This window comes from Cupriavidus basilensis OR16 (genome assembly GCF_000243095.1).
Classification (GTDB): domain Bacteria; phylum Pseudomonadota; class Gammaproteobacteria; order Burkholderiales; family Burkholderiaceae; genus Cupriavidus; species Cupriavidus basilensis_D.
Genome location: NZ_AHJE01000027.1, coordinates 1 through 102,427, shown reverse-complemented (window position 1 = coordinate 102,427; position 102,427 = coordinate 1). Strand labels below are relative to the sequence as shown.

General features: G+C 66.8%; 92 protein-coding genes, 1 tRNA gene and 10 pseudogenes. 52 read left to right on the top strand and 51 right to left on the bottom strand.

The features are described 5' to 3' along the window. Positions 1 to 329 (top strand): annotated as a pseudogene (locus OR16_RS11300) (RND transporter); the annotation flags it as partial. Positions 330 to 351: 22 nt separating this feature from the next. Here the strand turns inward: OR16_RS11300 and OR16_RS11295 are convergent. Further along, positions 352 to 1,779 (bottom strand): sensor histidine kinase, encoded by a 1,428-nt coding sequence (locus tag OR16_RS11295; RefSeq protein ID WP_006158097.1) that lies wholly within the window; start codon positions 1,777 to 1,779, stop codon positions 352 to 354. Beyond that, complete coding sequence (locus tag OR16_RS11290) at positions 1,772 to 2,473, bottom strand: response regulator (protein WP_006158096.1); 702 nt, start codon at positions 2,471 to 2,473, stop codon at positions 1,772 to 1,774. The genes OR16_RS11295 and OR16_RS11290 overlap by 8 nt, the downstream gene beginning before the upstream one ends. A gap of 125 nt (positions 2,474 to 2,598) precedes the next feature. On the opposite strand from OR16_RS11290, the pseudogene OR16_RS41150 reads away from it, so the two are divergent. Continuing rightward, a pseudogene (locus OR16_RS41150) lies at positions 2,599 to 3,262 on the top strand (hypothetical protein). A 41-nt stretch (positions 3,263 to 3,303) separates the two neighbouring features. Here the strand turns inward: OR16_RS41150 and OR16_RS11280 are convergent. Beyond that, positions 3,304 to 4,209: a LysR family transcriptional regulator gene (locus OR16_RS11280; protein WP_043419325.1), complete on the bottom strand. Its 906-nt coding sequence runs from the start codon at positions 4,207 to 4,209 to the stop codon at positions 3,304 to 3,306. A 117-nt stretch (positions 4,210 to 4,326) separates the two neighbouring features. Between OR16_RS11280 and OR16_RS11275 the strand changes: the two genes are divergently transcribed. Beyond that, a complete protein-coding gene (locus OR16_RS11275; protein ID WP_006158092.1) occupies positions 4,327 to 4,788 on the top strand; it encodes a PACE efflux transporter in 462 nt (153 codons plus the stop codon). An 85-nt stretch (positions 4,789 to 4,873) separates the two neighbouring features. Here OR16_RS11275 and OR16_RS11270 read toward each other — a convergent pair whose 3' ends face one another. Further along, positions 4,874 to 5,083 (bottom strand): glycine zipper 2TM domain-containing protein, encoded by a 210-nt coding sequence (locus tag OR16_RS11270; RefSeq protein ID WP_006158091.1) that lies wholly within the window; start codon positions 5,081 to 5,083, stop codon positions 4,874 to 4,876. Between the two features lie 343 nt (positions 5,084 to 5,426). Between OR16_RS11270 and OR16_RS11265 the strand changes: the two genes are divergently transcribed. From OR16_RS11265 to dacB, 5 genes are all read left to right on the top strand, one after another. Continuing rightward, positions 5,427 to 6,707: a flavin-dependent oxidoreductase gene (locus OR16_RS11265; protein ID WP_006158090.1), complete on the top strand. Its 1,281-nt coding sequence runs from the start codon at positions 5,427 to 5,429 to the stop codon at positions 6,705 to 6,707. A 93-nt stretch (positions 6,708 to 6,800) separates the two neighbouring features. Beyond that, on the top strand, positions 6,801 to 7,976 hold the full coding sequence (locus OR16_RS11260) for an ABC transporter substrate-binding protein (protein WP_006158089.1): 1,176 nt from the start codon (positions 6,801 to 6,803) through the stop codon (positions 7,974 to 7,976). After that, on the top strand, positions 7,973 to 8,482 hold the full coding sequence (locus OR16_RS11255; protein ID WP_006158088.1) for a DUF3237 domain-containing protein: 510 nt from the start codon (positions 7,973 to 7,975) through the stop codon (positions 8,480 to 8,482). Before OR16_RS11260 ends, OR16_RS11255 begins: the two co-directional genes overlap by 4 nt. 80 nt (positions 8,483 to 8,562) lie before the next feature. Next, complete coding sequence (locus OR16_RS11250; protein WP_006158087.1) at positions 8,563 to 9,150, top strand: MarR family winged helix-turn-helix transcriptional regulator; 588 nt, start codon at positions 8,563 to 8,565, stop codon at positions 9,148 to 9,150. 70 nt (positions 9,151 to 9,220) lie between these two features. Continuing rightward, positions 9,221 to 10,756: a D-alanyl-D-alanine carboxypeptidase/D-alanyl-D-alanine endopeptidase gene (dacB, locus tag OR16_RS11245; protein WP_006158086.1), complete on the top strand. Its 1,536-nt coding sequence runs from the start codon at positions 9,221 to 9,223 to the stop codon at positions 10,754 to 10,756. A 231-nt stretch (positions 10,757 to 10,987) separates the two neighbouring features. On the opposite strand, the gene OR16_RS11240 is transcribed toward dacB, so the two are convergent. The 9 genes and pseudogenes from OR16_RS11240 to OR16_RS11200 form a co-directional block, all read right to left on the bottom strand. Further along, positions 10,988 to 11,974, bottom strand: coding sequence for an L-threonylcarbamoyladenylate synthase (locus tag OR16_RS11240; RefSeq protein WP_006158085.1), 987 nt, complete (start codon positions 11,972 to 11,974; stop codon positions 10,988 to 10,990). A 97-nt stretch (positions 11,975 to 12,071) separates the two neighbouring features. Next, positions 12,072 to 13,316, bottom strand: a complete 1,245-nt coding sequence (locus tag OR16_RS11235) for a 5-(carboxyamino)imidazole ribonucleotide synthase (protein WP_006158084.1) — start codon at positions 13,314 to 13,316, stop codon at positions 12,072 to 12,074. A gap of 59 nt (positions 13,317 to 13,375) precedes the next feature. Continuing rightward, entirely contained in the window at positions 13,376 to 13,873 is a 498-nt protein-coding gene (gene purE / locus OR16_RS11230; RefSeq protein ID WP_006158083.1) for a 5-(carboxyamino)imidazole ribonucleotide mutase, read from the bottom strand. A gap of 155 nt (positions 13,874 to 14,028) precedes the next feature. Then, complete coding sequence (locus OR16_RS11225; protein ID WP_006158082.1) at positions 14,029 to 14,937, bottom strand: phosphoribosylaminoimidazolesuccinocarboxamide synthase; 909 nt, start codon at positions 14,935 to 14,937, stop codon at positions 14,029 to 14,031. 185 nt (positions 14,938 to 15,122) lie between these two features. After that, positions 15,123 to 16,187: a class II fructose-bisphosphate aldolase gene (fba, locus tag OR16_RS11220; RefSeq protein WP_006158081.1), complete on the bottom strand. Its 1,065-nt coding sequence runs from the start codon at positions 16,185 to 16,187 to the stop codon at positions 15,123 to 15,125. A gap of 196 nt (positions 16,188 to 16,383) precedes the next feature. Then, positions 16,384 to 17,822: pseudogene (pyk, locus tag OR16_RS11215) on the bottom strand (pyruvate kinase). A 13-nt stretch (positions 17,823 to 17,835) separates the two neighbouring features. Next, positions 17,836 to 18,363 carry a DUF4349 domain-containing protein gene (locus tag OR16_RS45590; RefSeq protein WP_006158080.1) on the bottom strand — a complete coding sequence of 176 codons (528 nt, stop codon included), beginning with the start codon at positions 18,361 to 18,363 and terminating at the stop codon, positions 17,836 to 17,838. Continuing rightward, complete coding sequence (locus OR16_RS45585; RefSeq protein ID WP_006158079.1) at positions 18,348 to 18,710, bottom strand: hypothetical protein; 363 nt, start codon at positions 18,708 to 18,710, stop codon at positions 18,348 to 18,350. Before OR16_RS45585 ends, OR16_RS45590 begins: the two co-directional genes overlap by 16 nt. Before the next feature lie 32 nt (positions 18,711 to 18,742). Beyond that, positions 18,743 to 19,951, bottom strand: coding sequence for a phosphoglycerate kinase (locus OR16_RS11200; protein ID WP_006158078.1), 1,209 nt, complete (start codon positions 19,949 to 19,951; stop codon positions 18,743 to 18,745). A 361-nt stretch (positions 19,952 to 20,312) separates the two neighbouring features. Between OR16_RS11200 and OR16_RS11195 the strand changes: the two genes are divergently transcribed. Further along, positions 20,313 to 21,389 carry a helix-turn-helix transcriptional regulator gene (locus OR16_RS11195; RefSeq protein WP_006158077.1) on the top strand — a complete coding sequence of 359 codons (1,077 nt, stop codon included), beginning with the start codon at positions 20,313 to 20,315 and terminating at the stop codon, positions 21,387 to 21,389. Between the two features lie 41 nt (positions 21,390 to 21,430). Here OR16_RS11195 and OR16_RS11190 read toward each other — a convergent pair whose 3' ends face one another. From OR16_RS11190 to OR16_RS11175, 4 genes and pseudogenes are all read right to left on the bottom strand, one after another. Next, positions 21,431 to 21,754 (bottom strand): AzlD domain-containing protein, encoded by a 324-nt coding sequence (locus OR16_RS11190; RefSeq protein WP_006158076.1) that lies wholly within the window; start codon positions 21,752 to 21,754, stop codon positions 21,431 to 21,433. After that, positions 21,751 to 22,580, bottom strand: a pseudogene (locus tag OR16_RS11185) (AzlC family ABC transporter permease). The gene OR16_RS11190 and the pseudogene OR16_RS11185 overlap by 4 nt, the downstream one beginning before the upstream one ends. 335 nt (positions 22,581 to 22,915) lie before the next feature. Then, a complete protein-coding gene (locus OR16_RS11180) occupies positions 22,916 to 23,947 on the bottom strand; it encodes a Bug family tripartite tricarboxylate transporter substrate binding protein (protein WP_006158074.1) in 1,032 nt (343 codons plus the stop codon). Between the two features lie 206 nt (positions 23,948 to 24,153). Continuing rightward, positions 24,154 to 27,856, bottom strand: a pseudogene (locus OR16_RS11175) (SNF2-related protein). A 111-nt stretch (positions 27,857 to 27,967) separates the two neighbouring features. Here OR16_RS11175 and OR16_RS11165 point away from each other — a divergent pair. The 6 genes from OR16_RS11165 (at position 27,968) to OR16_RS11140 (ending at position 32,652) form a co-directional block, all read left to right on the top strand. Next, complete coding sequence (locus tag OR16_RS11165) at positions 27,968 to 28,888, top strand: branched-chain amino acid transaminase (RefSeq protein WP_006158073.1); 921 nt, start codon at positions 27,968 to 27,970, stop codon at positions 28,886 to 28,888. A 108-nt stretch (positions 28,889 to 28,996) separates the two neighbouring features. Then, positions 28,997 to 29,191, top strand: coding sequence for a zinc-finger domain-containing protein (locus OR16_RS11160; RefSeq protein ID WP_006158072.1), 195 nt, complete (start codon positions 28,997 to 28,999; stop codon positions 29,189 to 29,191). 121 nt (positions 29,192 to 29,312) lie between these two features. Continuing rightward, entirely contained in the window at positions 29,313 to 30,335 is a 1,023-nt protein-coding gene (gene waaF / locus OR16_RS11155) for a lipopolysaccharide heptosyltransferase II (RefSeq protein WP_006158071.1), read from the top strand. A 57-nt stretch (positions 30,336 to 30,392) separates the two neighbouring features. Next, entirely contained in the window at positions 30,393 to 30,833 is a 441-nt protein-coding gene (locus OR16_RS11150; protein ID WP_006158070.1) for a YybH family protein, read from the top strand. Positions 30,834 to 30,902: 69 nt separating this feature from the next. Continuing rightward, complete coding sequence (locus OR16_RS11145) at positions 30,903 to 31,970, top strand: YheT family hydrolase (protein WP_006158069.1); 1,068 nt, start codon at positions 30,903 to 30,905, stop codon at positions 31,968 to 31,970. Positions 31,971 to 32,061: 91 nt separating this feature from the next. Beyond that, positions 32,062 to 32,652 carry a DUF2946 family protein gene (locus OR16_RS11140; RefSeq protein ID WP_006158068.1) on the top strand — a complete coding sequence of 197 codons (591 nt, stop codon included), beginning with the start codon at positions 32,062 to 32,064 and terminating at the stop codon, positions 32,650 to 32,652. Between the two features lie 34 nt (positions 32,653 to 32,686). On the opposite strand, the gene OR16_RS11135 is transcribed toward OR16_RS11140, so the two are convergent. Beyond that, positions 32,687 to 34,264 (bottom strand): M48 family metalloprotease, encoded by a 1,578-nt coding sequence (locus OR16_RS11135; RefSeq protein WP_006158067.1) that lies wholly within the window; start codon positions 34,262 to 34,264, stop codon positions 32,687 to 32,689. 324 nt (positions 34,265 to 34,588) lie between these two features. On the opposite strand from OR16_RS11135, the pseudogene moaC reads away from it, so the two are divergent. Beyond that, a pseudogene (moaC, locus tag OR16_RS11130) lies at positions 34,589 to 34,973 on the top strand (cyclic pyranopterin monophosphate synthase MoaC); the annotation flags it as partial. A gap of 547 nt (positions 34,974 to 35,520) precedes the next feature. Here the strand turns inward: moaC and OR16_RS11125 are convergent. After that, positions 35,521 to 36,489, bottom strand: coding sequence for an MBL fold metallo-hydrolase (locus OR16_RS11125; RefSeq protein WP_006158065.1), 969 nt, complete (start codon positions 36,487 to 36,489; stop codon positions 35,521 to 35,523). A 116-nt stretch (positions 36,490 to 36,605) separates the two neighbouring features. Here OR16_RS11125 and OR16_RS11120 point away from each other — a divergent pair, with 116 nt between their 5' ends. From OR16_RS11120 to OR16_RS11110, 4 genes are all read left to right on the top strand, one after another. Beyond that, the gene (locus OR16_RS11120; RefSeq protein ID WP_006158064.1) at positions 36,606 to 36,896 is read left to right on the top strand and encodes a topoisomerase DNA-binding C4 zinc finger domain-containing protein; all 291 of its coding nucleotides are present in this window, start codon (positions 36,606 to 36,608) and stop codon (positions 36,894 to 36,896) included. Positions 36,897 to 36,930: 34 nt separating this feature from the next. Beyond that, entirely contained in the window at positions 36,931 to 37,503 is a 573-nt protein-coding gene (locus tag OR16_RS41140) for a cold shock domain-containing protein (RefSeq protein ID WP_006158063.1), read from the top strand. A gap of 304 nt (positions 37,504 to 37,807) precedes the next feature. Then, complete coding sequence (locus OR16_RS11115) at positions 37,808 to 38,221, top strand: hypothetical protein (RefSeq protein WP_050982938.1); 414 nt, start codon at positions 37,808 to 37,810, stop codon at positions 38,219 to 38,221. Positions 38,222 to 38,336: 115 nt separating this feature from the next. Continuing rightward, a complete protein-coding gene (locus OR16_RS11110; protein WP_006158061.1) occupies positions 38,337 to 38,870 on the top strand; it encodes a glycine zipper family protein in 534 nt (177 codons plus the stop codon). 26 nt (positions 38,871 to 38,896) lie between these two features. Here the strand turns inward: OR16_RS11110 and OR16_RS11105 are convergent. From OR16_RS11105 to recA, 8 genes and pseudogenes are all read right to left on the bottom strand, one after another. Further along, a pseudogene (locus OR16_RS11105) lies at positions 38,897 to 40,779 on the bottom strand (Wzy polymerase domain-containing protein). Between the two features lie 104 nt (positions 40,780 to 40,883). Then, positions 40,884 to 41,354 carry a pilin gene (locus OR16_RS11100; protein ID WP_043419318.1) on the bottom strand — a complete coding sequence of 157 codons (471 nt, stop codon included), beginning with the start codon at positions 41,352 to 41,354 and terminating at the stop codon, positions 40,884 to 40,886. A 387-nt stretch (positions 41,355 to 41,741) separates the two neighbouring features. Further along, positions 41,742 to 42,437: a TerC family protein gene (locus OR16_RS11095; RefSeq protein ID WP_006158059.1), complete on the bottom strand. Its 696-nt coding sequence runs from the start codon at positions 42,435 to 42,437 to the stop codon at positions 41,742 to 41,744. A gap of 306 nt (positions 42,438 to 42,743) precedes the next feature. After that, positions 42,744 to 43,625 carry a succinate--CoA ligase subunit alpha gene (sucD, locus tag OR16_RS11090; RefSeq protein WP_006158058.1) on the bottom strand — a complete coding sequence of 294 codons (882 nt, stop codon included), beginning with the start codon at positions 43,623 to 43,625 and terminating at the stop codon, positions 42,744 to 42,746. 81 nt (positions 43,626 to 43,706) lie between these two features. Further along, complete coding sequence (gene sucC, locus OR16_RS11085; protein ID WP_006158057.1) at positions 43,707 to 44,873, bottom strand: ADP-forming succinate--CoA ligase subunit beta; 1,167 nt, start codon at positions 44,871 to 44,873, stop codon at positions 43,707 to 43,709. Between the two features lie 69 nt (positions 44,874 to 44,942). Next, entirely contained in the window at positions 44,943 to 45,617 is a 675-nt protein-coding gene (locus tag OR16_RS11080) for a DUF2889 domain-containing protein (protein ID WP_006158056.1), read from the bottom strand. Positions 45,618 to 45,939: 322 nt separating this feature from the next. Then, on the bottom strand, positions 45,940 to 46,407 hold the full coding sequence (gene recX / locus OR16_RS11075; protein ID WP_043419299.1) for a recombination regulator RecX: 468 nt from the start codon (positions 46,405 to 46,407) through the stop codon (positions 45,940 to 45,942). A 137-nt stretch (positions 46,408 to 46,544) separates the two neighbouring features. Then, positions 46,545 to 47,618, bottom strand: coding sequence for a recombinase RecA (gene recA, locus OR16_RS11070; RefSeq protein WP_006158054.1), 1,074 nt, complete (start codon positions 47,616 to 47,618; stop codon positions 46,545 to 46,547). Positions 47,619 to 47,916: 298 nt separating this feature from the next. Here recA and OR16_RS11065 point away from each other — a divergent pair, with 298 nt between their 5' ends. The 5 genes from OR16_RS11065 (at position 47,917) to OR16_RS11045 (ending at position 52,777) form a co-directional block, all read left to right on the top strand. Continuing rightward, positions 47,917 to 48,603 (top strand): response regulator, encoded by a 687-nt coding sequence (locus OR16_RS11065; RefSeq protein ID WP_006158053.1) that lies wholly within the window; start codon positions 47,917 to 47,919, stop codon positions 48,601 to 48,603. Positions 48,604 to 48,706: 103 nt separating this feature from the next. Then, positions 48,707 to 50,254, top strand: a complete 1,548-nt coding sequence (locus OR16_RS11060) for a sensor histidine kinase (RefSeq protein ID WP_006158052.1) — start codon at positions 48,707 to 48,709, stop codon at positions 50,252 to 50,254. Beyond that, positions 50,251 to 50,568 (top strand): DUF4212 domain-containing protein, encoded by a 318-nt coding sequence (locus OR16_RS11055; RefSeq protein ID WP_006158051.1) that lies wholly within the window; start codon positions 50,251 to 50,253, stop codon positions 50,566 to 50,568. Before OR16_RS11060 ends, OR16_RS11055 begins: the two co-directional genes overlap by 4 nt. Positions 50,569 to 50,832: 264 nt before the next feature. After that, positions 50,833 to 52,533: an MFS transporter gene (locus OR16_RS11050; protein WP_043419297.1), complete on the top strand. Its 1,701-nt coding sequence runs from the start codon at positions 50,833 to 50,835 to the stop codon at positions 52,531 to 52,533. 167 nt (positions 52,534 to 52,700) lie between these two features. After that, positions 52,701 to 52,777: transfer RNA gene (locus OR16_RS11045), tRNA-Met, on the top strand. Between the two features lie 210 nt (positions 52,778 to 52,987). Here the strand turns inward: OR16_RS11045 and OR16_RS11040 are convergent. Continuing rightward, positions 52,988 to 53,553 (bottom strand): annotated as a pseudogene (locus OR16_RS11040) (UbiX family flavin prenyltransferase). Positions 53,554 to 53,555: 2 nt separating this feature from the next. Further along, positions 53,556 to 54,959, bottom strand: a complete 1,404-nt coding sequence (locus OR16_RS11035; protein WP_050982937.1) for a UbiD family decarboxylase — start codon at positions 54,957 to 54,959, stop codon at positions 53,556 to 53,558. A gap of 217 nt (positions 54,960 to 55,176) precedes the next feature. On the opposite strand from OR16_RS11035, the gene OR16_RS11030 reads away from it, so the two are divergent. The 3 genes from OR16_RS11030 (at position 55,177) to OR16_RS11020 (ending at position 59,129) form a co-directional block, all read left to right on the top strand. Next, a complete protein-coding gene (locus tag OR16_RS11030; RefSeq protein WP_006158047.1) occupies positions 55,177 to 56,061 on the top strand; it encodes a LysR family transcriptional regulator in 885 nt (294 codons plus the stop codon). A gap of 474 nt (positions 56,062 to 56,535) precedes the next feature. Further along, positions 56,536 to 57,834, top strand: coding sequence for an MFS transporter (locus OR16_RS11025; RefSeq protein ID WP_006158046.1), 1,299 nt, complete (start codon positions 56,536 to 56,538; stop codon positions 57,832 to 57,834). An 86-nt stretch (positions 57,835 to 57,920) separates the two neighbouring features. Then, positions 57,921 to 59,129, top strand: coding sequence for a porin (locus OR16_RS11020; RefSeq protein WP_006158045.1), 1,209 nt, complete (start codon positions 57,921 to 57,923; stop codon positions 59,127 to 59,129). 85 nt (positions 59,130 to 59,214) lie between these two features. Here OR16_RS11020 and OR16_RS11015 read toward each other — a convergent pair whose 3' ends face one another. The 4 genes from OR16_RS11015 to OR16_RS11000 form a co-directional block, all read right to left on the bottom strand. Continuing rightward, positions 59,215 to 60,480 (bottom strand): Zn-dependent hydrolase, encoded by a 1,266-nt coding sequence (locus tag OR16_RS11015; RefSeq protein WP_006158044.1) that lies wholly within the window; start codon positions 60,478 to 60,480, stop codon positions 59,215 to 59,217. Between the two features lie 35 nt (positions 60,481 to 60,515). Then, on the bottom strand, positions 60,516 to 61,871 hold the full coding sequence (locus OR16_RS11010; protein ID WP_006158043.1) for a dihydroorotase: 1,356 nt from the start codon (positions 61,869 to 61,871) through the stop codon (positions 60,516 to 60,518). Positions 61,872 to 62,064: 193 nt separating this feature from the next. Further along, positions 62,065 to 62,871, bottom strand: coding sequence for a tetratricopeptide repeat protein (locus tag OR16_RS11005; RefSeq protein WP_006158042.1), 807 nt, complete (start codon positions 62,869 to 62,871; stop codon positions 62,065 to 62,067). Between the two features lie 7 nt (positions 62,872 to 62,878). Then, complete coding sequence (locus OR16_RS11000) at positions 62,879 to 63,787, bottom strand: Ku protein (protein ID WP_006158041.1); 909 nt, start codon at positions 63,785 to 63,787, stop codon at positions 62,879 to 62,881. A gap of 333 nt (positions 63,788 to 64,120) precedes the next feature. On the opposite strand from OR16_RS11000, the gene tolA reads away from it, so the two are divergent. Then, positions 64,121 to 64,867: a cell envelope integrity protein TolA gene (gene tolA / locus OR16_RS10995; RefSeq protein ID WP_006158040.1), complete on the top strand. Its 747-nt coding sequence runs from the start codon at positions 64,121 to 64,123 to the stop codon at positions 64,865 to 64,867. A 105-nt stretch (positions 64,868 to 64,972) separates the two neighbouring features. Here tolA and OR16_RS10990 read toward each other — a convergent pair whose 3' ends face one another. The 6 genes and pseudogenes from OR16_RS10990 to OR16_RS10965 all read right to left on the bottom strand — a co-directional run bounded on the left by OR16_RS10990 (position 64,973) and on the right by OR16_RS10965 (position 71,101). Beyond that, positions 64,973 to 65,803 carry a MetQ/NlpA family ABC transporter substrate-binding protein gene (locus tag OR16_RS10990; protein ID WP_043419293.1) on the bottom strand — a complete coding sequence of 277 codons (831 nt, stop codon included), beginning with the start codon at positions 65,801 to 65,803 and terminating at the stop codon, positions 64,973 to 64,975. A gap of 93 nt (positions 65,804 to 65,896) precedes the next feature. Further along, positions 65,897 to 67,360 carry an efflux transporter outer membrane subunit gene (locus tag OR16_RS10985; protein ID WP_006158038.1) on the bottom strand — a complete coding sequence of 488 codons (1,464 nt, stop codon included), beginning with the start codon at positions 67,358 to 67,360 and terminating at the stop codon, positions 65,897 to 65,899. Continuing rightward, positions 67,357 to 68,325 carry an efflux RND transporter periplasmic adaptor subunit gene (locus OR16_RS10980; RefSeq protein WP_006158037.1) on the bottom strand — a complete coding sequence of 323 codons (969 nt, stop codon included), beginning with the start codon at positions 68,323 to 68,325 and terminating at the stop codon, positions 67,357 to 67,359. The genes OR16_RS10985 and OR16_RS10980 overlap by 4 nt, the downstream gene beginning before the upstream one ends. Further along, positions 68,322 to 68,531 carry a DUF1656 domain-containing protein gene (locus OR16_RS10975; protein WP_006158036.1) on the bottom strand — a complete coding sequence of 70 codons (210 nt, stop codon included), beginning with the start codon at positions 68,529 to 68,531 and terminating at the stop codon, positions 68,322 to 68,324. The genes OR16_RS10980 and OR16_RS10975 overlap by 4 nt, the downstream gene beginning before the upstream one ends. Beyond that, positions 68,528 to 70,554 (bottom strand): annotated as a pseudogene (locus OR16_RS10970) (FUSC family protein). Before OR16_RS10970 ends, OR16_RS10975 begins: the two are co-directional and overlap by 4 nt. Before the next feature lie 64 nt (positions 70,555 to 70,618). Continuing rightward, positions 70,619 to 71,101, bottom strand: a complete 483-nt coding sequence (locus OR16_RS10965; RefSeq protein ID WP_006158035.1) for a MarR family winged helix-turn-helix transcriptional regulator — start codon at positions 71,099 to 71,101, stop codon at positions 70,619 to 70,621. Between the two features lie 297 nt (positions 71,102 to 71,398). Between OR16_RS10965 and OR16_RS10960 the strand changes: the two genes are divergently transcribed. The 5 genes from OR16_RS10960 to OR16_RS10940 all read left to right on the top strand — a co-directional run bounded on the left by OR16_RS10960 (position 71,399) and on the right by OR16_RS10940 (position 76,366). Further along, the gene (locus OR16_RS10960; protein ID WP_006158034.1) at positions 71,399 to 72,217 is read left to right on the top strand and encodes a crotonase/enoyl-CoA hydratase family protein; all 819 of its coding nucleotides are present in this window, start codon (positions 71,399 to 71,401) and stop codon (positions 72,215 to 72,217) included. A 45-nt stretch (positions 72,218 to 72,262) separates the two neighbouring features. Continuing rightward, entirely contained in the window at positions 72,263 to 73,441 is a 1,179-nt protein-coding gene (locus OR16_RS10955) for a thiolase family protein (protein WP_006158033.1), read from the top strand. Between the two features lie 59 nt (positions 73,442 to 73,500). After that, positions 73,501 to 74,265 carry an SDR family NAD(P)-dependent oxidoreductase gene (locus OR16_RS10950; protein ID WP_006158032.1) on the top strand — a complete coding sequence of 255 codons (765 nt, stop codon included), beginning with the start codon at positions 73,501 to 73,503 and terminating at the stop codon, positions 74,263 to 74,265. Between the two features lie 91 nt (positions 74,266 to 74,356). Further along, positions 74,357 to 75,364 carry a Bug family tripartite tricarboxylate transporter substrate binding protein gene (locus OR16_RS10945; RefSeq protein WP_006158031.1) on the top strand — a complete coding sequence of 336 codons (1,008 nt, stop codon included), beginning with the start codon at positions 74,357 to 74,359 and terminating at the stop codon, positions 75,362 to 75,364. 81 nt (positions 75,365 to 75,445) lie between these two features. Further along, positions 75,446 to 76,366, top strand: coding sequence for a LysR family transcriptional regulator (locus OR16_RS10940; RefSeq protein WP_006158030.1), 921 nt, complete (start codon positions 75,446 to 75,448; stop codon positions 76,364 to 76,366). Here the strand turns inward: OR16_RS10940 and madM are convergent. Then, entirely contained in the window at positions 76,363 to 77,139 is a 777-nt protein-coding gene (gene madM / locus OR16_RS10935; RefSeq protein ID WP_006158029.1) for a malonate transporter subunit MadM, read from the bottom strand. The two genes, OR16_RS10940 and madM, sit on opposite strands and share 4 nt — an antisense overlap. A 10-nt stretch (positions 77,140 to 77,149) precedes the next feature. Further along, positions 77,150 to 77,560: a malonate transporter subunit MadL gene (madL, locus tag OR16_RS10930; RefSeq protein ID WP_006158028.1), complete on the bottom strand. Its 411-nt coding sequence runs from the start codon at positions 77,558 to 77,560 to the stop codon at positions 77,150 to 77,152. A gap of 347 nt (positions 77,561 to 77,907) precedes the next feature. On the opposite strand from madL, the gene mdcA reads away from it, so the two are divergent. From mdcA to mdcH, 7 genes are read left to right on the top strand one after another with little or no spacing between them, the layout of a single operon-like run. After that, on the top strand, positions 77,908 to 79,443 hold the full coding sequence (mdcA, locus tag OR16_RS10925) for a malonate decarboxylase subunit alpha (RefSeq protein WP_006158027.1): 1,536 nt from the start codon (positions 77,908 to 77,910) through the stop codon (positions 79,441 to 79,443). Further along, positions 79,443 to 80,363: a triphosphoribosyl-dephospho-CoA synthase gene (locus OR16_RS10920; protein WP_006158026.1), complete on the top strand. Its 921-nt coding sequence runs from the start codon at positions 79,443 to 79,445 to the stop codon at positions 80,361 to 80,363. Before mdcA ends, OR16_RS10920 begins: the two co-directional genes overlap by 1 nt. Next, a complete protein-coding gene (locus OR16_RS10915) occupies positions 80,363 to 80,671 on the top strand; it encodes a malonate decarboxylase subunit delta (RefSeq protein ID WP_006158025.1) in 309 nt (102 codons plus the stop codon). The genes OR16_RS10920 and OR16_RS10915 overlap by 1 nt, the downstream gene beginning before the upstream one ends. Continuing rightward, positions 80,668 to 81,537, top strand: coding sequence for a biotin-independent malonate decarboxylase subunit beta (locus tag OR16_RS10910; RefSeq protein ID WP_006158024.1), 870 nt, complete (start codon positions 80,668 to 80,670; stop codon positions 81,535 to 81,537). The genes OR16_RS10915 and OR16_RS10910 overlap by 4 nt, the downstream gene beginning before the upstream one ends. Next, the gene (gene mdcE, locus OR16_RS10905) at positions 81,534 to 82,352 is read left to right on the top strand and encodes a biotin-independent malonate decarboxylase subunit gamma (protein ID WP_006158023.1); all 819 of its coding nucleotides are present in this window, start codon (positions 81,534 to 81,536) and stop codon (positions 82,350 to 82,352) included. Before OR16_RS10910 ends, mdcE begins: the two co-directional genes overlap by 4 nt. 24 nt (positions 82,353 to 82,376) lie before the next feature. After that, on the top strand, positions 82,377 to 83,015 hold the full coding sequence (locus OR16_RS10900; RefSeq protein WP_006158022.1) for a malonate decarboxylase holo-ACP synthase: 639 nt from the start codon (positions 82,377 to 82,379) through the stop codon (positions 83,013 to 83,015). Continuing rightward, entirely contained in the window at positions 83,012 to 83,956 is a 945-nt protein-coding gene (gene mdcH / locus OR16_RS10895; RefSeq protein ID WP_006158021.1) for a malonate decarboxylase subunit epsilon, read from the top strand. The genes OR16_RS10900 and mdcH overlap by 4 nt, the downstream gene beginning before the upstream one ends. A gap of 9 nt (positions 83,957 to 83,965) precedes the next feature. Here mdcH and OR16_RS10890 read toward each other — a convergent pair whose 3' ends face one another. Then, positions 83,966 to 84,436 (bottom strand): Lrp/AsnC family transcriptional regulator, encoded by a 471-nt coding sequence (locus OR16_RS10890; protein WP_006158020.1) that lies wholly within the window; start codon positions 84,434 to 84,436, stop codon positions 83,966 to 83,968. A gap of 162 nt (positions 84,437 to 84,598) precedes the next feature. On the opposite strand from OR16_RS10890, the gene OR16_RS10885 reads away from it, so the two are divergent. Together OR16_RS10885 and OR16_RS10880 are read left to right on the top strand one after the other, a co-directional pair. Then, positions 84,599 to 85,510 carry a DMT family transporter gene (locus tag OR16_RS10885; protein WP_006158019.1) on the top strand — a complete coding sequence of 304 codons (912 nt, stop codon included), beginning with the start codon at positions 84,599 to 84,601 and terminating at the stop codon, positions 85,508 to 85,510. A 142-nt stretch (positions 85,511 to 85,652) separates the two neighbouring features. Then, on the top strand, positions 85,653 to 86,048 hold the full coding sequence (locus tag OR16_RS10880) for a hypothetical protein (RefSeq protein ID WP_006158018.1): 396 nt from the start codon (positions 85,653 to 85,655) through the stop codon (positions 86,046 to 86,048). A gap of 51 nt (positions 86,049 to 86,099) precedes the next feature. On the opposite strand, the gene OR16_RS10875 is transcribed toward OR16_RS10880, so the two are convergent. The 4 genes from OR16_RS10875 to OR16_RS10865 all read right to left on the bottom strand — a co-directional run bounded on the left by OR16_RS10875 (position 86,100) and on the right by OR16_RS10865 (position 89,173). After that, the gene (locus tag OR16_RS10875; protein ID WP_237717022.1) at positions 86,100 to 86,672 is read right to left on the bottom strand and encodes a DUF6352 family protein; all 573 of its coding nucleotides are present in this window, start codon (positions 86,670 to 86,672) and stop codon (positions 86,100 to 86,102) included. Beyond that, on the bottom strand, positions 86,648 to 86,851 hold the full coding sequence (locus OR16_RS45580; RefSeq protein WP_237717021.1) for a DUF6352 family protein: 204 nt from the start codon (positions 86,849 to 86,851) through the stop codon (positions 86,648 to 86,650). The genes OR16_RS10875 and OR16_RS45580 overlap by 25 nt, the downstream gene beginning before the upstream one ends. Positions 86,852 to 86,965: 114 nt before the next feature. Then, the gene (locus OR16_RS10870) at positions 86,966 to 88,207 is read right to left on the bottom strand and encodes a PLP-dependent aminotransferase family protein (protein ID WP_006158017.1); all 1,242 of its coding nucleotides are present in this window, start codon (positions 88,205 to 88,207) and stop codon (positions 86,966 to 86,968) included. Positions 88,208 to 88,222: 15 nt separating this feature from the next. Continuing rightward, positions 88,223 to 89,173 (bottom strand): tripartite tricarboxylate transporter substrate binding protein, encoded by a 951-nt coding sequence (locus tag OR16_RS10865; RefSeq protein ID WP_337459826.1) that lies wholly within the window; start codon positions 89,171 to 89,173, stop codon positions 88,223 to 88,225. A 273-nt stretch (positions 89,174 to 89,446) separates the two neighbouring features. On the opposite strand from OR16_RS10865, the gene OR16_RS10860 reads away from it, so the two are divergent. Together OR16_RS10860 and OR16_RS10855 are read left to right on the top strand one after the other, a co-directional pair. Next, on the top strand, positions 89,447 to 90,388 hold the full coding sequence (locus OR16_RS10860; RefSeq protein ID WP_006158015.1) for a LysR substrate-binding domain-containing protein: 942 nt from the start codon (positions 89,447 to 89,449) through the stop codon (positions 90,386 to 90,388). Between the two features lie 117 nt (positions 90,389 to 90,505). Then, the gene (locus OR16_RS10855) at positions 90,506 to 90,736 is read left to right on the top strand and encodes a hypothetical protein (RefSeq protein ID WP_006158014.1); all 231 of its coding nucleotides are present in this window, start codon (positions 90,506 to 90,508) and stop codon (positions 90,734 to 90,736) included. Between the two features lie 44 nt (positions 90,737 to 90,780). On the opposite strand, the gene OR16_RS42605 is transcribed toward OR16_RS10855, so the two are convergent. The 3 genes from OR16_RS42605 to OR16_RS44010 all read right to left on the bottom strand — a co-directional run bounded on the left by OR16_RS42605 (position 90,781) and on the right by OR16_RS44010 (position 93,161). Beyond that, positions 90,781 to 91,104, bottom strand: a complete 324-nt coding sequence (locus tag OR16_RS42605; RefSeq protein ID WP_006158012.1) for a carboxymuconolactone decarboxylase family protein — start codon at positions 91,102 to 91,104, stop codon at positions 90,781 to 90,783. An 80-nt stretch (positions 91,105 to 91,184) separates the two neighbouring features. After that, on the bottom strand, positions 91,185 to 92,723 hold the full coding sequence (locus tag OR16_RS10850; protein WP_050982939.1) for a M20/M25/M40 family metallo-hydrolase: 1,539 nt from the start codon (positions 92,721 to 92,723) through the stop codon (positions 91,185 to 91,187). Positions 92,724 to 92,999: 276 nt separating this feature from the next. Continuing rightward, positions 93,000 to 93,161 carry a hypothetical protein gene (locus OR16_RS44010; RefSeq protein ID WP_158001345.1) on the bottom strand — a complete coding sequence of 54 codons (162 nt, stop codon included), beginning with the start codon at positions 93,159 to 93,161 and terminating at the stop codon, positions 93,000 to 93,002. 260 nt (positions 93,162 to 93,421) lie between these two features. On the opposite strand from OR16_RS44010, the gene OR16_RS10845 reads away from it, so the two are divergent. Beyond that, a complete protein-coding gene (locus OR16_RS10845; protein WP_006158010.1) occupies positions 93,422 to 93,856 on the top strand; it encodes a universal stress protein in 435 nt (144 codons plus the stop codon). 37 nt (positions 93,857 to 93,893) lie between these two features. On the opposite strand, the gene OR16_RS10840 is transcribed toward OR16_RS10845, so the two are convergent. Together OR16_RS10840 and OR16_RS10835 are read right to left on the bottom strand one after the other, a co-directional pair. Beyond that, on the bottom strand, positions 93,894 to 94,955 hold the full coding sequence (locus tag OR16_RS10840; RefSeq protein ID WP_006158009.1) for a serine/threonine protein kinase: 1,062 nt from the start codon (positions 94,953 to 94,955) through the stop codon (positions 93,894 to 93,896). A gap of 42 nt (positions 94,956 to 94,997) precedes the next feature. Continuing rightward, complete coding sequence (locus OR16_RS10835) at positions 94,998 to 96,701, bottom strand: DEAD/DEAH box helicase (RefSeq protein WP_043419303.1); 1,704 nt, start codon at positions 96,699 to 96,701, stop codon at positions 94,998 to 95,000. Between the two features lie 307 nt (positions 96,702 to 97,008). On the opposite strand from OR16_RS10835, the gene OR16_RS45575 reads away from it, so the two are divergent. The 6 genes and pseudogenes from OR16_RS45575 (at position 97,009) to ybeY (ending at position 102,280) form a co-directional block, all read left to right on the top strand. Next, a complete protein-coding gene (locus tag OR16_RS45575; RefSeq protein ID WP_237717020.1) occupies positions 97,009 to 97,869 on the top strand; it encodes a chloride channel protein in 861 nt (286 codons plus the stop codon). Further along, positions 97,833 to 98,519 (top strand): chloride channel protein, encoded by a 687-nt coding sequence (locus OR16_RS45570; RefSeq protein WP_237717019.1) that lies wholly within the window; start codon positions 97,833 to 97,835, stop codon positions 98,517 to 98,519. Before OR16_RS45575 ends, OR16_RS45570 begins: the two co-directional genes overlap by 37 nt. A 108-nt stretch (positions 98,520 to 98,627) precedes the next feature. Then, positions 98,628 to 99,008 carry a hypothetical protein gene (locus tag OR16_RS10825; protein WP_006158007.1) on the top strand — a complete coding sequence of 127 codons (381 nt, stop codon included), beginning with the start codon at positions 98,628 to 98,630 and terminating at the stop codon, positions 99,006 to 99,008. Positions 99,009 to 99,128: 120 nt separating this feature from the next. Beyond that, positions 99,129 to 100,480 (top strand): annotated as a pseudogene (miaB, locus tag OR16_RS10820) (tRNA (N6-isopentenyl adenosine(37)-C2)-methylthiotransferase MiaB). A 40-nt stretch (positions 100,481 to 100,520) separates the two neighbouring features. Next, on the top strand, positions 100,521 to 101,516 hold the full coding sequence (locus OR16_RS10815) for a PhoH family protein (RefSeq protein ID WP_006158006.1): 996 nt from the start codon (positions 100,521 to 100,523) through the stop codon (positions 101,514 to 101,516). 14 nt (positions 101,517 to 101,530) lie between these two features. Next, positions 101,531 to 102,280: an rRNA maturation RNase YbeY gene (gene ybeY, locus OR16_RS10810; protein WP_006158005.1), complete on the top strand. Its 750-nt coding sequence runs from the start codon at positions 101,531 to 101,533 to the stop codon at positions 102,278 to 102,280. The last annotated feature ends 147 nt before the right edge of the window (positions 102,281 to 102,427 follow it).

Sequence of the window (102,427 nt, the reverse complement as noted above, 5' to 3'; positions counted from 1 at the left end):
CGGCGCGCGATGCGCTGGCCCTGGTCAACAACCGTTACCGCGCTGGCACTGCCAGCCTGCTGGACGTACTGACCGCGCAGACCACCGCCTATACCGCGGAGCGCACCTACCTGACCATCGTGGGCCGCCAGTACACGACCAGCGCGGTGCTGATCAAGGCGCTGGGCGGCGGGTGGCATATCGAGACGGAGAATGCCTCGAACCCGGCGCCGGTGGCACCAGGCAGCGTACCGGACGCACCGGCCGCACCGGCCCCGAGCGCCATGCCGCCGCCCGCCAGGACGCAAGGCGCCGCGCCGGTAGCCGCAAGCGTATCTGCGCAGCGGTAGCCAGCGCGGCCCTCCAGCCGCCCTACGCCGGCGGAAAACTCACCCGCGCCAGGAGGCCTTTGCCACCCGCGCCGTCCAGCAGCGCCAGCGTGGCGTCGTGCGCGGCGGCAATATCGCGCACGATGGTGAGGCCAAGTCCGGAACCGCCCGGGTTGGCCTCACCGGCCGCCCGCAAACCCGCGGCCTTGCCGCGGTAAAACGGCTCCAGCACCTGCGCGCGTTCGCTCGGCGCGATGCCCGGGCCATCGTCTTCCACCTCCAGCACCACGGCAACGCCCGCGCGATGGACGCGCGCCGTGACGACGCCGCCCGATGGCGTGTAGCGCAGCGCGTTTTCGACCAGGTTGGTGACCAGTTCGTGCAGCAGGTCGGTGCCAAGCACCGGCAGCGCGCCCACGCCTTCGAAACCCAGGTCGATGCGCCGCGCGCGGGCGGCGGGCGTGAGCTCGAGGCAGACTTCCTTCGCCAGCGCCGCAAGGTCCAGCACGCGCGGCGCCTCGGCCCCGCCGTGCGCGGCGCGGGCCATCGACAGCAGCCGGTCGGCCAGCGCCGCCATGCGCGCGGTGCTGTCGGCCAGGCCCTGGGCAATGCGCCGCTGCTCCTCGGGATCGTGCTCGCGCGCGGCCAGCTGGGCCTGGGTGTGCAGCACGGCTAGTGGCGTGCGCAGCTGGTGGGCGGCGTCGGCGATAAAGCGGCGCTGTGCGGCGAGCACCTGGTCCAGCCGCGCCATGTAGCCGTTCATGGCCGCCACCAGCGGCGCGGCCTCGCGCGGGGCGCTGTCGAGCGACAGCGGCGTGGTGGCGCCGGGCTGGCGTCGCGCCACTTCTTCGCGCAGCGCATCGAGCGGCGCCAGCGCGCGCCGCGTGAACAGCCAGATCACCAGCACTGCGGCCAGCACCAGCATCAGCTGGCCCCACAGCACATCGAGCAGGATGTTGCGCGTCAGCGCCTGGCGCGAGTCCAGCGTCTCGCCCACCTCGATCAAGGCCATGCCGCCATGCGTGCCGCTGGCGTCCATCACCGGCTGGCGCAGCGCGGCGATGCGGATCGGCTGGCCACGGTAGGTGCGATCGTAGAAACTCACCAGCGCGGGATACAGCTTGGTGCGCGGCTGGCTGGCATCGAACGGCGGCAGGTCGTCGTAGCCCGAAACGAACTCACCATGGACGCCGCTGACGCGATAGAACATGGTGGCATTCATGCCCACCTCGAAGGTATCGAGCGAGATATACGGCACGTCCACGCGCACGCCTTCGGGGGTCAGCGTGATGCGCTCCGAGATATTGCGCGCCGATGCCAGCAAGGTGCGGTCATAAGCCTGGTCGGCGGATTCCAGCGCATTGGAGTAAGCCACCACGCCATACACGGCCTGCAGTGCCAGCATGGGCGGGATCAGCCACCACAGCAGGCGTGCGCGCAGGCTGGCGGCGCGCTTGCGCGGCTCAGCCAACGCTGGGCTCCAGCACGTAGCCCAGCCCGCGCAAGGTCACGATGGCGGCGCCCGAGCCTTCGAGCTTGCGGCGCAGGCGATGCACGTAGACCTCGATCACATCCGGCTGGGTGTCGTCGGCCAGGGTGAAGATGCTGGCGTAGATGCGGTCCTTGCTGACGGTCTTGCCCGGCGGCGTCATCAGGATCTCCAGCACTGCATGCTCGCGCGGCGTCAGCGCCAGCGGCGCGCCGCCCACCTGGAAATGGCGCGATACGGTGTCGAAGCCGAGCCCGCCGCACAGCACCAGCGGCGCTTCGGTCTGGCGCGCGCGGCGCAGCAGCGCCTTCACCCGCGCCTCGAACTCGGCCAGGTCGAAGGGCTTGGCCATATAGTCGTCGGCCCCCAGGTCCAGGCCCTTGACCCGGTCGCCCACCTCGCCGCGCGCGGTCAGGATCATCACCGGCACGCGGCAGCCGCGAGCGCGCAGGCGCGCGAGCAGGTCCAGGCCGTCGCGGTCGGGCAGGGTCAGGTCCAGCAGCACCAGCGCGTAATCGCTGCCGGCCCCGCCCGCGCTGCCGGCGTGCGTGCTGAACAGCAAGGATTCCGCGCTGGCCGCGTCGGCCGCGCGCTCCACGGTGAAATGCAGCGCGCGCAGCGCCTGCATCACCCAGGTGGCCAACTCGTCATGGTCCTCGACCAGCAGTACTCTCATGGAAGGGTCTTCTCCTGCTTCTTGGCGGCGCTTCGTTATGCCTGATTTTCGCACCCGCGGCCAGCGGATTTGTCCGGGATTTCCCGGTAAGCTGTCTGCCGTCCACTCACCCCCGAGGAGAATCGATGCGCCACGTCATGGCCACCCTGCGTTTTGCCTGCGCAGCGCTCGCCCTCGCCCTCGCCGTTACCTGCGCGCGGCCTGCGGCCGCCGCCGCGCCGGAGTGCATCGTGCCCGCCAAGCCCGGCGGTGGCTTCGACCTGACCTGCAAGCTGGCACTGCGCGCCCTGCTCGAAGCCGGGCTGACCGAGCAGCCGATGCGGCTGGCCTACATGGCGGGCGGCATCGGCGCGGTGGCCTACAACAGCGTGGTGGCGCAGCGCCCGGCCGAGCCCGATACCATCGTGGCCTTCTCGGGCGGCTCGCTGCTTGCGCTGGCGCAAGGCAAGTTCGGCAAGTATGGCCCGGCGGACGTGCGCTGGGTTGGCGCGCTCGGCACCGACTACGGTGTGATCGCGGTACGCGCCGATTCGCCCCTCAAGACCCTGAAGGACCTTCGTCTGGCCCATCCTGCGCGGCTTCTACATGGGCCCCAAGGTGCCGCAGGCCGATGTCCAGCGCTGGGCCAAGCGCTTCGAACGGCTGCAGGCCAGCCCGGCGTTCGCCCGCCTGCGCGCGGAGCAAGGCCTGTTCCCCGTCGACCTGGGCGGCGCCGACCTCGATACCTACGTGCAGCAAACGGTGCAGCGCTACCGCACGCTGGCCAGGGAATTCGGGCTGGCGCGATAGCGCCGAAAAGCGCCGATCGCGCTGAAAAGCCGCCGGGATCGCTACGGTCGGGCAGCTGCCTCCGGGCGCGGCAGCGGCTGCTTGCTCACGCGCTCCTTGAGCCAGGTCGCGGCCTTGCCGAGCGGCCGCTGCTTGTGCCACACCAGCTCCATCGCCACCGGCCAGTCCTGGTCGTCGAACTCCAGCGCGGGCGACACCAGTTGCGTGCCAGCGGGCGAGTTGGCCGCCACGTGCCAGGGCACGAAGGCCCAGCCGAGCCGACGCTTGACCAGCTCCACGATGACCCACTGGCTCTCGACCCACCAGACTTCGGCGGCCACGCGCAGGCGCATTTTTTCCTCGCTATCGGTGCGGGTTGCCACCATCAGCTGCCGGTAGCGCTTGAGCTCCTCCCAGCCCACCCGCTGGTCCGCGAGCGGATGATCGGGCGCGCAGATGATCCGCATCGGCACCCAGCCCAATGCGCGGAATCCCAGCTCCGGCGGCAGCACCTCCTGGCGCCACATGATCCCCAGGTCGGCGCAACGCTCCAGCACCAGCCGGCTGACGTCTTCCATCAAGGGAAACAGCAGCTCCAGCTCCACCGCCGGGAAGCGTGCGGAGAACTCCTCCAGCATCACGCCCAGGGTTTCCTCCGGATACAGCTCGTCCACCGCCAGCACCAGGCGGCTCTCCACGCCCTCGCCCAGGCTCTTGGCCACGCCACGGAAATGCTCGCAGCGCTCCAGGATCACGCGCGCCTCGGCCAGCAGCCGTTCGCCCGCGGCGGTCAGGGTGGGATAGCGCCCGCCACGGTCGAACAGCTGGTTGCCCAGGTCGATCTCGAGATTGGACACGGCCGCGCTGACAACCGACTGGGCCTTGCCCAGCCGGCGCGCGGCTGCGGAGAAAGAGCCACATTCGGCGGCCGCGGCAAAGGCTTGTAATTGTTCGAGCGAAAGGCTCATGACGATCCCTTGGGACGGGCCGTTGCCCATCCATCGTTTTAAGCGATAGAACCCAACTTTACCATCCCAGAATACTCGATAGAATGGCCTCTATTCACACGCCAGACAGGAAGTATCATGCGCAGCACCAAGGACAGGATTCGCCACACCATCGGCTTTGAAGTGATCGGCTTGCTGATTGTCGCGCCCGTGGGCAGCTGGGTATTTGGCTTCGCCCTGCACCAGATCGGCATCCTCGCCGTGGTGGCATCGCTGATCGCCGCCGCCTGGAACTACCTCTACAACGTGCTGTTCGACAAGGCGATGCTGCGATTCACCGGACAGTTGCGCAAGCCAGTGGCCGTGCGTGTGTTCCACGCCGTCCTGTTTGAACTGGGCCTGCTGGTGGTGTTCCTGCCGATGGTGGCGTGGTACCTCGACATGAGCCTCATCGATGCGTTCATCATGGACATTGCCTTGGCGGCCTTCTACGTGGTCTATGCGTTCGTCTACAACTGGGCCTACGACACGGTGTTCCCGGTGGCCAACACCGGGCAAGGCGGAAAGACCGCGAAGGCCGTCGTGAAGTCTGCCTGCTGACCCTCAGCGTTCGAAGGCAAAAACAAAAGCGGATGCCGACGGCATCCGCTTTTTTGTATTGTGGCGGGCACCCGCCGCGGTTTGCTTACCGGCGTTCGGGCGTCATCACGTTACCAACCACACCACCCAGCGCCGCGCCACCGACGGTGGCCGCCGGGCCGCCGATCAATGCCGCGCCAGCCACGCCGCCGACACCCGCGCCGATGGCGGTATTGCGCTGCTTGGGCGTCATCTCGGCACAGCCCGCCACGCTCAGCAGGGTGGCAAGCAGGATAGACAGGGTTACGGTACGCATGATGAGGCTCCTTGTTGGATTTGCTCTGCGCCTGGCGATGCACCCAGGCATCGTTATCGCGTTTACCGCAAGGGCCATGCTTTGCGGCAGGTACTTGCAGTATGTGGCCCGGGGCCGCTCTGCGTGACCGGGACTTGGCCGAACATCGTGTCAGCGGATTCCCACAAATCCCGCACTCAGGATGAGTATGCGACGCTTGCTTGCGGGTTTCCCCGCACGCCGCCGTGCTTGAAGCCAGCGCGCATTTAGTTATACTATATAACAATATTGCCGTCGGCCGCAGGCTCCGTATGGAGCACCCGCGCGGCCCGGGCAATCCATAACAAGCCGTGGAGACAACACCATGAAAATCGCGATTGCCGGTGGCGGCATCGGCGGCCTGACGCTGGCACTGCTTTGTCACCGGCACGGCATCGAGGCCGAGGTCTGGGAAGCCAGCGAAACGCTGCGCCCGCTCGGCGTGGGCATCAACCTGCTGCCGCACGCGGTGCGGGAGCTGTCCGAGCTGGGACTGCACGAAGCACTGGCCGAGCTGGCAGTGCAAACCTCGTCCCTCTCCTACTACAACAAGCTTGGCCAGCGCATCTGGCACGAGCCGCGCGGATGCGCGGCGGGCTACGACCAGCCGCAGTTCTCCATCCATCGCGGCGAATTCCAGATGCTGCTCTACCGCACTGTGGTGGAGCGCCTGGGCGCTGAGCGCGTGCATGCCGGCCATGCATTTGAAGCGGTCACAAGCACCGGCGCGCGCGCGGGCGATCCCGTGGAGTTCACGCTGCGCCGGCGCAGCGACAATGCGGAAATCACGGCGCGAGCCGATGTACTGGTGGGCGCCGACGGCATCCACTCGGCCGTGCGCCGCCACTTCTATCCGCAGGGCGACGCGCCGCGCTTCTCGCGCCGCACGCTGTGGCGCGCCGTCACCGAGGCGCCGCCGTACCTGGACGGCAGCTCGATGTTCATGGCGGGCCATCAGGACCAGAAGTTCGTGGCTTACCCGATCTCCGAGCCGCTGCGCCGCGAGGGGCGCTCGCTGGTCAACTGGATCGCCGAGCTGCGCGTGCCCGACAGCGCGCCGGATACCCCGCCGCGCAGCGACTGGAACAAGCAGGTCGACAAGTCCGTGTTCCGCGCGGCCTTTGCGAACTGGCGCTGGGACTGGATCGATATCCCCGCGCTGATCGACGGCGCGCAGGCTATCTACGAATTTCCCATGGTCGACAAGGACACGCTGCCGCGCTGGACCTTCGACCGCGTGACGCTGCTGGGCGACGCCGCCCACCCGATGTACCCGATCGGCTCCAACGGCAGCGCGCAGGCCATCCTCGATGCACGCTACCTGATGGACAGCCTCCTGGCCAACGGCGCGCCGCGCGACATTGGCGGCGCCGGCCATGCGCTGCGCGAGTACGAGGCGGAACGGCTGCCACGCACCGCGGCCATCGTGCTGCGCAACCGCATGAACGGGCCCGAGCAGGTCATGCAGCTGGCCGAGCAGCGCGCGCCGCAGGGCTTCAGCAATATCGAAACCGTGATCCCGCGCACCGAGCTCGAAGCGATCGCGCTGCGCTACAAGCAGCTCGCCGGCTTCGACCGGCAATCGCTGCAGGTGCCGCCGCGCTAAGCGGTCCGCGCGCCTGTGATGGCGCCAGTCCGTCGTATCATGCCCCCCGACCGGCCCTGAGAAGCCGGCGTCATTCGCAGAAAAGGAGACATCGTGCCGCGCCCTAGCCTTACCCGCCTTGCCACGCCCGCCAGCCGCCTTGCGCTCGCCGTCACCGCCAGCCTTGCCGCCGCGCTCGGCGCCGCGCCCGCGCATGCCGAAGTGACGGTCGGCGTCAGCATCGCGTCGACCGGCCCATCGGCCTCGCTCGGCATTACGCAGAAGAACAGCATGCCCTTCCTGCCGGAGACCATCGCCGGCGAGAAAATCCGCTACATCGTGCTGGACGACGGCTCCGATCCCACCCAGGCCACCAAGGTGGCGCGCCGCTTCGTCAGCGAGGACAAGGTCGACATCATCCTCGGCTCGTCGGCGGTAGCGCCGTCGATCGCGATTGCCGAAGTCGCCGACGAGAGCCAGACCGTGCAGTTGGCCTTCTCGCCGATCGAGCTCAAGCCCGGCCGCGGCGAGTGGACCTATCGCCTGGCACAGCCGGTCAAGCTGATGGCCGAGGCCGTGGCGGATGCGGCGCACGCCAGAGGCGTCAAGACCATCGCCTTCATCGGTTTTGCCGACGCCTACGGCGAGACCTGGCTCAAGGAATTCACCACCGCTGCCACTGCGCGCGGCATGCGCCTGGTGGCCACCGAGCGCTATGCGCGCTCGGACACCAGCGTGACCGCGCAAACGCTCAAGCTGATCGCCGCCCGTCCCGACGCGGTGCTGATCGCCGGTGCCGGCACCGGCGCGGCCTTGCCGCACACCACGCTGCGCGAGCGCGGGTTCGCGGGCCCGGTCTACCACACGCACGGCGCGGCCACCAAAGATCTGATCCGCATCGGCGGCAAAGCCGTCAACGGCTCCATCCTGCCCGCCGGGCCGGTGATCGTCGCCGAGCAGCTGCCGGACAGCGCCGTCACCAAGAAGCCGGGACTGGACTACGTGGGCCGCTACGAAAAGCAGTACGGACCCGACAGCCGCACCCAGTTCGGCGCCCACCCCTACGACGCGGGCCTGGTGCTGCAGCGCATCGTGCCGGTGGCGCTCAGGCAAGCCAAGCCGGGCACGCCGGCATTCCGCAAAGCGCTCAAGACCGCGCTGGAGAGCGAACGCAACATCGTGGTGTCGCATGGCGTGCTGAACTACACCGCGCAGGATCACTTCGGCTTTGACACCCGCGGCCGCGTGATGCTGACCATCGACAACGGCAACTGGAAGTTGCTGAAATGACCTCGCCCGCCGCGCCCCTTGCCATCACGGCCCTGCCCACGCCCACGCTGGAGCATGTGGCGGACTTCAGCTTCCGGCTGGCGCCGGTCACCGAGGTGGGCACAAGTGCGCTGGGCAACCGGCGGGTCATCCCCATTCTCGATGGCGTGGTTTGCGGGCCGCGCCTGCAAGGACGCATCCTGCCCGGCGGCGCGGATTTCCAACTGGTGCGCCACGACGCCGGCAACGGCGTCATCGTGGCCGACATCGAGGCCCGCTATGTGCTGGAAACCGACGACGGCGCGCGCATCTACATCGTCAACGCCGGCGTGCGCAGCGGCCCGGCCGAGCTGATCGCGCGCCTGGCCGGCGGCGAGATCGTCGACCCGCGCCTGATCTATTTCCGCACCGCACCCCGCTTCGAGACGGCCTCGCCCGGCTACGACTGGCTCATGCAGCACCTGTTTGTCGCCACCGGCGCCCGCTATCCGGACCGGGTGGAAATGCGGTATTTTCGCGTCGTATAGGCTATAGCTATAGGCTATAGCCGCCCGGACTTTCAGGCCGCCCACCGCCACCCACATCCATCGACTGACGCCAAGGCATCATGACCACAGCAAAGGCGCGAACGCGCCGCAGCCGCGACGCCCTCGCCCCAGATCCCGCCGGCACCGGCCAGCCAGCCGATGCATCCGGCGGCTTCGACCCGCATATCGCCAATATCGACTACGGCGTGCTGGACAGCCTGGTCGGCTACGCCATCCGCCGCGCGCAGATTCGCATCTACGAGGATTTCGTGCAATCGCTGGCGCAGTGGAACATCACGCCGCCGCGTTTTTCCGCGCTCGTGATCATCTCGCGCAATCCACTGCTCAAGCTGACCGAGCTGGCCAGCATCCTGGGCATCGCGCGCTCGGGCGCCGTACTGCTGGTCGACGCGCTGGAAGACATGAAGCTGGTGGCGCGCCGCCCGGCGCCGCACGACCGCCGCGCCTACAGCCTGGTGCTGACCCCCGCGGGACAGCGCACGCTGGAATCCGCCACCGCCGCGGTGTGCGCGCATGATGCGCGGGTCGCCGGGGCGTTGTCGGCGCAGGAACAAGACACGCTGCGCGCGCTGCTCGGCAAGCTTGCGCCGCCTAACGCGATGGGCGCGGCCGAGATAGCGCACGCCACGAACGCCGCGGAGAACTAGGCGGAAATTCTCGGGAAATCCCGCGGAAATCGAAAGGCGGCGTCATCCGCCCTCGGGCCCATGCGTTAACATGGGCACCATGCCGAAACGCCCTTCCCCAATTCTTCGCCGCCTGCTGCCGCTTTGCGCCGCCGGGCTGTTGTGCATCAGCGGCCTGGCCGCCGCCACCGCTAAAACCCCCGTTCACAAGACCAAGGCCGCCCACGCCGCGGCCGCGCCCGCCGAGCCGCGCTCGGGCCTGCCAGGCAGCGTGACAACCGCGCTCAAGCGCGCGCACGTACCCGCCTCGGCCACCAGCTTCTACGTGATCAAGGTCGGCGCGCCGGCGCCCCGCGTAAGCTGGAACGCGCAGACGCCGATGAACCCGGCTTCCACCATGAAGCTGGTCACCACCTTCGCCGGGCTCCAGCTGCTTGGCCCCGGCTACCGCTGGCAGACTGCGCTCTATGCCGACAACCAGCCCGGTGCCGACGGCACCGTCAACGGCAACGTCTACCTGCGCGGCTACGGCGACCCCAAGCTGGTGCCGGAAGAAATGGCCAAGCTGGTCAGCGCCGCCCGCACTGCAGGCGCCACCACCATCAACGGCGACCTGGTGCTGGACCGCAGCTACTTCGACTCCGCCCTCGACAACGGCGCCACCATCGATGGCGAAACCCAGCGCGCCTACAACGTCAGCCCCGACGCGCTGCTCTACGCCTTCAAGACGCTGTCGTTTACCATCACGCCCGACCCGGCCAACCAGTCGGTCGCGGTTTCGGTCACGCCCGCGCTGGCGCAGCTCAAGCTCGACAACCACCTCGCGCTGTCCAATGGCAAATGCGGCGACTGGTCGGCACGCGCCCGCCCCGCCGTCACGCCGCAACCCGACGGCACGGTGCTAGCCTCCTTCGACGGCAGCTACGCCGCCGACTGCGGCGAACATGTGGTCAATATCGCCACGCTCTCGCACAACGAATTCGCCTGGGGCGGATTCGTCGCCGAATGGCAACTGGCCGGCGGCCGCTTCACCCACCAGCCAGCCCTGCGCATGGGCCGCGCACCGCGCAACGCCTTCCTGCTGGCACGCCACTACGGCCAGCCGCTCTCGGAAATCGTGCGCGACATCAACAAGTTCTCGAACAATGTGATGGCCCGCCAGCTTTACCTGACCATCGGCGCGGAAATGGATCGCGGCGGCCCGGCCACCACCACCCGCTCGGCCAAGGTCGTGCAGCGCTGGCTGGCACGCCAGGGACTGGACATGCCCGGCCTGGTGCTGGACAACGGCTCGGGGCTATCGCGCGAAGAACGGATCAGTGCCTACGATATGTCGCGCCTGCTGCAGCAGGCGCTGGCTAGCGAAGTCGGACCGGTGCTGATGGATTCGCTGCCGATCCTCGGCGTGGATGGCACGCTGCGCAACCGCCTGACGCGCGCCGGCGCAGCCGGCAATGCCTACATGAAGACGGGAACGTTGAACGATGTACGAGCGCTTGCCGGCTATGTCGATGCGCTGAACGGCGATCGCTATGTGGTGGTCAGCTACATCAACCACGCCAACGCAGCGCAAGCCCGCGACGCCCACGACGCCCTGTTGCAGTGGGTGTATCAGGGCGCACCCTGAGTGGGAGAGGGGAGCATCGATTCGGTGTAAATCACCCAAGCGCGATGCGAAGCGAGCCGTGAAGGTGTGCCAAGGCCGTAAGGTCGCCGCCCCGCAGGGGTGGTGAAACTGCCGTTGCCCTTGACGTTAAGCAGTTGAAGCTGAAGCTGATTTTGCAGTTGCAGTTGCAGTTGCAGTTGCAGCGGACAGCCCGACAGCCCGATAGCCCCAACAACTCACAACCCCAAACACCTACCCCCCAAACGCAGCAGCCGCCCGCTGCAACCGATCCCGAACCCCATCCCACTCATGCCCGGCCGGCAAGGCCTCAAACACCAGCCGCGCAAACCCATCCCCATCCAGCCGCCGCAACAAGCTATAGAGCGCCCGCGCATAACCCTCGGCATCGGCAGGCGCCTGCACCCACACACACCGCGGATCGGCAGCCGCCTGAACACCAACCCACGCCACTCGCGCGTCGGCGGGCAAATCGACCAGTTGCGCAGGCAAATCCGCAGCAGCACACAAAGCCAGCGGCGTGTGCGGCGCATAGTGCGCCTTCAGCGTGCCTGACGCCCGCGGCGCGGCAGCATCCGGCGGCAGCGGCGTGACGCCCAGCACCTGCGCCATCATGGCCGGCGTGATGGCGCCTGGGCGCAGCAGCACCGGGCCAATGCCCTGCTCCAGCCGCGACAGGTCCACGATGGTCGATTCGATGCCAACCTCGACATCATCGCCCTCCAGCACAAAGACCGAGTCGCCAAACTCATCGCGCACGTGCTGCGCCGTGGTCGGGCTGACCTGGCCAAACTTGTTGGCGGACGGCGCGGCGATGCCGCCACGGCCACGCTTGAAGCGGCCCAGCAACGCCTGCGCCACGGGATGCGACGGACAACGCAAGCCAATGCTGTCCTGGCCGCCGGCGACCGCCGCCGGGATATGCGCGGCGCGCTTGAGGATCAGTGTGAGCGGGCCGGGCCAGAAGGCATCGATCAGGTCTTGCGCGGCCGGCGGCACATCGTCCACCCAGTAGCTGATGTCGCCGCCATCCACCACGTGCACGATGATCGGGTGATTGGACGGGCGCCCCTTGGCCGCGTAGATGCGGGCAATGGCCTCGGGGTTCTCGGCGTCGGCGCCGAGGCCGTAGACCGTCTCGGTCGGGAAGGCGACCAGCTCGCCGGCTTCCAGCAGTTGGACCGCTTGGTCAAGTTCGGCGGACGTGGGCATGCGCGACATCGGGGATCTCTGGGGGTGGCGTTACTATGAAGCGACGGAACTACGAAACGACGAAAGCAGGGAAACGGAAAGCCCGGCGCATGCGCCGGGCAAACCATCAAGGCGCAATGTGCAGCGCCCGCAAGGCCGCGTCGAAGGCGCGCTCGGCGTCAGCTGCCTCGCCGCCCACGCAATTCACGTGGCCCATCTTGCGCGAGGGGCGCGCATCGCTCTTGCCGTACAGGTGCAGCTTGGCGCCGGCTTGCGCCATCACTTCGTCCCAGGCCGGCGTGCGCTCCAGGCCGAACTCGAACCACACATCGCCCAGCAGGTTAAGCATCTTGCCGGCCGAGTGCTGGCGCGTGCTGCCTAGCGGCAGGCGCGCCATGGCGCGGACCTGCTGCTCGAACTGGCTGGTCTCGCATGCGTCCATGGTGATGTGGCCGGAGTTGTGCGGGCGCGGCGCCATCTCATTGGCGACCAGCGAGCCGTCGGTCAGCACGAAGAATTCGATGCACAGCACGCCTACGTAGCCCATCTCGGTGGTGATGGTGGCGGCGGCGGCGCGGGCACGCGCGGCGATCTCGTCGGAGACGCTGGTGGACGGCATCAAGGTGGAGAACAGAATGCCGTCGCGGTGCACGTTTTCGGCGAGCGGCCAGGTGGCGGTGGTGCCGTCCGCGGCGCGCGCGGCCAGTACCGAGACCTCATAGGCCAGCGGCAGCATCTGCTCCAGCACGCACGGCACGTGCTGCATGGCGCGCCATGCGGCGCGCACGTCCTCGCGGGTCTTGACGCGGGCCTGGCCCTTGCCGTCATAGCCCATACGCGCGGTCTTGAGGATGCCGGGCAGCAGGTTCTCGGGCAGCTGGTCGACATCGGCGTCGTGCTGGATCACCCAGTGCGGCGCGGTGGGCACGCCGGTGCGCTCGGCGCAGGAGGCGAAGAACTTTTTCTCGCCGATGCGGTTCTGCGCGATCGACACGCAGTAGCCGCGCGGCGCGACGAAGGCACCGAGCTGCTCGAGCCGGTCGAGCGAGAGCGAAGGCACGTTCTCGAACTCGGTGGTCACCGCCGGGCACAGCTTGGCCATCTCGGCCAGCGCGGCTTCATCCGTATACGCCGCGCAGATATGCTTCTCGGCGATCGTGCCGGCCGGGCTGTCCTGGTCCGGATCGAGCACGCAGACCTTGTAGCCCATCGACTGCGCGGCATGGGTGAACATGCGGCCGAGCTGGCCGCCGCCGAGCATGCCGAGCCAGGCGCCGGGCAGTACCGGCGCGCTGGGATTGTCGATGCCGAACTCGGCACGCGACTCCGGCGTGTGGGCTTCGACCAGGTGGGGATGGATATCGGTTGGCATTGCGCGTCTTTCCGGATTCGGGGGCTTGGGGCTAGTCGGTGTGCGTGCGAACAGGCGTGTTACACCGGCAGCGTCATCGCGCGGGCAGCCTCGGTCTGCTTGGCGCGGAACGCTTCCAGCGCCGCGGCCAGCGCGTCGTCGGTGGTGGCGAGCGTGGCGATGGCGTGCAGCGCGGCATTGGCGGCGCCCGCTTCGCCGATGGCGAAGGTGGCGACCGGCACGCCCTTGGGCATCTGCACGATCGACAGCAGCGAGTCCTCGCCGCGCAGGTAGCGCGACGGCACCGGCACACCGAACACCGGCACGATGGTCTTGGCGGCGATCATGCCGGGCAGGTGCGCGGCACCGCCGGCACCGGCGATGATGGCGCGCAGGCCGCGCTCGCGCGCGGTGGCGGCGTACTCGAACATGTCGTCGGCCATGCGGTGGGCGGAAACCACGCGTGCCTCGAAGGCCACGCCGAAGTCCTTCAGCATGGCGACCGCGTTCTGCATCACGTCCCAGTCGGAACTGCTGCCCATCACAACGCCGACCAGCGGCTTGGCTGTATTGCTCACGTTAAGTCCTTAAAAATCTGTCTGGCGCATGGGGACCGCGCCAACCTTCGTCTTGCGTTGGTTCGCTCCCCTCTCGCCCTGAGGGGAGAGGGAGTAACAGCCGTCGCCATTGCAGACGGCTTTGGCACGCCAGCCGGCCACGGCGCCGGCAAAAATTACTGCAGTTCCTCGCCGGTCAGGCGCGTCAGCGCCTCACGGTACTTGGCGGCGGTCTTCTCGATCACGTCGGCGGGCAGCGCCGGCGCCGGGGCGGTCTTGGGCCAGGGCTTGCCGTCGATGCGCACGGCTTCCAGCCAGTCGCGCACGAACTGCTTGTCGAAGGACGGCGGGTTGGTGCCGACTTCGTACGAATCCGCGGGCCAGAAGCGCGAGGAATCGGCGGTCAGCACTTCGTCCATCAGCGTCAGCGTGCCGTTCTCGTCCAGGCCGAACTCGAACTTGGTGTCGGCGATGATGATGCCGCGGGTGGCGGCGTAGTCGGCCGCTTCCTTGTACAGGCGGATCGAGATGTCGCGCATCTGGCGGGCCAGGTCGGCGCCGATGCGCGCTTCCGTTTCGGCGAAGGAGATGTTCTCGTCGTGCTCGCCCATCTCGGCCTTGGCGGCCGGGGTGAAGATCGGCTCGGGCAGCTTTTGCGCATTCTGCAGGCCGGCGGGCAGTTCGATGCCGCAGACGCTGCCGGTAGCCTGGTAGTCCTTCCAGCCGCTGCCGGCCAGGTAGCCGCGCACCACGGCTTCCACCAGGATCGGCTTGAGGCGCTTGACCACCACGGCGCGGCCTTGCACCTGCTCGACTTCGGCAGGGCTTACCACGGTCTCGGCGGCAATGCCGGTTTCGTGGTTCGGCACGATGTGGGCCAGCTTCTTGAACCAGAAGTTGGCCATCTGGTTGAGCACGCGGCCCTTGGCCGGGATCGGCTCGCCCAGGATGACGTCGAAGGCCGACAGGCGGTCGGTGGTGACGATCAGCAGCTTATCGTCGCCGACTGCGTAGTTGTCGCGGACCTTGCCGTGGCCAAGCAGCGGCAGCGAAGTGATGGAGGACTGATAGAGAGCGTTCGACATGGTGGTTCGGTGGTTCGGTGGTTCCGATGGGAGGCACTAACAGAATGATTCTGGCACCGGGCCAGAACAACTGCTTCGCTTCATTTTGTTAGCGCTTTTCAGCGCCCCGGTGCCGGGGCCTGAAAAGCGTCGTCCCCGCGCCTCCCCGTTTGACGGGATCGGGGCGGGGACGGTACGGGTCCTGCTTATTGCACGACCTGGGCGAGTTCGCCGGACTTGTACTTTTGCGCGATGGCGTCGAGCGAGACCGGCTTGATCTTGGCGGCCTGGCCTTCGCAGCCGAAGGCGATGTAGCGTGCCTTGCAAACCAGCTTGGCGGCTTCGCGGGCCGGCTTGAGGTATTCGCGCGGGTCGAACTTGCTCGGGTTCTCGGCAAAGAAGCGGCGGATGGCGCCGGTCATGGCAAGGCGGATATCGGTGTCGATATTGATCTTGCGCACGCCGTACTTGATGGCCTCCTGGATTTCCTCGACCGGCACGCCATAGGTTTCCTTCATGTCGCCGCCGAACTGGCGGATTTCTGCCAGCAGTTCCTGCGGGACCGACGACGAGCCGTGCATCACCAGGTGGGTGTTGGGGATGCGCGCGTGGATTTCCTTGATGCGGTCGATCGCCAGGATGTCGCCGGTGGGCTTGCGGGTGAATTTGTAGGCGCCGTGCGAGGTGCCGATGGCGATCGCCAGGGCGTCCAGCTGGGTGGCCTTGACGAAGTCGGCGGCCTGCTCGGGGTCGGTCAGCAGCATGGAGTGGTCCAGCTTGCCTTCCGCGCCGATGCCGTCTTCCTCGCCGGCTTCGCCGGTCTCGAGTGAGCCCAGGCAGCCAAGTTCGCCTTCCACGGTCACGCCGATGGCGTGCGAGAGCTGCACCACCTTGCGGGTCACGTCGATGTTGTACTCGTAGTCGGACGGGGTCTTGCCGTCTTCACGCAGCGAGCCGTCCATCATCACCGAGGAGAAGCCCAGGTCGATCGCGGCCTGGCAGATCGCCGGCGACTGGCCGTGATCCTGGTGCATCACCACCGGGATATGCGGATAGGCTTCCACCGCGGCTTCGATCAGGTGGCGTAGGAAGTGCTCGCCGGCGTACTTGCGCGCGCCTGCGGAGGCTTGCATGATCACCGGCGCATTGACTTCGTCGGCGGCCTGCATGATGGCCTGAACCTGTTCCAGGTTGTTCACGTTGAAGGCGGGCAGCGCGTAGCCGTTTTCGGCGGCGTGGTCGAGCAGCTGGCGCATCGATACGAGTGGCATGTCAAACTCCTAAAGAAAGAATGGGGTGTCTCGTTTAATGATCTAGTTGACCTAGTTGACCTAGTTGACCTAGTTGACCTAGTCGTTCAGTCGTTCAGTCGTTCTTTTGCTTTTCGCGTGAGACACCGTCTCGACGCGCTTATCCTGGGGGACCCTGCGTACTCAAGCGCCAGCTGTCTGTCCGGCGCGGCACATATCAGGCGCCTACCCGGACAATCTTCAGCGTGTTCGTGCCACCCGGCTGGCCCATCGGCTCGCCAATGGTCAGCACGATAAAGTCGCCGCGCTGCACCACGCCTTGCGACAGCAGCAGCTCTTCGGCCTGTTCCAGCGCGGTGTCGCGGTCGGCGCTGGCTTCCAGCGGCAGCGGCACCACATTGCGGTACAGCTGCATCTTGCGCTGCGAGGCCAGGTTGGGCGTCATCGCGTAGATCGGCACATGGATGCGATGCCGGCTCATCCACAGCGCGGTGGCGCCGGAATCGGTCAGCGCGGCAATGGCCTTCACCTGCAAATGATAGGCGGTGAACAATGCGCCCATGGCAATCGACTGGTCGATGCGGCCAAAGGTCTGGTTGAGGAAATAGGTATCCGAGCTGGACCACCTCGGACTGTCTCGGCCTCCACGCACACCAGGGCCACGGTTTCCACCGTCTCCACCGGGTAGCTGCCGGCGGCGGTCTCGGCCGACAGCATCACGGCGTCAGTGCCATCCAGCACGGCGTTGGCCACGTCCGACACCTCGGCGCGCGTGGGCACCGGGTTGACGATCATGCTCTCCATCATCTGGGTGGCGGTGATGGTCAGCTTGTTGGCTTCCCGCGCCAGCCGGATCATGCGCTTTTGCAACGCCGGCACGGCCGCGTTGCCCACCTCCACGGCCAGGTCGCCACGGGCCACCATGATGCCGTCGGAGGCTTGCAGGATTTCCTCGAGCACGCCCGGGCGGATGGCCTCGGCGCGCTCGATCTTGGCGATCATGCGGGCCTTGTGCTGGTGCGGCTGGCCGGCCACCGCGGCGAGCTGGCGGGCCATCTCCATATCGGTGGCGTTCTTCGGGAAGCTCACCGCGACATAGTCCGCGCCCAGCGCCATGGCGGTCTTGATGTCTTCCATGTCCTTGGCGGTCAACGCCGGCGCCGACAGCCCGCCGCCCTGGCGGTTGATGCCCTTGTTGTTGGACAGCTCGCCACCGATCTTGACCTTGGTGAAGATCTCATGGCCGATCACCCGTTCCACCACCAGCACGATCAGGCCGTCGTTGAGCAGCAGCAGGTCGCCCGGGCCGACGTCGCGCGGCAGGTCCTCATAGTCGAGGCCGGCGCGATCCTGGTTGCCCAGGGTGCAGGTCGCGTCGAGGATGAACGGCTCGCCCACCTTCAAGGTGATCTTGCCGTGCTCGAACTTGCCGACCCGGATCTTCGGGCCTTGCAGGTCGGCCATGATGGCGACTTCGCGGCCGCAGGCCTTGGCCGCCTCGCGCACCAGGCGGGCGCGCTCGATGTGGTCTTCGGCCTTGCCGTGGGAGAAGTTCAGGCGCACCACGTCGACCCCGGCCGCGATCATGCGCGTCAGGATTTCCAGCGTGCTGGAAGCGGGGCCGATGGTAGCGACGATCTTGGTGGAACGGGTCATGAACTGATTTTCCTTATCGAGGGCCAGCGCCGTCCGGCGACGCCGGCACGGCTTGCTTCCTGCGCGCCACGCGGCGCCGGCGCCAGGCCAGCGCAAACCACAGCAGCGGCACACCAACCAGCAGCCACGGCAGCGCGCCGGCGGCCACGCGGATCAGCATGGCCAGGCTGCCGAGGAACAACTCGGCGATATCGCCCACGGCAGCGCGCAGCGGCGACACCTTGCGTTGGCTGACGAAGGTCTCGCGCGCGACAAAGTCGATGCGAACCTCATTGCGATCGGTTTGCGCCGCCAGCATCTTGCGCAATCCGTTGATCGTGTCCAGCTCACCCTGCACGCGCGCCAGCTCGCGCTCCAGCTCGATCACGTCGCGCAGCGGGCCGCGCGCGTTTTGCAGCATGGCGCGCAGGCGGTCGCGCAGCTCGGTGGTGTTCTTGATGCGGGCTTCGGCATCGATCACCTGATCGGTCTTGTCCTCGCTCGACACCCCGTTGGACACCACCGTGCCGCCCTGCTCGGCCGCCTTCAGCAGATCCGGCAAGGCCTTGGGCGCGATGCGCGCGCGCAGCTCGCCGCGCGGCGGCGCACCGTCGCCAGCAACTCGCAGCCGAGCGCCTGGCAGCGTTGCACAACGCTCTTCCAGCCAGTCTCCAGGGCGTCGGCGGAATTCTCCACCGTCAGCGCGTACTTCAGCGCCAGGTAGCGGCGCTCCGCCTCCTGCTGCTCGCTCTGGCCGCCCCGCGCCAACTCGCCGGCGGCCATCCCGCCGGCCGCGGCGGCTGCCAGGGGACGCCCCTCGGGCGCACCGCCACCCGGGCGGCCACACGCGCTCAGGGCCAGAAGCGAGGCGGCCAGCAGCAACGCCGCCAGTCCGCGCTTGCCGGCCATGCCAGCGCCAAACCCACGCAAACCCGCCACCCTCAGCCCGCGGCGCGCTGTTCCAGCACCTCGAACGCGGGCAGCTTCTTGCCCTCCAGGAATTCCAGGAAGGCGCCGCCGCCGGTGGAGATGTAGCCCACCTGGTCGGCAATGCCGTACTTGGCGATGGCCGCCAGCGTGTCGCCGCCACCGGCGATCGAGAACGCCTTGGACTCGGCGATGGCTTGCGCCAGCACCTTGGTGCCGTTGCTGAACTGGTCGAACTCGAACACGCCGACCGGGCCGTTCCACACGATGGTGCCGGCCAGCTTGAGCTGGTCCGCCAGCATCTGCGCGGTCTTGGGGCCGATGTCGAGGATCATGTCATCGTCGGCCACGTCCTGCGCGTCCTTGACGGTGGCCACCGCGGTGGCGCTGAATGCCTTGGCGCACACCACGTCCACGGGAATCGGCACCGAAGCGCCGCGCGCGGCCATCAGGTCGATGATGGTGCGGGCGTCGGCCACCAGGTCCGGCTCGGCCAGCGACTTGCCGATCTTGAGGCCGGCCGCCAGCATGAACGTATTGGCAATGCCGCCGCCGACGATCAGGTTGTCGACCTTGCTGGCGAGCGTCTTGAGGATGGTCAGCTTGGTGGACACCTTGGAGCCGGCGACGATCGCCACCAGCGGGCGCGCCGGCTGGCCCAGGGCCTTGCCCAGCGCATCGATCTCGGCAGCCAGCAGCGGGCCGGCGCAGGCGATGGGCGCGTACTTGGCGATGCCGTGGGTGGTGGCTTCGGCGCGGTGCGCGGTGCCGAAGGCATCGTTTACGTAGACGTCGCACAGCTTGGCCATCTTCTGCGCCAGTTCGTCGCTGTTCTTCTTTTCGCCCTTGTTGACGCGGCAGTTTTCCAGCAGCACCACTTCACCGGGCTTGACCGTGCTCACGTCGCCGTTGCCATCGACCCAGTTCTGCACGAGCTTGACCGGCTTGCCGAGCAGTTCGGCAAGGCGCGTGGCCACGGGCGCCAGCGAATCCGCTGGCTTGAACTCGCCTTCGGTCGGGCGGCCCAGGTGCGACGTCACCATCACGGCGGCGCCAGCCTGCAGGCAGGCCTCGATAGCCGGCACGGATGCGCGGATGCGGGTGTCTTCGGTGATGTGGCCGGCGTCATCCTGCGGCACGTTCAGGTCGGCGCGGATAAAAACCCGCTTGCCGGCAATTTTGCCTTGGGAGATGAGATCGGAAAGACGCAGGACAGAGGTCATGGCGGTGGCTGGAGAGCGAAAATCGGGGAAAATCGGCATTTTACCTGATCGCAAAGGCCATTTTGCGGGATTGCGCCCCGGATGCACCCGGGCAAGGGTGCCTTTTTCGCCACATGCGGCGAACGGCGTGCCGTGCCCCTGCAACGCACCCCCTGAAAGAGGGGTGCGACAATTGCCCCGCGTCTCGTACGCTGCTGTCAAAGCGGGCAATGTATACACAAGTTGGTACAAGATAAGCACGCAAAAACATAGCCAGAGGCCCCGCCTGAGACGGGATCCAAGGCACTGGCGCCGGACGCGCTTACGGGAAGCGGCGTCGGCGCCACTCGGCTAACGCCGTTGTCGAGAAGCAGGGGTAATCATGAACGAAGACATGCACGGGGCAATCCGTGGCTTGTACGAAGGAATTCTTGACGCGCAGGCCTGGCAGCAAAGTCTGCACACCTTGAGCAATATCGTAGGCAGCGCGCACGCGTCGATGCTCGTGCGCGACACCGATCGCGACCTGATGATGGTCAACGAGATGGTGCGCCCGGTGCAGGAACTGTTCAGTGCCTACGAGAAGGAATTCCACGCGCTCGATCCGGGCAAGCTGTTTGCCCACAACCTCTCCCCCGGGGAGTGGTACATCGACGCGCGCGATTTCGGCGAAGGCGCGATGCAGCGCAGCCCCTTCTACCGGGAATTCTTCCACCGCTTCGACCTGTGCTCCTACGCGGCCTGCCTGGTCGAGCGAAAGCCCCACTACGAAGTGTATTTCGCGCTGCAGCGCTCGTTCTCGCAAGGCAATTTCACGCCGGCGGATGTCAGCGCGCTGGATTGGGCGCTGCCTCACATGCGCAGCGCCATGGCCATGCGCGACCGTACCATCGGGCTGTCGACGCTGGCGCAACTGTCAGGGCAGATCCTGGAGCGCCTGTCGTTCGGCGTGATCGCCTTCTCGCCCGAGCGGCGCGTGCTGCTGAGCAATGGCATCGGCGAGCGCTGGGTGCGGCGGCTGGACCCCGCCGGCAAGACCGGCGAGTGGCAGTTGTCGCGCTCGCTGACCGACATGGTGAGCGCGGCCTGCGCGCCGCGCAGCACGGTGCCGGCGCAGGCGGCAATCGCCCGCCACGGCAACGGCGCCTGCGCGCAGTTGATCGTGCTGCCGCTGCCGGCATCCCATGTCTTTGCGCTGCCCTGGCAGCAACCCGCCGCGCTGATGGTGATCCATGAAGACGCGCAGGCGCCGGCGGAACTGCCGCAACTGCACGGCATGGGCCTGCCCGAAGCCAGCGAGCGCCTGAACGTGCGGCACGAAACCGCGCGCAGCCAGCTCAAGGCGGTATTCCTCAAGACCGGTGCCAGCACGCAGGCCCGCCTGACCCGGCTGCTGACCCAGCTGGGCACGGCGCTCGGCCCCGGGCAGCAGGAGTGCGACGCCGGCGATGCTGCCTAGCGGGCCGCGCCTTAGGGGCCCGGCATCCGCCAGGCCCCGGCTCAGCCAAGCAGCCGCAGTGCGGTATAGACCGCCATGCCCGCCACGATCATGCCTACCATACGCCGCGTCGCCAGGTAGAACACCAGCGCCACCGCGCCGGCCACCAGCTTGTAGTTGCTGGGGGCCAGCGTGAAATGCCCGTGCCAGGTCATCAGGTCGGGCAGGATGATGGCCGCCAGCGCCGCCGCGGGCGCGTAACGCAGCGCGCGCTGGATGCGGTCCGGCACCGTCACGCGCTCGCCCGCCATCAGGAACAGCGCACGCGTGACGATGGTCACCAGCGCCATGCCGACCAGCGCGATCCAGATCTCGAGATGGCTCATGCCCGGTCCTTTGCAGCCTGGGCCGGGGCCTGGGCCACTGCCTGCGCGGGCGCATGCTCGGCCTTGCGGCGGCGGATACCGCGCAAGGTCGCGCGGGCCGCCAGTTCATCGCTGGCCATGCCGGCCGCGATCGCCCCCACCACGGCCGCCACCAGGCCGAGCCGGTAAGGCAGGTCGAAGCACAGCAGCGCCACCGTCGAAGCCACCGCCACCGCCAGCAGCGTGGAGCGCGAGCGGATGGTCGTGACCATCACCGGAATCAGCGCCAGCGTGCCGGCCAGCCCCAGGCCCCAGCTATCCGGGAACGCGCTGGCCAGCACGATGCCGATGATCGACGAAACCTGCCACATGGCGAAATTGGTCAGCGCCATGCCCCAGAAGTACCCCTCCTTGCCCGGCTCATGGCCTGGCGTGGCATAGCGCTGCATGAAGTAGACGAAATGCAGGTCGCCGTTGAACGACCCCAGCAGCGTCCGGCGCCACAGTGGCAGGTAGCTGAAATGCGGCTGCAGCCCCGCGCTGAAGATCACGAAGCGCAGGTTGACGATGGCCGCGGTCAGCCACACCGTCCATAGCGGCAGGCCCGCGGCAAACAGCGGCAGCACGGACAACTGGGCCGAGCCCGCATAGACCAGCAACGACATGCCGATCGCCTCGGGCACGTTCATCACCGACTTGCTCATGGCCACGCCCGTCACCAGGCCCCAGGAGAACACGGCAGGCAGGGACGGCGCGAAATAACGCGCCCCTCGATAAAGCCAGCCCGCTCGGCCGGGGCAAAACGATGCCAGGGACGCAGCAGGGCCTGGGGCGGTCGGAAGGTCATAGCTGAAGGCTGGGGGGATGGCAGCCGCCGGGGGCGGGCTAACCCTTAGGGGGAATTGGGCATTATAGGGGGAGTGGGAGGGGGTGGTAAGTGGTTGCTTAACTTGTTGGGGGGAGGGGGGGTTGGGTTGGTTGGTTGGTTGGCTGGCGTTTTTGGTCGGTTTTGCTGCGGCGTTGGTTTTTGCACCCAAGTGCCGTACGACATCCCCCTGCGGGCCCCGCAGGGGGGATGTCGTACGGCTTTTTGGGTGCAAAAACCAACGCCGCAACAAAAATCACCAACTAAAAGAGCAAGAGCCAACGGTTCTGCCCTTGCGCCAATCAACCAACACCCCATCAATCAACAGACGCCCCAACACTCCTAACCACCCCCGCCCACTTCTGCCGATCCGCCTTCACCGTGCCCCGGAACTGCTCCACCGTCTCGATTCGCGGCGAATTACCTGCCTCGATCAGCTTCTGCCGGATGGCCGGCGTTTCCAGCGCCACCTTGACCGCATCGTTGAGCTTCTTGCTGATCTTGGGGTCGAGCCCCTTGGGACCGAAGAAGCCAAACCAGATGGTGCTGTTGAAGCCAGGCAAGCCGCTTTCGGCGATCGTCGGCACTTCGGGAATCACCGCCACGGGATTCTTGGTGGTCACGCCAAGCAGCCGCACCTTGCCGGCACGATATTGCGGCAATACGCTCTGCACCTGATTAAAAATGCAGCAGACCTCGCCCTTGAGTACGGCTTGCAGCGCGTCAGGGCCGCCCTTGTACGGCACATGGACCATATCCAGGCCGGCGCGCGCGTTGAATTCGGCAAAGGCCAGATGGGTGCCGGTACCGTTGCCGGTCGACGCGTAGTTGTACTTCCCGGGATTGGCCTTGACCTTCTCGATGAACTCCTTGACCGATTTCACATCGATCACGGCGGGGTTCACGGTCAGCACGTTGGAGACTTCCACCAGCGGCGCGACCGGCGTGAAATCGGCTTCGGCATCGAACGGCAGGCTCTTGTACAGGGCCGGGTTGATGCCGTGGGTGGCGGCGGTGCCGAGCAGCAGCGTGTAGCCGTCGGGCTTGGCATGGGCCACCACTTCGGAGGCGACATTGCCGCCGGCGCCGGGGCGGTAGTCATAGATGATGGTGGCCTTGAGCGACTTCTGCAGCGATTCCTGCAGCGTGCGGCCAACCATGTCCACGCCGGAGCCGGCGGTAAAGCCCATCAGGATGGTGATCGGCTGGGCCGGCCAGGCCGGATCCTGCGCCCGAGCCGGCGCGGCCAGCGTGCTCAGCGCGGCCAGCAAGCCAAGGCCGGCGGCCAGGCGGGAAGCACGGGACGAATGGAAAACGGGCGAGATGCGGCGGGTAGCAGTGCGGAACATGGGGGTACCGTCGATAAAAGGAATGCGGGTCGGGGCTGCCGGCCGGGGTCTGGCGCCCCGGGCCAAGACAGCAAGATACCAACGATCCGCCGCATTACCAACGATGGAGTTCGCTTGAAGGTATGCCATGTTGGTATAAGCAGACATGGACCGGGATTCCGGTGGCATCCCATCGCCCCGGCTGGCGCCGGGCGTCCCTTGCTCCCCTAGCTGCGCAGCAGTCCCACCAGTTCGTCGATGTCAGGCAGCGCCGCCGCCGTGCCGATGAATCCGGCACCGCCATCCTCGCCCGCCTCCAGGATGCCATCGGCCAGCGCGCGCTTGCCGTGATGCAGCGTGAGGATACGTTCTTCGATGGTGCCCGCGCTGATCAGGCGATAGACGGTCACCGGGCGCTGCTGCCCGATGCGATGGGCGCGTCCCATGGCCTGGTCCTCCGCCGCCGGGTTCCACCAGGGGTCGGCGATGATCACGTAGTCGGCGGCCGTGAGGTTGAGGCCGAAGCCGCCGGCCTTCAGGCTGATCAGGAAGACATCCCCTTCGCCGGCCTGGAACGCCGCCACGCGCCGCGTGCGCTCGGCCGCCGGCGTGGCGCCGTCGAGGTACTGCCAGGCCAGGCCGGCCTCGTCCAGCCCCCGGCGCAGCAACTGCAGGAAGTCGACGAACTGGCTGAAGACCAGCGTCTTGTGCCCGTTGGCGGCCAGTTCGCCCGCCAGTTGCACGAAGGCACGCACCTTGGCGCCCGCCTGCCCGAGCTCCAGTTGCAGCTCGGGCGTGACCAGGCGCGCGTCGCAGGCGGCGCGCCGCATCCGCATGAGTTGCGCCAGCACATGGATGCGCGCCTCGGCGGCGGGCTGGCCGGCGGGGGTCTTGCGGGCCTTCGGGCCTTTGACCACGGCCTCGGCTTCGGCGAGCGCCTGGCGGCGCAGCGCTTCATAGTGGGCCGCCTCGATCGGGTCCTGCTCGATGCGCAACACCAGCTCGGTGCGCGGCGGCAGTTCGTCCAGCACCTGAGCCTTGGTCCGGCGCAGCACGAACGGCGCGATCATGCGGCGCAGCCGCTGGGCCGCCTCGCGCACGCCATTGCGCTCGATCGGCACGGCGAAGTGCTCGTTGAAGCGGACCAGCGAGCCAAGCAGGCCGGGGTTGCAAAAGCGCATGATCGACCACAGCTCGGCCAGCCGGTTTTCCACCGGGGTGCCTGACAGCGCCATGCGGAAATCGGCCCGCAGCTCGAACACCGCCTGCGAGCGCTTGGTGGCGGCGTTCTTGAACGCCTGCGCTTCGTCGGCCACCACCGTGTGCCACTCGCGCTGGCAGAAGGCCTCGCGCGCCTGCAGCAGCAGCGTGTACGAGACGATCACCACGTCATGCGGGCCGGCCTGTTCCAGCAAGGCCGCGCGCTCGCCTTCGGCATAGATGTGCACGCGCAGCGTCGGCGCGAAGCGCCTTGCCTCTTCGGCCCAGTTGCCGCACACGGAGGTTGGCGCGATCACCAGCGCGGCGCCGCCGTCGGCCCGCGCCAGCATCACGGCGAGCGCCTGCAGCGTCTTGCCCAGCCCCATGTCGTCGGCCAGGCAGGCGCCGAAGCCGGCCTCGGCAAGCGACATGGCCCAGCGCCCCAGCGATAGCCGTCTTCCTGGTAAGGCCGCAGCTCGGCGGCGAGGTTGGGCGGCAGCACGGCGTCGCGATTGCGCGCCCGGCGCAGCCGCGCCACGCGCTGGCGGAAATGCTGGTCGGGGTCGATGCCCGCGCCGGCCAGCACGTCGTCCAGCCAGGGCGCCGCCATCAGCGGCACCTTGATGCCGCCGGGCACGCTGTGCGCAACGCTGGCGAGGTCGCGCAGCCTGGCGCGCAGGCTACGCGTGAGCGCCACATAGACGCCCTGGCCCATCGGCATGAAGCGCCCGGCGTGGCTGCCGGCCCAGGCCAGCAACTGGCCGAGCTGGAGCACCAGCCCCTCGGCCACGCCCAGCTCGCCGACCAGCTTGAACCATTCGCTCTCGGTTTCGATATGCACCGCCAGTTGCGGGATGTCGGCGCCCACCACGCGGATTTCCTTGCCGCGAGGCCATTCCACCGCCAGCACGGCGGCCAGCCCCGGCAACTGCTCGACCACCGACAACGCTTCCTCCGGGTCGGCCAGGGTCCAGTCGTACTCACCGCTTTCCGGCGCGCGCGGCACCAGGAAGGGCAGCGCGTCGAAGACCGCGGCCACATGGGCCAGCTCGGCCTTGAGGTCGCGCACCGTGGCAAGGCTCTCCCCTTTGACCGCCGCCATCAGCCGCTCGCGCCCGCCGCCCGGGGCCAGCCGTGGCCCGAGGGGGCCCAGCGGCGTCACCACCAGGCGCAGGGAAAGGCCTTCGCCCAGCGGCGACAACTCGGCGCGCAGGCGGCTCTCGGTCTCGAGTTCGCGGGCGCTGCCGTCGTGGTCGGCGTGCACCTGGAAATGACCGGACAGCGCGCGCAGCGTGGCGTCGAGCTGCGCATGGGCCTCGGCCGGCACCGCCAGCCCGTCGGCGATCAATTGCGCCGCGCCCTGCTGCGCGGGCGTGAGGCGGATCACGCGCAGGCGCTGCGAGCCTTCGCGCAGCACGGTGATCTGGCGCAAGGCCTCGGCGTCCGCGCGGCTGCCGGCGGGCAGGAAGCTGTCCATCGCCGGGGCCTCGCGCACTGGGGGTCGTCTTCGGCGAGGCGGGCCAGCGGCACGGGACGCGGCTTGTTCCAGCCGCGCGGGCCGCGCTGCTGCTCCAGCGGCTCGATGGTGCCGACCGCGCCATCGGCGTCGATGGTCAGCGCCCACAACAGGCGGCTGGCGCTGGCGCCGTCGGGCGCGCGCGCCTCGCCCGCCAGGGCCTGCAAGGCTTCGAGCGCGAGCCGCCAGCTTTCCTGGCGCTGGCCGGCGAAGAAGGTTTGCGGCACTGGTTCGTCCGTTTCCAGGGCCCGCGCGGCGTCCAGCTGCTGCGCGAACCAGTGCAGGCCGCAGCCTTGCAGGCGCGCATGCAGGGCCGCGATGGCCTCGGCACGGGCGGCCGCCGGCTGGCGGCGTCCGCTGGCTTGCTTCACGTCGCCGAGCCAGGCGCGCAGCAGCACGCGCCAGAACTGCGCGAGCGGCGGGACATCGGGAGCCAATTCGAACGCGGCTTCGTCCAGCCGCGCATCGCCCTTGTGCACGGCCAGCACGTGGCACCACAGCCCCCAGCGCTCGGTCGGCACCGGGCTGCGCGTGCCCGCTTCCGCCTGGCAGAACTTGCGGGCCTGCTCGAGGTGGGCCGGCGTGCGCTGGGCCAGCAAGGACAGCGGGTAGCAAGGCGCCAGCGAGGGCGGCATCAGCCCGGTTCGCTGGCGGCTTTCGGTCCGCAGCCGCTTGAGCGCGGCCTCGAAGCCCGCCTGGGCGGCTGGCCAGCCGCCTTCCTGCAAGTGGGCAAAAGCACGCAGGGCGTCGCCATCCCCGCCGCCGGCGTCGCCCATCGTGGATAGCAAGGCAAGGGCCGCCGGGCGCTCGCCAGCGTACAGCTGTCCCTCGGCCAGCGCGGTGCGAACGGCGACCGGCAGCGCCAGCGGATCATCGGCGTGGCAGGCCAGTCCGTAATCCAGGTAGGGTTGAAAGCGGGGATCCCAGTCAAAATAGAGACAGTCCAGGATCGCCAGCAAGATGCGCCAGCGCCAGGCTGGCACCACCCGCTCCAGCAATGCGGCGTCGCCGCTGGCCAACGCCGCTTGCACCAGCATTTCGGCGCGGCCGGCGCCCTGCCCCCACGGCGCCAGCATTTCGCCGATCGCCTCCTCCGAGGCTCCCGAGAACAGCATCTCGCCAAGCCGCCTGAGGTGCATGCGGCCGGGCGATTCACGATGGGAGGCGGTGGGTCCAGACGGCGGCGGCAGGGTCACGGGTGGCGGTGGCGGCATACACAATGTGACGATTTTAGACCCCGGCGGGCCCGCGCCCACGTTGGCACGGGGGGGCCCGGGGTTTACAATGCCTGTTTTGCATTGCTGGCGGCACGCAGGGAGAGAACCATGTCGATGGCGGATCGCGACGGAAAAATCTGGATGGACGGCAAGATGATCGAATGGCGCGACGCCAAGATCCATGTGCTGACCCATACCCTGCATTACGGCATGGGCGTATTCGAAGGCGTGCGCGCCTACAAGACGCCGGCCGGCACCGCGATCTTCCGCCTCAAGGAGCACACCCGCCGCCTGTTCAACTCGGCCAAGATCTTCCAGATGCAGATGCCGTTCGACGCGGCCACGCTGGAAGCCGCGCAGCGCGAAGTGGTGAAGGCCAACCAGCTCGAGTCCTGCTACATCCGCCCGCTGGTCTGGATCGGCTCGGAAAAGATGGGCGTCTCGGCCAGGGGCAACACCATCCACGTAGCGATTGCCGCGTGGCCGTGGGGTGCCTACCTGGGCGAGGAAGGCCTGGAGCGTGGCATCCGCGTCAAGACGTCTTCGTTCACCCGCCACCATGTCAATGTATCGCTGGTGCGGGCCAAGGCCAGCGGCTATTACATCAACTCGATCCTCGCCAACCAGGAAGCCACCAGCATGGGCTACGACGAAGCCCTGCTGCTGGATACCGAAGGCTACGTCAGCGAAGGCTCGGGCGAAAACGTGTTCGTGGTGCGCGACGGCGTGATCTACACGCCCGACCTGGCCTCGTGCCTGGACGGCATCACGCGCGACGCCATCCTCACCATCGCCCGCGACCTCGGCATCGCGGTGCGCGAGAAGCGCATCACGCGCGACGAGGTGTACTGCTCGGACGAAGCGTTCTTCACCGGCACCGCGGCCGAAGTCACGCCGATCCGCGAACTCGACGACCGCGTGATCGGCGAAGGCCGCCGCGGCCCGGTGACCAAGCGCGTCCAGGACGCTTTCTTCTCGGCGGTTGGCGGCACCAATGAACAATACAAGCACTGGCTGACCGTGGTCTGAAACCGCCGCGCGACCCAAAAACCCGCCAGGCAATCCATAACCGCTTATCCCGCTTATCCAGTCATACTTCAATCCATACAAAAAAACTAAATTCATCTCCGCAACACCATGACGCAAACCGCCTCCCTGATCGAAATCGGCGCGGAAGACCTTCCGCTGCACTGCCCCACCGGCAACACGCCGACCTGGAACTACCATCCGCGCGTCTTCCTCGACGTGACCGACACCGGCGAGGTGAAGTGCCCGTACTGCGGGACCGTCTACAAGCTCAAGCCCGGCACCGTGATCAAGGGTCACCACTGACACGGCCCACGCTTGACCGCAACACCCCGACTCTGCGGCCCGCCATGCGGCGCGCCGCAGAGTCGGCGTGCGTGGCGCGCGCAGACTGCGCCACGCCAACCCTTCCGGCAGCGCCCCATTCATGAAAAAAGCCCTCGTCATCGCCCCCAACTGGATCGGCGACGCCCTGATGGCGCAGCCGCTATTCACCCTCATGAAAGCGCGCCATCCGCGCCTGCAGATCGACGCCCTCGCCCCTAAATGGGTGGCGCCGGTGCTGGCACGCATGCCCGAGATCCACCAGGTCTTCCCCAGCGAACTGGCGCACGGCAAGCTGCAGCTGTCGGCCCGGCTGATGTTCGCCCAGCAGCTCAAGAACGAAGGCTACGACGCAGCCTATGTGCTGCCAAATTCGCTCAAGTCCGCGCTGATCCCCTGGCTGGCCGGCATTCCGCTGCGGGTTGGCTATCGCGGGGAAAACCGCTTCGGCCTGCTCAATATCCGCCACGGCAATCCGCCCCGCGACCAGCGCCCGCCCATGGTGGAGCACTACGCGCGGCTGGCGCTCAAGCCCGGCGCCCGCCTGCCGGAGAACCTGTCCGAGCCGCGCCTGCGGACCGACCCGGTGCGCATGGCCAAGACCGCGGAGCGCTTCGGCATTGCCCCGCAGACGCGCCTGATCGCCTTCTGCCCGGGTGCGGAGTTCGGCCCGGCCAAGCGCTGGCCGGCCGCGCATTTCGCCGAGCTGGCGCAGATGCTCAAGCGCTCGTTCCCGTATGCGCAAATGGTCACACTGGGCTCGCCCAAGGACGCCGAGATCGCCGACGAGATCGTCAAAGGCGCGCCTTTCGTGCGCAACCTGTGCGGCCAGACCTCGCTCGACGATGCCGTGGACCTGCTGGCCATGTCGGAAGCCGCCGTGTGCAACGACTCCGGCCTGATGCATGTCACCGCGGCGCTGAACCGGCCACAGGTGGCGGTGTTCGGCTCCAGTGACCCGCGCCATACACCCCCGCTGTCGCAGGCTGCGAGTATCATGTGGCTGCAGCTCGAATGCAGTCCGTGCTTCAAGCGTGAGTGCCCACTTGGCCACCTGCGCTGCCTGAAGGACATCGAGCCCGAAATGGTGTTTGTGGAGCTGCGCAAGCTCCTGCACCGGGCCTGAAGCGCTGACCCGCCGTTCGTGTTTATCCGGCCAACGAATCCCTGAGCCCAGTCCACCATGCCTCGTTTTGCCCGCCTGTTCGATTCCGCCGAAGACATCGTCGAAGCCTTTCGCGAGGCCATGAAGCTACGCGATGCCGACGGCGCGCTGCGCCTGTGGCTGGATGAGGACTCGGTCACCTGCGTGATGCCGGACGGCCAGCGCCTGATCGGCCACGAGCACCTGCGCCAGGCCTTTGCGCAGTTGCTCGACGTGCAGCCGGTGCTGATCGACGTGATGGAGACCAGCAGCCATACCTCGATGGGCGTCGCCATCTTCGACGTGACCGAAGCCCTGCGCTTTGGCGACGACCGCGTCGAAGCCGACCTGTACGTGCACACCACCTATGTGCTGATGCAGAACCACGAGGGCTGGCGCCTGGCGCACATCCATTGCAGCCCGGCCAACGCCGCCCAGGTCGCGACCGTGAGCACGGCGCCAGGCCAGGCCCTCCACTAGGATTGCACGCGGCGCGGCGGGCCGGCCACCCCGTCTGCGCTGCGCCTGATCGCCTAACGCCTTGCAGGCATGAGTCAGCTTCCGCCTTCGCACCGCCGGCCCGCACCGGACGACACCCGCGCCGCCGCCTCGTTCGGCGGCGGCCGCCGCATGCCCTGGTGGCTCGCCGGCGGCCACGCGCAGACCATCATCCCGGCGCGCTTCACGCGGCGCCCGCCACGCATCAGCTTCAAGCGCGAGCGCTGGACCGCACCCGACGACGACTTCGTCGACCTGGACTGGACCACGCACCCGGTCACGCCCGATACCCCGCTGCTGGTGATGTTCCACGGCCTGGAAGGCGACTCCGGCAGCCACTACGCGCAGGCCATGATGCATGCGCTGGCGGCGCGCGGCTGGCAAGGCGTGATCCCGCACTTTCGCGGCTGCTCGGGCGAGCTGAACCTGGCGCCGCGCTTCTATCATTCCGGCGACGCCGAGGAACTCCAGTGGATCCTGGAACGGCTGCACCGGCAATACTGCGGCCACGGGCGCAAACTGCTGGTGGTGGGTATTTCGCTTGGCGGCAACGCGCTGCTGCGCTTGCTGGGCGAACAAGGCAGCGCCGCGGGACATATCAGCGCCGCCGCGTCGGTCTCGGCGCCGCTGGACCTGGCCGGCGGCGGCGCGGCGCTGTCGCAGGGCTTCAACATGCTGTACACGCGCATGTTCCTGCAAACCCTGAAACGCAAGTCGCTGGCCAAGCTGAGCCAGTATCCCGGGCTGTTCGACCGTGAGGCCATGCTCGCCAGCCGCGACCTGTACGCCTTCGACAATATCGTGACGGCGCCACTGCACGGCTTTCGCGATACCGACGACTACTGGGCGCGCGCGTCCAGCAAGCCGGTGCTCGGCGAGATCAAGGTGCCCACGCTGGTGCTCAACGCGCGCAACGACCCCTTCCTGCCGGCACGCCACCTGCCGGGCCCTGCCGAGGTCAGCCCGCAGGTCTGGCTGGAGCAGCCCGAGCACGGTGGTCACGTCGGGTTCATGACACCGCGCGAAGATATGCTGCGCGCGCTGCCGGTGCTGCCCTATGCCGGGCATCTCCAGTGGCTGCCAGCGCGCATCCTGCGGTTTTTTGACGCCGTGGCTTGAATTTGCGGGCCGCGCCCGCGGCCCAGCGCCACCAGAACGAATACGAGCGCGGATTCCCGGGCACGGGCGGTCCCGCAAGGAGGCACCGAAGATGGATGAGACAGTCAAGCAAGCCATGGCCCGCTGGCCCAACGTACCCAACTGCTATGGGTGGCTGGCGCTGGACCGGCGCGGACAATGGCGCATGCGCAATGAGTACGCCCAGCAGCACGGCCTGTCCGGCGACCCAATCCGCCACGAGGCGCTGATCGCCTTTATCGAGCGCAACTACCAGCGCGACGAGCACGGTGGCTGGTATTTCCAGAACGGCCCGCAGCGCGTGTTCGTGTCGCTGGCCTATGCGCCGTGGATCGTGCGGCTGCACCAGGGCAAGCTGCACACCACCTCGCAGCGCGCCTTCACGCTGCATGCATGCCACGCGGACGAGCACGGCAATGTGGTGCTGGTGGGCACGGTGGAAGGCGAGAGCGGCGGCCTGCAGGCCGCGCTGCTGCACGACCATGATCTCGATGGCTTGAGCAGTGCCTGCACCTGGCACGGCGAGGCCTGCGGCGGCAATCTCGGCGTGTTTCATTTCAACGGCGCCGACGTGCAGATCGAGCCGATCACCGAGGACGAAGTACCGGCGCGCTACGGCTTTGTGCGCCAGCCCCGACCGTCCGAGGGAGAACAGGCGGCCTGAGCAGGCGGGCTGAATCGTGGCCTGAGCATGGGCGTCAGTTAGGTATGCCCTTGTTGTCCTGCTTTTCCTCGCGGTACTGGCGCTCCAGCTGGTGCAACCGCGCATCGACCTCCGACAGCGTGTAGAAATCGCCGTCGCCTGCCTTGCGGGCGATCTGCAATTGCTCTATGGCGGCCTGGTAGGCGCCATCCACTGCGTACTTCTCCGCCAGCGCCTGGTGCTGCTGCACGCGCCGGCCCTGCGCGGCATAGGCCCGCGCCAGCATGTCCCACCACTCGGAGCGCGCGATTTCCTCGCGCGTGCGCTCGCGCAGGAAGGTCACCGCCTGGTCCGTGCGGCCAGCGCCGAGCAAGGTCGCGGCATAGCTCAGCGCAACCGCGTGTGACAACGGGAACGCTTTCATCGACGCCACCGCCTGGTTCAGCGCGTCCTGCTGCCGGCCCTGGGCCCGCGCCAGCTCGATCGCCATCACATCCAGCATGGGGCTGCCCGAGGTCGCGCCAGGGATCGTGCCGTACAAGCGGCGGGCCTCGGCAAGGGACTGCCCGGCCTCGGCGTTGCGCCCCAGCCGCTGCTCGGCGAACGCGATGCCGTAGTGGAGCGCAGGCAGGCGCGCCGGCGAGGCCGACGCCAGCTGCGTCTGCAGCGCCGCGCGCGCGTTCTGCAGATCGCTAGGCGAGGTTTCCTGCAGGATGCGGGCGCGCATCCGCGCGAACTCGTACTCGGGCGTGCTCGCCACGCGGCGCACCGCCACATGGCTCACGCGGTCCTGCATGTCGGCGATCCGCTCGGAGGTGAGCGGGTGGGTGCGCACATACGACGGCACCGAGCTTTCCGAAATTCCCATCACGCGCTGCAGCCGCTTGAAGAAGTCAGGCATGCCCTGCGGGTCAAAGCCGGCAGCGGTCATGATCTGGAAGCCGACCCGGTCAGCCTCGCGCTCGGCGCCGCGCGAGAAAGACAGCTGGTTGGACACCGCCGCCGCCTGCCCGCCCATGGCCAGCGCCGCGGCCGCGTCGCCGCTCTTGGTGGCGGCCAGCCCGGCCAGCACCATCGAAGCCAGCGCGATCCACATCGACTGGTCCTGCTTGGTAATGCCGCGCGCGATATGCCGCTGCATCACGTGGCCGATTTCGTGGCCCAGCACGGAGGCCAGCTCGGACTCGGTATCGGACTGCACCAGCAGGCCGGTGTGCACGCCGATATAGCCGCCGGGCAGCGCGAAGGCGTTGATGCTGCGGTCGCGCACCGCGAACAGCTCGAACCCCGTGGCAAAGGTGCCGGCGCCGGTGGAGCCGGAAATGTTCTGCCGGCGCGCCGCCTGCACCAGGCGATAGCCGAGCGCGTTCAGGTAATCGGCCAGCAGCGGATCCGTGACGTAGTCCGGGTCGCGCCGGATGTCGCGCATGATGCGGTCGCCCAGGCGCCGCTCCATGTCGGGGGTGAGCGACGCGGTCGACGGGTCGCCCAGGTCTGGCAACTGCACGCCGGAGGTCTCCACCACGGTGTTGTTGCTGCGCAAGCCAAAATCGGATTTCTGCCCCGCCTTCACGCTGCGGTTCAGGTTGTCATAGACCTGGTCGCTGCCGTCGCGGCTGTCGCTCTCCGGCACGGCGGCGGCGGCCGCGGTACGCGTGGCGTCATTCAGCAGCAGGCGCTGCTGGGGCCAGGCGGGCAGCGCGATCGTCAGCGCCAGCAGCGCCGCGAGCGAGCGGCGGCCAAGGCCCCGGCGGGCCTGGAAGACATGAGGCGCGCCTGTCGGGCGGGCGAGGAGAGCGCTCCGGCGAGCGATTGGTTCTTGCGCATGTTGCTATGATAGCGGCCTGCGCAAGCCATTCCCATCGGGCGTCGCCCGGTCTTGCCACGCCCTGCCCCGGCAGGCGCGGCAAGCGCATCCGTCACGCATTCATTGCCCCGCATCCGCCAGGTCCACGCCATGAGCCAGCTCACCCATTTCGATACCGCCGGACAAGCCCATATGGTCGACGTCGGCGCCAAGGCCCACAGCCACCGCGTGGCCGTCGCCACCGGCACCATCACCATGCTGCCCGCCACCTTTGCGCTGGTGCGCGACGGCACGGCCAAGAAAGGCGACGTGCTAGGCATTGCCCGGGTTGCCGCCATCATGGCCACCAAGCGCACCGCCGACCTGATCCCGCTATGCCACCCGATCTCGCTCACCAAGGTGGCGGTGGACTACGCGATGGACGAGGCCAGCGCCACCATCCGCTGCACCGTGCGTACCGAGACCCACGGCCAGACCGGTTTTGGGGGTGGAAGCACTGACTGGCGTGCAGGTTGCGCTGCTGACCATCTACGACCCCCTGATTTCAAAGGAAACCTGGTATCTGCACGAGGTCAATCCGCTGCTTCGCGGACATGCCGAGGGCAAGTACACATTGCGGGCAATGCACCGTGCCCGCATCGCCCAATTCAGCATGGCCGCACTCACCCCGCAAATTGCGCGCGGACTGGGCGGGAATGGGGCATCCACGTCAATCATCCGGTCCAGATGGTGCGCAAGCCATCCCCACCCCCGGGCCGTCGCCGCGCGTTGAGTTAGCCGGAGAGCGATCTGATTACGCTGCCCCAACAGTTGCGCGTACGTGTTCGCGGACTTGGTAAGCCTTCGCGTTTGACCATCCGGCTGCGCGAAGCCAACTCAATAATGGATTTCATAAGATTGCAGCCCCCCATGTTGTTGGTTAGTATGCGCAACCTGATCCGGGATTAATGGCGAAGCGACCGTTTCTCTCAAAAATCGCCGTGCCAGTCCCGTGCGGGCCAAATGTAAACGCTCTGCTGCCATCCGGATGGATGCTGACGTTTGAGACGCTGGTCCAAGTCCCGATCCCGACCAAGGCAGGACTAGCGGGCACCGCGTCGATAGACAGCCACGCCGTCAGCGGCAATCTCAAAGGCCATGAGGTCTTCTCCGACCACCAACGGGCCGCCGTAGGTCTCACGCGTTTGCGACACTATGTCATCCGTCGTCACGCTCGGGACCGTCGGCGTTCCGATCACCGAAAGATGTGTGTATGCCGCGAGTTTGGGGTGTGCACGGGTGAAAACTGTGCCTGCTTCCTGCGGCGTGACGTGATGGTTTGCAATCGCTTGAATCGCCGGATTTTTCATCAACTCGGGCTTCACGGCGAACACCTCATGGACCAGCAGATCGGTCCCGGTGCCGTATTTGATAACGTTTTCGTTGAACCGCGTGTCGCCCGAGATGAGAACGGCGTGGCCGCCGTAATCGATTCGATAGCCGAATGCTGGCTTGACCGCATCGCCGTGATTGACCTCAAAGGCAGTGACGCGAAGGCCATCCTTCTCGTAGACCGTGCCATCCTTCGTGAACTCTTCGACCTTGACTTCGAGCCCCTCATGCGTGAGCTTCTGATCGGCCATTCGTATCCTAATGTCAGCGGCATAGGCGCGTTGAAGGTTCGCCATGAGGTCGGCGGCACCGGTTGGTCCGATCACGTGAAAGGGCGACTTCCGCTGCCCGAAGGGTGGCGGTAGCCATCCAGTCAGCCACAGGTCGGGAATGCCGACGGTGTGATCTGAGTGGTAATGGGTCAGAAAGAGAACGTCGATTCTTCCAAGCGGGATGTGTAGTTGGCTGAGCCGTATCGTGGCACCGCGTCCGGCATCAATGAGAATCTTCTGGTTCCCCGCCTCGATGAGCGTACTTGCGCCGAAGCGATCCGCCGACGGGTCCGGTGCTCCGGTCCCGAGCAGCGTTACGCGAAACACGTCCGGGCTTGTGGTGGCGCCCTGCGCCGTTGCCACTTGTGGAAATCCAACAATCATCAGTAAGGCCGCGATGGCAAACACGGCGAATCTGCAAACATGATTCATGTCTCAGCCCCTCAGGCGATCTGACGGCGGCAAAAAAAATAGCCTCACTGGCTTACACAGTATGTCCGAAACCGAGTGTTGGCGTACCTTTCATGCGGTTCTGCCCGCCGCCTTTGCCAGTGCAGGACTACGCAGTCGAAGCTGGCATCCAGTTGCTGGATGGCGCAGGCATTGCCGAACGCATCCGTACCTTGGACGCCGACAAACAAGCCAAACTGCTGCTACGGGCATTCGAAGGTGACTACCAGACGCCGACGTGCGCGGCCTGCGGCGTGAAGATGGTGGAACGACAGGGAAAGGTCGGCTCGTTCTGGGGCTGTCGCAATTACCCAAGTTGCCGGGTCAAACTTGCCCGTGCCAATGCATTAACCATGGCCGTGTGATAATCACCTCGTTATTGTTGGCTCGCCCCCATCCATGGATACACGCATCGACGGTACCCTAAAAACGTGGAACAAAGACAAAGGCTTTGGGTTTATCACCTCGTCGAACGGGGGGCAGGACATCTTCGTTCATATATCGGACTACCCCAGACAGGGGGGGCAGCCGAGGGTTGGTGAGTCACTATCGTTCCTTGTCACTCACAACAAGGATGGCAAGAAGAAGGCCATCAATGTTCAACGGCCGGGGGGGCATCCGGCTTTGCCGCGCCGAAGCCGTACACAAGCACCAGTGCGCCAAGGAACGTCATTCCGTGGCCTTCTGGTTGGATTCATCGCTGTTGCAATCCTCTTTGCTGCCGGGTACAAGTATGTCGCTCCGATGTTTGGCGCGTCAGAGACATTAGCTTCTGCTTCTGGCTCGGTTAAAGCCCCAACCGCCGCGGCGCCTAGCCTATTTCAGTGTGATGGACGGACGCATTGTTCTCAGATGACCTCTTGCAAAGAGGCTACGTATTTCCTGAAAAACTGTCCAAATACTAAGATGGATGGTGATGGTGACGGCATCCCTTGTGAGTCCCAGTGGTGTACGAGCATCTTTTCCAAGTAGGTTGCTTCGAGTTCGATAGCCATCGAACGTCTCGATAGGACGAACGCTTCGAATTGCGTCGCGGGCACCTGACAAGCGATCCCGCCCCCATGTGCCTGATCCGCGTCGCCGATCCGGCCCGCCCTTCTTACCAATCCTGACACAGTACTGCGCCTGGGCCGCTTCCGCTGTAACAAGCGTAACGCCGCATTTCGCCAGCGGGCGGCGCATCGCGGCTTGCGGCAAATTGGTATTCAATGCAGTTTAAGGGGCGCCACTGCGCCGCCGGCGGAACCACGTTCCGCGTCGATCCAAGGTGGGCTACATGAACGGGCGTAGGGTTGGCCAGCTTTTTGGCGGCTGGCATGGTGGCGGCGGCTGGCATGGTGGCGGCGGATGGCACGGCGGCGGTGGCTGGCATGGTGGCTGGCACGGCAGCGTTGGCGTCTATATCGGCCCCGGTTTCGGCTACGGATATGGCTGGGGCTACCCTTACCCGTACTACTACCCGCCCGGCTACGCCTATGGCCCCGCAGTCGTCGGGGTACCTGCGTCGCCACCGCAATACATCGAGCAGGGCCAGGACGGCACGATGGAAATGGACAGCGGCGGTGTCGCGGCACCCGCGCCCCAGCAGCAGGCGTACTGGTATCACTGCGCCCGCCCGGATGGCTACTACCCGTATATCAAGGCCTGCCCCGGCGGCTGGCAGAAGGTGCCGGCACAGCCCCCCGCCTAGTGCCTGATGCCTGCCTGATGCCTGCCTGAGATACCTGACAGGCAGGCAGCGCTCACGGCGCGCCGCGCCGGCGCGCGCGGACCATGATCGATGACCGAGGTATCGAGGTGCCGAGATGAAAGTCCTTAATCCCTTCAACCGCCCCAGCCTGCCAATCCTGCTGAGCCTGCCGCTCGCGGCGATAGTGCTGGCCGGCTGCGCTGTGATGCCCAGCGGCCCGAGCGTGATGGTACTGCCGGGGACCGGCAAGAACTTCGACCAGTTCCGGGCCGACGACTATAGCTGCCGCCAGTTCGCCCTTGGGCAGGTGGGCGGCGTCACCGCCAACCAGGCCGCCACCAATAGCGCGGTAGGCAGTGCCGTGGTGGGCACCGCGCTGGGCGCGGCGGCCGGCGCGGCCTTCAATGGCGGCACGGGCGCGGCGGTGGGCGCAGGTGTCGGCCTGCTTACCGGCGCGGCGGTAGGGGCAGGCAATGCCCAGTATGCCGGCTACGGCAGTCAGCGCCAGTACGACGCGGCGTATGTGCAATGCATGTACGCAAGCGGCCATCGGGTGCCGGTGTACGGACGCATGGCCTCAGCCCCGCGTCCGGTGGCTGCGCCGACGTACTACTATCCGCCGCCGCCCCCAGGCTACGCGCCGCAATAACCCGGCGCGGCGCAGCTTAGGCGGGCTTACTCCGCTTTGTGTTTGGCGCGCAGCTGCACCCAGTCGCAGAAATCCCGCGGCCGAGCCGCCGCGTCGACTTCGGCGCAGGCGCGGGCGAGTTCCGCGAACTGGTTCGCCTCATCCCCGGCAAAGTAGAAGCGCAGGCGCTCCAGCCACGCCCTGGCCTGCACCGGATCGCCGGTCAGCGCCATCAGCCAGGCCGTGCGCGAGATCAGCGCCGGTGTCGGCAGCAGGTGCACCGCGGCGATATGGGCCCCAAGCAACTGCGCTGCGTTCTCCGGCGTGATCTTCGCCTCCTCGATCGCATCGGACGCGGCAGCCTGCCGGAACCAGAAGTTCGGCATCGGCAAAGCGGCCCGGCGCTCGGCACGGGCGTATTCGCGCGCCTCGGCACGGCGGTAGTCCTGCCACATTGTCGCCAGGATGGCCGCCGCCACGCCGGCTAGGGCCACGCCCGCCAGCACGGCGGCCCCGCGCGGCACGCGCAGGCGGCCGAACCCCGATGGCTCCAGCCAGCCCAGCACGAAACAGAACGGCAGCACGAAATACAGGTAGTGCAGCGGGTACTCCAGCATCGAATGCGCATCGAATGCGCGCACAGCATCGCCAGCCAGGTCAGCACCAGCCCCGTCTGCGCACGCTCGCGCGCATCCCCGCGCCACAAGCGCTGGCGCGCCACGCGCCACAGCCATGCCAGCAGGCTCACGAACACGCCCGCCGCGCCGATCACGCCCGTCTTGGCCAGCATGTCCAGCACCGCATTGTGCGCATGCAGCGACATCTCGACTTTCACGCCCACCTGCGCGAGCTGCTGGAATTGCGCCCAGCCATACTCACCCCAACCCACCCCGAGCCATGGATGGGCGCGAAACATCGCCCACGCGTGCGTCCACATCGCGGCGCGCCATGAGAGCTGATCGCCCCCCTGCATCTGCGCCACGGTATCGAAAAGGCGCCAGTCCATTGCCTGCCCCGCGCTCTTGATCGCCGGCTGCAGGACCAGCAGTAAAGCCACCATGGCCACCGCGGCAAACGCCAGCCCGGCGGGACGCCGCATCGGATTGCGCCCGGCGTGGCCGGCGCGCTGCATGGCACCCGCCAACCCGCCAAGCTCACCAGTGCCGCCAAACGCAGTCCCGCCCCGTGCCATCCATGCCGCGACCAGCGCATAGACCGCCGCCAGCCCCACGTGCAACACACCGGTGCGCGAGCCGGACAGCACGATCCCGCTCACCAGCAGCACCGCGGCTGCCAGCCAGGCCGGCGCCCGCAGCCACCCGCGCGCCGCCAGCCAGACCGCCGCCGCCAGCGCGATGCCTTGCACCGTAGCCTGGTGGTTCGGCTGGTTCAGGTTGCCCCACAGGCGGCGGTTGTCATCGTAAAAGTAAGTGGACACCATCCCCAGCGTGTCCGGCTCCAGGCCAAACACCTGCACCCATTGCGCCAGCGTGCCCAGCAGCCCGGCCACCAGCCAGGCGATAGCCAGCACATCGACCATCGCCTGGCGCTCCACGGACGACGCGGCACGGCCCTGGCGCCAGGCAGCCCACATCACCGCAGCGCCCAGCGCCAGCGAAAGCTCGGTCAGCAAGCGGCTGCCCGACACATCGGCCATGCCGGTCAGCGTTTGCGTGATGCCGGTGGCGATCAGCCAGAGGGGAAAGAGGACGATCCAGGGGAATTGGGCGGGAGCGGCCTGGTAGGCCGCGCTCCCGCCTTGCCGCTGCGCCGAAGCGCCCAACACGATGACGGCAAGCGCGAACAGCAATGCCGAGGCCCATTCGCCATAGAAGGTGGCGAGCGGGAGCGTGTGCCGGGAGACCAGCAGCGGCAGCGAGATGGCTACGGCGAGGAAGCTGAGAGGGATGGCTGACCGGGAGGGCAGCATGCGGGGTGCCTTGTTATGCCTTGCAGGCAGAAGGCGGATGATAGCTTGGGGAGTGGGTAAAGAAAAAGCGCCCGAAGGCGCTTTCGTGTAGGGCAGTGTTAAGTTTAGACGCCAGTCTTAGACTTGCTGCAAATAGTCCCGCCCGTGTCAGTAGCAAGCCACGCGATTACGTTTGCGTTAGTGAGGTCCGGAGTATAAGTGACTTCACAGCCAGCCAAGGCTACCTTACCTGTCATCACAATTGCGCCAGTTGCCGCCGTGATAGTCACGGTAGCGTTCGCAGGAGCCGGAAGTGCTGCGTAGCCAGTTGCAGTCGTCAGAAGTGCAAGAGTGTCGCACTTAGCCGCAATCACACCGCTGTTTGTTTGACTGCATTCAGCGATCGCCTGCTTCAGAGGCTGCACGTTTGTGTACACTTCCGTCCACTTGCTACGCGTCACGTAGTCTTGATATTGGGGAATGGCGATCGCAGCCAAGATACCGATAATCGCAACCACGATCATCAGTTCGATCAGCGTGAAGCCCTTCTGAGCTCGGCGGCCCAGTTTTTTCAGTTGTTGCACCCGTTGTTGCATGATTGACCCCTCGAAGGAATTTTGGTTACAAATCGAAACTTTTTGTTTCATGTGATGCCGTACGTTCTTAGCACTTAGCGTGCCAGCGCCGCCAAGCCTTGATGTCTCGTCGGCGAGTGACAATTTTCGCCACTTAGGACCATTCCGAGTGTTGATCGCGAGCAAATTTTGTCACTAAGTATGACGCGGAGGGTCAATAAGCCGCTGTTCTGACTTAAGTCAGTCTGAAATCGCACTGAAATCACCGCCATATCTGCTACATGGCCTGCGCTACTGCCCAAAAACAAAACGGGTGGCTCCCGGGCCACCCGTCTGTCCGGCGGCGCCCCAACGGGGCGCCGCCCACCACCTAATCTACAAACCCGTCCCAAGACGGGCCACAGCCCATCAGGCCGTCTGTGGCGCTCGCCTGCTCAGCAGCTTGCCAACCACCACCACCAGCGCGGCGCCAATCACGCCGAACACCAGGTGGGCATGCGGCACGTGCATCTCGAACCATGCGGCGTCCACCGGGTCGCTGACCAGCATTTCACCGGCCAGGTAGCCCAGCAATGCGGCGCCCAGCACGATGATGATGGGGAAGCGGTCCATGACCTTGAGCAGGATGGTGCTGCCGAACACGATCAGGGGGATCGACAGGCCCAGGCCCAGGATCAGCAGCATCAGCTGGCTGCCTTCCGGCCCCTTCTGCGCCGCGGCGGCCACGGCCACCACGTTGTCGAGCGACATCACGAGGTCGGCGATCAGGATGGTGCGGATCGCGGCCCAGATGTTGTCCTTGGCCGAGTGGCCTTCTTCGTCGTCGTCGCCGGTGAGCAGTTGCACGCCGATGTAGACCAGCAGGATGGCACCGACGATCTTCAGGTACGGCAGGCTCAGCAGCTTGACCGCGGCTACCGTGAGCACCACCCGCATGATGATGGCAGCGGCGCTGCCCCAGAAGATGGCCTTCTTCTGCTGGGCGGGCGGGAGGTTGCGGGAGGCCAGCGCGATCACCACGGCGTTGTCGCCGGATAGCACGATGTTGGTCAGGATAATGGATCCCAACGCGATCCAGAAAGCGGTGGAGGACAGCAGTTCCACGGTAAAGCTCCTCGAGTTTCTTAAATTATGATTCGAACGTCACATGGCGCTACCCAAAGCGGCGGCGCCCGCGGAATTTCGGATGTCTGAGTCTTCAGACATGAAGATTTACCGTATCAAGCTTTCGATTCGGTTTCAATCGGCATGTCGCGCACCCTGGGAGATACCCTAGGTGACGGTACGCCAGAATGACATACCCCCGCACGAAGGCGGGGGCATGGTGGGCCGGGCGCGGTCGCGACCATGCAACCTCACCGGCTCGGGCAATCCTTCCCGCCCGAAAGGCGGGAGGCTGCGTATCGGTACTTACAGGATCGACTTGAGCAGGCGAGCCATTTCCGACGGGTTCTTGGTGACCTTGATACCGCAGGCTTCCATGATTTCCAGCTTGGCTTGCGCCGTGTCGGCACCGCCCGAGATCAGCGCGCCAGCGTGGCCCATGCGCTTGCCCGGAGGCGCGGTCACGCCAGCGATGAAGCCAACCACCGGCTTCTTCATGTTGTCCTTGATCCAGTTGGCCGCGTTGGCTTCGTCCGGACCACCGATTTCGCCGATCATGACCACGGCGTCCGTTTCGGGATCGTCGTTGAACATCTTCATGATGTCGATGTGCTTCAGGCCGTTGATGGGGTCGCCACCAATGCCCACTGCCGACGACTGACCCATACCCAGCGCGGTCAGCTGACCCACGGCTTCATAGGTCAGCGTGCCCGAGCGCGACACCACGCCGATACGGCCCTTGCGGTGGATGTGGCCCGGCATGATGCCGATCTTGATTTCGTCAGGCGTGATCAGGCCCGGGCAGTTCGGTCCCAGCAACAGGGTCTTCTTGTTGCCCTTGGCCATCTTGTCCTTGAGCTCCATCATGTCGCGCACGGGGATGCCTTCGGTGATGCAGACCACCAGGTCCAGGTCAGCGTCAACGGCTTCCCAGATGGCGGCAGCGGCGCCTGCGGGCGGCACGTAGATCACGGACACGGTGGCGCCGGTGGATGCCTTGGCATCCTTGACGCTTGCGTAGATGGGAATGCCTTCGAAGTCTTCGCCCGCTTTCTTCGGGTTCACGCCGGCAACGAAGCAGTTCTTGCCGTTGGCGTAGTCGCGGCAGCCACGGGTGTGGAACTGCCCGGTCTTGCCGGTGATGCCCTGGGTGATGACCTTGGTGTCTTTATTAATCAGAATCGACATGCTGTAATCCTTTGCTTGGCTCAAAGCAGCGCGCGAAGGCCTGGCCCCGGCGCGCTGCTGGCGTTCGTGTTCGCGTCTGGCTTACTTGCCCGCGGCAGCAGCCACGACCTTCTGGGCGGCTTCTTCCATGGTATCGGCGGCGATGATGGGCAGGCCCGAGTCGGCCAGCATCTTCTTGCCGATCTCTTCGTTGGTACCCTTCATGCGCACGACCAGCGGCACGGACAGCGACACGGCCTTGGATGCAGCGATCACGCCTTCGGCGATCACGTCGCAACGCATGATGCCGCCGAAGATGTTGACCAGGATGGCCTTCAGGTTCGGGTTCTTCAGCATCAGCTTGAAGGCTTCGGTCACCTTCTCGGTGGTGGCACCGCCGCCCACGTCCAGGAAGTTGGCCGGCTCGCCGCCGAACAGCTTGATGGTGTCCATGGTGGCCATGGCCAGGCCAGCGCCGTTCACCAGGCAGCCGATGTTGCCGTCCAGCGAAATGTAGGCCAGGTCGAACTTCGAGGCTTCGATTTCAGCCGGATCTTCTTCGTCCAGGTCGCGGTAAGCGACGATTTCCGGGTGACGGAACAGGGCGTTGGAGTCGAAGTTGAACTTGGCGTCCAGCGCGATCACCTTGCCGTCGCCGGTCAGGATCAGCGGGTTGATTTCAGCCAGCGAGGCGTCGGTGTCCCAGAATGCCTTGTACAGGCCTTGCAGGGCCTGGCGCGCTTGCGCCACGCTTGCGTCGGGCACGCCGATCTTGCGGGCGATGTCGTCAGCGTCCGCGTCGAGCAGGCCGGCCGACGGATCGATGATCAGCGTGTGGATCTTTTCCGGGCTATGGGCAGCGACTTCTTCGATGTCCATGCCGCCTTCGCTGGAGGCCATCAGGGCGACCTTCTGCGAAACGCGGTCAACCACCAGGCTGACGTACAGTTCCTTCTTGATGTCAGCGCCTTCTTCGATCAGCAGGCGGTTGACCTTCTTGCCTTCCGGGCCGGTCTGGTGCGTGACCAGGGTCATGCCGAGGATGTTGGTGGCGTAGGTCTTCACATCGTTGATGCTCTTGGCCACCTTCACGCCGCCGCCCTTGCCGCGGCCGCCCGCGTGGATCTGCGCCTTGACGACCCATACCGGGCCGCCCAGTTGCTCAGCAGCCTTCAGGGCCTCTTCGACCGAGAACGCGGGGATGCCGCGCGGAACCGGCACATTGTATTTGCGCAGGATTTCCTTGCCTTGGTACTCATGGATATTCATGCGTGTTTCCTTTCGGGTAGGCGTAAAAGTGTGGAGATGGAATCTCGGCGGACCGCAGGCCGGCCTGGCTTAGCCAGAAGTGCCGGTTGACCTGCGCGACATGGCGCCGCCGGCGGGGGCGGCGAGCGCCTCCGCTGGCTGCGCCACCGGGGTCGATGACCCTTCGGTCTTGATCCTCGGTGTTGGCTGGTGACCATACCAGCGGGGGTAAAACTGGCGTACGACCTCGCCTTCGAAATGCAGGGCATGGCAGCCGTGCAACTGGTAAGGCGGTTCGGTACTGGTGTCTTCGGCGCCGCCGTCGCGGATGTTGAACACATCGCCGGCGAATGCCTGGATCGCGGTGGTCGGCAACACGCCGGCCAGCTCGGTCAGATGGGTGCATCCGGCCACGCCGGACAGGCGCTCTTTCACCGCTTTGCGGAAACCCTTCATCAGGTTCAGGCCGATCAGCTTGCGGTAGGCCGGGCCGATGGTGTCGCACTGGCCGGGATAAGGCACCCAGTCGGAACAGGCATCGGCGTCCACGACGTTCATGCGCAGGTCGATGGTGACGCGCAGCCACAAATCGTGCAGCGGCTCGCCCACCGGGCGCACACCGCCACCGGCCAGCGGAATCTCGCGCGGCTTGGTGTCGGTCAGGCGCGCTTCGATATCCCATAGGCCATCGTCCCTAACATAGGCCTCCGCCGTGATGGCACGACGGTGACGCAGGGCGCGATTGACGGGCGGGGAAAGCGGCATAACACCAGGCAGGAGCGGGAGAAATGGACGGCTGGGCCGGAAAACCGCAGGATTTTAACATGCCGGACAACGTTGGCCGGGAACAAACTGCGCGCGGCGCTGTTGCGGGGGATTGTCGAGCGACGGGCAAGGCCCGCGCATGCGGAAAAATCGCGGTATTGCGGGGGAAACGGCCTAAAGCATCAAGACTTTGAGATTCGGAATACGCCTACTTGCAAAGCAGGTATGTGCCCGAAACCGGTGCAAGGCGTTGACGAGAAACTAACGAGAAATTAACGAGAAATCACCGCGGCATCACCCTGGCCTGGCGCGCCGGCGGACGTCAGTCACCGCCGTCCAGCCATTCGTCCGCCCCTTTGATCACCTGGCTCACCACCGAGCGGGAAAAACCGCGGGCCACCATAAAGCGGATCTGCTTGGCCTTTTCTTCCGGCGTGGCGGGCGGTGTGCCGAAGCGTTTTTGCCAGACCGCGCGGCCGCGCTCCAGCTCCGACCCGCGCAGGCGATCCTGCAGGTCGGCAAGCTGATCGCCGCCGAGCTGATGGGTGCGGGCTTCCTGCATCACGCGGGCGGCGCCATAGCGGGCCGCGCGACGGTGCACCAGGCTGTCGACAAAGCGCGCGTTGGACAGCCAGTTCTCGCGTTCCAGCGCATCCAGCAATTGCTCGAGTGCCTCGGGAGACTCGGCGTGCGGGGCCAGTTTGCGTGCCAGTTCCACCCGGCTGTGCTCGCGCCGCGACAGGTAGCCGACGGCGCGGGCTTTCAGGGAGAGAGGGGGACGAGTGGCCATGACAAAGGAGCGCTCGGGAAAGGCTCGAAAAAAACGCTGGAAACCGCGCTGTACAAACGCAAACCGGGGCGGCGCGCGTCGCTGCGCGTGCCGCCCCGGGTGGGGTTCGCGGCCGGGAACGCCCCGGCCGGCGAAGCTCAGTCTTCGGCGGTGGCCACGGCGCCGGCGGTGGCCGGCGTGCCGTTCATCAGGACCACGCCCAGCGACTCGCGCACCCGGTTCTCGATCTCGTCGGCGATATCCGGATTCTCGCGCAGGTATTCACGCGCGTTGTCCTTGCCCTGGCCGATCTTCTCGCCCTTGTAGCTGTACCACGCGCCCGACTTCTCGACGACCTTGGCATCCACGCCGAGGTCGATGATTTCGCCCTGACGCGAGATGCCCTGGCCATAGAGGATGTCGAAGAAGGCCTCGCGGAACGGCGGCGATACCTTGTTCTTGACCACCTTGACCTTGGTTTCGTTGCCGATCACCTCATCGCCCTTCTTGATCGAGCCGATGCGGCGAATGTCCAGGCGCACCGAGGCGTAGAACTTCAGCGCATTGCCGCCGGTGGTGGTTTCGGGCGAGCCGAACATCACGCCGATCTTCATGCGGATCTGGTTGATGAAGATCACCAGGCAGTTGGTGCGCTTGATGGTGCCGGTCAGCTTGCGCAGCGCCTGGCTCATCAGGCGGGCCTGCAGGCCGGGCAGAGAATCGCCCATCTCGCCTTCGATTTCGGCCTTGGGCACCAGGGCCGCCACCGAGTCGATCACGATCAGGTCGACCGAGCCCGAGCGCACCAGCGCGTCGGTGATTTCGAGTGCCTGCTCGCCGGTGTCGGGCTGGGAGATCAGCAGGTCGCCCACGGACACGCCGAGCTTGCCGGCATAGTTGACGTCGAGCGCGTGCTCGGCATCGATAAAGGCGCAGGTGCCGCCCAGCTTTTGCATCTCGGCCACGACCTGCAGCGTCAGCGTGGTCTTGCCCGAGGATTCAGGGCCGTAGATTTCCACCACGCGGCCGCGCGGCAGGCCGCCGACGCCCAGCGCGATGTCCAGGCCCAGCGAGCCGGTGGACACGACCTGGATATCCTGGTCGATGTCGGCCTCGCCCAGTTTCATGATCGAGCCCTTGCCGAACTGCTTCTCGATCTGGGCCAGCGCGGCCGCCAGTGCCTTCTGCTTTTCGGCGCTTACGCCAGCACCCGCCTTCTTGCCGTCATCCATGGTCGTCCTTCCGTCAATGGTGTATAAATAGGCCGCATGTGGCGCGCTGCCTGCTTTTGCGGGTAACCGCCCGACCCGCGCCGCGCTGCGAACTCCTGATGACAATGAACCTGGCAGCAGGGGCAAACATTGGGCAAACGCCGGTAATACGTTCGTTACTAAATTCAGTACGATCCGGCCCGCTCACTGCGCGACCGGATCAAGCGAGTACTGTATAAAAAAACAGTATGCTTGGCAAGTCCCGCACGCGTCATTTGATGTAAAGCGACGACTAAGCCGGGCCAGGGTGGAGACAACCATGCGTATTCTGATCGCCGAAGATGACGATGTGCTGGCAGATGGCCTGACGCGCTCATTACGTCACTCGGGTTATGCCGTCGACCATGTCGCCAGTGGGGTTGAAGCCGATTCGGCGCTCTCGACCCAGACCTTCGACCTCCTGATCCTCGATCTCGGCCTGCCCCGCATGCCCGGACTGGAAGTGCTCAAGCGCCTGCGCACGCGCGGCGCCATGCTGCCAGTGCTGATCCTGACCGCGGCCGACGGCGTCGACGAGCGCGTCAAGGGCCTGGACCTGGGTGCCGACGACTACATGGCCAAGCCCTTCGCCCTGTCCGAGCTGGAAGCCCGGGTGCGCGCGCTGGTGCGGCGCGGCGCCGGTGGCGGCGCCACGCTCACGCACCACGGCCCGCTGGCCTTCGACCAGGTTGGCCGCATCGCCTACCTGAACGAGCAGATGCTGGACCTCTCGGCGCGCGAAGTCGGGCTGCTGGAGATCCTGCTCACCCGCACCGGGCGGCTGGTGTCGAAGGAACAGCTGGTCGACCACCTGTGCGAATGGGGCGAAGAGGTCAGCAACAACGCCATCGAGGTCTATGTGCACCGGCTGCGCAAGAAGATCGAGGTGGGCGGCATCCGCATTGCCACGGTACGGGGGCTGGGCTACTGCCTGGAGAAATTCCAGGCTGCCGTGGCGCACGATTAGAAAGCGCCATTAGAATCGGCACTATCACCGATTCACTGCCTGCCGGCGACAGCGCCACGAGCTGCCCCACCTCCTTCCCCCACCTACTTCCCACCTCTTCCCCATGAGCCTGCTGCGACTGCCCCGGCGGCGCGCGCGGGCCGCGCGCCCTTCCGCCCCGCCCGACGAGATCGTCAGCGACGAAGCGCTGGCCGGCGCCCTGCCGCACCTTGAAGACAGCGCAGGCCATCCATCGCCGCGCTCGCTGTTCGGCGAAATCCTGGACTGGATGCTGGCCCCGCTGCTGCTGCTATGGCCAATGAGCATCGCCGTGACCTACCTGGTGGCGAAGTCCATCGCCAACGGGCCTTTCGACCGCTCGCTGGAGGCCAGCGCCATCGTGCTCTCGCAGCAGGTGCGCGAGGTCAACGGGCGCGTCACGCTGCAGCTGCCGCTGTCCGCGCGCGAGATCCTGCGGGCCGACGAAACCGACAACATCTACTACCAGGTGGTGGGCACGCACGGCGAGTTTGTCGCCGGCGACAACGACATGCCGCTGCCCGGCGAGGACGATCGCGGCCACGCGGGGCTGGTCTCGCTGCGCGACGACCACATCGCGGGCAACGACGTGCGCGTGGCCTACACCTATGTCGATCTCAAGCAGGCGGGCGACGCGCAGCCGGTGCTGGTGCAGGTTGGCGAGACGCTCGACAAGCGCGCGCGGCTGGCCAACGAAATCATCAAGGGCGTGATCCTGCCGCAGTTCGTGATCCTGCCGCTGGCGGTGGTGCTGGTGTGGTTCGGCCTCACCCGCGGGCTGGCCCCGCTGACCTCGATCCAGCAGCGCATCCGCGCGCGCAACCCCGGCGACACCAGCCCCATCGACGAGCACGCCGCGCCGCAGGAGATCACGCCGCTGGTCGCGTCCTTCAATGATTTGCTGGCGCGGCTGGATGTTTCAGTGCAGACGCAGAAGCGCTTTATCGCCGATGCCGCTCACCAGATGAAGACACCGCTGGCCGGGCTGCGCATGCAAGCGGAACTGGCACAGCGCGAGCAATCGCCCGAGGAGCTGCGCAAGTCGCTGGCGCAGATCGCCGGCAGCTCCGAGCGCGCGGCCCACCTGGTGACGCAGTTGCTGTCGCTGGCGCGCATGGAGAACCTGGCCGGCGCCGGCAGCATGGCGCCGCTGGACCTGGCAGCGCTCGCTCGCGAGGTGGTCAAGGACTGGCTGGCGCAAGCGTGGGCGCGCCGCATCGATCTCGGCGTGGATGCCGGCGACCACCCGGTGATGGTGCAAGGCAACCGCCTGATGCTCACCGAGATGCTCAACAACCTGATCGACAACGCCATCCGCTATACGCCGGCCGATGGCCACGCCACCGTGCGCGTCAGCGCCGATGCCTTCGAGCCCTTCGCGTACGTCGAGGTGGAAGACACCGGCCCGGGCATCCCGGTGACCGAGCGCGAACGCGTGATGGAGCGGTTCTACCGCGTGCTCGGCACCAAGACCCAGGGCAGCGGCCTGGGCCTGGCCATCGTGCGCGAGATCGTGCAGCAGCACGGCGGCGATGTCAGCATCCTCGACCACGTCTACCAAACCGAGCCGCGCCTGGCCGGCGCGTGCTTTCGCATCACGCTGCGCCGGCCATCCCCCCTGGAGCCTGCATGACCCACCCCGACCACACGCGCGGCGGACGCGACCAGGCCGATCAGTCCGAGCGCCGCGCGTGGCATCGCAACCTGCGCTGGATTGCCATGTTGCTGTCGATCTGGTTCGTCGTCACGTTCGTGGTCGCCTGGTATGCCCGCGAGCTGCGCTTCGATTTCTTCGGCTGGCCCTTTTCGTTCTGGGTCGGCGCGCAGGGCGCGCTGATCGTCTACGTGCTGATGGCGGCGCTCTATGCCTGGCGCATGAACCATGACGAAGACGACGATGCCGGCGAGCAGGCATTGCGCGCCCGCCAGCACGACGATGCTGCATAGCAAAAAAACCAACCCCGCCGCTCGAAGCGGATTTTCGCAAGACCTCCGGGGGCCCTTCGCACCGCAGCGCAGCACCACCAAACCCGCTTTTTGCCTAGCGTATACCCCGAGCGTTTAGTGGCGAACTCGGCCGAAATTGTCAGAACGCAGTAAGTTTCGCCTCCCACAATCCATTGCAACTTCGGAGGTTGTCGTGCGCCCGCAAGAGAACGCGTGCGCGCCGGCTGCCAGCCCGATAGATTCCGATCACAAACGGAGGAGACAATGGCTAACGCACAGAACGTGGCAATGCCCGGCGGCACCGCCCAGGGCTCGGCGATGACGCCCGAAGAGAGGAAGGTGATTTTTGCCTCCTCCCTCGGGACAGTGTTCGAGTGGTACGACTTTTACCTTTACGGTTCGCTGGCGGCCATCATCGCCAAGCAATTCTTCTCCGGCCTCGATCCAACCGCTGCCTTCATTTTCGCCCTGCTGGCATTTGCCGCCGGCTTCATCGTGCGGCCGTTCGGCGCGCTGGTGTTCGGCCGCCTTGGCGACATGATCGGGCGCAAGTACACGTTCCTGGTGACCATCCTGATCATGGGTGCATCCACCTTTATCGTGGGCCTGTTGCCAGGCTTCGCCACCATCGGCTGGGCGGCCCCGATCATCCTGATCGGGCTGCGCATGCTGCAGGGCCTGGCGCTCGGCGGCGAGTACGGCGGTGCCGCCACCTATGTGGCCGAGCACGCGCCGCACGGCAAGCGCGGTGCCTACACGGCATGGATCCAGACCACCGCCACGCTCGGCCTGTTCCTGTCGCTGATCGTGATCCTGTTGTGCCGCAACCTGACCGGTCCGGACTTCGACGTCTGGGGCTGGCGCATTCCGTTCCTGGTCTCGATCCTGCTGCTCGGCGTGTCGGTCTACATCCGCCTGTCGATGAGCGAATCGCCCGCCTTCCAGAAGATGAAGGCCGAGGGCAAGACCTCCAAGGCGCCGCTGACCGAGTCGTTCGGCCAATGGCGCAACCTGAAGATCGTGATCCTGGCGCTGGTGGGCCTGACCGCCGGCCAGGCCGTGGTCTGGTACACGGGCCAGTTCTACTCGCTGTTCTTCCTGACCCAGGTGCTCAAGGTCGACGCCACCACCGCCAACCTGCTGATCGCGGGTGCCCTGGTGATCGGCACGCCGTTCTTCATCTTCTTTGGCTCGCTGTCGGACAAGATCGGCCGCAAGTGGATCATCATGGCCGGCTGCGCGCTGGCGATGCTGACCTACTTCCCGCTGTTCAAGGCCATGACCCACTACGCCAACCCCGCCCTGGAGCGCGCGCAGCAAAGCGCCCAGATCGTGGTGACCGCGGACCCCAAGCAATGCTCCTTCCAGGGCAGCCCGATCGCCCGCGAGATCGATTTCCGCAGCTCCTGCGATATCGTCAAGCGGACCCTGGCACAGGCCTCGGCAAGCTATGAAGTGGTGGAAGCCCCGGCCGGCACGGTGGCCTCGGTGAAGATCGGCGACAAGGAGTTTGCTTCCTTTAATGCCACCCTGGTACCGGCGGGCCACAGCTTCGACGACGCCAGCAAGAAGCAGATTGCCGCGTTCAAGAAGCAGGTGAGCGAGTCGATGGCCTCGGCCGGCTATCCGACCAAGGCAGACCCGGCACAGATGAACACCATCATGGTGCTGGTGGTGCTCGTCATCCTGGTGATCTACGTGACCATGGTGTACGGCCCGATCGCCGCCATGCTGGTGGAGATGTTCCCGACCCGGATCCGCTACACGTCCATGTCGCTGCCGTATCACATCGGCAATGGCTGGTTCGGCGGCCTGCTGCCCACCATCTCCTTCGCGCTGGTGGCGCAGAACGGCAACATCTACTACGGGCTCTGGTACCCGATCATCATCGCGGGCGTCACCCTGGTCATCGGCTCGCTGTTCATCCGCGATACCAAGGACGTGGATATCTACGCCAACGACTGAAGGCGCATGCACGACTGATCCGGTAATCAGTCGCTCCGCCGGCGGGCCGCGAGGTCCGCCGGTTTTTCTTTTTAGTCCGCACGAGGCGCCGTCCAACACCCCCGAATTTTTTTTGAAGAGGTAGTGTTGACAACCCAAAAACGCCATGTATAATCTCGGTCTTGTTCGGCGAATTAGCTCAGTTGGTTAGAGCGACGGAATCATAATCCGCAGGTCCGGGGTTCGAGTCCCTGATTCGCCACCAGTTTCAAGCAAAGCCGCGTTCCCGCAAGGGTTCGCGGCTTTTTGCCTTTGGGGGGGCATGCGCATTTTGGCCCTCCTTGTTTGCCGTGTATTTTTGCTCGGGCTCTTGCCATCGATACCTCGCCGCGCCATCTTGATGCGACAGCGGACGCGTTAGCCGGCGCAGCTACCCCCTCCAATCCGGGACCGCGAATTTGGCGGACCGGCCAGATCACGCAATAGGCGTGGCATCCCCGGGATTCCGTTTCGGCGCCACCCCATTCCACCGCCCCGCCAGCGGCGCATCCAAGCCAAACAGATCCAGGACCCTGCCGAGGGAATAGTCGACCATGTCTTCCAGGCTGGCGGGTCTTGCATAGAACGCTGGCACGGGCGGATAGACGATGGCGCCGATCTCGGTCACGGTGGCCATGCTGCGCAGGTGCCCGGCGTGCAACGGGGTCTCCCGTACCATCAGCACCAGCCGGCGGCGCTCTTTCAGCATGACATCCGCAGCGCGCGACATCAGGGAACTGGTGACGCCGCTCGCGATTTCGGAGAGCGTCTTGATCGAGCATGGCGCGATGATCATGCCGTCGGCGCGGAATGAGCCGCTTGCGATGGCGGCGCCAATGTCGCCGTTGGCGTGAACCACGTCAGCCAGGGCGTGGATGTCAGCGGGGCGCAGGTCTGTCTCGCAGTTGAGCGTGAGAATAGCCGGACGCCGTAGATGGCGCCGGAGGCGCCGGTGATGCCGACCACGATGCGGCGGCGCGCCTGACGATCGGGAGCTTCCATCGTCATGGCCTCCGGCCGTCAGCGTGCAGCCTGGCCCTTACGCGTTCCATGACCTCGGCCGGCGGGACGGCGCGATGCCAGTCCCGGCGATCGCTGGCCTTGCGGGTCGCGTCTACCCCCATCTTGGTGGCCACGCCGTCCTGCTTGATCGGTTCGGAGCGGTCGGTGCGCGCACCCGGAACAATCAGCAAGTCGCGGTCGGGCCGCATACGTGTGGCGACGGCCCATTCCACCTGGGCTGCATCCCAAGGGTCGATGTCGTCATCGACCACAGTCACATTCTTGATGAGATTCACGTTGCCCCAGATCGCGAACATCACCTTCCTGGCCTCGCCTGCGCGATGGGCGGCGATGCTCACGACCGCGTTCAGGCGGCCGCAGCCGCCATGCCCGACGGCGACCTCACGCACCGGGATGGCAGCAGCGCGCAGCATGCGTGCCAGGCCAGCGGCAATCGCTACGCCGCCGATCAAGGTGTGCTCGGGATAGTAGCCGGGCTGAATCACCTGGAAGAAGGCGTCATCGCGCCGCGTCATGCAGTGAAACTCGGCGACAGGCCCGTCGCCGTAGGGCTCATACATGCCGTGGTACTCGGACACGAGCTGTTCGTCATGCCGGCTCTCCACGTCAAGCACGCCTTCCAGCACGATCTCGCATTGCGCCGGCACGTCGAGGTCGATGGTGCGGCAGGCCACGGTCTGCACTGGCTCGCCCAGCAGCGCGCCCGCCGCTTCAAGTTCGTCGTCGCCCAGGCGCAGGTAGAGCGCCGCGGCGATCAGGATGGCGGGATGATTGCCGATTGTGACCGCGATCTCGAGTTTCTCGCCGCGCTTTCTGGCGGCCTCGGCCATGACGGCCAAATGGTGATTGGGGGCGATGCCGATCATGCCGCGATTGCCGTCCAGCAGCTTGACCCGGGCAAACGAGACATTGCCGCGGCCACTGGCGCGGTCACGCGCGAAGATCACGCCCGCCGTGATGTAGGCGCCGGTCTCCCTGGGAAAGAACAGCGGCGCAGGAAGCTCGCGCTGAAGGTCTGGCCTGTCGATGACGGTCTGCTGGCAGGGCCCGTTGCCGACGCGCACTGGCGCGAGGCCACTGCCGATCGCATCGACGATGCGCTGCTGCAGGGTCTCGGGCGTTGCGCCAATGCCGCGAGCGATGCGCGGCAGTGAATTAAGGAGGTTGCCAACGGCAGGCAGCGCGTGGCCGGAGATGGTCTCGAAGCGCAACGCAGGACCGTCGGGCAGTTGCGCCAGATAGGCCGAGATCTCGTACTCCGCGCTGACCGGATCGCAAACACGCATCAGTTCGCCGCTCTCGTCAAGCGATTGGACAAGGCCGCGCAGCGACTGGTGTTGCAGGCTGGGGCTTCCCGCTATCTGCCGGGGCTCCGTAGTACGCATGGTCATTCCTTTGTATGGCTGGGTTGCTGAGTTGCTGGGTAGCTGGGGTGTCGATGCATCCGGCAACCGTTGTTGCTGGCCGGTTGCGGCGGCCGTCGGAAAACGACGGTGCATGCAAGGCTGCCTGGGCAGCAAGCCCGGCCCTTTCGCGAGAGTCTAGGCCAATCAATAGCAAAACATCGTATGCTTATATATTCGACTCGAATAACATGATGTTATGAAGCTGAATCTGCGCCAGATTGAGGTATTTAGGGCCATCATGCTGAGCGGCTCCATCAGTGGCGCGTCAAAGCTGCTGTACGTCTCGCAGCCGGCTGTGAGCCGGCTGATTTCGTATACGGAACAGCGCTTGGGGTTGCTCCTCTTCCAGCGCATCAAAGGGCGGCTCTATCCGACGCCGGAGGCACGCCGGCTGTTCGAGGAGGTTGGCGCCGTCTACCAGAGCGTGCAAAGGGTCAATGAGGTAGCCGAGAACCTGGCCGAGAATCGTGTAGGGCAGTTGCGGATTGCGTGCAGCCCCAATATTGGCCAGTCGCTGATGCCACGGGCGGTAGCGAGTTTTTGCCAGCGCTACCCGGACGTGAGGATTGTGCTGCACACACTGATCCCGGGTGCCCTGCTGCAGGGCCTGTTGACGCACCAGGTCGAATTGGGGATCACGTTCATGCCGGTCGGCCATCCCAGTCTTCAGGTGCTCCCGCTCTACAGGAATCGCATCGTTGCGGTGTTGCCCAAGGATCACCGTCTGGCCACACACGACTGCATAGACCCCAGCGACCTGATCGATGAGCCGTTTGTCGGCTATAGCAGCGACATCCCGTTTGGCCAGTTGGTGCAACAGGTCTTTGGCAGCGAGGACCGCCAACCCGTGCCGCGCATCGAAGTGCAGCAGGCCCACGTCGCTTGTTCCATGGTTCAGGCGGGCGTGGGTGTGGCACTCGTGGATGAAATCACGATGAAGGGGCCAATCTGGTCCGGCGTGGTGGCCCGGCCGATCACGCCCGAAGTGCATGCGCCGATCAACGTGTTCCGCCTGGAGCTGCAACCGCTCTCCCGCCTCGCGCAGGAATTTATCGCCGTCCTCAAGTCACTGGGAACCTGACGGCTTGGCCCCCTCGACGCGCCGCAGATGCCGGCGCAGGTTTCCCGCGGCGCCTTGCAGCCCGGCGGGCTGTATTTGTGGGCACGCATCGTTTCGACTTTTCAGCATTTTCGTCGGCACAAACGCGCAACCATAACAAGCCGTTATAGGTCGCTTCAACGAGCGGCACAAACGCGCAACCATAACAAGCCGTTATGCGGTGGCAACAAAAAGGAAAGCGACATTATCAGGTGAGCTACCTAATATCCCGTCGATCAAGACCGCAACCGCCCAGGGCACAGCCGTGCGCGTTGCAGTCGCCTGAACAGACAACCCCGAGCGATCACCGTTACGGTCGTGTGAAGAAGAATTTGTCACCCAGGTATTCCGACAGTCCGCGGCCTAGCGAGACGATCGACCCATATGGCGAACATTAGGAGCATTGGCATGAAAGATGTAGTTCTCAACCCGGAGAGCAGACCACGAGACGCCTCGATGGGGCAGGCCGAGCACGAGGCTCGCAGCGCCGGCGCGGGGCGTCGCGCCGTCATCGCCGCCTCGGCGGGCAATGCGCTGGAGTGGTATGACTTTACGGTCTACGCACTCTTTGCCGTCTATATCGGCCAGAACTTCTTCCAGAACGACAATCCCACCGTGCAGCTGATGGGCTCGTTCATGGCGTTCGGCCTGGGATATGTGGCTCGGCCGCTGGGTGCCTTGCTGCTTGGTTCCTATGGCGACCGTGCGGGCCGCAAGGCTGCGCTGACCCTGACCATCATGCTGATGGCACTTGGCACGCTGCTGATCGCGGTGGCGCCGCCCTATGCGGCCATCGGCGTCGGCGCGCCGTTATTGATCGTCTGCGGCCGCGTGCTGCAAGGCTTCTCGGCGGGGGGCGAAGTCGGCGGCGCGACGGCTTTCCTGGTCGAGCATGCACCAGCGCACAAGAAGGGGCAGTACGCCTCGTGGCTGCAGGCCAGCATGGGCATCTGCAATATCCTGGGCGCTCTGGTGGCCACCCTGGTGACTACCCTCTATACGCCGGATGAGATCACGGAATGGGCGTGGCGGATCCCGTTCATCGTCGGACTGGCGATCGCCCCGGTTGGCCTGTGGATGCGCAAGACGCTGGACGAGACGCCGCATTTCAAGCAGGAGGAGGCCCGCATGAAGCAGCAGGGCATCACGAAGAAGACGCCACTGCTGCAGGTCGTGCGCGAATGCCCCAAGCAGCTGCTTTCCGGCTTCGGCCTTTCGGTGCTATGGGCAGCGGGCCCGTATTCACTAATCATCTTCATGCCGATCTATGTGCAGAAGTCGATGGGCTTCACCGGATCGCAGGCCTTCCTGGCTGCCCTCATCGGCAACATCTTCCTGACCGCAGGCTGCGTATTCGCCGGGACATTGTCCGACCGCTTCGGCCGGCACCGCATCCTTCGAATCGGTGCGACCGCGCTGCTCGTCTGCGTCTATCCGCTGATGATGTGGCTGCAGGCCTCACACACGACATTGACACTGGTGATCGTGCAATCGGCCTTCTGTGCGCTGATCTCGCTATTCGTCGGCGTGGCACCGGCAGCCTTGTCCGAGATATTCCCGACCGCGGTGCGCTCCTCCGGCATGTCGCTGTCCTATAACACGGCCGTCACGCTGCTGGGCGGCTTTGCTCCCGCGATCCTGACCTGGATCACCTACACGACAGGCGTGGCATTCGCGCCGGCGCTGTACGTCATGGCCGCCGCTGTCGTCGCCCTTATCGCCATTTCCCTGCTGCCCAAGGCACGCGAGGACTGATACCCAGGGCGGGCCGTGCCGGCTCCGGCGGCCCGTCAAACAGTCAGTCCGCGAAGACCACACCACAAGAAGAAGGAGAGGAAACCATGAAGATCCGGATGAGAAACCGGAGGGACGCCCCTGCGCGCTCGCCGCAATGCCTGCGCGGGATTGTTGGCCTGCTTGCGCTTTCGGCGGCAAGCTGTGCCTATGCCGATTCGAGTGTCCAGATCGCCGGCGTCGTCGATACCTACGCCGGATCGCTCAAGCGCAGCGGGGAAGCCGGCAGGACTGGCGTGGTCAACAGTAGCGGGATGACGACTTCCTGGTGGGGCTTCAGGGGCGTCGAGGATCTTGGCGGCGGCCTGAAGGCGCAATTCAACCTGACGGGTTTCTTCCGGCCCGACAACGGCGGCGCGGGGCGCTACGATGCCGACACGCTCTTCTCGCGGGACGCCAACGTCGGACTGACGGGCGCTTTCGGGCGCGTGTCGCTGGGCCGCGACCTGGCCCCCAACTTCATTCCATCGGTTTCCCTCAATCCGTTTGGGGGTTCGTTCGCCTTCGCGCCGCTGCTGGTGCAGACGCAGGCGTCGAGCGGCTACATGCGAGGACAGAAATGGGCCGCCACCGAAGCCGGCGATACCGGCTGGAGCAACGAGATCATGTATGTGACGCCCGATCTCGGTGGCCTTGTGGCAAGCGCGTTCTATCAGTTCGGCGAGCGGACTGGCCATGCGGGCAAGAACAATATTGGCGTCAATGCGATGTACAGCAGTGGTCCGGCGGCATTCGGCGCCTACTATCAGCGCGTCCAGGTCAACAATCCCGTCGACAATGCCGCAGGCGATTCCGGCGTCTTTGCCTTCACGCCCTATAACAGCCAGACCGGCGCTACCTACAAGCTGACACCGGCCAGGGAGCAGGGGACGTGGTTCGTCGGCGGTGCCTACGATCTGCGCGTGGCCAGGTTGTTCGCGACCTATCAGCATTCGTCCAACCAACCGCCCGACGGCTTTGACAGCGCGCATTTCAAGTTTCAGTCCAGCACGCTGCAGCTTGGCGCGAGCGCGCCGCTCATGCAGGGAACCGCCATGTTGTCCTGGGCCAGGACAACCATAAAGGCTGACGGAGACTATCGCGCCAGCCTGGGCAGCGACGGATGGCAGTCCACGGTCAGGCGCGACACGGTGTCGCTCGGCTACGACTACCTGTTGTCCAAGCGGACCGACCTGTACGCGGTGGCCATGTACGACAAGATCACGGACCAGGCAAGCGGCACCAGCTTCGCAGTCGGCGCAAGACACAAGTTCTAGCGGTCTGCCGGCTTGTTGGAAGCGCGGATTGCGTGCCGGCATCTACAGGATGCCGGCACGCATCGGGCCCGGTGCGTGCCCGGTGTCAGGCGCGAGCGAGTACCGTGTCCAGTTCCAGCACGGACTGATACAGCACGCGTGTGCCATCGAGCAGTTGCGAGGGGTCGATCCATTCTTCCGGGCAATGGCTGCGGCCGTTCAGGCAAGGAATGAAGATCATGCCGATGGGCCCCGTGGGTGCCATGTACACCGCGTCGTGGCCCGCGCCGCTTGGCAAGCGCATCGAGGCATAGCCTAGCCGGTTGGCGGCAGCTTCCACCGCATCCATGACCAGTGGCGAGCAATCCGTGGGCTGCGCCCGGCTGACCGGCGACATGGCCACGCTCAGCCGCAGCGCGGCGATATCAGGCGCCACGGCAGCCATGAGCGCCTCGGGAAAGGTGCTTAGCACCTGCTCGCTGTCGCTGCGAAGCTCCAGCATCAGTTCCACGTGGCCGGGCACGGCGTTGGGCACATTCGGTGTCATGGCGATGCGGCCGATGGTGGCAACGACGTAGTGCGGATTTCCACTGAGCGCGCTGGCATGGCGATAGGCGGCATCGATGATGCGCGCGGCACCAACCAACGCATCGCGCCGGATGTCCATCGGCGTGGTGCCGGCATGGTCAGGCTGGCCCGTCACGGTGATCAGCGCGCGGCGAATGCCAACGATATTGGTCACCACGCCAATCGGCAGCTTGCGGGTTTCCAGCACAGGGCCTTGCTCGATATGCAGTTCCACGAACGCCGCGGTGCCGCCGGCGCCGCGCAGGGGAGCGCCCAGCGCTGCCGGGTCGCCTCCGATACGGTGTATGCCCTCGGCGAGCGTTTCCCCTTGCGCGTTGCTGGCCGACAGCATATCCGCATGGAGCTGGCCCGACAGCGCCCGGCTGCCCACGCAGGAGATGCCGTAATCGCTGGGTTCTTCCGACAGGAAGTCGATGACCTCGAACGGGTGCGCCAGCGTGACGCCATGCTCGTGCATCGCATGTGCGACCTCGATGCCAGCCAGCACGCCGATGATGCCGTCGAAGCGCCCGCCGCCGACCACCGTGTCGCAATGCGAGCCGGTGACAATCGGCTTGCGGTCCGGATCGCGCCCGGCGCGCCGGCCCACGAGGTTGCCGCCGGCGTCCTGATGCACCGCCAGGCCAGCGGATTCGAGTTCCTGGCGCAGCCAGGCGCGTGCCTGCGCGAACATCGGCGAAAAGGCCCGGCGGGTCCAGGGAACCTCGGGCAGGGTCATGCGCGACAGCGTTTCGACCCGCGCCCACAGGCGCTCGGCATTCAAGGGAGGGAGGGGATTCGGCATGGATTCCAATGTGAGTTGTGACAAACGATGCGGCCTCAAGCCACGCGCGGGCGCAGGAAGCGGCCATCGCCCTTGTTGTTGACGATGCGCTTGCCATCGTAGACTTGCTGGCCGCGGCACCAGGTGCCTGCCACGCGCACGCTGAACTCCCGGCCTTCGAAAGCACTCCATTGCACTGCTGACAGGCTGCCGGAAGGATCGAAGGCGTGGCGCTCGGGGGCGAGGATCACGATGTCGGCATCGTGGCCGACCGCTAGCGAGCCCTTCCGGTCGTCCAGCAGGAAATGACGCGCAGGGTTCCGGCAGAGCTGCCTGACCACCATGGCCGGCGCGATGCCATGTTCTTCGCAGCCAGTCCAGAAAGCGGGCAGCAACGTTTCCAGCCCCGGCCCGCCGGACGCATTCCTGAACACATTGGGATCCTGCTTGCGCTCCAGCCCCCAGCTGACGTGGTCCGAAGAGACGAAGGTGCATTCGTCACGCGCGATGTGCGTCCACAACAGGTCCACCTCGGCCTTGGGCCGAATCGGCGGATAGTGCTTGGTCTTGGCGCCGAAGCGGCGCGTATGTTCCTCGTGGTTCAGCATCAGGTACTGCACGCACGTTTCGATGCTGGCGTGGTGGCCCGCACGGCGGTACATATTGCACAGTTCGAAGCCGCGCGACGTTGAGACATGGACGGCATGCGCGCGAGCGCCGGTTTGCGCGCCAATCTCGTAGATGATGCCGGTTGCCAGGTTCTCGATCAAAGGCGTGTGGGCGCGCAGGAAGGCATCCCAGCCGGTATCGCCCGCTTCGGTCATGCGGGCGATATTCTTGCGTGTCAGCTCCTGCATCTGATTGTGGACGCCGCAGGCCAGGCCCGTTGGGGCAATCAGCCGGAAGGCCTCATAGAGCTCGTCTTCCGCGACGCGGGGGAAACGTCCCGGTGTGGCTTCGAAGGTCGAGAACTTGAAGGCGCAGACGCCACCCTCGATCAGGCCGGCGGCGGCCTGCAGGCCGTGGGTGGCATTCAATGTGCCAAACAGCGCCACGTCCACATGGCAGTCGCGCTCGGCTTGTGCGATCTTGGCATCCAGTTGGGCGCGCTGCGCCACCGGCTCAGGGTCATCGTAGGGCATATCCACCATCACCGTCACGCCGCCGGCAGCGGCCGCGCGAGATGCCCAGCCCAGGCCCTCCTGGTTGCGCTGGCTACCAGAGTGGACCTGTCCATCAATCACCCCCGGCATGACCCATTGACCGCGCGCATCCACCGTATCGCGCGCCGCCGGCGGCGCGCCGGCGCCGCGTGCCGCAACCCTGCCCTCGCATACCGCCAGCCAGCCATCTTCGACCAGGCCGTGCGCTTCCACGAGGTTGCCTCGTACCACCAAATCAAAATCGCCCATGACACTCCTGTCTCGTTCGTACTGTTGAGATCCCGTAGTGTAGTAAGCGATATGCCAGCACGTCCTATGCCAATATGTGCGAAGGCGTTGAGCAAATGTTATGCCTTTGCGGGACCTGCCGCCCCGGGCGGCGACAACAAAAACCCCTCCCGATCGCAAGATCGGGAGGGGTCTTGCCTTGGGGCCTCTGCATTCAACCTGGCTGCAGCTTCCTGTATGCATTGAAATGCCGGATCGCCCGCATGTCGTCCCCTAGCGACTCATACAGCCGGGCCGCATTGAAATGCGCATCCGCGAATCCCGGTGCGAGCTCGATGCAATGCGCATAGCTGGCCAGCGCCTCCGCTTGCAGGCCGTCATCCTCCAGCGCGACCGCCAGGTTGAAATGCATGAGCGGCTCGTTCGGCAGATGCGCAAGCCCGCAGCGATAGAGCGCAACGGCCTCGCCGAAGTGGCCGGCGTCGCACAGCATGCAGCCCAGGTTGAGATAGGGCTCGAGATAGCCGCCATCGAGCGACAGCGCGCGGCGGTAGGCTTGCTCCGCTTGGCCGGGCGCCTCGGCCTCCAGCTCGCAAGCTGCATGGAACCAGGCGCTCGCCTTGGTGGCCGGCGCCTGATGCATGGTATGGACGACGGCGGCGCCCGCCTCATCCGGCTCGAAGTCCATCAGCATCTGGCCGGATTCCGCCTGCCACTGGCGGACGCCATCGCGGGTTGCCACCTCGTTGCCGATGGCGCGAACCCGCACGCCGGTCAGCGGCACACCCTGCCCTCTGGTTGCCTTCAGTCTTGAGAGCGCGCGCGAGATGCGTCGACTCGGGATCCGCGCCTCGCGCAATGAGTTGGCGGTGCGCAGCATCACCATGTCCTGGAAGGTGAAGAGGTATTCGCGCCGCGCGCCACGGCTGGGCGTGACCACGCCATCCGCGATCAGCCTGGCGGCAACCGAGCGCGGGATGCCGAGCAGGGCCTGGGCCTCGCGCATCGTATAGAGCGTCATTGGCCGGTCACTTCTTGCCTGCTGCGCGGCGCGCCATCGCGGGTGCCGGGGCGGCCGCCGTCGCGCGCCGCGCAGTCTTGCGTGCCTTCGGCGCATCCGGCGCATCCGGCGCCGCGGCCGCCTTACCGGCTGCGCGCTTGCGCTGCTGGATACTGGCACGCAACGCTTCCATCAGGTCGATGACTTCCGCGCCCTGGCTTGACTCGCGCTGTTCCGTCACGGTGATCTTCTTGCCCGCGATCTTCTTGTCGATGGCCGCGAGCACACGCGCCTTCTCCTCGTCCGCGTAAGCGGCCGGGTCGTAGCTGGCCGCCGTGTTCTGCTCGATCAGCTGCAGCGCCAGCGACAGCTCGGCGCCATGCACTTCCGACTGTTCGACATGCAGGTCTGCCATGGGGCGCACCTCGTCGGCATAGAGCAACTGCTGCAGGATCAGGCCCTCCTCCCCGGCGCGCACCTGGACCATGTACTGCTTGCCCTTCCAGACCCACCGGGCCAGGGCGCAGGTGCCGGTCTGGCGCATCGCTTCGGCCAGCAGGGCGTACGGCTTGGCCCCGCGCTTGTCCGGCCCAAGGTAATAGGCATTGTCGAAGTAGATCGGATCGATCGCGCCGGCCGGCACGAACGACACGATATCGATCGTATGGCGCGACTCGGCCTCCAGCGCGTCGAGCTCTTCCGGCTCGAAGACCACATAGTGGTCCTTCTCGAACTCATAGCCCTTCACCATCTCGGAGCGCTCCACCACCACGTCCTCGCGCAGGCAGATGTACTGCTGCTTCAGCCGCGAGCCGCAGCCTTTGTGCAGCAGGTTGAAGCTCACGCCAGCCTTGCTTTCGGTCGCGGTGTACACCTTCACGGGAATCGAGACGAGCCCGAAGCTGAGGGAAAGGGAAGCAATGGAGCGGGCAGCCATGGCGAATCACCCTGCGGGAAAGGGAACAGGAACGGGAACGGGAGCTTTCGCATCCAGCTTAGACCGTGCCCGGCAAAGCGGCGTCATCCACTGCGCGGATGATGGCTGATGCGACACTTTTTTCGGCTCAGGCAGGTCGGCTTTCGAAGAACTCCGGCGCAGAGAATCCCGCTTGCCTACGGCAACGATGCCGACCTAAGCTGCATACAGTGGATGCCATGCGCGGGTTCGCGCACAAAGCATTGCACCATCGTCTTTCACAGGGATGTGAGAGTGATTCGAGAGTGACACAGCACTGACTATGCATCACCCGCCCGTGGCCTGCCGCGCGTCATGAAGACCATCGCCCATCCTTATCAGCTGGTGCAGGAGCGAGGAACGCTGAAGTGTTTCCTGCTGGCTCTGTTCATGCATCTGCTGCTGGGCGTGATGCTCTACTACGGGGTGCATTGGCAAAGCCGGACCCCGGCCGGCGTGGAGGCGGAGCTGTGGGACAGCGTGCCCGAGATTGCGCAGCCCCAGCCGGTGGTCCAGCCGACGCCCGTGGAACCGCAGCCCGTAGTGAAGCCAGAGCAGGATGACAACGCCGACATCGCCCTGGAGGCGCAAAAGCGCAAGCAGGCCGCCGCAGCCGAGCAAGCCAGGCAGGCCGACCAGCGCGAACGCAAGGCGCGCGAGGCGGAGCGCCAGGCGGCCTTGAAGCAACAACGCCAGAGCGAACTGGCACGCCTGCAGGCCATGGCCAACAGCGCTCCCACCACGGGTGGCGTAGGCAGCCGCGCAGGCACCGGCGCCGGTGCTGGCGGCAACGCCTCGCCCGGCTACGCGGACCGTGTGCGCCGTCGCGTGAAGCCGAACATCGTCTTTACCGAAGAGATCGCCGGCAACCCGGCCGCGGTGGTCGCGGTACGCATGGCGCCGGACGGCTCGCTGCTGTCGGTGCGGCTGACCAAGTCCAGCGGCAATGCCGGCTGGGACAACGCCGTGCTGCGCGCCGTGGAGCGATCCGATCCACTGCCGCGCGACGAGAACGGTGTGGCGCCCCCTGGCGTCAACATCACGTTCATGCCGAGGGAGTAGCCACAGGCCACAAGCAAAAACCCCTTTCGGAGCTTGCGCTCCGAAAGGGGTTTTGCGGTTGGGCAGGGACAACCAGGACCAGGGTTCTTCTTGGCGCCTCCCGGCTCAGAACGACGGCACCATCGCCCCCTTGAATTCGCTCTTCATGAACTGCCGCACCTCTTCCGATTGGTAAGCCGCGACCAGCTTCTTCACCCACGGCTTGTCCTTGTCCTGCGTGCGCACGGCGATGACGTTGGCGTACGGGCTGTGGATGTCTTCCAGCGCGATGGCGTTGCGGGCCGGCTGCAGGCCGGCAGCGAGCGCGTAGTTGGTGTTGATCACCGCCGCGGCCACGTCGGGCAGCGAGCGCGCCAGTTGCGCTGCGTCGAGTTCGACGATCTTCAGCTTCTTCGGGTTGTCGCTGACGTCGAGCGGCGTGGCATTGACGCCGTTGGCGCCGACGCCACTCTTGAGCTTGATCACGCCTTGCGCGGCCAGCAGGAGCAGCGCGCGGTTCTCGTTGGAGGGGTCGTTGGGGACGGCGACCTTGGCGCCTTGCAGCAGGTCCTTGGGCGACTTCAGCTTTTGCGAGTAAATGCCCAGCGGGGAGATGTAGGTGTAGCCCACGCTGACCATCTTGTAGCCGCGCTGCTTCACCTGGCTGTCCAGGTAGGGCTGGTGCTGGAAGCTGTTGGCGTCGAGGTCGCCGGCGTCAAGCGCGGCGTTGGGCTGCACATAGTCGTTGAATTCGACGACCTTGATGTTGAGCCCTTGGCGCTTGGCGGCTTTTTGCACTACCTGCCAGACCTGTGCGTCCGGGCCGCTGACGGTGCCGACGCGCAGGGTCTGTTCCTGCGCGAGCGCGGAGCCGGATGCCACGATGCCGAGCGCGGCGAGCGCGACGCAGAGCAATCTACGACGGGAGGGGTGAGAGAAACCAGGGAGGTTAGACATGCTGCTTGTGTTCCTTTGCGCCACGCAAGCAAGCTTGCATGGCCTTTATCATGACGAAGACCCGATGCGTGTTCAGTGCGTGTTCAGTGCGCATCAGTGCGCCTGTTCGCTCATCGTGCGCGACTCGACCTTGGGCGCATTTTGCCATCCACCGCCCAGCGCAAGGAAGAGATTGATCTGGTCCAGCGCCACCTGGCTTTCCGACGCCGCCAGTGACGCTTCGGTGCTGGCCAGCGTGCGGTCGGCATCCAGGCTCGACAGGTACGGCGAGCGGCCGGCCTGGTAGAGCTGGCGGTTCTGCCGCGCGACTTCGCTGGCCTTGTCGCGGGCATCGCGCAGGGCCTGGGTGCGCTCCAGCTCTCGCGTATAGCTGCTGAGCGCCGACTGCGTTTCACGCAGTGCCTTGAGCACCACGCCGTCGAAGCGGGCGAGCGCCGCTTCGGCGCCGGCCTCGGTGCCGTGGATGCGGGCGCGCGTGCCGCTGGTCGGGATGTTCCACGTGATCAGCGGGCCATAGCCCCAGTGCGCGGTCGGTGCCTGGCCGAGGTGGTCGAGGATGCCGGTGAAGCCGGCGGACGCGCCGATGCGGATGGACGGGTAGAGATCCGCCGTGGCAACGCCGATCTTGGCCGTGGCCGAGGCGAGTTCGCGCTCGGCCTGGCGCACGTCGGGCCGGCGCTTGAGCAGCGCGGCGCCGTCGCCAACCGGCAGCGCCTGGCGCAGCCTGGGTTCTTCGTGGCAGGCGTACTCCGCCTGCGAAGTGGCGCTGGGCGGCTTGCCCAGCATCACCGCCAGCCGGTACGCCGCGCCCTCTTGCTCGGCCTTGAAGCGCGGCAAGGCAGCGCGCAGCACGTCGGCCTGCGCCTGTGAGCGCAGCAGGTCCACCGGCTGCCCGCGCCCGGCGTCGACCAGCTTGCGGGCCAGCTCGACGCCGCGGCGCTGCAGCTCCAGTTGATGCTCGGCCACGCTCAGCTCGTGCGTAGCGGCGCAGCCCTGCACGTAGGCGCGCACGGTCTCGGCAACCACGCCAACGCGCGCCTGGTCCAGCGCCGCCTGGCTGGCCTGCGCGCCAGCCAGCGCCGCTTCATCCGCGCGCGCCAGCTTGCCGAAGAAGTCGATCAGGTAGGAAACCCTGAAGCCGACATCGCCAAAGTTCATCACCGGGATCTTCTCTTCCTTGAGCAGCGGCTCGCCGGCAATCTGCCCACGCTCCGCGCTGGCGGAGAGCCCGGCTTCCGGCAGGCTCTCCGCCTCCACCTCGTGGTAGACCGCGATGGCGCGCTTCAGGTTGGCCGCGGCCACGCGCAGGTCGGTATTGGCAACCAGCGCCTGCTGCACCAGCTGATCGAGCTTGGGATCGTCGTACAGGCGCCACCATCCATCGGGCACCTCGGCAATCGATACCGCGGCATTGTTCGTGCCGAGCAGCGGGCCGTTGGCCGCTTGCGCCTTCACGGCGGCGTTGTCCGGCACATGGTAGTCGGGCCCGACAGTGGTGCAGGCGGCAAACAGCAGCGGCACCAGTGCCGGCAGCAGGGCTTTGCGCAACGTGTTCACCGCGCGCCTCCCTGGCTGACGGCTCCCTTGACGGCCAGCGCGAGCTTGTCCTTCTGGTCCTTCTGGCCTTCCGGCCCAGCCTGCGCCTTATCCCGGGCCGAGGGTTCGCGCACCGACACGGTAGCCGTACGGCCTGCGACCATGCGCAGGTCGGCGGGCGGCTCATCCAGCGCGATGCGCACCGGGATGCGTTGCGCAAGGCGGACCCAGTTAAAGGTCGGGTTCACATTCGGCAGCAGGTTGGAGCCATTGGTGCGGTCGCGGTCTTCGATGCCGGCGGCAATGCTCTGCACGTGGCCATGCAGCACGCGGGATTCGCCCATGATGCGGATGTCCACCGGATTGCCGATCTGGATGCCATGCAGCTTGGTTTCCTCGAAGTAGCCTTCCACGTGGAAGGAGCCGGCATCGACCATCGACAGCACCGGGCGGCCGGTGTTGACGTAATCGCCCAGGCGCGGCAGCCGGTCGTTCAGGTAGCCGTCGACCGGGCTGAGCACGCTGGTGCGCTCCAGGTTGAGCTTGGCGAGGTTGACCGCGGCCTGCGCCTGCGCCAGCGCCGCTTCGCCCTGCTGGACCTTGGCCTGGCCTTCTTCCACCACTTCCTTGGAGACGACCTCGGACAGCGTCTGGCTGCGGCGGGCTTCACGGCGCGCCTGTGCGAGCATGGCGCTTTGCGCCGCCACGGTGGCCTGCGCCTGCTGCAAGGCAAGCGCGAAGCGGTCACGGTCGATCTCGAACAACGGCTGTCCGCGCTGCACGCGCTGGTTGTCCTTGACGAGAACCTTGGTCACCAGCCCGGACACGTCCGGCGCGATCTGCACCACATCCGCGCGGATATGGCCATCGCGGGTCCATGGCGCCACCGTGTAGTAATCCCACAGGTGCTTGACGACGACGACCGCGACCGCGGTGACGACAAGGGTAAGGACGATGGGTCCAAGCGTACGAAGATTCAGTTTCATGACTGCAGCCGATATACCAGGGAGACGATGCCACCCAGGACGATCACATATAACGCCAGATTGAACAGGGACCGGTGCCAGACCAGCCGATAGAAACCCACACGCGCCAGCACGGCACGCGCGCAAGCCGTGATCAGGAACGCCACCAGCATCCACGCCAGCAGGCTCGGGACAAACACACCATAGATGTCGACTTCACCGCTCATTGCTTGTTGCTCGCTTGCTTGCTCATTGGGTCCGCCGCCTGGCCCGCGGGCTGGACACCGGCCGCGCTCATTGCCACGGGTGCTGCCGAAAACAACGCGACGTGCATTTCCACCAGCGCGGCGAAGGCCTCGCGCGAAGCCTGGTCGGCACGCGAGGCTACCTTGCGGATCGCCTTGGCCAGCCGGTCGCGCAGCACTTGCGGCGGGGTGTCGGCACGGGCGTCCAGGCGTGCCTGGTAGTAGCTGGCAACGCCCTGCAACACGCGCCGTACCGAGCGCTGGTGCTCCGGCGCCAAGGCCGGCAGCTCGCGCTGCAGCGCCAGCGTGCTGAGCTCCACGCGCACTTCGGCAAAGCCGTCGCCGGTGGTTTCATCCTCGCTGGCTGCCAGCCGCGGCACCAGTTGCGCCAGGCGGTCCAGCATGCGGGCACGCAGATCCGCGTGCTCGCCCGGCTCGCGCCCGGTGGCGTTGCGGGCGATATCGCCCCAGCTGGCGCGCACCAGCCTGCGTACCGCGGCCCTGGTGCCGAAGGGGCGGGCCACCAGGGTCCACACCAGCGCGAACAGAATGCCCGCGATGCCGGCCACGTTGCCGTTGAAGAAGGCATTGAAGTCAGCGTTGTAAGCGCCCTGGATGCCGATATCGTTAGCCGTGACCACGGCCAGCGGCATGGCGATCAGCGCGAGCCGGGGCTGCGCCATCATCACGCCGATGATCAGGTAGGGCACCGCGAACATCAGCACCAGCATCTCGAAATCGTGCGCGTTCGGCAGGACCACGAACAGGTAGATGGTGGCGAGCACCAGGCAGACCACGTTCCAGCGGAAGAACGAGCGGATCATGGGCGCTGGCTCGTCCATCGCGGCAAAGAAGCAGCACGACACCGCGCCCAGCGCGACCGCGCCCGCGCCGTCCGCCCAGCCCGTCCAGATCCACACCATGCCCATGCAGAAGATCGCCAGGGCGGTCGTGGCGGTGGAGAACACCAGCATGCCGTGATCGTAGTGGCGCGCAGCGCCCACACCCCAGCGCTGGAACACCGGCGCCCACTCGCCCTGCGGTGCCGTCTCGCCAATGCGGCGCTGTAGCGACACGCAGTCCTGCCACAGCTCCATCAGCTCGCGCAGACGGCCCTCGGCTGTCGCGGCCAGCGCCGCGTGCCAGTCGGGCCCGGCACTGCCCGGCTCCAGCCCGGCGTCGTCGATCGGCGCATCCGGGGATAGCTGCAACGCCGGCAGCGGCGCCCACGCGCCCGCGCTGATCCATGCCGACGCCAGCGCCATATTGTGCGAGAGGCGCTGCGGAATGCCCGCGGCGTGCTGGTGCAAGGCGTCGACTACGGAGGCCAGCGACGACAGCACGGGCAGCAGCATGGTCATGCGGCCACGCAACTCCTGTGCGTGTCTCACGCGTGTGGCGCTTTCGGCGTCGTAGGAGAGATGGCTGATCAACTGGTCGAGCGCGAGGATGTCGGCGGCCAGGCGATGGCGGCTGTGATGGCGCGACACCTTGGCAGCCGGATGCGCCGAAAGCATGTCGGTGGCCCACAGCGCGGCGTCCGCCAGCCACTGCGCGGATTCTGGCCGAGCACCGTGGCCACCTTGGCGGGGAAGATGGTCGAGCCGACGATGCTCGCGCACAGGATGCCCAGGCAGATTTCCTCGGCCCGCGCCACGGCGATATCGAAGACGCCCGAGGGATCGCTCACCGAGGGCAAGGCCACCATCGGCAAGGTATAGGCCGCCAGCATGAACACATAGCTGCGCGGCGTGCGGTGCAGCAGCGCGACATAGAGCAGGATGCCGATCCATAACGCCACCGCAGCCATCAGCAACACCGGCGCATTGACCAGCGGCGGCACGATGGCGACGGATGCGGCCGCGCCAAGCAGCGTGCCCAGCACGCGATACAGCGCCTTGGAACGCGTCGCGCCGGTGAGCGGATGCGCCACGATATACACGGAGGCCATGGCCCAATACGGACGCGGCAGGCCAAGGTACAGCGCGATGAACAGGGCCAGCATGGCCGCCGCAAAGGCTTTGAGGGAGAAGATCCAGTCCCGTCCGGTAGGCCAGCTGACCATGTTCTTACAACCCGGAAGCCGTAGTGGGCGCGGACTCGGCGGCTTGGGCGAGCGCATTGAGCACGCGCATGGCACCCTCGAAGTCCCGCTCGCTGACGCCAGCGAAGACACTGGCACGGAGGTGCTTGAGCTCGACCTCGATCTTTTCGGCGAGCGCCTCGCCGGCGTCGGTGAGCCAGAGCGCATTGGCCCGGCGATCGTTCGCATCCACTTCCCGGCGCACGAAGCCCGCGGCGGAAAGCTGGTCAACCAGGCGAACCAGCGATGCGCCTTCCAGCCCGACATAGTCGGCCAGGGTGACCTGGCGCACACCGCCGCCAAGGCGGCGGATAAACAGCAGGGGGCCCGCAGCAGCGGCGGAAATCCCGTAGGCGGTAACGGCACCCTGGGAGATGTGGCGCCACTGGCGGCCGGCCAGCATGAGCTGGCCGGTAAAGGCGAAACGGAGGGCGTCGATGGAAGGCATGGGCAGAATGATAGCAGCCATATAGTTAGGATGCAAATTATTACCCTACGAAGCAATCGATGCTGGAACGAGGAGCCGCGGGAAGCACATGACAATGTGCATCGCCAGTGGCACCCGTCTTGCGCGCGCGCTTTGCGCCGATGCCGAGCGGCGGCGCGCTGATACGCGTTGGATATCGGGTTCGCCGAAATGAATATTGGACACCCGGGGGCACGGTCCCTTAGCCTTCTGAGACGAGCGAATGCCGGCGGCGCCGCTCGGCGCCAGCCATCCCGAGCCAGGGCGCGACTACAACGACTACAACGACCGGAGACCAGCATGACAAGCTTCCTGCGCTACGAGCAGCAGGGCCACATCGTGACCCTGACCATGAACGAGCCGCAGCGGCGCAACCCCCTCACCGGCAACACCGCCGTGGCCGACTTCCTGGAGGCCATCGACCGCATCCACCGCGACACCAGCGTGCGCGCGGTGGACACCAGCGTGCGCGCGGTGATCATCACCGGCGCCGGCACGGCGTTCTCATCAGGCGGCAATATCCGCGACATGGAGCGCCAGGCTTCGGGCCAGGTGCCCGGCATGGAGATCCGCCAGGACTATCGCCTGGGCATCCAGCGCCTGCCGCTGGCGCTGTTCAACCTGGAGGTGCCGGTGATCGCCGCCGTCAATGGCGCGGCCATGGGCGCGGGCCTGGACCTGGCCTGCATGTGCGACATGCGCATTGCGTCCGAGCAGGCGCAGTTTGCCGAGAGCTTCGTCAAGCTGGGCATCATTCCGGGCGACGGTGGCGCATGGCTGCTGCCGCGCGTGATCGGCCTTGCGCGCGCCGCCGAGCTGATCTTCACCGGACAGGTCATCGATGCGCGCCAGGCGCTGGAATGGAATCTCGTCTCGCGCGTGGTGCCGCCGGACCAGTTGCTGCCCACGGCCAACGAACTGGCCGGACGCATTGCCGCCAATCCGCCGCATGCGGTGCGGCTGGCCAAGCGCTTGCTGCGCGAGGCATTGCATACCCGGCTGGATACGCTGCTGGAATTGTCGGCCGGCTTCCAGGCACTGTCGCACCAGACCTCGGATCACCGTGAGGCGGTGTCGGCCTTCCTGGACAAGCGCAAGCCCGAATTCACCGGCAGCTGATCCAGCGTCGTTCCCGCTTCAATCAGACAACTTCGGAGACCCGTCATGCAGCAAGCCGTCATCGTAGACGCCATCCGTTCCCCCATGGGACGCTCCAAGTCCGGCAGCGCCTTCACCGAACTCCATCCCACGGAGTTGCTGGCGCAGGTGCTGGCCGGGCTGGTCGAGCGCAACCAGCTGGACCCCGGGCTGGTGGAAGACGTGATCACCGGCTGCGTAAGCCAGGTGGGCGAGCAATCCGCCACGCCCGGCCGCGTGGCATGGCTGGCAGCGGGATTCCCCGAGCATGTGCCGTCCACCACCATCGACCGCAAATGCGGCTCCAGCCAGCAGGCCGTGCACTTTGCCGCGCAGGGCATCATGGCTGGCGCCTACGACATCGTGATTGCCTGCGGCATCGAATCCATGAGCCGCGTGCCGATGGGCTCGGGACGCATCGGCCAGAATCCGTACGGCCCGTCGTTCGAGGCACGCTATGCGCCGGGGCTGGTGTCGCAAGGCGTGGCTGCCGAGCTGGTCGCGGCGCAGTGGGAATTGTCGCGCGGCGATCTCGACCAGTACGCCGCGCAGTCGCACCAGCGCGCGCACCAGGCGCGCGAGGCCGGCGCCTTCCGCCGCGAGATCCTGCCGATCCGTACCGCCGCGGGACTCGTCGCGCAGGATGAGACCATCCGCCCCGCCACCACCGCCGAGCGCCTGGCCACGCTCGCGCCGTCCTTCCGCGACGAGGCGCTCGGCCAGCGCTTCCCGCAGATCGGCTGGCATGTGACCGCCGGCAATGCCTCGCAGATCAGCGACGGCGCCGCCGCCATCTTGCTGATGAGCGAGCGCGCCGCCTCGCGCCTGGGCTTGAACGCCCGCGCGCGCTTCGTCGCCTTCGATGCCTGCGGCGACAGCCCGCTGACCATGCTGAGCGCGCCGATCCCGTCGAGCAAGCGCGCGCTGGAGAAAAGCGGCCTCGCCCTTGATGCGATTGCACACTATGAGATCAACGAAGCCTTTGCCTGCGTGCCGCTGGCGTGGCAGCGCGCGCTGGGCGCCGACCCGGCACGCCTGAACCCGCGTGGCGGCGCGATCGCGCTCGGGCACCCGCTGGGCGCCTCGGGCGCGCGGCTGATGACCACCATGCTGCATGCGCTGGAAGACAGCGGCGAGCGCTACGGCCTGCAATCGATGTGCGAGGCCGGCGGCATGGCCAACGCCACCATCATCGAACGGCTCTGAGCCAATACGCATCCCGCACTGATCACTGATACCTGATACCTGAAACGAGGAGACACAAGATGAAACTTGCCAACATGTCCGCCGTCGTCACCGGGGGCGCCTCCGGGCTGGGCCTCGCCTGCGCCCGCCGCCTCACCGAACGCGGCGTTGCCGTGGTGATCGCCGACCTGTCCGAAGAAAACGGCGCCGCCGCCGTGCAGGCGCTCGGCGAGCTCGCCCGCTTTGTCCAGGCCGATGTCTGCGACACCGCGCAGATGACCCGCGTGTTCGATGCCGCGGACGCGCTCGGCACCATGCGCGCGCTGATCCATTGCGCCGGCGTGGGCGGCCCGGTGCGCCTGGTGGAGAAGGACGGCCAGCCCGGCTCGCTGGAGAAATACGAATCGATCGTGCGCATCAATCTCGTCGGCACGTTCAACACGCTGCGCCTGGCCGCCGCGCGCATGGCCCGCAACGAGCTGGTCGACGGCGAGCGCGGGGCCTGCGTGCTGACGGCGTCGGTGGCCGCCTACGAAGGGCAGATCGGGCAGATCCCCTATGCGTCGGCCAAGGCCGGCATCGTCGGCATGACGCTGGTGGCGGCGCGCGACCTGGCACAGCGCATGATCCGCGTGTGCACCATTGCCCCCGGGCTGTTCGATACGCCGCTGCTGGCACGCCTGCCGGAGAATGTGCGCGCCTCGCTTGGTGCCTCGGTGCCGCATCCAGCGAGGCTCGGCATGCCGGATGAGTTTGCCTCGACGGCGCTGCATATCCTGGAGAACGCCATGCTCAACGGCGAGACCATCCGGCTCGACGGCGCGATCCGCATGACGCCGCGCTAGGCACGGTCGTCGCCCCGGCGCAGCGGACCGGGAAGCGGACGCGCCGCCACGCCCGCACGAGGGCGAGCATGCACACCGGAGGAGACACCCCATGCATATCAAGCTGTTCGGCAGGCGTTCCGCCATCCCCCTGCGCACAGCCGCGCTTACCTTGTGCGCGGCCACGACGCTGCCCGCCGCCGGCACAGCCTTGCCCGAGCCGGCATGGCCGGTGCGCCCTGTCACGCTCATCGTGCCGGGCGCACCGGGCGGCACCACCGACATCCCGGCCCGGCTGGTGGCGCAAAAGCTCAGCGCCATGCTGGGCCAGCCGGTCATTGTCGACAACCGCCCCGGCAGCGGCGGCATCATCGGCACGCAGGCCCTGCTGCGCGCACCGGACGATGGCTACACCCTGCTGGTCGGCAACACCGGCTCCCATGCCATCAACTACAGTGCCTACAAGCACCTGAGCTACCGGCCCCAGGACTTCGTGCCGATCACCGACATGATCTCGTTTCCGAACGTGCTGGTGGTCAACGCGCAATCGCCCATCAAGACCGTGGCCGACCTGAGCGCGGAACTGAAGAAGAAGCCCGGCCAGCTCTCCTATGGCTCCGCCGGCATCGGGCAGACCACACATCTCACCGCCGAGCTGTTCCGCATGCGTACCGCGACCGAGGTCATCCACGTGCCCTACCGTGGCTCGACACCGGCCACCACCGCGCTGCTGTCCGGGGAAACCACCTTCATGTTCGACAACCTGACGCAGGCGCTGCCGCACATCCGCGCGGGCAAGCTGCGCGCGCTGGCGGTCACCAGCGCCGAGCGCCTGCCCAGCCTGCCGGACGTGCCGACCATGGCGCAGGCAGGCGTGAGCGAATTCGTGGTGATGGGCTGGCTCGGCATATTCGCCGCGGCGCGCACGCCGCCGGCCGTGGTCGCCAAGCTCCAGGCCAGCCTGGCGAATGTCATGCGCGACACCGAGGTGGCGGCCAGGTTCAAGGAAATGGGCGGACTGGCCGGCGGACAGCCACAGGCGAGTTTCGCCAGGTTCGTCGGCAGCGAGCAGAAACGTTGGGGGGAAACCATCCGCGCGTCGCACCTGAACCTGGACTGAGGAGCGCCCCCACGAACCATCCGGTTTCGAATCTGGTTATCATGCTCCGGTCACCGCCACCGCACGCACGCCGCACCTCCCATGCGAAACCGGATCAACGAAGAAATCACCTTGCGCAAGCTCGAAGTCCTGCTCGCCTACATGGAGACGGGCAACCTCGCCAAGGCGGCGGAAGCGCTGGACGTGAGCACGGTCAGCGTGCATCGCGCGCTGCACTCGTTGGAGGAAGGCATGCGCTGCGCGCTGTTCCGCCATGAAGGCCGCAACCTGCTGCCAACAGAAGCAGCCCATGTGCTGGCGGACGTCGCCACCGACGTCATCAAGACCATGGCCGACGGCATCCGCGCCACGCGCCAGGCCGCCGGGTACTCGGCCGATCACATGAAGATAGGTTCGCTCTATTCGCTGACCATCCGCACGGTGCCGGACGTGGTGATCGGCATCAAGGTCAGGCGGCCGGAACTGCAGGCGGAACTGGTGCTCGGCTCCAACGCCGACCTGCTCTTCAAGCTCAAGCAAGGCGCCATCGACGCCGCGCTCATGGCCATGCCCGAGCCCGACCCCGAGATCGAATCCATTGCGCTGTTCGAAGACGAGATCTACTTCGCCGCGCCGGCGGATTCGCCCTATGCCCGGCAAGACGCCATCGACCTGCGGCAATGCCGGGACGAGCCCTTCGTCACGCTCAGCGAAGGCTTCATCACCTACCAGGGCTTCATGGACGCCTTTCGCATCGCCGACTTCACGCCCAACGTGGTGATGAAGGTCGGCGACATCTTCTCGCTGATGAACCTGGTCAGCGGCGGCGTGGGCTACGCGCTGCTGCCCGGGCGCGTGCGCGACGTGTTCGCGCACAAGGTGACGCTGGTTCCGCTGTCCTCGCAGTACCGGCTGCGCCAGACCATTGGCCTGAGCTTCTTGCGGCGGCGCGAGCGAGATCCGAACTTGCTGGCGCTGGCGGCGGTTTGCCGGTTGGCCATGCGCTCGCCGCAGCCCGCCTAGCCGACCACCGCCTTGGTCGCCAAAAACAACAACGACGGCCCCAGCAAGCAACCCAGCCCGGTGTGGAACGTAGCCACCAGCGCACCATACGGCACCAGCCGGCGGTCCGTCGCGGCCAGCCCCGCGGAAACACCGCTGACGGTGCCGGCCAGGCCACCGAACACCATCGCGGCGCGCGGGTTGTTCAGGCCGAGAAAGCCTGCCGCCATGGGCGTGCCGACCATCACGATAATCGCCTTGATCAGCCCGGTGGCGATGCTCAGCGCGATCACGTCGGAGCTGGCGCCCAGCGCCGCGCCGGTGACCGGTCCCACGATATACGTCACCGCGCCCGCGCCGATGGTGGTCATGCTGACCGCATCGCTGTAGCCGAAGGCGCGCGCCACGGCAGCACCCACGATAAACGGCAGGATGGTGCCGAGCAGCAGCGACACCGCGCCGACCAGCCCGGCCTTGCGCGCCTCGGTCACCTGCACCTCGAAAGCGGTGGCGACGATGGCGAAGTCGCGCAGCATGGCGCCGCCCATCAGGCCGATGCCGGAGAACAGGGAGAGATCGGCCAGGCCTTTTTCCTTGCCGGTGACAATGCCGCCATAGTAGGCCAGCAGCAGGCCGACGACGATGGCGATGGCGGAGGCATGCACGCGCCCGAAGGTCAGCCAGCGCGATAGCCTTGATGACAGCCACATGATGATGCCGACCGCGGCGAACGCGGTGACCAGGCCGTTTTGCAGCAGGACGTTCTGGAAGATATGCGAAATGGAATGCGGCATGGCGGCGTCCTTAGTGCGAGGCGGGGCTGGGGGTGGCTTCCGGCGAGGACATCGGCGGCAGTGGCGCATGGTCGCCGGTGCGGCTGAGCACGGCGATGCAGCAGGCGGACACCAGCACCGCGCCGACTGCCGCGATCAACGCCACCGGCCCGCCGCGCAACGCGGCGACCACGTTCTGCTGTGCCGCCATCGCTACCACCACCGGGATATACATGGCGCCCCAGAAGCCCACGCCGGCCTCGGTCTCCCTGGGCAGGAGCCCGCGCCCGTGCAGGTAGAGCCGTATCGAGATCAGCAGCAGCATGGCGATGCCCACGCCGCCCACGTTGGCCTTGACGCCGATCGCGATGCCTAGCAGTTCGCCGAGGAACAGGCCGACGAGATGGCAAAGCGCCAGCAAGGCGGTGCCGTAGATGATCATGGTGGTGTCTCCTGTTGGCCCGTCGGCAGGGCTGCGCGCGGGCTGGTTCTAGGTTGGATGGATGCAATCTAGGCGAGCCAGTGCGCCGCATCAATCAACCCGGCGGGAGAATCGTTAGCGTGGGATTAACGGCGGGAAGCGGATAGCCGGGGCGCTTGTGACCGGGCCAGCCCTTGCGGGGGCGCGCGGCGCCATCCGGTGCGCCCCCGGCCAGGGCAGGGCGCCTTGCATGTCGTGCCGCCAACACTTACACCTAGAGTAACGATGCGGCGCCGGGCGTCATTGCTTGCGCCGCGCGCGCTGCGTATCTTGGTGCCATTCCAAGCATCAAGCACACCGGAGACGCGATGCCCAACCCAGCCACGGACCGACAGTGGGACACCCGCCGCACCGAAAAGCGCCGCCGCATGGCACGCGGCGCCGCCTTTGCCAGCGGCCGGGTCGTGCCCACCGCCGACATCGTCCCATTCCTCGAAGCCATCACCGCGCCGGGCGACCGCGTGGTGCTGGAGGGCAACAATCAGAAGCAGGCCGACTTCCTCTCGCGCTCGCTGGCCGAGGTGGACCCGGCCAAGGTGCACAGGGGACTGGAAGACGGGCAACTGGAAGTCGGCGCCATCCACACCTACATCGAGCTGTACGCGCGGCTCTATGTGGACCTGACGCCGAACATCGTGCTGATTGCGGGCTACAAGGCCGACCGTGACGGCAACCTCTACACCGGCGCCAGCACCGAGGACACGCCCGCCCTGGTGGAAGCGGCCACCTTCCGCGACGGCATCGTGGTGGCCCAGGTCAACGAGATCGTGGACGATCCCGCCGGCCTGCCGCGCGTGGATATTCCCGGCTCGTGGATCGACTACGTGGTGCAGGCGGACAAGCCCTTCTTCTGCGAGCCGCTGTTCACGCGCGACCCGCGCCTGATCAAGCCAGTGCATGTGCTGATGGCGATGATGGCGATCCGTGGCGTCTACGAGCGCCACCAGGTGCAGTCGCTCAACCACGGCATCGGCTTCAATACCGCGGCCATCGAGCTGATCCTGCCCACCTACGGCGAGTCGCTTGGGCTCAAAGGCAAGATCTGCAAGTACTGGACGCTGAACCCGCACCCCACGCTGATCCCCGCCATCGAGTCCGGCTGGGTGGAAAGCGTGCACAGCTTCGGCAGCGAACTCGGCATGGAGAACTACGTGGCCGCCCGGCCGGACGTGTTCTTTACCGGGGCCGATGGCTCGATGCGCTCCAACCGCGCTTTCTGCCAGCTGGCCGGCCAGTACGCGGTGGACCTGTTCATTGGCTCCACGCTGCAGATCGACGCCGACGGCCACTCCTCCACGGTTACGCGCGGGCGCCTGTCCGGTTTTGGCGGCGCGCCCAACATGGGCCACAACCCGGGCGGGCGGCGCCATCCCACGCCGGCGTGGCTCGACCTGATCGAGACCGACGATCCGCTCGCGCGCGGACGCAAGCTGGTGGTGCAGATGGTCGAGACCTTCCAGGCCGGCGGCAAGCCGACCTTTGTCGAATCGCTCGACGCGGTGCAGGTGGCAAAGGACAGCGGCATGCCGCTGGCGCCGGTGATGATCTACGGCGACGACGTGACCCACGTGCTGACCGAGGAGGGCATCGCCTACCTATACAAGGCACGCTCGATCGAAGAGCGCCGTGCCATGCTGGCGGCTGTTGCCGGCGTGACGCCGATCGGCCTGCGCCATGACACCAGCACCACGCGCCGCATGCGCAGCGACGGCCTGATCGCGCTGCCCGAAGACCTTGGCGTGCAGCGCAGCCAGGCTACCCGCTCGTTGCTGGCGGCCAAGAGCATGGCCGACCTGGTCGACTGGTCCGGCGGGCTGTACGAGCCGCCAGCACGTTACTGGTGATGGCGAGCCTCGCGTTACTTGCCGGGCACCGCGCCGATGCCTTCAGCCCCGATGCCTTCAACCCCGATGCCGTGGCGCTGGCCGATCTCGCTGTCGGCGCCCTGATCGACGAGGCCGCGCTGTCACCCAAGCCCGGGCTGGTGGACGGCCGCGGCAATGGCGCCCACGCCGATCTCAGCCTGGACCTGATGCGCATCTCGGCGCGCGCGCTGCATCCCGCCTTTGCCGAGATGGCGGCGGCAGGCATGCGCGCGGCGCGGCCCGGCGTGGCGCTGCGCGAGCGGCTGGGCGCGCTCGGCCGCGAGGCGGAGGCCGCGATGATGCGCGCCACCGGCGGCATCAACACGCATCGCGGCGCCATCTGGAGCCTGGGGCTGCTGCTTGGCGCCGCGGGCTTGCACCAGCCAGGACATGGCGCGCATGGCATTGCCCGCACCGCCGGCGCCATCGCACGCCTGCCCGACCGGCACCGCCCCACGCGTACCGGCAACAAGGGCGAACGCGCCTGCATCGATTACGGCGTGCGTGGCGCGCGCGGCCAGGCGCAGGCCGGCTTCCCGCACGTGCTGCGCGCTGGCCTGCCAGAGCTCGAACGCAGCCGCGCGCGTGGCGACGCCGAATCCAGCGCGCGCGTCAACGCCCTGCTGGCGATCATGCAGCGGCTCGACGATACCTGCGTACTGGCCCGCGCCGGCCGCGAGGGCCTGGCGCTGATGCAGGACGGCGCTTGTCAGGTGCTGTGCGCCGGCGGCATCGGCACGCTGGCCGGACGCCGCCTGCTACGCCGCCTCGAAACCGCCATGCTCGCCTGCAACGCCTCGCCCGGCGGCGCCGCGGACCTGCTCGCCGCCACCTTTTTCCTGGACCGGCTGCCGCTTGCAACGCGCCCGGCCCCTGATCCCGTGCAAGGAGACAAATAATGGAACAGCTCCAGTTCGAGTATCCGGCCGGCGCGCCGGCAAACCGGCGCGTGCTGGTCGGCGTGGTCGGCTCCGGCGACCTCGAAGTCATGGTCGAGCCCGGCACGGCCGGCACCACGCGGATTCACGTCACCACCTCGGTGGACGGCTATGGCAAGGTCTGGGACGCACAGCTCGCGCGCGTGTTCAGCGCCGAGCCGCGCGCCGCCATGCGCATCCGCATCCACGATTTCGGCGCTACGCCGGGGGTAGTGGGCATGCGGCTGGCGGAAGCGTTCGAGGCCCTCGATCAAGCGGAGCAACCATGAACCACGCATCGCTGCTGACCCGCGAGAGCTTTGTCGAGCTGGGCGCGCGTGCCCGCGTGCATGCGCTGCTCGACCCCGGCACCTTGCGCGAACTCGCGGGCCCGTTCGACCAGCTGGTCTCGCCGTGGCTGGAGCGCCAAGGCGTGGTGCCGCAAGCGGATGACGGCGTGGTGGTGGCCAAGGGCCGCATCGACGCACAGCCTGCCGTGGTCCTCGCCATCGAAGGCGCGTTCCAGGGCGGCAGCCTGGGCGAAGTGGGCGGCGCCAAGATCGCCGGCGCGCTGGAGCTGGCGGCGCAGGACAACCGGCGCGGCGTGCCCACGCGCGCGGTGATCCTGTTCGAGACCGGCGGCGTGCGGCTGCAGGAGGCCAACCTGGGACTGGCGGCCATCGCTGACATCCACGCGGGCATTGTCGACCTGCGCCGCTACCAGCCGGTGGTGGGCGTGATCGCCGGCACCGTGGGCTGCTTCGGCGGCATGTCGATCGCGGCCGGCCTGTGCAGCTACCTGGTGGTGACGCGCGAGGCACGCCTTGGCCTGAACGGGCCAGCTGTGATCGAGCAGGAAGCCGGCGTTGCCGAATACGATTCGCGCGACCGGCCCTTTATCTGGCGCTTTACCGGCGGCGAGCAACGCATTGCCACCGGCCTCGCGGATCGCTACGTGGAGGACGACAGCGAAGCCATCCGCGGCGCGGTGCGCGAGACCCTGGCGCAGGGCGTGCCGGCCGTGCACCGCAGCGAGCGCTACGCGCATTACCTGCAACGCCTGGCCGAATACGATCCGGCGCGCCAGCCGGAGCCGGCGCGCCAGCCGGAGCCGCAAACCGTCCGCACCATCTACGCACACGGAGCCAAGCCATGAGTTCAGCAACCACACTCGGCCGCGGCGAGACCTGGCTCGCGGCGCTGACGCGCAACGCCCCGCGCCGCCCCGGCTATCCCGCCACCGTGCAGGTGGCCGACGCCGAGCTGGCCGGCAAGCCGGCGCGCTTCATCGCGGTGGTGCCCGACGCCGCCAACGCCTACCCGCGCGTGCGCGACGGCGAGGTCGGCCTGCTCGAAGGCTGGTCGCTGGCGCAGGCCGTGCACGAGATCGTGCTGGCCGAGCGCGACGCCAACATCAAGCGTCCCATCGTGGCCATCGTCGATACGCCCAGCCAGGCTTATGGACGGCGCGAGGAAGCCTTCGGCATTCATCAGTCGCTGGCGGGCGCGGCCGATGCGTACGCCACGGCGCGGCTGCAAGGCCATCCCGTGATCGCCTTGCTGGTCGGGCGCGCCATGTCCGGCGCCTTCCTCGCGCACGGCTACCAGGCCAACCGCCTGATCGCGCTGAGCGATGCAGGCGTACAGGTGCACGCCATGGGCAAGCAAGCCGCCGCGCGCATCACCATGCGCAGCGTGGAGGACCTGGAGAGCTTTGCCGCCACCGTGCCGCCGATGGCGTATGACATCGGCAACTACGCCACGCTGGGGCTGCTCTGGAAGCAGGTCGCGGTCCGGCACGCGGCGCAGCCGGACGCGACCGATCTCGACACCGTGCATGGCGCGCTGCAAGCCGCGCTGGCCGATATCCAGGCGGACCCGCAACGCGACCTGCGCAGCCGCCTTGGCGGAGAAAACCGCCAGGCTTCCAGCCGCGTGCGCGAAGTGCTCGCGCAGCAGTGGCAGGATTGAGCCATTGCACAAGCCGACGGCGCGATGACCACAAGCACGCCCCTGCCGCACGACCTGCTCTGGCTGATTGACGCACCGGGCTTCGCCCGTGCCAATACACTGCCCGCGTGGGCCAGCGCGGACTGGCTCGCGCAAGCGCCGCTGGTGGTGCGGCGCGATGGCGCCAGCGCAGGCCGCATCCCGGTCGGGCTGCGCGGCACCACGCGCGCGCAGCGCCACGCGGCCTGGCTGCCCGCCACCCAGGTGGCACGCGTGGCCACGCCGCGCATGATCGCGCGGCAGGCGCGCTGGCGCGATCATCCTCGCCGCGCTGCATTGCCGGCACTGGCGGCGCTGGCGCGGGTCGCGCCACTGCTGGATGCGGCGCAGGCTAACTGGGGCGTGACCGGCAGCGTCGGCTTTACGCTGGCCATCGGCATCGACGTGCTGCACGCGGGCAGTGATCTCGACCTGCTGGTTACCGCGGCAACGCCGCTTTCGGCCGAACTGGCCCGCGCTCTGGCCGCCTTGCTCGACGATGCGCAAGCCCGCATCGACATCCAGGTGGCCACGCCGTTTGGCGCGTTCGCGCTGCGCGAGCAAGTGCGCACCGGCCACCGCGTGCTGCTCAAGACGGCGACAGGCCCCGTCATGAGCCATGACCCTTGGCAGCCGCTGCCATGAGCACCCTATTCACCTTCCCCGGGCAAGGCGCCCAGCGTCAGGGCATGCTGCATGCGCTGCCCGACCACCCGGTCGTGCGCGCCACCATCAGTGAGACCAGCGAGGCGCTCGGGCGCGACGTGCTGGCGCTCGACGGCGCGGCCGAACTCGCCTCCACCGTGGCCGTGCAGTTGTGCCTGTTGACCGCCGGCGTGGCAATGGCGCGCTGCCTGCTTGCCGAGGGCGCCAAACCCGATGCGGTGGCCGGCCTGTCGATCGGTGCCTTCCCGGCGGCGGTCTGCGCGAACGTGCTGGACCATGCCGATGCAATCAGGCTGGTGGCGCTGCGCGCGACGCTGATGGAGCAAGCGTATCCGCGCGGCTATGGCATGACGGCGATCCTCGGGCTGGAGACCGGCCCGCTGGAGCGCATCATCGCGCAGGTGCATGGGCCAGCATCGCCCGTCTACCTGGCCAATCTCAATGCCCCCACCCAGCTCGTGATTGCCGGCGCGGCAGCGGCCATGGCGCGCGTCGCGGCATTGGCGCTGGACGCCGGTGCCCATGCGGCCAAGGCCATCGCCATCAGCGTGCCCTCGCACTGCGCGCTGCTGGACGGCGCGGCCGTTGAACTGGCGCATGCCTTTGACGGCGTACGCGAACGCCTGCGCCAGCCGCGCCTGCGCTACTTCAGCGCCAGCGCGGCGCGCGAGCTGCGCGATCCGGTGCGCATTGCCGCCGACCTGGCGCGCAACCTGGCCGTGCCGGTGCGCTGGCACGAGGCCATGCTGCTGGCGCGCGAATGCGGTGTGCGCCTGGCGGTGGAAATGCCACCCGGCAATGTGCTGACACGGCTGGCCGCGCCGCTGCTGCCGGACGGCATCGCCGTGGCCTGCGCCGACACGCGCATCGACAGCGTGGTAGCGCTCACGGCGCGCGAAGCGCTGCGGGCGTCGTCCTGAACCGGGGCATCAGCCCAGCGGCAATGCCGTGCTGTACAGGACCTGCTTGAGCGCAAAGCTGGAGCGGATGCTGGACACACCGGGAATGCGCGTGATCTGGTCGATGATCAGCCGTTCCAGCGCTTCCACGTCGGCCACCACCACGCGCAGCAGGTAATCGGCGTCGCCCGACATCAGGTAGCACTCCATCACCTGCGGCAGGGTGGTGATGCGCCGCTCGAAGGCATCCAGGGTTTCGCGGCGCTGCTTGTCCAGCGAGATCTGGATAAACACCACCACCTTCAGGCCAAGCCGGCGCGCGTCCAGCAGCGTGACCCGGCGCGAGATCACGCCTTGTTTTTCCAGTTGCTTGACCCGCGCCAGGCACGGCGAGGGCGACAGGCTGACGCGGCTGGCCAGCTCCACGTTGGTCAGGCTGGCGTCTCGCTGCAGCTCGTTGAGAATCCGGATATCCGTGGCGTCCAGGTCGATGTCCAGCACGTTGCGCTCCTGTTTTTTTATATGGCAGCATTCTATGCCGCAACGGCACGTAATTGCAGCTGCCTTCGGTTTCTGCTGCGGCGCAATAAACCGTAGACTTTCCAGCATCCCCCTCCCGTCCCGTGGCAGCGGGACAATCTGGTCAAAGAGTCGAGTCGAAGCATGCAAGCACAACAAGGATGGCGCCGGTTCGTTCCCCTCGCCTGCGCCGTGGCGATCTGGGGCGGCAACTGGCCGGTCATGAAGCTGGGCCTGACCCACGTCAGCCCGCTCTGGTTCGCCGCCGCGCGCTTCGCCTCGGCCGCCGCCATCAGCTTCCTGGTGCTGGGCGTTTTCCGCCGCCTGCGCCTGCCCACGCGGCAGGAATGGCCGCTGGTGATCGGCGTGGGCCTGCTGCAGATGGCGGCCTTCACCGCGCTGGCGCTGTGGGCGCTGCAGTACGTGCCGCCGGGCCGGGCCTCGGTGATCGCCTATGCCACTTCGGTGTGGGTGATTCCGCTGTCGTCGCTGGTGCTCAAGGAGCGGCTGTCGCGCCCGCAGTGGATTGCCACCGGCCTGAGCTATGCCGGCATCGCGCTGATGATCGCCCCGTCCGTGCGGGACTGGCAGTTGCATACCGCCGTGGGCCTGGTGATGCTGCTCGGCGCGTCGCTGGCCTGGTCGCTCAGCATCATCCAGCTGCGCGCCAACCGCACGGTGCGCCTGGGCGCGGACATGATCCCGTGGGAAACCGCCGTCGCATCGGTGCCGCTGGTGGTGCTGGCGCTGCTGCGCGACGGCACGCCCCACTTCCTCTCGGTCCCTGAGATCTGGCCGCTGCTGTTCTACACCGGGCCGCTGGCTACCGCGCTGACCTTTATCGTGGTGTTGAACATGACGCAGTCCTTGCCGCCTGCGGCCACCTCGATCGCCATGCTGTGCGTGCCGCTGATCGGGTTGGTGGTCTCGGCGGTGGCGTTCCAGGAACGGATCTCGGCGGACCTGTCGGCCGGGCTCGCGTTGATCGCGCTGGGCGTGGCAACGTCGGCGCTGGCGCCGTGGCTGGGACGGCGGCTGCAGTGGCGCGGCGCCTGATGCATTTTCGCCGTGCCTCACGCCAGGGTGCTTTGGAAATTAAGCATCAAACGTTACAAGAAGACACAGTTGTATTACCCCGCTAATACCTGGCATCGGCGCGCCGGCATACAGTGGAGCCAATCACTAACCGGAGCCACCCGTGCGGAAATTTGCCACCCTTTGCGCCATTGCTGCTGTTGCAGGCCTTGCGTCCAGCGCCGCATTCGCGCGCGTGGATGTGGACATCGGCATCGGCCTGCCCGGCCCCGTGTTTGTCGCGCCGGCGCCGGTCTACCAGCCGGCCCCCGTGTACCGGGCCGCGCCGATCTATGAGCCGGCTCCGGTGTATGTGCAACCCCAGCCGGTGGTAGTGACAGGCCCTGGTTACTACGGCCCCGGCTACTACGGTCCCGGTGGACGCGAGCGCGCCTGGCGCGAACGCGAATGGCGCGAGCAGCAGTGGCGTGAACGCGATCGGCGCGAGCGTGACTGGCGCGAGCACGATTGGCACGAACACGACCATGATCGCGACCGTGACCGCGGATGGCGCCGTTGATGGCGCGGTCGTGGCTCCTGCTGCTGGTCGTGGTGCTCCTGCGGCCAACGGTTAAGAGATCGAGGCCAGGGGCAGGTTCAGCAGCAGATTCTGCGGCTTCACCTTGAGGATCCCGGCCTCGTTCATCGCCGCCGCCAGGTAGACCGGCCGGTTGGCCACATCCCGCCTGACGACGGACGGATCGGCAAAATCCAGCCGGAACAGCGACAAGATGCGCCGCTGCCGCTCCGGCTCCAGTTCCACGCCGCGATACAGGTCATTGAGCAACAGCGTGGCCTGCGCGTCCAGCCCGATATGCCATGCCCACTGCCGGTCCTCGATCGCGGAGAGCGGCATCACCGTCACCTCCACCCCGAAGAAATGCAGCACCCAGCGCGCGAGCACGCGGCTGAACGCCGCCAGCGCCGCGCTGCCGCTGGCGAAGCGGATCACCGTGTCATGGCGTTCGTTGCGTCCCCAGTAGGCCTGCGCATTATCGCGATCCAGCACATCCAGCTCCACCGTGCGGGCGGGAACCTGCGCTTCGGCCAGCATGCGGCCTAGCTCGCCGTAGACGCTGCCCGAGGCGTGCAGCTCGACCGTGCCGGCATCGGCCAGCATCACCCCGCCTTCCTGCAGCGACACCTTCTGCGCCCGGGAGAACACGCCGCATGCAGCGCTCGCTCGGCATCGCACGATGCCTCCACCGGCGCTACCTCGGGGCGGCGCCACCACATCCGCAGCAGGTGGTCGCTGGCCAGCAGCTGGCCAGCGCTGTCGCGCGCGGCAGGGTCGAAGCCGGAATTGGGCCAGAGTTCGGGCATGGGATAGCGCCATGAGGAGGCGCCATGAGGAGGCGCCAGGGGTGGCTGGGCGGAAGCCTCAGTATCCCATAGCGCTGCCCCCCCGGTCGCGCGTCCCGCCAAGACAACGCAGGCTTAGCTGGCGAGCACGGCGCCGCCCTGGCTGGCCAGCACCGCCTGCCGCAAACGCGCCACGCCTGCCACGATCTGCGCATCGGACGCAGTGGCAAACGATAGCCGCAGCGCGGCCGAGCGCTGTCCGTCCACGCCAAAGCTGGCGCCCGGCACATACATCACGCGCGCCGCGATGGCGTGCGGCAGCAGGCTGGCCGCGTCCGCCACGCCGTCGATCTCGCACCACAGGAACATGCCGCCTTGCGGGGTCTCGCAGCGCAGCGCGGAGCCGAAGGCATCGGCCAGGGCCTGCATCATCAGGTCGCGCTTGTGGCGGTACAGGTCGATGATGCGCGCGGTCTGGCGCGGCAGCAGGCCATCCGCCAGGCAGCTTGCCATGGCGAGCTGCAGCCACGGCGAGGTGCACAGGTCGCAGACCTGCTTGGCGATCACCGCACGCCGCAGGATTTCGGCGGGTCCTGCCATCCAGCCCAGGCGCAGCCCCGGCGCCATGGTCTTGGAGAAGCTGCCAAGGTAGATCACCCAGGGCGTCAGCGCCGGGTCCCGCGCCGCCAGCGCCAGCAGCGAGGGCAGCGGCTCGCCGTCAAAGCGCAGGCTGCCGTAGGGATCGTCTTCCACCACCACGATCCGGTGCTGCGCGGCCAGCGCGAGCACGGCGCGGCGGCGCGCCAGCGCCAGCGTGCGCCCGCTCGGGTTGGCGAAGGTGGGCACCAGGTAGAGCAGGCGCGGCCGTTCGGCGTCGAGGCAGTTCGCCAGCATGGTGGCCAAGGCCTGCACGCACAGCCCGTCCTGGTCGGAAGGGATGGCGCGCACGGCGGCGCCGGCCAGCCGCAGCGCCTGCACGGCAGCGGGATAGGTCGGCGTTTCCACCCATACCGGCGTGCCCGGCGCCACGAAGGCCTGCACCAGCAGGTCAAAGCCCTGCTGCGAGCCCGAGGTCACCACGATCTGCTCGGGTGGCAACGGCGCGCCGCGTTCGGCCATCAGCGCGGACAGCGCCTGGCGCAGCGCGGGCATGCCTTCGGTCGGCCCGTACTGCAGGCATTGCGCCGGATCGGTGGCCATGACCTTGCCCGCGGCATCCTGCAGCGCGGCAGCATCGAAGCTGGCCGGCGATGGGTAGCCACCCGCGAACGAGATCATGTCCGGCAGGCTCATGTAGGGGAACAGCTCGCGAATGGGCGAGCCCTGCGGCTCCCGCATGGCCGGCGCGAAGGCGTACGGATGGACTGGCGTGCTCATGGGGTACCCCGGGGATCAGTCGACAGTGGCGCCGGAGAGCTTGACGATCTCGCCCCACTTGCGGCGGTCGTTGCGCACCAGTTCGGCGAACGCTTCCGGCGAGTTAGGCGACAGCTCGGCGCCCTGCTCGCGCAGCTTGGCCTGGATGGCGGGATCGCTGGTGGCGCGGGCGAGGTCGCGGCTGATCTTCTGCGCAATCGCGGAGGGCAGGCCCTTGGGCGCGAACAGGCCGAACCACGGGCTGGCGTCGAAGCCTTCGACCGGCCCGGCCACCGCCACGGTGGGCACATTGGGCAGCGCCGCCGAACGGGCTGCGGAGGTCACCGCCAGCGCCTTGAGCTTGCCGGCACGGACGAACTGGATCGATGCGGGCAGGTTGTCGAACATCACGTCGACGCTGCCGCCCATCAAGTCGGCCAGCGCCGGGCTGCTGCCCTTGTAGGCAACGTGGCTCATCTGCGTGCCGGTCATGCGCTGGAACAGCTCGCCCGCCAGGTGGGTCGAGGTGCCGTTGCCGGCCGAGGCCATGTTGACCTTGGCCGGGTTGGCCTTGAGGTAGGCAATGAACTCCGCCAGCGTATTCACGCGGGCGCGCTCGGCAAACGCCGGCGAGATCACCACCACATTGGGCACCTTGGCCACCAGCGACACCGGCACGAAGTCCGCGGCGGCGTCATAGGGCAGCTTCTTGTACAGCGTGGGATTGATGCCGAACTCGCCGACCGAGCCCATCAGCAACGTGTAGCCATCCGCCGGCGACTTGGCCGCCACGCCGGTGCCAACGATGCCGCCGGCACCGGGACGGTTGTCCACCAGCACGGGCTGCTTCCACATCACGGTGAGCTGGTCTCCGATCATGCGCGCCACCATGTCGGTAGTGCCGCCGGCCGGGTACGGCACGATGATGCGAACCGGCTTGTTGGGGAAGTCGTCCGCGCTGGCCGTGGCCGCCGCAAGCAGGCCCATTGAAATGCCGCAATGGCCGATGATGCGAAGCAGTCGATTCATGCCGGTCTCCTCGTTTCCTTATTGGTTGTGATGTCCCGTCTCTTGTCTTTTGGGGGGCGGGGAACGCCGGAAGGCCGATAGGCGACATTCCGGGAGTTCGGCATTTTTAGTCATCAACTTTTTTACATCAAGCGAGATTTACGCATAGGATGATGACTTTCATGCATCAACCTGGACATCAACGTGGACCACCGGCACGATGCCCAGGTCAATCACCCCGCAAATCGCACCATGAGCGCCTCTCGCATTCCCAGCCTCAGCAGCCTGCGCGCCTTCGAGGCCGCCGCCCGCCACCAGAACCTGCGGCGGGCGGCGGCGGAGCTCTGCCTGAGTGAAAGCGCAGTCTCGCGGCAGATCGCCACGCTGGAAAGCCAGCTCGGCGTGGCGCTGTTCCACCGCGCCAACCAGCGCGTCAGCCTGACGCCGGCCGGCTCGCTGTACGGCTACCAGGTCCGGGAAAGCCTGCAAAAGCTGCAGCGCGACACGCTGGACATCATGGCGCACGAGGGCGCGGGCGGCATCGTGGAACTGGCCTGCGTGCCGACCCTGGCGGTGGAATGGCTGATTCCCCGCTTGCCCGCGTTCTATGCGCAGCATCCGCAGGTGGTGGTCAACTTCAGCGCGCAGGCGGATGTGTTCCTGTTCGACGGCACGCCGTACGACGCCGCGATCCACTACGGCGAAGCCAACTATCCGGGTGGCCGCGCAGACCCGCTGTTCGATGAGGAATCAGTGCCAATCTGCCATCCGGCGCTGTTTGCCGGCGAGGGGCCGGTCAGCGCCCAACGGATCGCGCAGGCGCCCTTGCTGCACCTGTCGACGCGCCGGCTGGACTGGAAAAACTGGATGGAAGCAGCCGGCGTAGGCGACGTCAACGCCATGCGCGGCACGCGCTATGACCACCACAGCATGGTGATCAGCGCCGCCCGCGCCAAGCTGGGCGTGGGCCTGGTGCCGCGCTTCCTGGTGGAGGAGTACCTGGCGCTGGGCCTGCTGGTGATGCCGGTGGCCCAGGCCATGCACTCGCAGCGCGCTTACTACCTGGTGGCGCCGGACTCGCGGCCGATGAGCGATGCAATGTCGCGCCTGCGGACCTGGCTGCTGGCGGCGGCGCAGGATTTTGCGGCGCGGCAGGCCTCCCGGCAGGCGCCGGGAGTTGCGCAGGACAGTTAATCAAAAAAATTGAATATCAAATACGACACAAGGCCCCATACCGACCCCACGCCAGATCTATCCTTTGTCACATGGAGACGGAACACGTTCTCCCAAATTCAACAAGGTAGATAGATCATGAGAATCACCACCGCCCGCCTGCTCCTCGCTGCCGCCATCGCCGGCACTGCCCTGCTCTCGCTCAACTCCGCCTTCGCCGCAGATGCCCGCGGCACCCATGCCGGCGACAACTACGGCTACGTGCACCGCGCCGCCGACGCCTATACCGACGGCGCGCGCAAGGTCGATGCGTTCAGCGACGGCGCCCGCACGGTCAAGCATGACTATCCGTTCGGTTTCGCGGTGTGAGCATCAAGCAAGACCGCACAGAGAGCAGGAACGCATCATGACCATCAAAGACACTGCCATGATCCTCGCCGGATGGATCGCCGCCTGCCTGGGCAGCGGCTACCTCGTGACCTTCGCCGCGCAAGCGCTGCAGCGATAGGGATAGGGACCAGGCTGCGCTGCTTGCGGTCCAGGCCGTCACGCGTCCACACCGTGCCCCAGGCGAATTCCGTCACCAGTTGCTGCAGGCCAACGTCGCCCTGCTGTTGCGCGGCGTCGAGCGCGCGCTGCACGTATTGTTCGCCCATGACTTCCGAACGCACCTGCCGGCCGGCTTCGAAGGCCGGCGTTGGCGCGTAGGCGGCGGGGTCTTGCTTGGCTTGCGTCATCTTGCTATCTCCTGTGATTGCATGGGTCGGGCGCTCGCCGCCGCATCCCGGCGGATGCGCGGCGCCTGCGGCGTTGCGCCTTATTTGAACGGTGTCTGCAGGATGCCCATCACGGTACGGATGCCATCGCGGTAGTTGCCCAGCCGCATGTTCTCGTCGTAGCTGTGCTGGTTGTTGTCCGCATTGACCAGCGGCACGATCACGAACTGCGCCTGCAGCGCCTGCACCGCCGCGCCGGTCGGCACGGTGCCGCCCATCATGCGGATCTGCACCGGCGCCTTGCCGTAGGACTGCTGCATGGCCTGGGTGAGCCACTGGCTGATTGGCGCCGACAGGTCCGTGCGCGCGGCGGAACTGGAGGCTGAGACCTCGCCCGCGGTGACCGAGGCAAGCTTGGGATAGCGCGCGCGATCGTCGTCGGTGGGCTCGCCCTTGACCAGGTGGTAGCCCTGCTTTTCCACGTGCTGCCTGACGAGGGCGAACAGGGATTCCGGGCTGGTCTCCGGCACGGTGCGGATATCGATATCGGCCACCGCCACTTCCGGAATGATGGTGCGGGCCTTCTCGCCCACGTCGCCAGCGGCCATGCCGCGCACATTCAGCGTGGGGTACTGCATGGCTTCCTGGTAGTTGGCGCCCACGCGCTCGGCGCGCGCGATGCCCAGGCGGCGGCGCAGCGCGGCTTCGTCGTCGGGCACGGCGGCCATGATGCGGCGCGCGCGCTCATCGATCTTCACCGGCTTGTAGTAGCCGGGAATGGTGACGCGGCCGTCGTCGTCCTTCATGGTGGCGAGCAGGTTCGCCAGCCGCTGCGCGGGGTTGGCGGCATAGTTGCCGTAGTGGCCGCTGTGCAGGCCCTGGCTGGCACCGAACACCTTGAGTTGCACCAGCAGCACGCCGCGGTTGCCGAAGATCAGCGTGGGCTGGTTGCTCTGGTGCATGGGGCCGTCGAAGATCACCATGCCGTCATTGCGCAGCAGCGCCAGGTTGTCCGCGATCACCTTGCCCAGCGACGGCGAGCCCTTCTCCTCCTCGGCATCGAGCAGCACCTTGATATTGACCGCGGGGTCCACCCCGGCGGCCTTGAGCGCATCCATGGCGGCCAGGAACATCACGATGGGGCCCTTGTCGTCCGACGACGAACGCCCGAACACGCGCCACTCGGGATCGGCCTGGCCGCCATAGAGTTTCTCCAGTGGCAGCGTTTCCCACTTGCCATCGGCGCTGCGCGCCTTGAGCGTAGCCTGCCACGGGCTGGGCTGCGCCCATTGCGACGGCGTCACCGACTGGCCATCGAAGTGCATGTAGAACAGCACGGTCTTGCGCGGCCCAGGGCTTGGCTGCGTGCTAGCGGGATATTCGGCGTAGACCATCGGCTTGCCGTTATTGGGCAGCTCGCGCGCCTGGAAGCCGCGCCGGGCGAAGGCCTTGACCAGCCAGTCCGCGTTCTTCTGGATATCCGCGGGCACGGTAGCGTCGTTGGGCAGCGCCAGCAATTCGACCCATTCACGGTAGCTGCCCGCCGCGGCCTGGCCGGCCTGCTGTTGCAACTGCGTGCTGTCGAGCGTGGCGGCATGCGCGCCCGCGGCCAGCAGCATGGCGCCGAGGGCGGTGCGCATGGTCGTGCGGACCGCGGCGCGCAAGGGGGGCTGGAAAGTCCGGGAATTGGTATGCAAGGGTGCAGAAGGCGGCGCGCTGCCAGGCGCGCGGGCACGGAAACGTAGTCTCATGGCTCTCGTTGGATAGGAAAATGCATGGCGACGAATGCGGCAGGCGGGCCGCCAGACAGCCGCGCGGCCCGCACCGGCAGTCTGAACCGCTACATGCAACTTGTCCACGCACGGCGCCCCTGGCGGCGCGCCTGTATCGGGCTCGGCAGCGCGCAAGCGCCCTCCTCAGGGCCCCTGCTCGTCGGGCAACTGCGAAAAGCCCTCCTCGCGGCGCGCAATGGCACTCGCCAGCCCGAATTCCCAGGCAAAAAGCAGGATCAGCGCGAGCATCGCCAGCGCGCCGATCGCCAACCGATAGTAGATCCACATGGCGGCAAGCCGGAACATCCGACAGAGTTTTCCTATTTGCAGGGTAGATTCCGGCGCGTCAAAAAGGCGCTCAGATGCCTGGGGTGCGGTGCAAAGAAACTGTCAAAACGTGGGATGAAAGCCGATTGGGAAGGTGCCGGCGATCACACGGCATTTGATCTGGATCCAGGCAAGGTTGCGCGCAGGGTGTCATCATGATCGTCGTGAGCGCCTCCGAGCCACCCGGCCGGAAACCGCCATGCCGACAATGACTACAGCCATTACAGGAGATAGCCGCCATGACCAACATCGTGCTCGCCACCGACGGTTCGCCCTTTTCCGACGCAGCCGCCCGCTTCATCACTGAAGGCAAGCTGCTGCAAAGCGGCTTCACCGTGCATGTGGTCCACGTGACGCCCGATGTCACCGGGCAGGTACGTGCCTTCGTCAGCAAGGAAACCATCGATTCCTGGCATCAGGAAGAAAGCGGCAAGGCCATGAAATCCGTGGCCGACATTCTCGGCGCTGCAGGCATTGCCTTCGAGCAGCACGCGCTGCACGGCTTTGCACCGGAGCGCATCGTCGCCTATGCCGCCAGCGTGGACGCGCGCGGCATCGTCATGGGCACGCACGGGCGCGGCTCGTTCTTCGATGCGGTGATTGGTTCGGTAGCGGGACGGGTGCTGGCGCACGCGCCGTGCCCGGTCGTGCTGGTCAAGGCCCCGGGCAAGTAGCAAGTCGGGCAGCCGGCCTGGGCAGGCCGGTGCCGGGTCAAACCGGCCAGAGCGGCGGCTCGTCCATCAGCGCGACCTGCTCGCGCAATTCGAGGATGCGGTCCTGCCAGTAGCGGGCCGTGCCAAACCACGGGAACGCCGCCGGGAAGGCCGGATCGCGCCAACGGCTGGCCAGCCAGGCGCTGTAATGCAACAGGCGCAGCGTGCGCAGCGCCTCGATCAGGTAAAGCTCGCGGGGCTGGAATTCCGCGAAATCCTCGTAGCCGGCCAGGATGTCGGCCATCTGCCGCTGCATGGCGGCGCGGTCGCCCTCCAGCAGCATCCACAAATCCTGCACCGCCGGCCCCATCCGGCTGTCGTCGAAGTCGACAAAATGCGGCCCGGGCGGGCGCGTGCCGGCCTGGGGCTCTTCGATCCACAACACATTGCCGCGATGGCAATCGCCATGCAGCCGCAGCTGCGCTACGTCGCCCGCGCGCTCAAAGCAGCGGCGAGCACCATCCACGGCGAGATCGGCAACCGCCTGCCAGGCCGGGCGCAGCTCCAGGGGAATACAGTCTTGCGCCAGCAGCCAGTCGCGCGGGGCCACCCCGAAGGTGTCCACGTCGATGGTGGGGCGCGCCTGGTAAGGGCGAGTGGCGCCGGCCGCATGGATGCGGCCGATGAAACGGCCAAGCCAGGTTAGCGTGTCGGCACGATCCAGCTCCGGCTCGCGTCCCCCGCAGCGGGGAAACACCGCGAAGCGAAAACCGGCATGCGCCAGCAGCGTGGCGCCATCGCGCGCGATGGCCGGCACCGCCGGAATCTCGGCGTCGGCCAGTTGCTGCACGAAGGCGTGTTCTTCCAGGATGGCGGCATCGCTCCAGCGGCCGGGGCGATAGAACTTGACCACCACGGGCGCACTGCCTTCGATCCCCACCTGCCAGACCCGGTTCTCGTAACTATTGAGCGCCAGCAGGCGGCCGTCCGGCTCGAAACCGGCGGCCTCCATGGCATCCAGCATCAGGTCCGGCGTGAGGCTGGCGTAGGGCACGCCAGCGTCGGCCGCGGCCTCGCCGCCATCGCCGGGCGCCTGGAGGTCAAACCCTGAACTGGACATTGCGCGTGGCCGCCGTTGGGAACGTTAGGGACGTTGGGGGATTTAGCGCGTGGGCTTGCCGCGCTGGCCGCCCAGCAGCGCGGCCTGCGGCGCCGGACGGCGACCGCGTGCCGCGGGATCCTGTCCGGTGCGCGGCTGCGCGGCGTGGGTGTTATTGACGTTGGCACCGGCGCGATTGCCGTTGACATCGCCATTGCGGTCGCGGTTGCCATTGCCGGCGGCACGGTTGCCGTTGACATCGCCGTTGTGGTCGCGGTTGCCATTGGCATTGCCGTTGCCGTTGCCGGCACCGCGATTGCCATTAGCCTGCCCGTTGCGCGGGCTGCCTTGCCCGGCCGAAGCCGCGCGGCCGCTGCCCTGCGGCGCGCGGCGCTGGCCTTGCCCGTCAGCCGCGGCCGGAGCCGGGCCGCGGCCTTGCGGCGCGCGTGCCGGACGTTGCTGGCGCTCGCCGGCATCCGCTGCCGGTGCCCGCCCGCGCGGCTGGCCGCCGGCAGGTGCCTGGCCGCGGCCACGGCCGCCGCCACCACCACCACCGTTGCCCTGGCCTTGGCCACGGGCCTGCCGGCCCTTCTGGATCGGCTCCGCCGGAATGCTCGGATCCACCTCGAAGCCCGGCAGGATGGTTTGCTCGATCTGGCGCTTGATCAGGCGCTCGATATCGCGCATCAGCGAGATTTCATCCACGCAGACCAGCGAGATCGCCTCGCCCTCGGCACCGGCGCGGCCGGTACGGCCGATACGGTGCACGTAGTCTTCGGGCACATTAGGCAGGTCGTAGTTGACCACATGGGGCAACTGGTCGATGTCGATGCCGCGCGCGGCGATATCGGTCGCCACCAGCAGGCGCAGCGTGCCGGCCTTGAACTCGGTCAGCGCGCGCGTGCGGGCCGACTGGCTCTTGTTGCCGTGGATGGCCAGCGCCGACAGGCCGTCCTTGTCGAGCTGCTCGGCCAGGCGGTTGGCGCCGTGCTTGGTGCGGGTGAACACCAGCACCTGGTGCCAGTCGTTCTCGCGCACCAGGTGGGCCAGCAGTTCGCGCTTGCGCTCGCGGTCCACCGGGTACACGCGCTGTGCCACGGTTTCGGCCGTGGTATTGCGGCGCGCCACTTCGATGGAGGCCGGGTTGTCCAGCAGGCGGTCGGCCAGGCCACGGATCTCGTCGGAGAAGGTGGCCGAGAACAGCAGGTTCTGGCGCTTCGGCGGCAAGACGTTGAGGATCTTGCGGATGTCGTGGATGAAGCCCATGTCGAGCATGCGGTCGGCTTCGTCCAGCACCAGCATTTCCACGTGGGACAGGTCGATGGTGCGCTGGGACAGGTGATCGAGCAGGCGGCCAGGCGTAGCCACCACGATATCGACACCGCGCTTGAGCTGTTCGATCTGCGGGTTGATGCCCACGCCGCCGAACATCACCATGGAGCGCAGCTTGAGGTACTTGCCGTAGTTACGGACGCTTTCTTCCACCTGCGCCGCCAGTTCGCGGGTCGGGGTCAGGACCAGTGCGCGCACCGGCAGGCGTTGTCCACGCGCGGGTTCGCGGCCGGCCGAGGATTCGGACAGCAGTTGCAGCAGCGGCAGCGTGAAGCCGGCCGTCTTGCCGGTGCCGGTCTGCGCGCCGGCAAGCAGGTCGCCCCCTTTCAGGATGGCGGGAATCGCCTGCGCTTGAATCGGAGTCGGCGTGGTATAGCCCTGTTCGGCCACGGCACGCATAAGCTTGTCGGACAAGCCAAGTTCGGAAAAAGACATGAATTGACGCTTCGGCCGCCCTTTGCGCATGTGGTGCGCCAATCGCGGGGGCGACGTGAGTGAGAAAACCGAAAACCGGAAATACCGACCGGCGAAGCGAGGCGACTGCCCCCGCTTCTTTAGGAGGAAAGACCGCTAGTGTACCAGCCTGGCGCTCTCACGCGAGCGCGGCGCCCCAAGGGACGCGGGCGTCGCTGCGCTATGATGACGGCCAGCCCCGCCTGGCCCCCGCCTGGCCGCGCCCGCGCAACGCGCGGGCGCGCGCCGGCCCGGCCCAGCCCATCCCAGCCCCCCGGATGCCGACACAATGCGGTTCAGGTTTATCGAAGACCAGGAAGTCACCCTCTTTACGGCCATCCCGGTAGGGATTGCCGCAGCCATCGTCACCACCCTGTTCAAGGAAGCGTTGGACGCTAGCGGCTATGTGATGTTTGGCACGCATGCCGATATCGTCACCGTATTCGCGGGCCTCGCGCTGATCTGGCGGGTGGCGATCCCGACGCTTGGCGGCGTGATCGCGGGCTTGCTGCTGACGGCGGCGGCCAAGCTCAACGCCGCGCAGCCCGGTGTCTCCGACTATATGGAAGCCGTAGCCAGCGGCACCGGGCGCCTGCCGGTGCGCATCACCCTGCTGCGCGCGCTGTCGTCATTCTGCTCCATCGTCACCGGCAGCTCGGTGGGTAAGGAAGGCGCGATGATCCAGCTCGCGGCCCTGTGCGGATCGGTGTTTCCGTCCGCGCGCGGCGGCAGCGGGCCGGACGGCGACACCAACCTGCGGCGCATGCTCACGGCTTGCGCGGCGGCCGCCGGGCTGGCCTCGGTCTATCACACACCACTGTCGGCGGCGGTCTTCGTGGCCGAGGTGGTCTTTGGCGCGGTGGCGGTGCAGCGCCTGATGCCGCTATTCCTGGCCTCGGTGGCGGGCACCGTGGTCAGCCAGTTGCATGGCGGCCTGCAGCCGCTCTACCCGGGCCTGACCGTGCCTTCCGACCTGCTGCATCCGCCCATGCTGCTGGCGGCCGTCTTGCTCGGCGTGCTGGCTGGCGTGTCCGGCGCCCTGTTCATGCGCGCTTCCAGCCTGGCCAAGCGCGCCTTCGCCTGCTCAGCATGGGCTCGGGCGCGGTCGGCGGCGTGTTCACGCCTTCGTTGTTCGTCGGCGCAGCGCTAGGGCAACTGCTGGCACCCGCCGTGCCGGGCGGCGACGGCGCGCCGCTGTTGCCGCTGGTGGGCATGGCCGCCTTCCTCGCCGCCACCAGCCAGGCGCCGCTGATGTCGGTGCTGATGGTGTTCGAGATGACGCTGGCCCCGGCGCTGCTGCTGCCCGGCATGATCGGCGCGGCCGCCGCCTACTACACCGCATCGCGCTGCCAGACCCTGTCCTTGTACAGCGTGGTGGCCGAGCGTACCCAGGCCTCGGCCGCGGCCGAGCGGGCTCGCGCGCTGACGCTGGCCGGGCTGTGCGACGCAACCGACACGATCATCGGCCCCGAGGCCACCCTGGAGCAGGCCAGCGACAAGTTCGCCGAGACCGGCACGCGCTATCTGTATATGGTTGGGCCGGATGGCTGCCTGTTGGGCGCGCTGTCGATCCACGCAGTGCAGCGCGCACTGCGCGAGCAGCCGCAAGCGGCCCTGCTGGCGCTATGCGAGCGCGATTTCCCCACCCTGACTCCGGAATCTCACCTGCCCGACGCGCTGCGGCTGTTCACCCATCACGCGCTCAACCGGATCCCGCTGATCCGCGACACGGCCGGGCGCGAGCTGATGGGCACGGTCTCCAAGCAGCGTGTGCTGCAGGAAGCATCCGGGCTGTTCTAGTGCCGCGCGGCCGGCGGGTGACCGGGTAGAATATTAGGTTGCCCGGCCCGCGCCGCCGGAACACCCGCATCGCCTTCGTTTCCCGAACCGTTTCTTGCCGGAGCATCCATGCCAGCCAACCGTTGCGCGCGCCCTGCCCTTTTCGTTCTGGTCCGGGCCACCCTGCTGGCCGCATCGCTCGCCTTGTCCGCCGCGCTGCTGCCGGCAACGGCGCATGCGCAGCAGGCGTTGCGCGTGATCCCCGCCGACGCGGCCAAGGCCAAGCTGGTGCTCGCCGCGCCGTCGCCCAGCGCGCCGCAGTCGGCCACGCTGGACGGCAAGGCCGTCGGCGTGGCGCCGGGCCTGCGGCTGTTCGGCACGGACAACCAGTTGATGTCCATCGGGGCGGTGGCCGGCCAGAAGCTGCCGGTGCGGTTCAAGCTCGACCTCTACGGCCAGTTGCTGACGGCCTGGATCCTGAGCGAGCAGGAACAAAAAGCGGCGCAGTAGTGCAATAGTGAAATAGTGCAATAGTCGTGATCCGGGGCGCGGCAGAACGCGCCGTGGCCCGGATGTATTTCGTCCCCATAAAACCCTGATGCCCCCAGGTAAACCACTGAGATCGGCACCATGAAAAAAGTCTTCGTCAAAACCTACGGCTGTCAGATGAACGAGTACGACTCGGACAAGATGGTCGATGTACTCCATGCCACCCAGGGCATGGAGAAGACAGACACGCTGGAAGAAGCGGACGTCATCCTCTTCAATACCTGCTCCGTGCGCGAGAAAGCGCAAGAGAAAGTGTTCTCCGAACTGGGCCGCCTGAAAGCGCTCAAGGCCGTCAAGCCGGGCCTGGTGATCGGCGTGGGCGGCTGCGTCGCGAGCCAGGAAGGCGCCGCCATCGTCAAGCGCGCGCCCTATGTCGACGTGGTGTTCGGCCCGCAGACGCTGCACCGCCTGCCGGACATGATCAACCGCCGCCAGCAGACCGGCCACGCGCAGGTGGATATCTCCTTTCCCGAGATCGAGAAGTTCGACCACCTGCCGCCGGCGCGCGTGGACGGCCCGAGCGCCTATGTCTCGATCATGGAAGGCTGCTCCAAGTACTGCAGCTACTGTGTGGTGCCTACACCCGCGGCGAGGAAGTGTCGCGCCCGTTCGAGGACGTGCTGGCGGAAGTTGCCGGGCTGGCCGGGCAAGGCGTGCGCGAAGTCACGTTGCTGGGGCAGAACGTCAACGCCTATCGCGGCGCCATGGGCGGCACCAGCGAGATCGCCGACTTCGCGCTGCTGATCGAGTACGTGGCCGAGATCCCCGGCATCGAGCGCATCCGCTACACCACCAGCCACCCGAAGGAATTCACGCCGCGCCTGATCGCGCTGTACGAGCGCTGCCCGAAGCTGGTCAACCACCTGCACTTGCCGGTGCAGCATGCGTCCGACCGCATCCTGATGGCGATGAAGCGTGGCTACAGCGTGCTGGAGTACAAGAGCATCATCCGCAAGCTGCGCGCGCTGCGCCCGGACATGTCGCTGTCGTCGGACTTCATCATCGGCTTTCCCGGCGAGACCGAGGCGGACTTTGAAAAGCTGATGGCGATGATCGAGGAGATCGGCTACGACACCTCGTTCTCGTTCATCTTCAGCCCGCGTCCCGGCACGCCGGCGGCCAACCTGGCCGACGACACGCCGGCCGAGGTCAAGCTGCGCCGCCTGCAGCGCCTGCAGGCCACCATCGAGGAGAACGTGCAGCGCATCAGCGCCAGCATGGTCGGCTCGGTGCAGCGCATCCTGGTGGAAGGCCCGGCGCGCAAGGATCCGACCGAGTTGCACGGCCGCACCGAAAACAACCGCGTGGTGAATTTCGCGCTGCCGGGCGTGCCCCAGGCCAGCCGCGACCGCATGGTTGGCGAAATGGTGGACGTGACCATTACCGAAGCCTTCCCGCACTCGCTGCGCGGCGAGATCAAAGTGCGCCAGTAATCCGCGCCTGATGTCGCCTGATGCCGCCACTCGTACCCCCATGAAAATTCCCTCAGCCGAATTCGTCGCTCCCAAGGACGACAACACCCGCCTGCAGAACCTGTGCGGGCCGCTTGACGAGAACCTGCGCCAGATCGAGCAAGCGCTCGACGTCACCATCCAGCGCCGCGGCCATCGCATGACCGTGCGCGGCGCCTACGCCCGCGACGCCGCGGCTGCCCTGGAGCGCTTCTACAACAACGCCCGCACCGCCCTGTCGATCGACGACGTGCAGCTCGGCCTGGTCGAGGCGCGCCAGGTCGCTGCGCACGGCGGCTATGTGCCCGACGGCGCGAGTACGGATACCGGCAGCGACGATGACGAATCCCCCGTGCTGCACACGCGCCGCGCGGGCCTGCACGGGCGTACGCCCATGCAGCGCGACTACCTGCGCAACGTGCTGGCGCACGACCTCACCCTGGGCATCGGCCCGGCCGGCACCGGCAAGACCTACCTGGCAGTGGCGTGCGCCGTGGACGCGCTCGAGCGCGACTCGGTCAAGCGCATCGTGCTGACGCGCCCTGCGGTGGAAGCCGGCGAGCGCCTGGGCTTCCTGCCCGGCGACCTGGCACAGAAGATCGATCCCTACCTGCGGCCGCTGTATGACGCGCTCTACGACCTGCTCGGCTTCGACCGCACGCAGAAGATGTTCGAGCGCCAGATGATCGAGGTCGCGCCGCTGGCCTATATGCGCGGCCGCACGCTGAACCACGCCTTCATCATCCTGGACGAGGCGCAGAACACCACGCCCGAGCAGATGAAGATGTTCCTGACCCGGATCGGCTTTGGCTCCAAGGCGGTCATCACCGGCGACACCACCCAGATCGACCTGCCCCGCGGGCAGAAGAGCGGCCTGGTGGAAGCGCAGCACGTGCTGCGCGAAGTGCGCGGCGTGGCCATGACCCGCTTTACCAGCACCGACGTGGTGCGGCACCCGCTGGTGGCGCGCATCGTCGATGCCTATGACGAATATCACGCTCAACATCGAGACGCTTAATCAAACGCAAAATCGTGAACGCAAAATCCTCCCCCGCCAGCCTGATCCTGTTCGACGCCGAAGGCCGCGCGCGCAAGACCCAGGCGCACGCCCTGCGCGTGCAACTGCCTGACGGCCGCAGCATCACCGTCGACCTGTCGCAAGCCGCCGACGGCGTAGTCGCGCTGCTGGCCGAGCACACCGATGACCGCCAGCAGGCCGGCCTGCTGGTGCGCCCTGACAACCACGACGCCCTCTCGGTCGCCGTGACCGCCACGCCCGTGGTCACCACCACCGGCACCCCCGCCACGCCGCCATCGCTGGAACTGGCCCTGCAGTATGGCGAAGGCATCAAGGGCCGTCGCGGCCTGCCGACCCAGCGCAAGGTACAGACCTGGGCCAAGTCGGCGCTGTACGCCGATGCCACGCTGACCATCCGCTTTGTCGGCGAAGAAGAAGGCCGCAGCCTGAACCGCAGCTACCGCGGCAAGGACTACGCAACCAATGTCCTGACCTTCGCCTACGCCGAGCACGAGTCCGACCCAGTGAGCGGGGACATCGTGCTGTGCTGCCCGGTAGTGGAACAAGAAGCGCGCGAGCAGAAAAAATCGATCGAAGCGCACTACGCGCACCTGATCGTGCACGGCGTGCTGCATGCGCAGGGCTACCAGCACGAAGAAGATGCCGAGGCCGAGGAAATGGAAGCGATCGAAACGGAAACGCTGCAAGCGCTGGGTTTCGCAGACCCGTATCTCGCAGACGGCAACGTCAAAATCAAGGACTAGGTGCAGCCGTGATTCCCGCCAGCCAGGCGGGAATCACCCAAGCGCGATGCGAAGCGAGCCGCCAAGGGGTGCCAAGGCCGTATGGGGCGCCTCGGGATTTCACGAAAAGAGCGGAAAAGAGGGACCCATGTCTGAGTATCGCCTTAA

Bases quoted from the DNA above. Each gene is read 5' to 3' on its own strand.
- OR16_RS11290 (WP_006158096.1), bottom strand. From the start codon at position 2,473: ATGAGAGTACTGCTGGTCGAGGACCATGACGAGTTGGCCACCTGGGTG.
- OR16_RS11280 (WP_043419325.1), bottom strand. From the start codon at position 4,209: ATGAGCCTTTCGCTCGAACAATTACAAGCCTTTGCCGCGGCCGCCGAA.
- OR16_RS11275 (WP_006158092.1), top strand. From the start codon at position 4,327: ATGCGCAGCACCAAGGACAGGATTCGCCACACCATCGGCTTTGAAGTG.
- OR16_RS11270 (WP_006158091.1), bottom strand. From the start codon at position 5,083: ATGCGTACCGTAACCCTGTCTATCCTGCTTGCCACCCTGCTGAGCGTG.
- OR16_RS11265 (WP_006158090.1), top strand. From the start codon at position 5,427: ATGAAAATCGCGATTGCCGGTGGCGGCATCGGCGGCCTGACGCTGGCA.
- OR16_RS11255 (WP_006158088.1), top strand. From the start codon at position 7,973: ATGACCTCGCCCGCCGCGCCCCTTGCCATCACGGCCCTGCCCACGCCC.
- OR16_RS11250 (WP_006158087.1), top strand. From the start codon at position 8,563: ATGACCACAGCAAAGGCGCGAACGCGCCGCAGCCGCGACGCCCTCGCC.
- dacB (WP_006158086.1), top strand. From the start codon at position 9,221: ATGGGCACCATGCCGAAACGCCCTTCCCCAATTCTTCGCCGCCTGCTG.
- OR16_RS11240 (WP_006158085.1), bottom strand. From the start codon at position 11,974: ATGTCGCGCATGCCCACGTCCGCCGAACTTGACCAAGCGGTCCAACTG.
- OR16_RS11235 (WP_006158084.1), bottom strand. From the start codon at position 13,316: ATGCCAACCGATATCCATCCCCACCTGGTCGAAGCCCACACGCCGGAG.
- OR16_RS11225 (WP_006158082.1), bottom strand. From the start codon at position 14,937: ATGTCGAACGCTCTCTATCAGTCCTCCATCACTTCGCTGCCGCTGCTT.
- fba (WP_006158081.1), bottom strand. From the start codon at position 16,187: ATGCCACTCGTATCGATGCGCCAGCTGCTCGACCACGCCGCCGAAAAC.
- OR16_RS45585 (WP_006158079.1), bottom strand. From the start codon at position 18,710: ATGGCCGGCAAGCGCGGACTGGCGGCGTTGCTGCTGGCCGCCTCGCTT.
- OR16_RS11200 (WP_006158078.1), bottom strand. From the start codon at position 19,951: ATGACCTCTGTCCTGCGTCTTTCCGATCTCATCTCCCAAGGCAAAATT.
- OR16_RS11195 (WP_006158077.1), top strand. From the start codon at position 20,313: ATGAACGAAGACATGCACGGGGCAATCCGTGGCTTGTACGAAGGAATT.
- OR16_RS11190 (WP_006158076.1), bottom strand. From the start codon at position 21,754: ATGAGCCATCTCGAGATCTGGATCGCGCTGGTCGGCATGGCGCTGGTG.
- OR16_RS11180 (WP_006158074.1), bottom strand. From the start codon at position 23,947: ATGTTCCGCACTGCTACCCGCCGCATCTCGCCCGTTTTCCATTCGTCC.
- OR16_RS11165 (WP_006158073.1), top strand. From the start codon at position 27,968: ATGTCGATGGCGGATCGCGACGGAAAAATCTGGATGGACGGCAAGATG.
- OR16_RS11160 (WP_006158072.1), top strand. From the start codon at position 28,997: ATGACGCAAACCGCCTCCCTGATCGAAATCGGCGCGGAAGACCTTCCG.
- waaF (WP_006158071.1), top strand. From the start codon at position 29,313: ATGAAAAAAGCCCTCGTCATCGCCCCCAACTGGATCGGCGACGCCCTG.
- OR16_RS11150 (WP_006158070.1), top strand. From the start codon at position 30,393: ATGCCTCGTTTTGCCCGCCTGTTCGATTCCGCCGAAGACATCGTCGAA.
- OR16_RS11145 (WP_006158069.1), top strand. From the start codon at position 30,903: ATGAGTCAGCTTCCGCCTTCGCACCGCCGGCCCGCACCGGACGACACC.
- OR16_RS11140 (WP_006158068.1), top strand. From the start codon at position 32,062: ATGGATGAGACAGTCAAGCAAGCCATGGCCCGCTGGCCCAACGTACCC.
- OR16_RS11120 (WP_006158064.1), top strand. From the start codon at position 36,606: ATGCGGTTCTGCCCGCCGCCTTTGCCAGTGCAGGACTACGCAGTCGAA.
- OR16_RS41140 (WP_006158063.1), top strand. From the start codon at position 36,931: ATGGATACACGCATCGACGGTACCCTAAAAACGTGGAACAAAGACAAA.
- OR16_RS11115 (WP_050982938.1), top strand. From the start codon at position 37,808: ATGAACGGGCGTAGGGTTGGCCAGCTTTTTGGCGGCTGGCATGGTGGC.
- OR16_RS11110 (WP_006158061.1), top strand. From the start codon at position 38,337: ATGAAAGTCCTTAATCCCTTCAACCGCCCCAGCCTGCCAATCCTGCTG.
- OR16_RS11100 (WP_043419318.1), bottom strand. From the start codon at position 41,354: ATGCAACAACGGGTGCAACAACTGAAAAAACTGGGCCGCCGAGCTCAG.
- sucD (WP_006158058.1), bottom strand. From the start codon at position 43,625: ATGTCGATTCTGATTAATAAAGACACCAAGGTCATCACCCAGGGCATC.
- sucC (WP_006158057.1), bottom strand. From the start codon at position 44,873: ATGAATATCCATGAGTACCAAGGCAAGGAAATCCTGCGCAAATACAAT.
- OR16_RS11080 (WP_006158056.1), bottom strand. From the start codon at position 45,617: ATGCCGCTTTCCCCGCCCGTCAATCGCGCCCTGCGTCACCGTCGTGCC.
- recX (WP_043419299.1), bottom strand. From the start codon at position 46,407: ATGGCCACTCGTCCCCCTCTCTCCCTGAAAGCCCGCGCCGTCGGCTAC.
- recA (WP_006158054.1), bottom strand. From the start codon at position 47,618: ATGGATGACGGCAAGAAGGCGGGTGCTGGCGTAAGCGCCGAAAAGCAG.
- OR16_RS11065 (WP_006158053.1), top strand. From the start codon at position 47,917: ATGCGTATTCTGATCGCCGAAGATGACGATGTGCTGGCAGATGGCCTG.
- OR16_RS11060 (WP_006158052.1), top strand. From the start codon at position 48,707: ATGAGCCTGCTGCGACTGCCCCGGCGGCGCGCGCGGGCCGCGCGCCCT.
- OR16_RS11055 (WP_006158051.1), top strand. From the start codon at position 50,251: ATGACCCACCCCGACCACACGCGCGGCGGACGCGACCAGGCCGATCAG.
- OR16_RS11050 (WP_043419297.1), top strand. From the start codon at position 50,833: ATGGCTAACGCACAGAACGTGGCAATGCCCGGCGGCACCGCCCAGGGC.
- OR16_RS11035 (WP_050982937.1), bottom strand. From the start codon at position 54,959: ATGCGTACTACGGAGCCCCGGCAGATAGCGGGAAGCCCCAGCCTGCAA.
- OR16_RS11030 (WP_006158047.1), top strand. From the start codon at position 55,177: ATGAAGCTGAATCTGCGCCAGATTGAGGTATTTAGGGCCATCATGCTG.
- OR16_RS11025 (WP_006158046.1), top strand. From the start codon at position 56,536: ATGGGGCAGGCCGAGCACGAGGCTCGCAGCGCCGGCGCGGGGCGTCGC.
- OR16_RS11020 (WP_006158045.1), top strand. From the start codon at position 57,921: ATGAAGATCCGGATGAGAAACCGGAGGGACGCCCCTGCGCGCTCGCCG.
- OR16_RS11015 (WP_006158044.1), bottom strand. From the start codon at position 60,480: ATGCCGAATCCCCTCCCTCCCTTGAATGCCGAGCGCCTGTGGGCGCGG.
- OR16_RS11010 (WP_006158043.1), bottom strand. From the start codon at position 61,871: ATGGGCGATTTTGATTTGGTGGTACGAGGCAACCTCGTGGAAGCGCAC.
- OR16_RS11005 (WP_006158042.1), bottom strand. From the start codon at position 62,871: ATGACGCTCTATACGATGCGCGAGGCCCAGGCCCTGCTCGGCATCCCG.
- OR16_RS11000 (WP_006158041.1), bottom strand. From the start codon at position 63,787: ATGGCTGCCCGCTCCATTGCTTCCCTTTCCCTCAGCTTCGGGCTCGTC.
- tolA (WP_006158040.1), top strand. From the start codon at position 64,121: ATGAAGACCATCGCCCATCCTTATCAGCTGGTGCAGGAGCGAGGAACG.
- OR16_RS10990 (WP_043419293.1), bottom strand. From the start codon at position 65,803: ATGTCTAACCTCCCTGGTTTCTCTCACCCCTCCCGTCGTAGATTGCTC.
- OR16_RS10980 (WP_006158037.1), bottom strand. From the start codon at position 68,325: ATGAAACTGAATCTTCGTACGCTTGGACCCATCGTCCTTACCCTTGTC.
- OR16_RS10975 (WP_006158036.1), bottom strand. From the start codon at position 68,531: ATGAGCGGTGAAGTCGACATCTATGGTGTGTTTGTCCCGAGCCTGCTG.
- OR16_RS10965 (WP_006158035.1), bottom strand. From the start codon at position 71,101: ATGGCTGCTATCATTCTGCCCATGCCTTCCATCGACGCCCTCCGTTTC.
- OR16_RS10960 (WP_006158034.1), top strand. From the start codon at position 71,399: ATGACAAGCTTCCTGCGCTACGAGCAGCAGGGCCACATCGTGACCCTG.
- OR16_RS10955 (WP_006158033.1), top strand. From the start codon at position 72,263: ATGCAGCAAGCCGTCATCGTAGACGCCATCCGTTCCCCCATGGGACGC.
- OR16_RS10950 (WP_006158032.1), top strand. From the start codon at position 73,501: ATGAAACTTGCCAACATGTCCGCCGTCGTCACCGGGGGCGCCTCCGGG.
- OR16_RS10945 (WP_006158031.1), top strand. From the start codon at position 74,357: ATGCATATCAAGCTGTTCGGCAGGCGTTCCGCCATCCCCCTGCGCACA.
- OR16_RS10940 (WP_006158030.1), top strand. From the start codon at position 75,446: ATGCGAAACCGGATCAACGAAGAAATCACCTTGCGCAAGCTCGAAGTC.
- madM (WP_006158029.1), bottom strand. From the start codon at position 77,139: ATGCCGCATTCCATTTCGCATATCTTCCAGAACGTCCTGCTGCAAAAC.
- madL (WP_006158028.1), bottom strand. From the start codon at position 77,560: ATGATCATCTACGGCACCGCCTTGCTGGCGCTTTGCCATCTCGTCGGC.
- mdcA (WP_006158027.1), top strand. From the start codon at position 77,908: ATGCCCAACCCAGCCACGGACCGACAGTGGGACACCCGCCGCACCGAA.
- OR16_RS10920 (WP_006158026.1), top strand. From the start codon at position 79,443: ATGGCGAGCCTCGCGTTACTTGCCGGGCACCGCGCCGATGCCTTCAGC.
- OR16_RS10915 (WP_006158025.1), top strand. From the start codon at position 80,363: ATGGAACAGCTCCAGTTCGAGTATCCGGCCGGCGCGCCGGCAAACCGG.
- OR16_RS10910 (WP_006158024.1), top strand. From the start codon at position 80,668: ATGAACCACGCATCGCTGCTGACCCGCGAGAGCTTTGTCGAGCTGGGC.
- mdcE (WP_006158023.1), top strand. From the start codon at position 81,534: ATGAGTTCAGCAACCACACTCGGCCGCGGCGAGACCTGGCTCGCGGCG.
- OR16_RS10900 (WP_006158022.1), top strand. From the start codon at position 82,377: ATGACCACAAGCACGCCCCTGCCGCACGACCTGCTCTGGCTGATTGAC.
- mdcH (WP_006158021.1), top strand. From the start codon at position 83,012: ATGAGCACCCTATTCACCTTCCCCGGGCAAGGCGCCCAGCGTCAGGGC.
- OR16_RS10885 (WP_006158019.1), top strand. From the start codon at position 84,599: ATGCAAGCACAACAAGGATGGCGCCGGTTCGTTCCCCTCGCCTGCGCC.
- OR16_RS45580 (WP_237717021.1), bottom strand. From the start codon at position 86,851: ATGCCCGAACTCTGGCCCAATTCCGGCTTCGACCCTGCCGCGCGCGAC.
- OR16_RS10870 (WP_006158017.1), bottom strand. From the start codon at position 88,207: ATGAGCACGCCAGTCCATCCGTACGCCTTCGCGCCGGCCATGCGGGAG.
- OR16_RS10865 (WP_337459826.1), bottom strand. From the start codon at position 89,173: ATGGGCCTGCTTGCGGCGGCCACGGCCAGCGCGGACGACTTCCCCAAC.
- OR16_RS10860 (WP_006158015.1), top strand. From the start codon at position 89,447: ATGAGCGCCTCTCGCATTCCCAGCCTCAGCAGCCTGCGCGCCTTCGAG.
- OR16_RS10855 (WP_006158014.1), top strand. From the start codon at position 90,506: ATGAGAATCACCACCGCCCGCCTGCTCCTCGCTGCCGCCATCGCCGGC.
- OR16_RS42605 (WP_006158012.1), bottom strand. From the start codon at position 91,104: ATGACGCAAGCCAAGCAAGACCCCGCCGCCTACGCGCCAACGCCGGCC.
- OR16_RS10850 (WP_050982939.1), bottom strand. From the start codon at position 92,723: ATGCGCACCGCCCTCGGCGCCATGCTGCTGGCCGCGGGCGCGCATGCC.
- OR16_RS44010 (WP_158001345.1), bottom strand. From the start codon at position 93,161: ATGTTCCGGCTTGCCGCCATGTGGATCTACTATCGGTTGGCGATCGGC.
- OR16_RS10845 (WP_006158010.1), top strand. From the start codon at position 93,422: ATGACCAACATCGTGCTCGCCACCGACGGTTCGCCCTTTTCCGACGCA.
- OR16_RS10840 (WP_006158009.1), bottom strand. From the start codon at position 94,955: ATGTCCAGTTCAGGGTTTGACCTCCAGGCGCCCGGCGATGGCGGCGAG.
- OR16_RS10835 (WP_043419303.1), bottom strand. From the start codon at position 96,701: ATGTCTTTTTCCGAACTTGGCTTGTCCGACAAGCTTATGCGTGCCGTG.
- OR16_RS45575 (WP_237717020.1), top strand. From the start codon at position 97,009: ATGCGGTTCAGGTTTATCGAAGACCAGGAAGTCACCCTCTTTACGGCC.
- OR16_RS10825 (WP_006158007.1), top strand. From the start codon at position 98,628: ATGCCAGCCAACCGTTGCGCGCGCCCTGCCCTTTTCGTTCTGGTCCGG.
- OR16_RS10815 (WP_006158006.1), top strand. From the start codon at position 100,521: ATGAAAATTCCCTCAGCCGAATTCGTCGCTCCCAAGGACGACAACACC.